Raw genomic sequence first — 111680 nt, forward strand, 5'->3', positions numbered from 1 at the left:
GCCTTCTTCGATCAGAGCCTTGATGGTGTCGTTCAGCGCTTCGGCCTGTTGCGCGCTGATGTCCTGGCGCGACATGACCGTGTGCTCGTAAAGAGCCATTGGCAGTCTCCCTTGTGGGGCTTCGGCGCGGAGGGACCGGGTTAAAGTCCGTTCCACGATGGATCCCGAGGCGGCGGCCGGGATGACTTCCCGAACCCTTTGGTTCTCCGCTCCGGGACCGAGGCCCTGGAAAGCGGGCGCGTATAGGGGAAAAGGCCCAGGCCGGCAAGCGATTGGGCGCATGCCGCGCCTCAGACGATGGCTTCAAGCTCAGACAGCAGCGACAGGAGGCGGTCGTTGCGGTGCGTGCGGCCATCGTCGAGGCGGGCTTGGACAGCGCTCCAGTCGGGCAGGGCGGCGGCCAGGCGTTCTCGCCCGGCAAACGACAGGCGGATCGTCTGGCTGCGGATCGGCCCGGTGGCGGTCTCGACCAGACCGTCGCGTATGAGCGGTTGCAGGGTCCGCCAGAGGCCGCTCTTTTCATAGCCGCCCGCCTCGGCAAGTCGGGCGAGGGTGTGGTCGCCGGCGCCGAGGCTGCGCAGGATCGAGAACTGCGTCTCCGTCAGCCCGTGCGGCGACAGGGCCTGGTCATAGGCGCGGCTAAGGACGCGAGAGGCGCGGCGTAGACGCTCGCAGAAGCAGACGTCATCGGTCATGCGGCCACCTACGTGCACGGCCTTGCATATGCAATCCGCGAGTGTCGGTCGAGGCCCGCTTGCCCCACCGGAAGGTCGCGCCTATCGCTGCGCGCCTAAATCGCGGCCCGTTCTCGCAGTCCACGGAGTTTCTGATGACCCTCGCGCTTCTCTTCCCTGGTCAGGGCAGTCAGTCGGTCGGCATGGGCGCCGAACTCGCGGACGCCTACGCCAGTGCGCGCGACGTCTTCGCCGAGGTGGACGAGGCGCTGGGTCAGAAGCTGTCGGTGTTGATGCGCGAAGGGCCGGACGATCAGCTGACCCTGACCGAGAACGCCCAGCCGGCGCTGATGGCCGTCTCGTTGGCCGCCATGCGCGTGTTGAAGGTTGAGTTCGGCATCGACGTGACCGTCGCCGCCTTCGTCGCGGGCCACTCGCTGGGCGAATATTCGGCGCTTGCCGCAGCGGACGCTCTAACCGTGCCGGACACAGCGCGACTGCTGAAACTCCGTGGTCAGGCCATGCAGCGCGCCGTGGGCGTGGGGCAGGGCGCGATGGCCTCGCTGATCGGACCGAAGACGGACCTCGCCCTGGCCGAGGCCGCCGCTGCGGTGGGCTCGCAGGCCGGCGTGTGCGTCGTCGCCAACGACAACAATCGGGGCAATGTCGTCATCTCGGGCGACAAGGCGGCTATCGAAGCAGCCATCGCCAAGGCCAAGGAACTGGGCGCGCGCGCCATTCCCCTGAACGTCTCGGCGCCCTTCCACTGCCCGCTGATGCAGCCGGCGGCGGACGAGATGGACCGGGCTCTGACCTCCGCAGTCTTCATGCCCCCCGCCGTGCCCGTGGTCGTCAATGTGACCGCGCGGCCTGAAACGGCTCCCGAGGCATTCCGTCGCCTGCTGGTCGAACAGGTGACCGGCCGCGTCCGCTGGCGCGAATCGATGGAGTGGATGGCGACCGAGGGCGGCGTGACGCGCTTCGTCGAGGTCGGCTCTGGCAAGGTGCTGTCCGGCATGGCCAAACGGATCGCGCCGGAAGCCGAGAGTCTGTCACTGAACACGCCGGCCGATCTGGAAGCCTTCGCGGCGTCGCTGAGGTAGCGCCGCGATGCGCTGGCCGAGCGTCTACAACTGGAGTCTAGTGCTAGGTTGGCGACGTTTGGTCATTTGGCTCTCGCAGGCCTATCTTGCGACCTACTTGGCGAGGCTTGTGAGCCATTGGGTGCCGGTCGCATACGGCGCCGTATTTATCTTCTGCCTCCTCGGCGTCGGATTGTTGCTTCTGGCCGGATTGGTTACGAATTGCCCTCGGTGTTGGAGAAGCTCCTTCAGTCGCAGGGAGGAGAGAGCCGGTCAAACAGAGTGGCGCACACACTTTCTCCCGGTTCAAACCTGCATGGAATGTGGTGTCGATCTGACGGCATTCCCTCCCTGCAGTTCCCCTCCGAAAGCGCGCGTCTGATAGGCTATCGATAGGCCGGACTTTCGCTAAAGCGCCGCCACGTCGGCCAGGATGGCGGTTTTGATCGTCTCCATATCGACTGCGCCCCAGGGGAAGAACTGGACCATGGCTACGGCGGCGAACCGGCGTTCGGGGTCCAGCCAGGCCTTGGTGCCGGCGGCGCCGTCCCAGCCATAGGCGCCGGGCTCCCGCCCGCCCGGCCGACCGACGAAACCGCCGAAGCCGTAGCCGTTGCCGTAGAAATCGAGCGGGGGCGGCAGGATGTCGGAGCGGACCAGGCGCGCCGTCTCAGGCTTCATGACCGTTACGGTCCCGGCGCGGCCGTCGTTCAGCAGGGTGGTCAGGAAGGCGAGATAGTCTTTCGCCGAGGAGATCAGACCCGCGCCACCCGCAAAGAGCGTCACAGGCTGCGAATAGATTTCCGCAGAGGCGCCGACCGCCGGCGTGCGGCCGCCGTTGGAATAGTCGTAGACCTGGGCCATCGCGCGGCCGGCAGGCAGCTGCCAGACCGTGCTCGTCATGCCGATCGGATCGAACAGGCGCCGCTGGACGAACTCGGGGAAGGACATGCCCGACACGCGCTGAATCACCAGCCCCAGCACGTCCAAGCCGACACTGTAGTTGTAGGCGGTCCCTGGCTCATGCAGCAGCGGGATCCGGCCCAGGGCCGCGACCATGGCGTCCAGATCGCGGACACGGGCCCCGTCGCCGGCCTCCAGCGCTCCGGTGAAGGGCAGGACGCCGAGGCGGCGATATTCGTTCTGGACGAAGTTGTGACCGGCGATGGTGTAGGTCAGGCCGCTGGTGTGGGTCAGCAGGTGGCGAATCGTCATGACCTGCTGCGCAGGGCGGGCTTCCAGACTCGTCTCTGGATCGATCGCCACGGTCAGATGGGCGAACTCGGGAATGATATCGGCGACCGGCGTATCGAGCGTCAGCCGACCATCTTCGATCAAAAGGGCAGCCGCCGTGCCGGTGACCGGCTTGGTCATCGAATAGATGCGGAAGAGGCTGTCGCGATCCACTCCCGGCGCATCGCCGAAGTCCAGGCGGCCTGCCTGCAGGAAGACATCCTGCCCGGACGGCGTGCGCACGCCCACGGCCGCGCCCGGCAGCTTCTGTTCCGCGATCAGGCGGTCGAGGACGGCCTGGGTCTGTGGGAAGGCCGCCGAGCGGGCCCAGGCGGACCCGCTGAGGCTGGCAAGCGATAGGGCGCCGGCGCCCAGAAACAGCGAACGGCGGCTGGTGATCAGACGTGCGGCGGACATGGGGCGTTCCTCTGGCGGTGCGGCGCGGCCTCGGTTAGGACCGCCCTCTGGTTTCAAGAGGAACGTGACATGTTCGACCTGACTGGCAAGACGGCACTGGTCACCGGCGCGACCGGCGGCATCGGCGGCGCAGTGGCGCGGGCGCTGCATGCGCAAGGCGCGACCGTGGTCCTGTCGGGCACGCGCGAAGCGGTTCTGGCCGATCTGGCGGCGTCGCTGGGCGAGCGCGCGCATTTCGCCACCGCCAATCTGTCCGATCCGGCCTCGGTCGACGGCCTGGTCGGGGCGGCCGAAGCGGTCGCGAACGCGCCGCTGGACATCCTGGTCGCCAACGCCGGCATCACCAAGGATCAGCTGCTGATGCGCATGAAGGACGAGGATTTCCAGTCGGTGCTGACCGTCAATCTGGAGAGCTATTTCCGCCTGACCCGCGCGGTCGTGAAAGGAATGATGAAGCGTCGGACGGGGCGAATCATCGGCGTCACTTCGGTCGTGGGCGTCACCGGCAACCCCGGCCAGACCAATTATTCGGCGTCGAAGGCCGGCATGATCGGCTTCTCCAAGTCGCTGGCGCAGGAGGTGGGTTCGCGCGGCATCACGGTGAACTGCATCGCCCCGGGCTTCATCGCATCTCCCATGACCGACGTGCTGAACGAGGGTCAGCGGGACACGATCCTGGGGCGTATCCCGGCCGGCAGGCTCGGGACGGGCGAGGAGATCGCGGCGGCGGCCGTCTACCTAGCGTCCGACGAGGCGGCCTATGTCACGGGGCAGACGATGCACGTGAACGGCGGGATGGCGATGATCTGATCTTTGGCGATCACGCCCGGTTACGGGCTATTTCACTTCGCCAAGCCCGTGCTAAAGGGCCCCAACGCAACCCCCGTCGCCACGCTCGCGTTGGGGACTTGCACCGCCGGCGCTCTCGTGAGACGGCAAAGCTTACCAACCTCGCCGACCAACGGCGGCAGACAAGGCAGAGAGACGCATGTCCGATACGCTCGAACGGGTCCGCAAGATCGTGATCGACCACCTGGACGCTGATCCGGACAAGGTCACGGAAAAGGCCAGCTTCATTGACGACCTGGGCGCTGACTCGCTCGACAACGTCGAACTGGTCATGGCTTTTGAAGAAGAATTCGACATCGAAATCCCCGACGACGCGGCGGAGCACATCCAGACCGTCGGCGACGCGGTGAAGTTCATCGACGAGAAGACCGCGGCGTAATCGCCCGGCCTTCAGCGCCATCGATATCGCGGCCGTCGGGGCGACCCGGCGGCCGTTTTCGTTCAGGCCTAGCCTCACGGGCCAGGCCTCTCTAGATAACGGCTGACGAGAATCCGTAGCTGTTGGAGCCTGTATGCGTCGCGTCGTCGTAACCGGCATCGGCCTTCTGACCCCCTTGGGCTGGGGCGTGGAGAAGAGCTGGAGGGGCATTGTCGAAGGCCAGTCGGGCATCGGCCCGATCACGGCGTTCGATACCGAGGGCTACGGCTGCACCATCGCCGGCGAGGTTCCGTCGGTGGACGGGCGCGGCGGGGGCGGCGAGGGCGACTTCGATCCCGACAAGATCATGTCGGCCAAGGACCGCAAGCGCGTCGACGACTTCATCCTATACGCCATCGCGGCGGCCGATGAAGCGCTGCACGACGCCGGGTGGAAGCCCGAGAGCGAAGAGGACCGCGAGCGTACGGGCGTGATGGTCGGCGCGGGCATCGGCGGCCTAGGGCCTATCGCGGACACGGCCATCATTCTGAAGGAGCAGGGGCCGCGCCGCGTCAGTCCCTTCTTCATCCCCATGTCCCTGATCAACCTGGCCTCGGGGCAGATCTCGATCCGCCACGGGCTGAAGGGGCCGAACCATTCGGTCGTGACGGCCTGCGCCACCGGCGCACATGCCATCGGCGACGCGGCGCGGATGATCGCGCTGGACGACGCCGACGTGATGATCGCGGGCGGAGCCGAAAGCTCCATCGTGCCGATCGGCATCGCCGGCTTCCTGGCCTGCAAGGCGCTGTGCACCGCCTATAACGACACGCCCGAGACGTCGTCGCGTCCGTGGGACCGGGGCCACGCCGGCTTCGTCATGGGCGAGGGCGCCGGCATCCTGGTGCTGGAGGAGTACGAGCACGCCAAGTCGCGCGGCGCGACCATCTACGCCGAGGTCGTCGGATACGGCATGAGCGGCGACGCCTATCACATCACCGCCCCAGCCGAGGACGGCGACGGCGGTCTGCGGGCCATGAAGATGGCGCTGAAGCGTGCCGGGCTGGAGCCGTCGGACCTGGACTACGTCAACGCCCACGGCACCTCGACCATGGCCGACTGGATCGAGCTGAGGGCCGTCGAGCGGCTGGTCGGCGATCACGCCAAGAACCTGGCTGTGTCGTCCACCAAGTCGATGACGGGCCACCTGCTGGGCGCCGCCGGGGCCATCGAGGCAGCCTTCTGCGTGCTGGCCATCCGCGACCAGATCGCGCCGCCGACCATCAACCTGGACGACCCCGAGCATGAAACGGCCATCGACCTGGTCCCGCACAAGGGCAAGCCGATGAAGATCGATGTGGCGATGTCCAACAGCTTCGGTTTCGGAGGCACCAACGCCTCGGTGATCTTCAAGAAGGTCGATTGAGATGGTCTTCGGCCGCCGGGGGACGGTTGAGAAACGGCCAGGCTGGGTCGTTGCGCTGCTGACCGCTTCGGCGACCTTCAGCCTGTTCCTGATCGCAGGGCTCGCCGTGGCGTGGAGCGTATTCTACGGGCCCGGACCCTCGGCGCGGCAGGGCGACAGCACCGTGGTGACCCTGTCCTCGGGATCGGGCGTCTCGGCCATCGCGGCTCAACTGCGCGCCGCCGGAGTGATCCGCTCGACCGACATGTTCAAGGCGGCGGCGACCCTGACCGGTGCGGATCGGCGTCTCAGGGCGGGCGAGTACGAGGTGCCGACCAAGGCCTCGTTGAGCAATGTCATCGGCCTTCTGACCAGCGGGCAGGTGGTGCGCCACTTCGTGACATTGCCGGAAGGCTGGTCGTCGGCCCAGGCCATCGACATCCTGATGAAGGAAGCCATCCTGACCGGGGCGGCGCCAGAGGTTCCCGAGGAAGGCAGCCTGTGGCCCGACACCTATGAGATCACACGCGGCGAGACACGCAGCGAGGTCATCGCGCGGATGCAGCACGCCATGGACGAAAACCTCGCCACGTTTTGGGCCGGACGCAGCCAGGCGACGGTCGTGCGCTCGCCCGAAGAGGCGGTGATCCTGGCCTCCATCGTCGAGAAGGAGACGGGGCTAGCGGCGGAACGGCCGCGCGTGGCCGCCATCTTCTCCAACCGGCTGCGTAGTGGCATGCGGCTCGAGAGCGATCCGACCATCGTCTACGGCATCACCCAGGGCCGGCCGCTGGGTCGTGGCATCCGTCGCTCTGAATTGGACCGCCAGACGCCCTGGAACACCTATCAGATCGACGGCCTGCCCCCGACGCCCATCGCCAACCCGGGCAAGGAGGCGATCAAGGCGGTGCTGAGCCCGCCCAGCACCGGCGAGCTGTTCTTCGTCGCGGACGGGACGGGCGGCCACGCCTTCGCCCGGACCTATGACGAGCATCTGGCCAATGTGGCGCGCTGGCGAGCCATCGAGCGGCAGCGCGCGGGCTTGCCGCCTGATGCGCCGGCGCCGACGACACCCGAGACCGCGCCGACCGTGCCCATGACCGCGCCGGGGGAGGCGCCTGCCGCTGGCGGCCAAGCCGTCATCACCATGAACCCGCCGGGCGCCGCGCGTCCGACCCAGCCTTAAGTTCCCATGTCGAATGACCGCACGCCCCGCCGGGGCGTCCTCCTGATCGTCGCCAGCCCGTCCGGGGCCGGCAAGACCTCGCTGTGCCGCCGTCTGATGGCCGACCACCGCGGGCTTGAGCTGTCGATCAGCATGACGACGCGCGCACCCCGGCCAGGCGAAGTGCCGGACCGCGACTATCATTTCGTCGATCATGCCGAGTTCCAGCGCCTGATCGACGCTGACGCCTTTCTGGAATGGGCCGACGTCCACGGCCAGCGCTATGGTTCGCCGCGTGGGCCGATCGACCGGGCGCTGTCGGAGGGCCGCGATGTGCTGTTCGACATCGACTGGCAGGGCGCCGCGCAGGTGGCCGCGAAATGCCCTGAGGACGCCGTGCGGGTCTTCATCCTGCCGCCCAGCCTGGAGGAGCTGCGCCGCCGCCTGGTGACCCGATCACAGGACGCGGAAGAGGTGATCGAGCGGCGGATCAGGAACGCCAAGGGCGAGATCGAGCACTGCGATGCGTTCGACTACGTCTTCGTCAACGACGATTTCGACAGGTCGTACGCCGAGCTGGCCCACATCTATCACGCCGAACGCAGCAGCCGACGGCGCAACCTGTGGGTGGCGGGCTACAAGGCGTCGTTGTTGAGCGAAAGCGTCTGATCGTCCGCAGGCTTGCGCGTGAAACGCAAGGTCGCGTGCAGACCCCTTCGCCGATAGTCGATCTGGGCAGAGCCGTTCAGCATTCCCTCCAGGCTCTTGCGGATCAGGCGACTGCCGAAGCCGGTTTGAACCGGCTCGCGCGCTTCGGGCCCGCCGGTCTCCTCCCACTCGATCGTCAGCAGGTCATTGTCGCCCTGGCGCCAGCGAACGTCGACGCAGCCTGACGCGGTGGAGAGCGCGCCGTATTTTGCGGCGTTGGTGGCAAGCTCGTGCACCACGAGGCCCAGAGCCAGCGTTTCTGACGACTGCAGCAGAATTTCGGGGCCGTTCAACCGCACCTGCTCGGGCGCGAAGGGACGAAACTCCTGCTCCAACATCGACCGCAGGTCGGCGCGCTCCCAGCCATTGGCGGTCAGCAGGTTATGGGTGTTGGACAAGGCGATCAGCCGGGCCTCGAAAACACGCTGGAAACTGGGGACGTCGGGTGTTCGGCGGGCGGTCAGGGTGGCGATCGACTGGATGGTGGCGAGGGTGTTCTTCACCCGATGGTTCAGCTCGTTGATCAGAAGCCGTTGACGACGCTCGGCGGTTTCAAGGTCGATGAAGGCCTGACGACGGTCAGTGATGTCGGTGACCACGCCTGCCAGCTTGTAAGGACGGCCGGCGCTCGATCGCAACAGGCGCCCCCGCAGCTGGATCCAGCGTCCCGTGTCCAGAAGCTGCACCTCGACGTCATACGGCTCGTCGCCCGCAAGCGCGCGCTCCAGCGCCGCCTCGCGCAGGGCCTGGTCGTGCGGCAGCAGGCGACGTGCGAAGTCGGCCTGCGTGAAAGGGCCTGCATCGATGTCGATGATGCGGCGCGCGCGCTCTGACACCCACAGGTCACGAGAAGGCAGGGCCAGCTCCCAGTAGCCCACGCCGCCTGCGTCGATGGTCGCCATCAGGCTGTTGCGCTGATCGATCAGGGCGGCGCCCAGGGCCACAAAGAGGATGAACAGGCTGAAGGCCGCGACGGTGATCGCGAGAACGACCGGCGGTGCGCCGGGTGTGACAGGGTCGCCGGCGACCATCGTCATCTCGAGCGCGGCCATGCCGGTATAGTGCATCCCGACGACGGCCAGCCCCAGGACGGTCGCCGCGCCTGCGCGCCAAAGGGCTGAACGCTCCAATCGGGCAGCGAACAGGGCGATCGTGGAGGCGACGATGGCGATGATGGCCGAGAACAGAACCAGCGAGGGGTTGTAGCCGAGCGACCCGGTCGTCCTGAGAGCCGCCATCCCGACATAGTGCATGGCGCACACCGACAGTCCCATCATCACGCCGGCCAGCATGACGCCGGTCCGGCCGACGCCCGGACGCGAGGCGAAGAAGAAGGCGGCGCCTGTCCCTGCGACGGCCAGCAGGAACGAGAGAAGCGTGAGCCCGATCTCGTAGCTTATGGGGGATCCTGGATCGAAGCCCAGCATGGCGATGAAATGCATCGACCAGACGCCGCCGCCCATCGTCAGCGCCGCGGCGGCGAGCCAGACGCGACCCGTCGTCCGGCTGTGCGCGCGCACCCGGTCGAACAGATTCAGCGCCGTCCAACCACAGAAGACGGCGACGACGACAGACAGCGCTGTAAAAATGGAAAGATGATCGTGATGCAAATGTACGGTCCCGAACGCGGCGACCTTAACGCCTTGAGTTGGCGTGTCTATCCTGGAACCAAGGGATCAGGCGGCTGAGCGCCTCCTGGATCTCCGACGTCGAGACCGCGAAGCTGAATCGGATGAAGCGATGGCCTTCGACAGGGTCGAAATCGACCCCTGGCGCGGTCGCGACGCCGGTCTCGCGCAGCAGCTGTTCGCAGAAGGCGGGACTGTCGTTGGTCAGGTGGCCGATGTCGGCCCAGATGTAGAAGGCGCCGTCCGGCGGGGCGATGCGCTGCAGGCCCAGGGCGGGCAGGGCCTGCAGCATTAGGGCGCGATTGGCGCGGTAGGTGTCGATATGCCCCTCCAGCTCGCCATGCGCGTCCATGGCGGCGAGGCCGGCGTGCTGGCTGAGCGACGGCGGGGTCAGGAACAGATTGCCGATGTAGGCGCGGGCTGCGTCCAGCTGGGACGGCGGCACGACCAGCCAGCCCAGCCGCCAACCCGCCATGCTCCAGTATTTGGAGAAACTGTTGATGACCTGGGCTTCGGGATCGAAGGCCAGCAGGCTCTGCGTGGGACCGACGTAACTGAGACCGTGGTAGATTTCGTCCGAAATGATCGCGATGCCGCGCCGGCGACAGACGTCGGCGATCGCTTTCAGCTCGGGGTCGCTGATGACCGAACCGGTGGGATTTGCGGGGCTGGCGATGATGACGCCGTGTGGGGCGAGGTGCAGCGCCTCCAGATGGGCGGCGGCCAGCTGGAAGCCGGTGCCGGGACCGCAGGCGATCTCCACCGGCGTCATGTGAAGGGCGCGGATCGTGTTGCGGTAAGCGACGTAGCCGGGGCGGGCCAGGGCGATGCGGTCGCCGGCCTGGAAGCGGCTGCTGAGCGCCAGCACCAGGGCGGGCGATGCGCCGCACGTCAGCAGGATGCGGTCGGAGTCGACATCCAGCCCGTGCCGGTCGGCGTAGAGCCTGGCGATGCGCCCGCGCAGTTCGGGGCTTTCCCAATAGCCCATGGCGTCGCTGTCCAGCACCGTGTGGGCGCGGGCGATGGCGGCGGCGGGGGCGCCGGTCGAGGGCTGGCCGAACTCCATGTGGATGACCGATCGGCCTTCGCTTTTCAGCCTGTGGGCCAGACGGCTGACGCCGATGGCGCGGAAGGGTTCGACGGCGCCGGTCATTTTAGAGCGTCCGCGAGGCGCAGGAAGCCGGCGATGTCGATGGTTTCGGCGCGAGCATCCGCTTCGATGCCGGCGGCCTCGCACAGGGCGCCGCCGCCCAGCGATTTCAGGCTTGAACGCAGCATCTTGCGGCGCTGACCAAAGGCGGCGGCGGTCACGCGCTCAAGCCGAGCGATGCGGTCCGGCGCCGGGCGGCCCGCCAGCGGCGTCAGATGAACTACGGCGGACGCGACCTTGGGCGGCGGGGTGAAGGCGGCGGCGGGCAGGTGCATGACGATGCGCGCCTCGCACAGGGCCTGGCTGATGACTGCCAGACGGCCGTAGGCGTCGTCGCCGGGGCCGGCCGTGATCCGCTCGGCGACCTCCTTCTGGAACATCAGCGTCATGGCGACGGGCGTCCAGGGGCCGGTCAGCCACTTCAGCAGCAGGGCCGTGCCGACATTGTAGGGCAGGTTGGAGACGACGTGGGCGGGGCCGTCGATCAGGTCCGCCTCCCTTACCCTCAGCGCATCGCCCTCGACGATCGCAAGCCGGCCGGAGGCGTCGTCCAGCTCGGACAGCAGAGGGATGAAGCGCGCATCCTTCTCGACCAGCACCACGCGGCCTGCGTCGCTTTCCAGCAGGGCACGGGTCAGGCCGCCGGGACCGGGTCCGACCTCGATGACGGCGCGGCCCTCGAAAGGACCGGCCAGACGGACGATCTTTCGCGTGACGTTCAGGTCTAGCAGGAAGTGCTGGCCGAAGCTTTTCTTTGCCGCCAGTCCGTGGGCGTCCAGCGTTTCTCGCAGGCTGGGCAGGTTCATGCGGCGCGGCGCCGGGCGGCGGCCATTTCGGCGGCCAGGCGGATGGCGGCGATCAGGCTGTCCGGGCGTGCCACGCCCTTGCCGGCGATATCGAAGCCGACACCGTGGTCGGGCGAAGTGCGCACGACGGGTAGGCCCAGGGTGGCGTTGACGCCGCCCCAGAAGTCGAGCGTCTTCACCGGAATCAGGGCCTGGTCGTGGTACAGGCAGATGGCCGCGTCATAGGTGCGCCGCGCCTCGTCGTGGAACAGGGTGTCGGCCGGGCGCGGGTCGGTGATGTCGATGCCCTCGGCGCGCAGGGCCTGGGCCGCCGGCGCCAGAGTCTCGATCTCCTGCATGCCCAGCGCGCCGCCTTCGCCCGCATGGGGGTTCAGAGCGGCCAGGGCCAGGCGCGGATTTGCCAGGCCGAAGTCGCGGCGAAGGGCGTCGTGGGTGACGCGGGCGGTGCGGGTGATCCGCTCGGCCGTCAGCAGCTCCGGCACCTGATCCAGGGCGACGTGGATGGTGACGAGGCAAGCGCGCAGGTCGCGGGCCGTCAGCATCATGACCGGGCCGCGCACGCCGCTGAACGGCGCATCGGCGGTCAGTTCGGCGATGAACTCGGTGTGGCCGGGGAAACGGAAGCCGGAGGCGTACATCGGCGCCTTGGCGATGGGCGCCGTGACGACACCCGAGGCCTCGCCGCCCAGAGCCAGGCTGACGGCGGTCTCGATCCAGTCGGCGACGGCCGGCGCATTGCGAGGGTCCGGCCGGCCCGGCGTGACGATGGCGGCGATGGGATGCTGGATAACCGGCAAGGCACGCTGAAAGACGCCGCGGGCGTCGATGGGCGAGCCGACCTCGACCACCGGGGCGCCGCCGGCTCTCAGCAGGCCGGCGTCACCGACCACAGCGAAGGGGATGTCCCCATCCTTCAGCGCCCGCCACGCGTCGATGACGATCTCGGGCCCGACGCCCGCCGGCTCTCCCAGGGAGAGGACGAGGGGCGCGGGCGCGGGGGTCACTTGTACTCGATCAGGGCATCGGCGCGCAGGTCGCGCATGTAGCGACGACCCAGCATGGCCAGGGTCTGGCTGCGCAGGCGGCCTTCGATGTCCTGATAGGTCGGGGCTTCCGGGCCACCCAGGCGGCGGCCGCAGACGGCCAGCAGATGGACGCCCAGCGGCGTGCGAACGGGCGTGGAAACCGTGCCAACCTCGGCCGAGCGGGCGACCTGCTGGAACTGCGGCGCCAGGTTGGCGACGTCGGCCTCGCCGAGGTCAGACCCCAGCACGCCGCGTTCCGACGTGGCGCGTTGCAGAATGTTGTCGCAGGTCAGGCCGGCGCGCATCGCCTCAAGCTTCTGCGTCGCGGCGGCGACATCGGCGGGCGACGCCGATTCCGGGGCCTGGACCATGATCTGCTTCATCGAGACCAGGCTGGTGGCCGTGCCGTCACGCTTGTCGCGCATGTAGATGATGTAGACCCCGCCCTCGACCGGAATGGGGTTCGACAGCTGGCCCGGCTGAAGCTGATCGAAGGCGGTCTGCAGCGCGGGCTGGACGGTGCCTTGAACGACCCAGCCGGCGTCGCCGCCGCGCGCGGCGGTCGGGGCGGCCGAGAACTGGCGAGCGACGGCCTGGAAGGGCGCGCCCTCGACCATCTGGCGCACGAGTTGCTGAGCGCCGCTGAGGGCCGCCTGCTGGCCGCCCACTCGGGTGGCCTCCAGGTAGATTTCACCGACCAGATATTGGGGCTTGGTGGCGGCGGCGGTCAGCTGGCGCATCGACTGCTCGACCTGGGCGCGGCTGACGCGGGCGCGGCTGTTGAAGCGGCCGCCGACCAGCTGGCGCCAGCCGATCTCGGTGCGCAGCTGCTCGCGCAGGGTGTCGGCGCGGATGCCGCCGCGCTCCATGAATGCGACGTAGTTCGCCGGCGTCGTCTCGGCCTGGGTCGCCATATCGGCGATCTCCTGATCGATTTCCGCGTCGGTGACCTTCAGGCTTTCGAACTTGGCCAATTCCTCGTCCTGCAGGCGCTGTTCGATCAAAGCGTTCAGAGCCTGCTGCTGAATGGCGGGCAGGTTCTCCTCGGTCGGCCGGACCTGGGTGGTGGCGATCAGCAGCAGCATGCGCTGGCGCAGGTCGAAGCCCGTGATGATCTTGTCGTTGACCGTGGCGATGATGCCGTCGGCCAAGTCGAACTCAGGCGCTGCGGCAGCGCCGGCGGCCGCCGGCGCCTGCTCGGCCGCAGGGTTCAGCGATCCAGCGGCCGGGCCGGTAGGCGCCGACTGGCCGTAAGCCGAGCCTGCCAGGAGCGCCGCCAGCGCGACCCCCGTCGTGAAACGCTTAAGACCCATGTTCGTCTCGGTTCCTCATTGCGCCTCGACCCTCCGAAAAAGGGGAGGTCGCGCCCCGTGTCAGCGTGTCTGAGCGGGCTGCTCAGCGTTGTTCGCTGCGTCCATATCCTGAACCGCCGAAAGTGGCGAGGTTTAGGCGCACATAGACGCCTTCCGACGGGCCAGTGGGCCGCACGCGCGTGTTGTCGCGGCGGTAGCCCAGTTCGAAACGCACACAATCGTCATCGAACAGTAGTCCGACCTCGGAGCGCGTGATCTGATCTCGGTCCAGATCGGCGATGCCGGCGGTCGCGACGCCCCAGTTGCCGTAGACGAACTGTTGCGCCGTCAGTTGCACGAACTCGTAATTGCGGTTCAGCGGGCCTTCGACGGGATTGGAGCGATCGACGATGTAGTTGACGGTCGCTAGGTTGCGGCGGCCCCAGCGACCGTCGAGCGCGGCTTCGGCGCGGCGGATGTCGCCGGACGAATCGATCAGGGCGTGTGCGCGCCCGCGAATGCGGTCCGACGGCTCAAAGTCCGCCTGAACCACCCAATCAGAGGTGCGATCGGCCAGACCGGTGGGGTCATACAGGTCAGTGAGATTGTCCGGGATCGGGACGCGGAACCCGTCTTCGCGGTCCGCGCGCAGGCTGCGGCCGACGAACAGACTGGCGGTGCGACCCCCCGCCCAGCGCAGCGTGGCGCGGGCCCCGGCCGTGACGCGGGCTCCGCCCTCAAGCAGGTCGTAGCCGGGGAAGCGGTCGACGGCGAACAGGCTGGTCTCGTCCAGCGCAGAGGTCTGACTGTCTTCATTGGGAATGCGCGGATCGAGGTCCGGATCGTTGGCGATCAGCAGTTGCCCGACCGGCTCGAGGATCAACGAGGCCCCGCCCCTCAGCGGCTTGAACAGCGGGTAGCTGAGATCGACACCGGCCGCAGCGCGGGTGCGAGTGATGGTGGCGTCGTCGAGGCCCAGCGCCGGCGGAAGGTCGCCGATCGAATAGGCGTCAACGCGAAGATCGACGAAGGGCTCGAAGCGCAAGCCCTGGCGCGTCGTGACGATGCGGCGCCATTCCGCCTGACCCGAGAGGCGGCGGCTGTCGACGCCGCCGGCGCCCAGGGTCGTCGCCGGGATCATCTCCGGGCGCAGCACGGGCGAGCCGACGTAGGCGTCACGGAACAGGGCGACGGCCGACCCGCGAAGCCGCAGGCGGCCGCCGAACATCGGCGCCTCAGGCTCCCACCGCGCGTCCACCAACGGCGCCACGACCGGCAGGCTGTCATCGTCCTCGAAGACATTGAGGCCCAGGGCGTCCTCGTTGGTCTGGGCGACGCGCAGGCTCTGGATCGAGAAGGCGGCGACGGACACATAGGACCGCTCGCTCTGACGCTCCGCGTAAAGCTGCGAGATCAGCCGACGCTGGTCGCCGAAATACAGACCGTTGTCCTGATAGGGGCTGGAGATGTCGTAGCGGTCAAACAACGTCTTGTCCGAGGTCCGCTCGGCGGTGAAGCCCCACCGCCACGGGCCGTCAGGGTCGAACCGGCCCCAGCCGAGGACGTAGCTACGGCTTTCGGTCTCCAGCGGAATGTCCGCCTCGCCGTCCCCGTCCGCGTCATAGTCGCCAAATGGTCGTTCGTAGGTGTAGCCCCCACGCAGCACGATCGTGCCGTCATCGAAGCGGCGTCGCCATTGCAGGTTCAGGAACGGCGCGACCCGGCCGTTGAACTGGGGGCTGATCAGCCAGTCCTCGGACGGCGAGACGACGTGCAGATACGGCGTCTCTACCGACAGGCCCCGACCGTCGTCGTAGTTGATGATGGGCACCAGCAGGCCGGAAGCCCGCTCCACCGTCGGATCGGGGTGCGAGAAGAAGGGCAGGTACAGGACCGGCACCCCGCCGACCTTGAACACGGCGTTGCGGTAGAGGATGGCGCGCAGTTCTTCGTCCTGCACCACCTTCTCGGCCTGGATCGATATGCTGGGTGTCTTGGGATTTCCCTTCTCGTCGCAGATCGGGCAGGGCGTGAAGATCGCGTAGTTCAACTCGTTCGCGCTCTCGCCGCGCCGCACGGCCGTCGCGGCCATCAGGCTGGAGCCGTTGCTCAGCCGGGTGGCGAAATCGACGGCGACGCCGACCTGCAACTCAGCATCGGTCCGCAGTTGGCTGGCGTAAGCGACATCGCCATTCGGAGAGACGATCTCGGCCTGCCCGGCCGCCGAGGCGACCCCGGTTCCCAGATCGTAGGCGACCTGATTGGCGCGAAGCGTGTAGCCCCGGGACCGCACCAAGGCGCGTTCGCCGCGCTCGGCCCCCTGAGCGGTGATCAGATCGCCCTGTCGCGTGGCGGACTGGGCGTCGACATAGACGCCGCCATCGCCCAGACCGTCGCCGGCGGCGGCGTCCGTCGCCGCCGTAGTCTGCGCGAAGGCTGCCCCGGAGACGAACATCGCCGCGAGCGTGCTCAGCGCCGCGCCCGTGCGCAGCTGCGACCGCATCGATCGACGCTGACGTTCCTGACGCATACTCTGTCCGTCGCTGCTCAAGCCTTCGGCCAGCGCTTAGCCGTCTTCGGTATAGAACAGCAAGGTGAAGGCGGCGAGCGCGGTCAGAACGGGCGGGAGCCAGGCCGAAAGGAATGGCGGCACGACCTCGGCCGAGCCCATCGCCGCCGAAAACTGGTTCACGAAGAAGAAGGCGAAGCCGAGCACGACCGCCGCCACGCTCATCTTCACCAGGTCGCCCAGCCGCATCAAGCGCAGCGAGAAGGCCGCCGCCAGGATCGACATGGCCGCGAACATCAGCGGCGTGGCCAGCAGCTGCTGCAATCGCAACCTGTAGGCCGTGGACGAGAAGCCGGCGTTCTCCACCCGCGTGATCTGGCCGGGCAGGGACCAGAAGGACGTCGATTGCGGCCGGGCGAAACGCTGGAACGCCTCGCGATCGGCCAGGCTGGAGGGCAGGTCGAGGGTCGAGTAGCGCACCGCGCGCTGACCGGTCTGGGCGCCGACCGCGTCCACCAGCCGCCAGCGTCCGGCTGAAAGCGTGGCGCTCTTGGCGTCGATGCGTTCGCTGAAGTCGCGCTCTCCGCCCGGCGACGTCGTGTAGATGAAGAAGGTGGCGTCCAGCAGTCGGCCCGAGGCGCGGTCCTGACGTACGGCGCGAATGATCATCTGGCGCTGGTCGTCACCTTCACGAAGCCAGACCGCCTCCTGGCGGCCGGTGCCCGGAACGGCGCCGGAGATGCGGGCACGCTCGCGCTGGAACAGGCCGTCACCCCACGCCGCCGCAGGCCCCAGGGCGGTTATGACCAGCACGCCGCCGGCCAACGCCGCGCCGGCGGCCGGCAGGACGAAGCGCCAGGCCGAAACGCCGGCCGCGCGCATGGCGACCAACTCGCTGCGCCGGTTCAGCCCCACGAACGCGGCCAGGGTGCCGAACAGGAAGACGAACGGCAGCAGCTGAAGGATCACCGTCGGCGACTTCAGGAACATAAGTCCAAGGATGCGGACACCCGACAGGTCCGTGTCGGAACCCAGACCGCGCGAGATCTCCACGAAGTCGATCAGCATGACCAGCGAAGCGATGACCGCCAGAGCGACAGCCAGGCTGCGGCCCTGCTGGATCAGAACATAGCGCTCGATGCGGCCCAGCCGCAGACGCGGAGCGGGGAGGGTCAAGCGCCTCATGCGAACTTGCTCCGAACGGTTCGGATGAGTGGCCTGAGCCGGCTGTGTCGCGGCTTCAGCTGACGGAACAGCGCCCAGAGCGCCAGGGCGGTGGCGGCCAGCGGCAGCAGATACTGAAGGATGTTCATCCACCCGTTCCAGGCGCTGGCGGCGGTTACGCCGTAGCCGACGACCCGCAACACCAGGAAGACACCCGCCGCCTTGGCGATCCGCGCCGAATAGCCCGTCCGGCTGTAGCCGCCGCCGAGGATGGCGGTCAGGGCCAGCGCCATGGCGGCGAGCGCGTAGAGAGGGGATGTGATGCGGGAGTGGCCTTCCGCGCGCAATTCATTCTGCGGCGCCACGTCCTTGATCAGACCGGGCGAGGGATTGAACAGCTCACTGGGGAAAAGGTCGGACGGCTTGTAGCGGATGCGCTGGTCCGACTGGGTGAAAGGCGCGAGCGAGAAGGTGTTGCTGTCGAACGAGAAATACTCGAGCACGCCGTTCTTGGAATAGCGCTGCATCGAACCGTGGCCCATCCGCAGGACGGGCACGCCGTCGGCATGACCGAAGCGCGCTTCGTCCGCGTCCCAGGTCGTGACGGTCTTGCCGTTGTCCAGATAGACGAAGAGGTTCTTCAGCAGCCCGTTCTGCTCGACCTTCTGGACGTAGACGGTCAGCCCTTCCGGCCCTTGGACGAAGCTGCCTTCCTCGACGAGCAGGGCCGCAAGGTCGGTTCGGATTTCGAACGCCTGCTGGCGCGCCTCGTGCTGCGCCCAAGGCTGAAGGACCAGGGTGGTCAGCAGTCCCAGCGCCGTCGCGGCCCCGGCCAGCACCCCGGCGGGCAGGATGGCGGACCAGCGCCCGACGCCGCTGGCGAAAATGGCGGTCAGCTCCTGCTCGCGCTGCAGACGCGTCAGCGAGATCAACGCCCCCACGAAGAGACCGATGGGCAGGATGACGCTGAGCAGCTGGGGCAGGGCCAGCAGGGTCAACTTGGCCATGACGCCCAGGCTCTGGCCGCGTTCGACGATCAGCTGCAACTGGTCCAGGCTCTGGCTCAGCAGCCCGATTCCGGCCAGGGCGGCGCAGGCCGCCACGACCGGCAGCGCAATCTGGCGCAAAAGATATCGCTGGATCAGGGTCATGAAACGGACGGTTCGCGCGCGGTTGCAGGCGGCGGCTTTGGGGGGCATCTAGTAGCGAACCGGGCGACCTGTCCGCAACCGCGCAGACGCTGCGCGCCAATCCATAGAGATATCCGGTGCGCCCAGCCCGCCGGTGGAGTGATTCATGAAAGTCGAGTTCGTCGCCGCCGTCCAGGATTCCGAGGTCCTCGCGGTGCTGGTCCATGACGGCCGCTCTCTCAGCCGCGCCGCGGTCGCTGTCGATCAGGCGTCGGGCGGCGCCGTCGCCCGCGCCCTGACGACCAGTCGCTTCAACGGCAAGACCAACTCCACCCTCGTTATCGCCGCGCCCTCGGGCGTGAAGGCCGGCGTACTGGTGTTGACCGGCGCCGGCGCCGAGGACGCCTTCGACGATCTGGCGCTGGAGGCGGCCGCAGGCGCGGCCTATCACGCGGTGAAGACGACGGGCGCAAGAAGCCTGACGATCGACGTCGGGCATCTGGGCGCCGAACAAGCCGCGCGGGTGGCTTTCGCCGTTCGTCTGGCGGCTTATCGCTTCGACAAATACCGCACGACGCAGAAGCCAGATGCGATCCCGTCGATCGAAGCGGTTCAGATCGTGACCGAGGATCTGCGCGGCGCAGAGGCGGCGTTCGAGGCGCTGTCTGCGGTGGCTGACGGCGTGATCTTCGCGCGCGATCTGGTTTCGGAACCCGCCAACATTCTCTACCCGGCGGAGTTCGCGCGCCGCGTGAAGGCGATGGAGAGCCTGGGCCTGGAGGTCGAGATCCTCGGCGAGGCCGAGATGGAAAAGCTGGGCATGCGGACCCTGCTGGCCGTCGGCCAGGGCAGCCGCCGCGAGAGCCAGTTGGCCGTGATCCAGTGGAAGGGCGGCGAGGCAGGCGGCCAGCCGCTGGCCTTCGTCGGCAAGGGCGTCTGTTTCGATACCGGCGGCATCTCCATCAAGCCGGCCGACGGCATGGAGGACATGAAGTGGGACATGGGCGGCGCGGCCGCCGTCTCGGGCCTGATGATGGCCCTGGCCGGCCGCAAGGCCAAGGTGAACGCCGTGGGCGTGCTGGGCCTGGTCGAGAACATGCCCGACGGCGACGCCCAGCGCCCGGGCGACGTGGTCATTTCCATGTCGGGTCAGTCGGTCGAGGTGATCAACACCGACGCCGAGGGTCGCCTCGTTCTGGCAGACGCCCTCTGGTACACGCAGGAGCGTTTCAAGCCGAAGTTCATGATCGACCTGGCCACCCTGACGGGCGCCGCCATCGTTGCCGTCGGCCTGGACATCGCGCCGCTGTACGCCAACTCCGAAGCGGTCGCCGAGCCGATCCTGGCCGCGTCCAAGAAGGTTGGCGAGAACTTCTGGCGCATGCCGTTGCCGCCCCAGTACGAGCAGCACATCGATTCGAAGATCGCGGACGTGAAGAACGTTGGCAACGGCCGGGCCGGCGGCTCGATCACCGCCGCCCTGTTCCTGCAGCGCTTCGTCAACGGCACGCCCTGGGCGCACCTGGACATCGCCCCGACCGCTTGGGCCAACAAGAGCCCCAGCCCCACCGTCCCCGAAGGCGGCGTCGGCTTCGCGGTCCGGACGCTGGATCGCATGGTGGCGGACAGCTACGAGGCCTGATGGCCGAGGTCTGGTTCTATCATCTGGAGCGGTCGAGCCTGGAGGCGGTGCTTCCGGGACTGCTTGAGAAGACGCGGGAGAAGGGGTGGCGGGCGTTGATCCGCACCCCCGATCCGGCGCGAACGGCGGCTCTGGACGAGCATCTGTGGAGCTATCGTGAGGACAGCTTTCTGCCGCACGGCCGGAGCGGTGATCCGTTCCCCGAGCGCCAACCCATCCTGATCGGTGAGGACGGCGAGAACCGGAACGGCGCTCAGGCGCTGTTCATCGTCGAGGGCGCAGACCTGTCCGCAGCGGAGACTTTTGAACGATGTTTCATCCTGTTCGACGGACGAGACGACCAGCGAGTTCAGGCCGAACGCGAGCGCTGGCGCACGCTGAAGGGACAGGGGCTATCGCTGGCCTACTGGAAGCAGGACGAGGACGGACGCTGGTCGCGCGCGGCCTGATGGCGGGACTGCTGCTCAGCGCCGCCGCGTGCGGTTCGACACAGCCCCGCGTCGCCGAACAACCGGCCCCTCGCGCGGTCGAACAGGCCGAACAGTCGCGGCCGGTGGGCGACCGCATGCCGTCGTCGGACGCGGATTTGTGCAAGGCGAACGACCTGCAATGGCTTGTCGGGCGCCCGAAGACCGAGATTCCGGTGCCGGTTGAAGTGGTGAACCGCCGCGTTACCTGCACCACCTGCGCGATCACCGAAGACTATTCGGCCTATCGCCTGAACATCTTCTTCAACGACCAGACCGGAAAAGTGGAACAGATCCGATGCGGATGATCCTGCCCCTTCTCGCCGTCGCGGCCTTCGCCGCCGGCTGTGCGCCGACACCCTCGCCGGCGACGCCCGGTACACCCGGAGCCCAGCGGTGCAACGCGGAAGCCAGCCAGTCGCTGGTCGGTAGCCACGTGGGCGCGGTCGACTTCGCGGCGGGCGCCAATGTCCGCATCGCCTGCACCACCTGCGCGGTGACGATGGACTACAATCCCGACCGCCTGAACGTCTTCTTCGTCGAGGAGACCGGCATCATCGAGCGCGTCACCTGCGGCTAACGGACCGGCCGCTCCAACTCCAGAACCGTCTCGCTCAGAGCCTCCAGGCGGGCCGTGAGCAGTGCCTGTGCATCGTAGAGGGCGCGGTTGTAAAAGGCCGCGCCCAGACGCTCGCCGATCAGGTCCAGCAGCATCTCCGCCTGCAGATGCGTCATCGGCTCGTCCAGCGCGTCGCGTGACCAGTCCCGCAATGGCCGACCATATCGGCACGCTCTTCCCGGCTGAGAGAGATCGCCCTCACGCGACCGCCGCCAGAGCTTCCTCGGCCGCCATCCAGGCCTGTTCGGCGGCGTCGAGATCGGCCTGCGTCTTGGCGCGAGCGCGGGTCAGGCCCTCCAGCGCCTTGGGATTGCTGACCGAGGCGTTGGCCATGTCGTCGTCGATGCGGGCGATCTCCGCTGTCAGCTGCGCCATCCGCTCCTCGGCCTTCTTGACGGCGTGGCGGAGGGTCGAAGGGGAGGGGCCGGACTTCTTGTCGTTCTTCTTGCCCTTGTTGTTCTGGGGCGGCGCGGCGTCGGCGGCATCCGCCTTGATCTGGCTCGGCTTGGCCGAGGCGGCCTTGGCGCGGTCCAGCACAAACTTGGCATAGTCGTCCATGTCGCCGTCATACGGCTTCACCGTGCCGTCGGCGGCGAGCCACAGGCGGTCGGCGACCATTTCCATCAGCGAGCGATCGTGGGTGATCAGGATGACGGCGCCGGTATAGTCGTTCAGCGCGTCCAGCAGGGCGCGGCGGCTGTCGATGTCCAGGTGGTTGGTCGGTTCGTCCAGGATCAGGACGTGGGGCGCATCCATCGCCACCATGTTCAACAGCAGCCGCGCCCGTTCGCCGCCCGACAGGCTGTCGACCGTGGTCTCCTGCTTCTCATACCCCAGGCCGAACTGCGCCAACTTGGACCGCCGTGCGCTTTCGGCGGCTTCAGGCATGGCGCGGCGAATGATTTCCAGCGGCGTGTCGGTGGGGTCCATCGCCTCGATCTGATGCTGGTGGAACCAGCCCACGCGCATCTTCTTGTCACGGTGCAGTTCGCCCTCGGAGACATTGAGGGCGCCGGCGATCATCTTGGCGAAGGTCGATTTGCCGGCGCCGTTAACGCCGAGCAGGCCGATGCGGTCGTCCAGGTCCATGCGCAAATTCAGATTACGCAGGATCGGCTTGCCGGTGTCGTAGCCCACATTGGCGCGCTCCAGCCGGATCAGCGGCGGCGCCAGCGGACGGGGTGGCGAGGGCAGGGTGAAGGGGGCGACGCGTTCTTCGATGGTCGTGGCGACGGGCTGCATCTTGGACAGCCGCTTCATCCGCGACTGGGCCTGCGCGGCCTTGGACGCCTTGGCCTTGAAGCGATCGACGAAGGCCTGGAGGTGGGCGCGCTCGGCGTCCTGCTTGGCCTTGGCCGACAGCTGCAGACGGGCCTTTTCGGCGCGCGCCTGTTCGAACTGGTCGTAGTTGCCGGTGTAGAGCGTCAGGGTGTGGTTCGCGAGGTGCAGGATGTGGGTGCAGACCTCGTTCAGCATCTCGCGGTCGTGGGAGATGATCAGGGCGGTGTGTGGATACTTCTTCAGCCGCGCCTCTAGCCACAGGGCGCCTTCGAGGTCGAGGTAGTTGGTCGGTTCGTCGAGCAGAAGCATATCAGGCTCGGCGAACAGGGCCGCCGCCAGCGCCACGCGCATCCGCCAGCCGCCCGAGAAATGCGACATCGGCCGCTGCTGGTTCTCCTGGTCGAAGCCGAGACCGACCAGGATTTCAGACGCCCGCGCCGGGGCGGCGTCGGCGTCGATCTCGATCAGGCGCGACCAGATCTCGCCCATCTCCTCGGGCTCGGCAGTCTCCAGACGGCCCAGGAGGGTGTGACGCTCCACGTCGGCTTCAAGGATGGTGTCCAGCACGCTGACGGGCGTGGCCGGGTGCTCCTGATCGACCGAGCCGATGCGGGCGGTCTTGGGCAGACTGATCTCGTCGCCGCCGGCCTGCAGTTCGCCCAGGATCAGCTTGAACAGCGTCGACTTGCCGATGCCGTTGCGGCCCACCAGCCCGACCTTGGCGCCGGGCGGCAGGCTGACAGACGCATCCACGAGGAATTTGCGGCCCCAGGCGTTGAACGTCAGGTCTGTGATCTGGAGCATCGTCGCATCTTACAACGTGTCCTCAAGCAGCGCGGCGCCGCGCGCCGAGCGGTAGGACACTAGAAAAGGAGTTGGTTGGAAACCGGGGAGGTCGCCGCTATAAGCCCGCGACCTTCAAACTCCCAATACAAGAAGTCCAATGACCGAACGCACCTTCTCGATCATCAAGCCCGACGCGACCCGCCGCAACCTGACCGGCAAGGTCAACGCCGTGATCGAGGACGCCGGCCTGCGCATCGTCGCCCAACGCCGCGTCAAGCTGACCGAGGCCCAGGCCAAGAAGTTCTACGAAGTCCACGCCGAGCGTCCGTTCTACGGCGAGCTTGTCGGCCAGATGACCGCCGAGCCGGTCGTCGTGCAGGTGCTGGAAGGCGACAACGCCGTGGCCAAGTACCGCGAAGTCATGGGCGCCACGAACCCCAAGGACGCCGCCGACGGCACCATCCGCAAGCTGTTCGCCCTGTCGATCGGCGAGAACTCGGTCCACGGTTCGGACTCGCTTGAGAACGCCGGCATCGAAATCGCGCAGTTCTTCACCGACGCCGACATCGTCGGTTGATTGTGCTGGGCCGCGGTCAGAAGGCTCCGCCTTCTGGCTGCTACGCGCCGACCTTCGGTTCGATCCGACGCGGCCCTGAGCTTCGCCCGGCGAACGGCTCAAGTCGCGAGCCTCCGCGAGGCAAGCCTAGCCTAAGCGAACGGCCTGCGTCCGGAACCGGACGCGGGCCGTTTCGTTTTGTCTCCCGAGTTCAGTCCTCCCTGGGAGATTTCGATATGAAGACGATTCTGAAGCTGACCCCCGTCGTCGGCGCTCTGACCCTCCTGGCCGCCTGTGGCTCGACCATGGAGCAACGTGCTGCGACGGGTGCTCTCGGCGGCGCCGTGGCCGGTCAGGTAATCGGCGGCAACACCGGTTCGACCGTCGCGGGCGCGGCTGTCGGCGCGGTGGCCGGTGCGGCGACGACGCCGAAGTAAGCTGTCGAAAGACGGACGCCTGCAGCGGCCCCGGAGCGATCCGGGGCCGTTTCGCTGTCAGGCTGCGGCCTTTTCGCTGTCGATCAGGATCTGGACCGCGACGTAATCGGTCTTGCCCGTTCCCAGCGTGGGGACTTCGCCCACGCGCAGAATCTTCTTGGGCACCGCCAGTTCCGGGGCGCCGTGCGCGCGGGCCCATTCGGCCAGCCGCGCGACATCGGCGTCCATCCGGTCCGTGACCAGCACAAGCTTCTCGCCCTTTCGGGTGTCCGGGATGGAGACGACGGCGTGGCGGCTGTCGGGCCAGACGGCGCTGGCCAGACCCTCGACGGCGGTCAAAGAGACCATCTCGCCGCCGATCTTGGCGAAGCGCTTCACGCGGCCGAGGATGCTGACATAGCCCTCGTCATCGACCTCGACGATGTCGCCCGTATCGTGCCAGCCCTCGGCCAGCGGCTCGATCGTGCTGGGGTCTTCGGGCGACAGATAGCCCGACATGACGTTGGGACCGCGGACGTAGAAGCGACCGCCCTCGGGAATGCCCGGAACCTCTTCGACACGCCAGTCCATGCCCGGCAGGATCTGCCCTACGGTACCGGGCATGTTGCGGTCGGGGTGGTTCACCGCAATCACCGGAGAGGCCTCGGTCGCGCCGTAGCCCTCCAGCAGCTTCACACCATGAAACTCTGTGTTGAAGAGATGACGGGTTTCGTCGCGGACCCGCTCAGCGCCGGCGACGACGAATTGGAGGGTTCGGAAATCATCCGGCTCGGCCACCCGGGCCCACTGGTTCAGGAAGGTGTCGGTTGTGAACAGCAGCGACGCTTTCACCTGCGGCAACAGGTCGGTGATCTGCTTGGCATGTAGAGGGGAGGGGTACTGGAAAGACTTCAACCCTTGCAGGAGCGGAAGGATCACGCCGCCAGTCAGGCCGAAACAGTGGAAGGTGGGCAGGGGATTGAAAGCGACCCAATCGGAGTCCAGCGCGATATGCTGGGCGACCTGGCGCGAGTTGGCGACCAGATTGGCCTGGCTCAGCACCACCCCCTTGGGCGCACCGAAGCTGCCGGAGGTGAACAGGATGACGCCCGGGGACTGCGGGTCGGTCTTCACGCGGAAGCGCTTGGGCGCGAAGCCGGCCATGAGGCCGTAGACCTTGTCGGCCAGGCCGATGGTCTTGCGCACGTCGTCCAGCCAGACGACTTCGGCGACTGTCTCGATCTGTTCGATTAACTCGTGGATCTTGGCCTGATCGACGAACCGCTTGGCCGACAGCACCTTCTTGACGCCGGCGGCCTGGATGGCGGCCTTCACGTTCCGTTCGCCCGAGGTGAAATTGATCATCACCGGCACGCGGCCGTGGGCCAGCAGACCGTAGTAGGTCACCACCACGCCCATGCTGGACGGCAGCAGGATGCCGACCCGCTCGCCCACAGCCGTCATGGCGGCGATCTTGCGGCCCAGAACCAGGGCAGCGCGGATCAGGCCGGTGTAGGTGAGGGGCTTGCGGTCCTGGTCCTCCAGGATCTCTTTGTCGCCGTAGCGCTCACGGGCGGCGATCAGCGCGTCGAATAGGGCTTCTTCGCCGACCGGGGCTTCCAAGGCTACGCGCAACGGGGGAACTCCATGGGTCGCGGCGGGACCGCGCGAAGCGCCGCAAGGTAAAGATCGGCCCGTGCCTTGAAAAGGCTTGTTACCCCGCGTGAGGTTCCCTCACCTTGCCTTAAGGGGCCGGAACGCCGAAATAGGCCTTCGCGGAGCACCCCTTGGTCACCCTGATTGACACCCTGACGAAGAAGCCCTCGGAGCTTCGCCACCCGGAAAAGCAGAACCGGCCGGAATCGGCGGTGCTGAAGAAGCCGGACTGGCTGCGCGTCAAGGCGCCCGGATCGGGCCAGTACAACGCCACGCGCGCCATCGTGAGGGACAAGGGCCTGGTCACCGTCTGTGAAGAGGCGGCCTGCCCGAACATCGGCGAGTGCTGGAGCCAGAAGCACGCCACCCTGATGATCATGGGCGACACCTGCACGCGGGCCTGCGCCTTCTGCAACGTGAAGACCGGTCTCCCGCAGCCGCTGGACCCGGAAGAGCCCGCCAAGGTCGGGCTGGCCGTCATGCAGATGGGCCTGAACCACGTGGTGATCACCAGCGTGGACCGGGACGACGTCGCGGACGGCGGCGCGGCCCACTTCGCCGAGGTGGTGCGCCAGATCCGTCTTCAGGCGCCCGGCACGACCATCGAGATCCTGACGCCCGATTTCCTGCGCAAGGACGGCGCAGCCGAGGTGATGATCGACGCCACCCCGGACGTCTTCAACCACAACCTGGAAACGGTGCCGCGGCTCTATCTGAAGATCCGGCCCGGCGCCCGCTACTTCCACTCGCTGCGCCTGCTGCAGATGGTCAAGGAGCGCGACCCCAACCAATTCACCAAGTCCGGCATCATGGTCGGTCTGGGCGAGACCAAGGAGGAGGTCATGCAGGTGATGGACGACATGCGTTCCGCCGGCGTCGACTTCATCACCATCGGCCAGTACCTTCAGCCGACCCGCAAGCACGCGGCCATCGACCGGTTCGTGACGCCGGAAGAGTTCATGGCCTATGAGGCGATCGCCCGGGCCAAGGGCTTCCTGATGGTGTCGTCCAGCCCGCTGACCCGCTCGTCGCACCATGCCGGGGACGACTTCGCGCGGCTGCGCGCCGCGCGCCTGGCGCAGACCGGGCGCTGACGCCCGCTTGGCCGTCCACCGCGTTACCCGCATCCTGCCATATCAGCCCGCCCAGCTCGCCGAGTTGGTGGCGGATGTGCGCGCCTATCCGGAGTTCGTGCCGTGGGTGACCTCGATGCGGGTCTGGAACGAGCGCGACGAGGCCGAGGGCGTGACGCTGAAGGATGCCGAAGCCGCCGTCGGCTTTTCCTTCCTGAAGGAGCGCTTCTCGACCTGGGTCCGGCATGACCGCAATTCGCCGAAGGTCGAGGTGGGGCTGATCCGGGGCCCGTTCCGGCACCTGAAGAACCGCTGGGAGTTCTTCCCGCATACCGAGGGGACGCGGCTGGAGTTCATGATCGACTTCGCGTTCAAGAGCCGGCTGCTGGACGCCATGCTGCACGCCAACTTCGACCGGGCGGTCGAGAAGCTGATCGGCTGTTTCGAGGCCGAGGCGCAGCGGCGGTACGGGCGATGAGCTTCGATTTCGACGCGGTCGTGGTGGGCGCCGGCGCCGTGGGCCTGGCCTGCGGGCGGGCGCTGGCGGCGCGGGGTCAAGTCGTGCTGGTGCTCGAGAAGGAGCCGCACATCGGCCAGGGCGTCTCCTCGCGCAACAGCGAGGTGATCCACGGCGGCCTCTACTATCCCACCGGTTCGCTAAAGGCGCGGTTCTGCGTCGAGGGACGGCGACGGCTCTACGCCTTTCTCGAGAGCCACAAGGTCGAGCACTGGAAGTGCGGCAAGCTGGTCGTCGCGACCGAAGAGGTCGAGGTCGAGCGGATCGAGGCCATCTTCCAGCAGGGCGTGACCAATGAGGTCGAGGGGCTGGATCATCTGACGGGCGAACAGGCGCGGGCGCTGGAGCCTGAGCTGAACGCCCATTCCGCCATCCTGTCGCCCGAGAGCGGCGTGTTCGACAGCCACGGCTACATGCTGGCGCTGCAGGGCGAAATCGAGGATGCGGGCGGCTCGGTCGTCATTTCCGCGCCGTTCGAGGGCGCGGCGCCGTTGCCTGGCGGCGGGTTCGAGGTACGCGTGGGCGGGGAGGGGGCGATGACGGTCACCAGCCGCCTGCTGATCACCGCGCCGGGCCTGTCGTCGCAGGCCGTGGCGGCGACGATCGAGGGTTATCCGGCGACCGAGATCCCGACGCGGCATCTGGGCAAGGGCGTCTATTTCCGACTGACCGGCAAGGCGCCGTTCAACCGCCTGATCTACCCGCCGCCGATCCCCGGCGCGCTGGGCACCCACTACCGCAAGGATCTGGGCGGCCAGGCCGTGTTCGGGCCCGACCTCGTCTATGTCGAGACCGAAAACTATTCGGTCGATCCGGCCAAGGCGGCCGAGTTCGAGCGCTACATACGCCGCTTCTGGCCCGGCCTGCCGGACGGCGCTTTGACGCCCGACTATGCCGGCATCCGGCCCAAGCTGCACGGGCCGGGCGAGACCCAGCCGGATTTCCAGCTACATGGCGTCGAGCACCACCGCATTGAGGGGCTGATGGCCCTGTTCGGCATCGAGAGCCCGGGTCTGACAAGCTCCATGGCCATCGGCGAGGCGGTGGCCGAGGCGCTGTCATGACCGAACGCGAGAAGATGCTGGCGGGCCTGGCCTATGATCCGGGCGATCCCGAGCTGCGCGACGGCCGGGCGCGCGCCGTCGGCCTGACCGTGGCCCTCAACACCGAACCGGATCGCAGCCGGCGCGCCGCCATCGTCAATGAACTGGTGCAGGCCAGGGACGGCGCGGCGGTCATCATGCCGGGGTTCTTCTGCGACTACGGCGTCAACATTCACCTGGGCGAGCGAGCGTTCGTCAACGCCAACTGCGTCTTTCTGGACTGCGCCGAAATCCGCATCGGCGACAACTTCCAGTGCGGGCCGGGCGTGCAGTTGTTGACGCCCGAGCATCCGCTGGACGCCATTCAGCGGCGCAGCCTGGAGACGGCGCGGCCTATCGTCGTCGGCGATGATGTCTGGATCGGCGGCGGCGCCATCGTCTTGGCGGGCGTCACAGTCGGGGACCGCAGCGTCATCGGGGCCGGGGCGGTGGTGACGCGAGATGTGCCGTCCGACGTGGTCGTGGTCGGCAATCCGGCGCGGGTGGTCAAACGACTGGCCTAGGCGTTCGCCATCACCACGATGGCGGCGACGAAGGGGATCAGCGGCAGGAAGAGAGCGGCCACCGCCAGCGTGTAGCGGCGGAGAAACCACGCCGCCCACGCCAGGATCGGCCCCACCACGAAGGCGAGTGGGATGCAGAAGCTGAGGGTGATGAAGGTCTCGATCGCCGGGGTCATGCCCGCGTCCGACGCCATCACTGAAAAGGCCGCCCACATCAGGGCCAATGGCAGCAGAAGCAGGGAGATGACGGTCCCGGCGACCAGGCCCAACATGACCTGGCGGCTGCGTGGTGCGGCGCTCATCGGTCCCGCCTTGAAATCGCCTGTCGGTTCATGCATAAGCCCGCGCTCGCAGGCGGCTCTCTTGGGCCGCCGCTACTGTTTTTGCGCCTTCCGGGGCGCTCGCCAAGAAGATTGAGACGGACATGGCTGTTCCGAAGCGCAAAGTATCGCCCTCGCGTCGCAACATGCGCCGCGCCCACGACGCCCTGGGCACGAACCCCTACACCGAAGACAAGGATACGGGCGAGCTGCGTCGTTCGCACCATATCGACCTGAAGACCGGCACCTACCGTGGCCGCCAGGTCCTGACGCCCAAGGAAGACTAGTCTTTTCAAGGGTCGTCCGCTTCGGCGGGGTCTGAACGATGTTGCGGCGCACGATAGCCTCGTGCGCCGTTTTCGTGCGTTGTGTCGGCATCCCAACTGGAGATGCCCTCATGATCCGCTCCATAGCCCCCATCGCGGCCGTCGCCCTCCTGGCCGCCTGCCAGCAGCCCCAGACCGAGGCGCCCGCCCCGACCGAACCGGCCCCCGCGCCCGCTCCGGCGCCCGCGCCGCCGGTCATCCAGCCCTCGGCCACGGTCATCACGTCGGAAGGCTGGGGGCCGCTGCGAATCGGCATGAGCCGCGCCGATGTGGTCACCGCCCTGGGCGAAGACGCCAATCCGAACGCCGTCGGCGGCCCCGATCCGCAAAGCTGTGACGAGTTCCGGCCGGCCCGCGCACCCGAATCGGTGCTGGTCATGATCGAGAACGGCGTCCTGACCCGGATCAGTCTGATCCGCCCGTCCGACATCAAGACCGACCGCGGCTTCGGCGTGGGCGATACGGCCGCCTCCGTGAAGACGGCCTATGGCGCGGCGGCGACCGCCGAACCGCACAAGTACGAGGCCGCTCCGGCCGAGTACATCACCGCCTGGAGCCGTGGCGGTTCGACCAGCTATGTCCAGGATCCGAATGCTCGGGGGCTGGTCTATGAGGTCGGTGGCGACGGCAACGTGAAGGCCATTCGCGCCGGCGGTCCGTCGATCCAGCTTGTCGAGGGTTGCGCCTGACCTGTTCGTCTGTCCCCCTGCGCTGACAGGTGCAGGGGGATGGCGCGTGTTCTCGGTTCGCAAGGATGATCTGACGCACCCGGCGGTGCAGGCGCTGCTGGCGCATCACCACGCGGTCATGCACGCGGACTCCCCGCCTGGGCATGCCTTCGCCCTGAACCTGGATGGACTGAAGTCCCCAGATATCACGGTATGGTCGGCATGGGACCGGGACGACCTATGCGCCATCGGCGCGCTGCGGCGGCTGGACGACGGGTCGGGCGAGATCAAGTCGATGCGGACCCATGCGGATCAGTTGCGGCGCGGCGCGGCGGCGGCGATCCTGACGACCATTCTCGATCACGCCCGCGACAATGAGCTGAGCCGCGTCAGCCTGGAGACCGGCAGCGGCCCGTCTTTCGAGCCGGCCCTGGCGCTGTACCGCCGCGCGGGCTTCACCTCGGGCGGACCTTTCGGGGGATACGAGAAGAGCGACTTCAATCAGTTTCTGCACCTCGATCTCTGACCGGCGGTTGCAAGCCGTGATTGGCCTTTGGCCCGCTTGCGGCTAAAGCCCGCATCCGACGTCTTTCCCGCCAAGCGAGCCCCTTCATGACCGACATCGCCGACATCGTCGCCCGCCAGATCCTCGACAGCCGGGGCAACCCGACCGTGGAAGTCGACGTGACCTTGGATGACGGCTCCTTCGGACGCGCCGCCGTGCCCTCGGGCGCCTCGACCGGCGCCCACGAGGCGGTCGAGCTGCGCGACGGCGACAAGTCTGTCTGGGGCGGCAAGGGCGTCCAGAAAGCGGTTGACGCCGTCAACGGCGAAATCTTCGATGCCCTGTCGGGCATGGACGCCGAGGACCAGCGCCGGCTGGACGAGGCGCTGATCGCGCTGGACGGCACCGAGAACAAGAGTCGCCTGGGCGCCAACGCCATTCTGGGCGTCTCCCTGGCCGCGGCCAAGGCCAGCGCCATCTCCTCGAACCTGCCGTTCCACCGCTACATCGGCGGTGTTTCGGCCCGCGTGCTGCCCACCCCGATGATGAACATCATCAACGGCGGCGCCCACGCCGACAATCCGATCGACATCCAGGAGTTCATGATCCTGCCGACCGGCGCCGAGAGCTTCTCGGAAGCCCTACGCATGGGCTCGGAAATCTTCCACGCCCTGAAGAAGCAGTTGAAGGACGCGGGCCACAACACCAACGTCGGCGACGAGGGCGGTTTCGCACCGAATCTGGCGTCGGCCGAGGAGGCCCTGGCCTTCATCACCAAGGCGGGTCAGGCGGCCGGATATCTGGCGGGTGAAGACTTCCACCTGGGTCTGGACGTCGCCTCGACCGAGTTCTTCAAGGACGGAAAGTACGCGATGACGGGGGAGGGCAAGACGCTCGATTCCGAAGCCATGGCGAACTACCTGGCCGATCTGGTCGAGCGCTTCCCGATCGTGTCGATCGAGGACGGGATGGGCGAAGATGACTTCGACGGCTGGCGCATCCTGACCGAGCGTCTGGGCGACCGGGTCCAGCTGGTCGGCGACGATCTGTTCGTGACCAACCCCGCGCGTCTGGCCGCCGGCATCGGCGAAGGCCTGGCCAACTCCATCCTGATCAAGGTCAACCAGATCGGCACCCTGTCGGAGACCCTGGACGCCGTCGATATGGCGCACCGTGCCGGCTACACCTCGGTCATGAGCCACCGCTCGGGCGAGACGGAGGATTCGACCATCGCTGACCTGGCCGTCGCCACCAACTGCGGACAGATCAAGACCGGCTCGCTGGCCCGCTCGGATCGTACGGCCAAATACAATCAGCTGCTGCGCATTGAGGAGATGCTGGGCGACCAAGGCGTCTATTTCGGCGACGGCATGCTGCTGAAGTAGGGCGTCCACGGGGGCCGCGCCCCCGGGTCCAATGCTACGACGCCTTTACGCCGCCCGGTCCTGCACCGGGCGGCGTATTCGTTTCTTTCGAGCCGGGCCAAAAATCGTTGCTCGACTGAAATAGTCGTTACGAAGATATGGCCAAGCTACGGTTTGTTAGGGGTCTTCGGCGACGTTCCATCAACTGTGTTCACGCTCAGAAGGAGCGTTCTTGATGCCTGAACGGATGAAGCCGTACCGTATCGCCATGGCCCTGATGTTGCTGATCGCCTACCTCGGCGTTCAGGCGCTGACCGGCGACAGGGGGCTGCTGACCGGCGCGGCGCGCGATGCGCGCCTGGTCGCGCGCGAAAGCCAGCTGGCAGATCTGGAAGCCCAGCGGGCCGATCTGGAAACACGTGTCGAATATTTGCAGGCCGACAATCTCTCGCGCGATCTGCTGGAGGAGCGCGCGCGCGCCGTGCTGGGGTTCGCCAACCCGCACGACTACGTCATTCGCGTCGTGACGCCCGTCGAACACGACATGAAAACGGGCCGGTCGTGAACTTTCGTTTCATCCCATAATGCTGACTTTGCGTTTGGGAACGGAAGGCTGCTAAAGCCCACTTCCCTAACGACAAGAGGCCCCCATCAGCCATGTGGCGCGGGGCTCAGCCGGGAGATTCCGGATGGCGAAAGCCGCCGCGCGCAAGACTGACACCAAGCTTCCCAACGCCCCGCAGGCGTCCAAAGACGAGTTGCTGGAGTTCTACCGGCAGATGGTCCTGATCCGCCGGTTCGAAGAGCGGGCCGGCCAACTGTACGGCATGGGACTGATCGGCGGCTTCTGCCACCTGTACATCGGCCAGGAAGCCGTTGCGGTCGGCGTCCAGGCCAGCGTCAAGCCGGGCCACGACAAGATCATCACAGGCTATCGTGACCACGGCCACATGCTGGCCGCCGGCATGGACCCGAAAGAAGTGATGGCCGAGCTGACCGGCCGCATCGGCGGATCGTCCAAGGGCAAGGGCGGTTCGATGCACATGTTCGACGTGCCGACCGGCTTCTACGGCGGTCACGGCATCGTCGGCGCCCAGGTGGCGCTGGGCACCGGCCTGGCGTTCGCCGGCAAGTACCGCGGGGACGATTCGGTCAGCTTCGTCTATTTCGGCGACGGGGCGTCGAACCAGGGTCAGGTCTACGAGAGCTTCAACATGGCGCAGCTGTGGAAGCTGCCGGCCATCTACATCATCGAGAACAACCAGTACGCCATGGGCACGAGCATCGAACGCTCGTCCTCGACGACCGAACTCTACATGCGGGGCGCCTCGTTCGGCATTCCGGGCGAGCAGGTCGACGGCATGGACGTGCTGGCGGTCAAGGATGCGGTCGCCCGTGCGGTGGAACGGGCGCGTGAAGGCGGCGGCCCCTTCATCCTGGAGGTGAAGACCTATCGCTATCGCGGCCACTCGATGTCCGACCCGGCCAAGTATCGGTCCAAGGACGAGGTCGACGAGGTCAAGAAGACCCGCGACCCCATCGACCACATCAAGCTGCTGCTGGAGCAGGCCAAGGCCACCGAAGACGAGCTGAAGGCCATCGACGCGGAGATCAAGGCGATCGTCGCCGAGGCCGTGCAGTTCGCCCAGGAAAGCCCGGAGCCGGATCCGTCCGAGCTCTATACCGACGTCTACGTGGAGGCCTGATCCGTGACCGACATTCTGATGCCGGCGCTGTCCCCCACGATGGAAGAGGGCACGCTGACCAAGTGGCACATCAAGGCCGGCGACACGGTGAAGGCCGGTGACGTCATCGCCGAGATCGAGACCGACAAGGCCACGATGGAAGTCGAGGCCGTCGACGAGGGTGAAGTGCTGGAAATCCTGGTGCCGGAAGGTACGGAGGGCGTGAAGGTCAACGCACTGATCGCCCGCCTGTCCGGCGACGACGCGGCCCCGGCGGCGTCCAAGCCGGCCGAGCAGGCCGCCGACGTCGCCGCGCCCGTCGCCAAGGAAGACGCGGCCGAGGCCAAGACCGGCGACCCCGAAAAGGCGCCGGCACAGACGCCCAGCCCGAAGGTCGAACTGCGCGATCCGGAACTTCCGGAGGGCGCCAAGCTGGTCAAGACGACCGTGCGCGACGCCTTGCGCGACGCCATGGCCGAAGAGATGCGCCGCGACGAAAACGTCTTCCTGATCGGCGAGGAAGTCGCCCAGTACCAAGGCGCCTACAAGGTCAGCCGGGAACTGCTGCAGGAATTCGGCGACCGCCGCGTGGTCGATACCCCGATCACCGAGCATGGCTTCGCCGGCCTCGGCGTCGGCGCCGCCATGAGCGGCCTGAAGCCGATCGTCGAGTTCATGACCTTCAACTTCGCCATGCAGGCGATCGATCACATCATCAACTCGGCGGCCAAGACACTGTACATGTCGGGCGGCCAGATCCGCGCGCCCATCGTGTTCCGGGGGCCGAACGGCGCCGCCAGCCGCGTCGGGGCCCAGCACAGCCAGGACTACTCCGCTTGGTACGCCCAGGTGCCCGGGTTGAAGGTCATCGCGCCGTACGACGCCGCCGATGCGAAAGGCCTGCTGAAGGCCGCCATCCGCGACCCCAACCCTATCGTCTTCCTCGAGCACGAGATGATGTACGGGATCGAGTTCGACGTGCCCGAGGTCGAGGACTACGTCGTGCCGATCGGCAAGGCCAAGGTCCGCCGCGAGGGCACGGACGTGACCATCACCGCCCACGCGCGCATGGTCGGCTTCGCCCTGCAGGCCGCCGAGAAGCTGGCGGAAGAGGGCATCTCGGCCGAGGTCATCGACCTGCGCACCCTGCGTCCGCTGGACACCGACACCATCATCGCCAGCGTCAAGAAAACCAATCGACTGGTCTCGGCCGAAGAAGGCTGGGGTCCGATGGGCGTCGGCGCCGAGGTCGTGGCGCGAGTGATCGAGCACGCCTTCGACTATCTGGATGCGCCGCCGCTGCGCGTGCACCAGGAAGACGTGCCGCTGCCGTATGCCGCCAATCTGGAGGCCCTGTCGCTGCCGGGCGTCGACAAGGTGGTCGCGGCGGTGAAGAAGGTGATGGCATGAACGACGCTGTCCAGCGCGCTCTGCCGATCCCGCCCGCCATCGCCGACGCAGCTGAACTGCCCCCCGAGGCGCATGAGCTGATCCGGGCCTGGTGGGACGGGCAGCAGACGCGGATGATGATCCGCACCACCTTCGACGACCCCGCCCACGTCGGCATTCTGCTGTCCGAGCTGGCTTGGCATTTCGCCAACGGCTACGCGAACCGGCTGGGGCTCGACCGCGAGGCGGTCCGCAAGGACATCCGCGACCGGCTGCTCCAGCAGGAAGCCGTGTTCGACGAAAAGGTCTTGGTCCCCACAGCTGACGTCCAAGGAGCGCCCCGCTCATGACCGACATCCTGATGCCCGCCCTGTCGCCCACGATGGAAGAGGGCGTGCTGGCCAAGTGGCACGTCAAGGCCGGCGACGTGGTCAAGGCCGGCGACGTCATCGCCGAGATCGAGACGGACAAGGCCACGATGGAAGTCGAGGCCGTCGACGAGGGCGAGATCACCGACATTCTGGTGGCGGAAGGCACCGAGGGCGTGAAGGTCAATACGCCGATCGCTCGCCTGAAGGACGAGGGCGGCGCGTCCGCTCCCGCGCCGAAAGCCGCCGAGACGCCCAAGGCTGATGCGTCCAAGGAGGCCCCGAAGGCTGAAGCCGCCCCGGAGCCGAAGGCCGAAGCGCCCAAGGCGGCGGCTCCGGCCCCGGCCAAGGCCGACGGCCAACGCCTGTTCGCCTCGCCGTTGGCGCGTCGCCTGGCCGCTGAAGCCGGTCTGGACCTGGCCTCGATCAAGGGCACCGGTCCGCACGGCCGTATCGTCAAGTCCGACGTCGAGGGCGCCGGCAAGGGCGGCGCCAAGATGGCCGCGTCCAGCGGCTCTGCGTCCGCGCCGGCCGCAGAGCCGCGCAAGGTCCAGTCTCTGGCCCAGATGGGCATTCCGGACGGCAGCTACGACCTCGTTCCGCTGGACGGCATGCGCAAGGCGATCGCCCGCCGCCTGACCGATGCCGCGCGCGACATTCCTCACTTCCCGCTGACCATCGACGTCGAACTGGACGCCCTGATGGCGGCGCGCGCCAAGGTCAACGCCCTGCTGGAGAAGTCGGGCGTGAAGGTCTCGGTCAACGACTTCGTCATCAAGGCCGCGGCCATGGCCCTGAAGGCCGTGCCGGAAGCCAACGCCAGCTACACGCCCGAGGGCATCGCCCTGCACCACAACGCGGACATCGCCATGGCCGTGGCCATCGACGGCGGCCTGATCACCCCGATCATCCGCAAGGCCGAACTGAAGACCCTGTCGCAGATCGCTGTGGAGTCGAAGGATCTCGCCAAGCGGGCGCGCGACCGGAAGCTGAAGCCCGAGGAATTCCAGGGCGGCACCTTCTCGGTGTCCAACCTGGGCATGTTCGGCATCAAGACCTTCTCGTCGATCATCAACGAGCCGCAGGGCGCAATCATGAGCGTCGGTGCGGGCGAGCAGCGTCCCGTCGTCAGGAACGGCCAGCTGGCCGTCGCCACCGTCATGACGGTCACGGTGACCTGCGATCACCGGGTGGTTGACGGCGCCGTCGGGGCGCGGTTCCTTCAGGCCTTCAAGCCGCTGATCGAAGATCCGGTGACAATGCTGGCGTAGGGCCAGCTTCTATCGAGGACGCCATGAGACGCATCGCATTGTCCGTCGCTTTGTTGCTCGCTCCCGTCGCCGCGCTGGCCGGGGATGGCGTCTGGACCAGCGGATATGGTCAGGGGATCACGGAGGCGAACGTCGCCAACGCGCGCGGCGTCACCCTGCGTGTGGCCTGTACCGACGCGGCGCTGAACCGCGCCCCCAGCGTGTCCATCGATGTGCCGAATCTTCAAGGCGGCGACAGCAAGACCGTGACGGCTCAGGTCACCATCGGCGGCCGTGCGGCGGCGATCGATTTCCAGCGCCGCGTGCGGGACCAGAATCAGGTCGTCTACAGCTGGGACGCGACGGGCCGTCAGCGGCACGTGTTCGACGAGCTTCTGTTCAACATGACCCACGGGGGCCGCACCGCCAGCATCGTGCTGGCCTCCGAGCGCGTGCGCGAGACCTTCCCTTTGCAAGGCGCGCGAACGGCCCTCCAAGCCTGCATGCCGGATTGATCGGGCAGGGGAGTGACGACGGCCTATGACTTCACCGCCCGGGCTATCGATGGCCGAGACGTTTCACTGGACGTCTGGCGCGGGCAGGCGCTGCTGATCGTCAACACCGCCTCGAAGTGCGGTTTCACGCCGCAGTACAAGGGTTTGGAAAGCCTGCATCGACGCTTTGCCGACCAGCCGTTCCAGGTGCTGGGCTTTCCCTGCAATCAGTTCGGCGGACAGGAGCCCGGCATGGCGGCCGAGATCGCGGCATTCTGCGCGACCGCGTTCAACGTCAGCTTTCCGATGTTCGACAAGATCGAGGTCAACGGCCCGCACCGCCACCCTCTGTACGACTGGCTGACGCGCAAGAAGCGGGGCCTGTTGGGCACGCGGTCGATCCGCTGGAACTTCACCAAATTCCTCGTCGATCGCGAGGGCCGCGTCGTCGCGCGCTATGCGCCCCAGGTTCAGCCGGATGAGCTGGAACCGGCCGTCGCCGCGCTGCTCTGACCGACAGACGTCGACGTCGCATTGCGTTGTTCGATCATGTGTCGCACCCTCCCATGGGGTAGGGCGATCATGGCGACTGAGAGAGCGGCCCGCACCAGACGCGCTGCGGCTACCCCATGCCCGACATGTGAGACGCCGCTGCGCGGGCGATTCTGCTTCGCCTGCGGGCAGGACACGCACATTCGGCCTCGACCTCTTCGCGAGGTGGCCGGCGAGGCTCTGATCGAGGTCACCAAGCTGGACGCCAGGGCGATCCGCACCATGGCCGTGCTGGCCGCGCGACCAGGCCGGCTGTTGGAGGCCTATCGCGCCGGGGCCAGCGGGCGGTATGCGACGCCGCTGAAGATGTTCGTGATGATGACCGCCATCTTTCTGGCAGTGCTCAATTTCACCGACGTGCAGATCTACCAGACTGTCTGGACCACGACGCCGGGCGTCACGCCTGTGGCGACGGCGGATCCCGACGGCGTCAATGTACACATCACCGGCGCCGTTGAGCAGGAACTGTGGATGCGCCAGCGGGTCGAGCCTGCCGCCGATCCCCGGATCATTCCCGCTCTTCTGGATGCCGCGGCCAAGGCGACCAACGAGCGCGACCGTCAGAACCTGGCCTATGAGGCCGAGGTCGTGCGCGACCAGCCCGTGATTACGGATCGGCTGGTGGCGTGGCTGTCCAACGCGACCTGGCTGATGATGCCCGTTTACGCAGCTCTGCTGATGCCGTTGTTCGGGCGACGGCGCCTGTTCATGGAGCATCTGGCCTTCGCCATGTGGGCCCATGCAATGGCATTCGCCCTGCTGTTGTTGCTCGCGCTGGCGAATCGTCTTGGCGCGCGGCTCGATATCTGGCCGCTGCTGGCGCCCTATGGCGTGTATTTCGCGCTGGCGGCGTCGCAGTATTACGGGGTCAGCCGATGGGGCGCGGCGTGGCGATGCGCGGTGCACATGGCGCTGTATTTTCTGCTGGCCATCGTGCCCGCGGGCCTGGTCGCCACTTTCTTCGCCATGGATGTCGGCGCCTACTGGGCCTTCCTGACCGCCTGATGCGCCTTTCGCTTGGACCCAGGTGGTGAGTTTTCTATCGTGCGTCCCGTGACTCGAGGGCGACTATGACCGACGAACCGGCGAGCTGCGCCGCCTGCGGCGCCATGCTGATGGGTCGGTACTGCTACCGATGTGGGCAAGACACCCTGGCAAGGCCGCGCCCGCTGCGCGAACTGGCGATGGAGGCTTTCTCCGAAACAAATCTGGTCGATACCCGCACGGCCCGGACGATGGCGGCGTTGGCGCTCAGACCCGGTGAATTGCTGGAAGCCTACCGGTCCGGAGCCGGCAGCCGCTATGCGACGCCGATCAAGATCTTCGTCGTCATGACGGCGCTGTTCCTGTTGGTGCTGAACTTCAGCGACGTCGTCATCTACCAGTATGTGCGCCAGGTGGAGCCGGGGGCGACCGTTACGGCCCGCGCCGACCCGGATGGCTATACGGTGCACCTGATCGGAGCGACCGAGAGCGACCGCTGGATGCAGCGGCGCATCGAACCCTCCATCGATCCCCGCATCCCCGCCGCCATCCAGGCCGCGGCTGATCGGGCGACCAGCAGTCGCGACAAGGGCAATCTGCTGTACGAACTGCAGACTGACCGCGAGCAGGACGTCATCACGCAACGGCTGGCCGACTGGTTGCCCAACGCCCTGTGGCTGCTGATGCCGCTCTACGCGCTGCTGCTGACGCCGCTGTTCGGACGAAACCGCCTGTTCCTGGAACACGCCGTCTTCGCCATGTGGGCGCACGCCCTGGCGTTCGGCCTGCTGATCATGCTGGCCCTGATCAACAAGTTCAACGTCGGCATGCCGGCTTGGCCACTGGTCATTCCCTACCTCGGCTATTTCGCCATCGCCGCGCGCCGGTACTACGGCGAGCGCTGGGTTCAGGTGGGCTGGAAGGCGGTGGTGCACACCGGTCTCTATGTCCTCATGGTGCTGATCCCCGCGGCCGTGCTGGTCTCGCTATCGGCGTTGGATATCGACGCCTTCATGGCCTATGTGCGCTCCTGATCGCGTGACTTTTGGTTACGGATCGGGCGGGAGGCGTGGCGTGCGCGACCCGCGGTGCGTTAGACAGCGCCAGCCTGCGCAGAGGAGAAAAGCCCATGGCCGAGTTTGATCTGGTCGTCATCGGTTCGGGCCCTGGCGGCTATGTGGCCGCCATTCGCGCAAGCCAGCTGGGTCTGAAGACGGCTATCGTCGAGCGCGAGAACCTGGGCGGCATCTGCCTGAATTGGGGGTGCATCCCCACCAAGGCGCTGCTGAAGTCCGGTGAGAAGTTCGAGAGCCTGTCGCATCTGAGCGAGTACGGCCTGTCGGCCTCGGGCGCGACCTTTGACTTCGACGCCATCATCAAGCGCTCGCGCGGCGTCGCGGCGACGATGAACAAGGGCATCGCTTACCTGATGAAGAAGCACAAGATCGAGGTGATCGAGGGCACGGCCAAGCTGGAGAAGGGTTCACCGGCCAAGGTCGTCGTCGCGCTGAACGCCGGCGGTTCGCGCACCGTCGAGGCCAAGTCGATCATCCTGGCCCTGGGCGCCCGCGCCCGCGCCCTCCCGCAGATCGGCCTGGAGGCCGACGGCGACAAGATCTGGGCTTACCGCGAGGCCTTGGCGCCGAAGACACTGCCGAAATCGTTCGTCGTCATCGGCTCGGGCGCCATCGGTCTGGAGTTCGCCAGCTTCTACCGCGCCCTGGGCTCGGACGTGACCGTCGTCGAGGCCGTCGAGCGCATCATGCCGGTCGAGGACGAGGAGGTCGCCAAGGCGGCCCAGAAGGCCTTCGAGAAGCGCGGCATCAAGTTCCGCGTCGGCGCCAAGGTGACCAAGGTCGCCAAGGCGGGGCAGGGGGTTCAGGTCTCCGTCGAGGTGGGCGGCAAGGGCGAGACGCTGGAGGCCGAGGTCTGCATCTCGGCCGTCGGCATCACCGCCAACACCGACGGCGTCGGCCTGGAGACGCTGGGCGTCGAGCTGGACCGCGGCCACATCAAGACCGACAGCCACTGCCAGACCAATGTGAAGGGCGTCTACGCCATCGGCGACTGCGCCGGCGCGCCCTGGCTCGCCCACAAGGCTTCGCATGAAGGCATCCACGCGGCCGAGCACATCGCCGCCTACAAGACGCCGAACGTCCATTCGCCGATCGCCGGCTGCACCTACACCCAGCCGCAGGTCGCCTCGGTCGGCGTGACGGAGCAGGGGGCCAAGGCCGCCAATCGCGAGGTCAAGATCGGCCGCTTCCCGTTCCGGGTAAACGGCAAGGCCGTGGCGGCCGGCGAGGTCGAGGGCTTCGTCAAGGTGATCTTCGACGCCAAGACCGGCGCCCTGATCGGCGCCCACATGATCGGCCACGAAGTGACCGAGATGATCCAAGGCTACGTCACCGCCATCACCATGGAAGCGACCGAGGAAGACATCCACGGCATCGTCTATCCGCACCCGACCATGAGCGAGGCCATGCACGAGGCAGCGCTGGACGCCTACGGCCGCGTTCTGCACATTTGATCCTGTCCGCGACGCCTGACAGCGTGGCGTGAGGAACGCTGCAGGAGGATCTCATGGTGGCAGGCGCAAAGCCGCTGCTTGGCGCGGACCGCAAGACGCCGACGTTCGGCAAGTCGGCGCGAGAGTTTCTCGAACAGGTGCGGTCGGCCCCTTACGACCGCGAGGATCTGGGTCAGTTTTTCGCCTTCGCGGCGGGGTTGGCCAAACAATCCAAGGGACAGCTCTTCCAGGATCTCTGGGCGCTGTGGGAGACGGGCATGAATGCGCCCGGCTACTTCGTCGAGTTTGGCGCCGCCGACGGCGTCTATCTTAGCAACAGCTACCTTCTTGAGACGACGTACGGTTGGAAAGGCGTTTTGGCCGAGCCAAACCCTGCGTCGGCGCCGCTGGTGCGCGCGGCCCGCAACTGCTTTATCTCGGACAAATGCGTCTTCAATCGCTCGGGCGAGCACATCGCCTTCCTGCCCGCCGTTATGGGCGAGTTGTCGCGTATCCGCGACATCGTGCCGGACGATACGCACGAACGCAGCGGACGGCGACTGGGTGAGGCCTCGAAGGAAATTCAGGTCGAAACCATCTCGCTGAACGACCTGCTGATCGAGGCCCAAGCGCCGCAGCGGATCGACTACATGTCCGTCGATACGGAAGGCTCGGAATTCGCGATCCTCTCCACGTTCGATTTCGAGCGATGGGACGTACGGGCGATCAGCGTCGAGCACAATTTCACGCTGCTGCGCGAGCAGTTGTTCGAGCTGCTGACGGCCGCGGGCTATCGCCGGAAGTTCCGTCAGTTCAGCCGCTTTGACGACTGGTATGTGAGGGACTGACAGACATGCGCCACCGGTTTGCTGCCGTCATTTCCATGTGCATGGCGGGTTTGACGACCCCAGCTATGGCGCATGAGGTTCCGAACGCCGCTGCGGTCGAGGCGATGGCCCGTCAGGCCATGGCCTCGACCGGCGCGCGGGGCCTGGCCATCGCGGTGATCGACGACGGACAGGTCGCGTCGGTCGGGGCGTGGGGCGAGCGGAATGAGGCGGGTGATCCGCTGACGACCGACACCGTCATGTACGGCGCGTCGCTGACCAAGGCCGTGTTCGGCTACCTGGTGGCGCAGCTGGAGGAGGAGGGGGCTCTGGGGCTGGATCAGTCCATCGCCGACATGCTGCCCCGGCCGCTGACCGACTACCACACGCCCGATATCGTCAACCGCTATGCCGACTGGAGCGCGCTGGATGAGCGGTGGCGGCAGATCACGCCACGCATCGCCCTTACGCACAGCACCGGCTTCGCCAACTTCGGCTTTACCGAGCCGGACGAGAAGCTGCATTTCCACTTCGATCCCGGCGCTCGCTTCGCCTATTCGGGCGACGGCCTGATCACCCTCCAGTTCGCGCTGGAGGAGGGGCTGGGACTGGATGTCGGGGCGGAGGCGCAGCGGCGAATCTTCGACCGGTTCGGAATGACGAACACCAGTCTGATCTGGCGGCCCGACTTCGGCGTTAACCTTGCCGACGGCTGGGACGCCGAGGGCGCTGTCGAGCCACACGACGAGCGCAGCAGGGTGCGCGCCGCCGGATCGATGGACACGACCATCAGCGACTTCGCCAGCTTCGCGGCGGCCTATGTGCGCGGCGACGGGCTGAGCGCCGCGAGCCGCGCCGGACTGACCCGGCCGCTGCTGCCGATCACCACGCACAGCCAGTTCCTGACGTTCCAGTCGGAGTTGCCGGTCGAGCAGCGCCGCGCGGATCTGGCGGCCGGTCTGGGCGTCGTGGTGTTCGGCGGGCCGCAGGGCCACGGCTTCTTCAAGGGCGGTCACAACAACACCACGGCCAACACCTGGCTGTGCGTCGAGGCGACGCGCGACTGCGTGGTGATCCTGTCCAACGACGTTCGAGCCGAGCCGGCGTTCGCGGGGCTGGTCCAGGCGATCTTGGGGGACACGGGCGCGCCGTACGACTGGGAGTACGGCTTCACGCCGAACGCGCCACAATAGGCGGCTCCCGCACGCCGATCTAGTTCGCGCCTAAGATATATTATGCGAAATCAGAGACGGGTGGTCAGGCGCATTCCGTCGAAGGCCGCTTCGACATTTGACGGAAGATCGGCACGTATCGCATTGTAATCGATGTCGATATGCAAATTTGTCAGCACGGCGCGCTTCACGCCGGACCGCGCGATCCATTCCAGGCTGCGTGCCACATGGGCGTGCGTCGGGTGCGGCGTCCAGCGCAGCGCGTCAACGATCCAGACATCGGCGGTCGAAATGATCTCGAAGGCTTCGTCCGGCACGTCGGACACATCGCTCGAATACGCCACGCCGCCAACCTTGTAGCCCACCGACCGGATCGGCCCGTGGGCGTGGTCGAAGGTCACGACCGGGATGTCGCCGCCCGGGCCGCTGATCGTCCAGGGCGCGCCGTGGCCCGGCAGACCTTGCGTCTCCAGCAGCGCCGGATAGCCGTGCTTGCTCTCGAAGATGTAGTCGAACCGCCGCGTCAGCGCCCCGTGCGTAGCCTCGTCCATGAAGGCCGGGATGCGCCGCCGCTCGTGCATGGCGAAGACGCGCAGGTCATCGATGCCGTGGGTCTGGTCGGCGTGGTCGTGGGTGTAGAGCACCGCGTCGACGCGGCTGACGCCCTCCGCCAGCGCCTGTTCACGCAGGTCCGGCGAGGTGTCGATCAGCACCTCCGTCACGCCGTCGGGGCCACGGCGCCGCGCCAGCGCCGCACAGCGCGTGCGCCGGTTCTTCGGTTCGGCAGGATCGCAGTCGCCCCAGTTGCCGTCGCCGCGCGGCACGCCGCCCGATGATCCGCAGCCCAGGATGACGAACTCCAGTTCGCTCATGCCGGCCTCGGAATTCGGTCGAACAGATTGAAGAAGGCGTCGGTCGTGCGGCGGTCCGCCTCCTCGGGCGACCATCCACGGATCTCGCCCAGCTTGGCCAGGACGTGGCCGACGTAGGCCGGCTCGTTGCGGCGGCCGCGATGCGGGATGGGCGCCAGATAGGGGCAGTCGGTCTCGACGATGATGCGGTCTTCGGGCATCCGCCGGATCACCTCTCGCACATCCTCCGCCGCCTTGAAGGTGGCGATGCCGGAGACCGAGAACCATGCGCCCAGATCGCTCGCAATTTCCGCCAGTTCCATACCGCTAGTGTAGCAATGCATGAGCATCCGGAACGGCCCGTCGGTGTGCATTTCCTTCAGGATGCCGGCCATGATGTCATCGGCCTCGCGCGTGTGGATGACCAGCGGCAGACCCGTGCGCCGGGCCGCCTCGACGTGAGCGCGGAATACGTCAGCCTGGGTCTCACGCGGGCTGAGGTCGTAGTGGAAGTCCAGGCCGCATTCGCCGATGCCGACCACACGTGGCCGCGCGGCCAGCGTCTCCAACGTCTCGGGCGTCAGGTCTGGCGAATGCCGCGCCTCATGCGGATGCACGCCCACTGTGCACCAGATGTCGTCGTGCGCCATGGCCAAGCCGTATGTGGCCTCGAACGTCTCCAGCCGGTCAGAGATCTCGACCATCAGCCCGACGCCAGCCGCGCGCGCCCGCGAGATGACCGCGTCGCGATCCTCATCGAACTGGGGTGCGTGGAGATTGACGTGGCTGTCGATCAGCATGCGCGCCGCCGTGTCCGTTCCAGATCGACGAGCGCCCCGGCCAGGGCGTCGCCCTTGTCCATGTTCAGGCCCGCCGCGCGCTCGCGCAGGTCGATCAGCCGCCGCCACAACTCGGCCCACTCGGCGCCCCCCTGCCCCTCGCGCGCCCGGCGGCCGACGGCGGCGCCCAGCCGCTCCATGACGCGATCGAACTTCTCGGCCCCCTCCCCGCCCCGGAAGCTGTCGGCGACGGCGAGAGCCTCGGCTCGGCCCACGCCCTCGCGCGTCCAGGCGTCGACCATCTGGTCCTCTTCCAGCGACGCGCCGGTGGCCAGGTGGATGGCCGCGCCGGGGCTGCCGCCGGCGGCATGCGCAATGGCCGGCGCCTCGTCATGGGGCACGCCGCGCCGCGTCAAAAGAGCCTCGATGTCCGCCTCGCTCCAGGTCGGAAAGGTCAGGCGGCGGCACCGCGAACGGATCGTCGCCAGAAGTCGTCCCGGCGAATGGGCGATTAGGAACAGCACGCCGCCCTGCGGCGGCTCCTCAAGAACCTTCAGCAAGGCGTTGGCGGCGTTGACATTCAGATCGTCGGTCGCGTCGACGATGGCGATGCGCCGTCCGCCCAGGCTGGAGCTATGAGCGAAGAAGTCCGGCAGTTGCCGCGCCTGATCGACCGAGATCGACTTCTTGACCTTTCCGCCTTCGACCAGCTTTTCCAGCACCAGCAGATCGGGGTGCGACTGGGCCGAGATCATCCGGCTGACCGGATCGTCCGGCCGTGCGCCCAGCGGGCCCCGGCTCGGATCCGGCGCGGCCCCCAGCAGCCGCCGCGCGGCGCGGTAGGCGAAGGTCGCCTTGCCCAGCCCTTCGACCCCGCACAGCAGCCAGGCGTGGTGCATCCGGCCCCGTTCCAGCGCATCCAGCAGGCTGGCCTCCAGCGGCGCCGCCGGAACAAGGTCGAAACGGTCGCGGGGGTGAACGTCGCTCACGTCAGCCGCGCCCTGACTGTTGCCCAGATGCGATCAGAGACCTTATCTACCGACCCGGTGGCGTCGATGACCGCGCAGCGCTCCGGGTGCATGGCGGCGATGGCCAGGAAGCCGTCGCGCAGGCGCTGGTGAAAGGCCATGCCCTTGGATTCGAACCGCGTCTCGGCCGCGCCGCGTCCCATGGCCCGCGCCAGCCCCGTCTCGACCGGCAGGTCGAACACCAAAGTCAGGTCCGGCTGGTCATCGCCCACAATCGCGGCGTCCAGCATCTCGATAAAGGCCGGCGCGACGCCGCCGCCCACGCCCTGATAGGCGCGGCTGGAATCGGCGAAGCGGTCGCAGATGACCCAGTCGCCGCGTTCCAGCGCAGGCCGGATCACCCGTTCCAGGTGGTCGCTGCGCGCCGCATACATCAGCAGCAACTCGGTCCGGGCCGACCAGGCGTCGCGGTCGCCGGAGACGACCAGCCCCCGGATGGCCTCGGCACCGGGGGAACCGCCGGGCTCGCGCGTTCGCACGACGCCGCGCCCCTCGGCCGTCAGCCGCTCGGCCAGGCGCGCCGCCTGGGACGACTTGCCCGTCCCCTCGCCGCCTTCCAGAGTGATGAACTTTCCGCGCTGCACCGGCCCATGATGAAGCCCGCGCCGCGCCGGGCCAAGGGCGTCCGTGGCCTCAGCGCCCGGAAATCAACAGGGCGTCGCGAAAGCCGCGCGCCACCACGCCCTGGCGCGCCTGTTCGGCGGTGTTGGCGTCGCTCCACGGACCCATGACAACGCGGAACATCGGGCGCCCGCCGACGTCCGCGCTCTGGACCGAGGCCTGGCCCAGGTCGGAGGCGGTGATGGCGGCCGCCTCGCGCGAGGCGAAGGCAGCCGCCTGGACCCAGAAGCGCTGATCCTGGCGGGGACGCGGCGTCGGCGGCTCGGCCGAGGCTTGCTCCAGCCGCACCCCGCCGCCGATCCGCGGCGCCGGCCCGACGTAGCGGACCCGCACCCGCCCCACGCCCCGGCTGATCAGCCCCAGCTCGGTCGCCGCGCCGCGCGACAGGTCGATGATCCGGTCGTCGACGAACGGTCCCCGGTCGTTGACGCGCAGCACGACTCGCCGCCCGTTCTCGACATTGGTCACCTCGACCAGCGCGGGCAGCGGCAGCGTCTTGTGCGCGGCGGTCAGGGCGTTCATGTCGAACCGCTCGCCCGTCGCCGTCGGCCGCCCGTTGAAGGCGTCGCCGTACCAGCTGGCCAGGCCCGTCTCGTCATAGTTCGGCTGTTCCGCCGGCCGGTACCAGCGACCGCGCACCTGATAGGGCCGCATCGTGCCGGAAACGATGGGCGCCGGGTCGGTGACGCGCGGCGCGCCCCCTGCCCGATCCTTGCCGCCGCCCACGCTGGCGCACGCGCTTAACGCCGCCATCAGCAGGGCGACGCACAGCGCACGGATCAGGCGGGGGGCCACGGCGGTCTGCACCATGCGCTGTTTATCGACCCAGAGGTTTCCGCTTTGGTTAACCGCACGCCCTGCGCTAAGACGCCGTCTCCGCGCAGGGACAGGTGGCCGAGCGGTTTAAGGCAGCGGTCTTGAAAACCGCCGTAGGTGTGAGCCTACCGTGGGTTCGAATCCCACCCTGTCCGCGGAGGCTGTACCTTCCCCTGTTCAACTGCAACCATCAACGCGATTGCTTGCTTCGGAACGGCCGCGCATGCAAGTGTCTACTGGTCGCGAACTAGGATGACGCATGTCACGCACAATCAGCTATTCAATGTTCGCTGAGGACATAATCGCCTCGAAATACCTTCGTGATGGTGAACAGCAGTTTTATGTTGATGTTGGGTGTTGTTTTCCAGTCGTCGCGTCGAACACGTACGGATTTTACGAAGCCGGTTGGCGGGGCATCTGCCTGGATGCCAACCCGGATGTCATTGAACCCTTTCGTCAGGCACGGCCTCGGGATACCGTAATCTGCACGGGCGTTGGCGGAGCGGCTGGAACGTTAACGTTCCACCGATTTGGCAATCCCGTTTACAACACATTCGATCCTGATCGCGCTGCTCGCCTGAAGCGTCGTAAGCCGCATGTTCCGGTGCTCGACCCAGTGGATGTGATCATTCGCCCGCTGACGGAAATCCTAATCGACGCATCCTGTCCGGAGCGGTTCGACTTTCTGAACATTGATGTGGAGGGCCTGGAATCAGAGGTCATTTCCTCTCTCGATTTCGAGAGGTTTCGTCCACGACTCATCGCTTGCGAAACGATCGTGAAGAACGTGCGCGAGGCGTTGGCGCTTCCTGTTGTTGGCCAGATCGAAGCATTGGGGTACAAGCTCGTCGGGATGACGGGGCACGACAGCTTCTTCATCGACGCCCAAAGATAGAGTCCTAAGTAGTAAGCCCCCTAAGGGAGAGCGGATAGGGCAGCCGGCTTATGGCTTCCCATAGTAATGAAGCGCGCGAGTTGCTCGCTGCTCAGGTCCCAGCCTAGCTCCTCGGCGACCCCCAAATACATTGGCGAGGTGATGATCATGTCTACGACGTCGGCTAGCAGCTCATTGTCGACCGGGAGAGTGTTGAAGCCACTCACTCGTCCGAAGTCCTCGAAATAAGCCTCCGGCGTGGCTTGGAATTTCACCAACTCGATGGGCTTTTTGCCGACTAAGCTCGCAATCATGCTGAAGCCGCTGTTGGTACTTAGGATCGTCTTGGTTGAAGCCATGCATAGCATCTCAACCATCGCCACCTGAATGGGGGTAAGGCCCTTCAGATACGACGCGAGCGTGATGATGCGATCCGCGCTCAGGTATCTTTTAAAATCACTGATCGCGTCGCTGTCGTCGCTGAATAGGAGCACGCGGCTGTCTGGGCCATGCGCGCGATTGAGCTGATCGACGTATGTGACGGCAGGGGCGCATTTGCGGATGTAGAAGGTGACCCAAGACAGCAGATGCGGGGAAATTTCATTCCGCTCAATCGACGCGCGGCCGAACTCTCCCAGGCGACCCACGATGTCACCACGGCGGTAATGCATACCAACGATATTCTGGAGATCCAGCTGCGCTTTGGCTGCCTCGACGCGCTCCGTGACAGTCTTGGAGAGCGGCAGCTGCTTGAACAGTTCGTGAAGTTCGGATTCGCACACATCCATCTTCTCACCGGCGAATATGAGCGGCTTGTAGCTGGTGTAGAGAATCGCGTCGCGGCCACCAAAGACATCGTCTCGCAGCCAACCTTTTAGCGCCTTCTTCTTCCATTTCGGCCGCTGATCTAGGCGGTCCAAATCATGCTCTGTCGGCGGTTTCCCATCGACAATCCTGATTTGCAGTTCCGGGAAAGCGCGCTCAAGAAGATAGAGGTCAAAGATTTGGCATGCCCTGAAATCGTGACCGAAGTAATCTGTCATGTTACCGGGAGTACCGGGCCAGAAGATCACCGTTTTGGCGCCGAACAACCTGGCGAACCGCCAAGACCAGAGCAGATTGAAGAACCTACCGCCCAAGCCGTCCCCTCGGCCAGCGAAGAAGTATTCAGGGGCGGCGGTCATTTCGGCGACGTCGGTCATGTCTGCACCAAGGAGGCGATCAACTGTCAGCCCTCAACGAGCCGAATTTGGGGGACTTACGGTGTGGCGTTACCGGGTGCCGACACACCGGCTTCGACACATATACGCGAGAGCCGGCCGTCGAGCGCTGTTCGAACGCGAGGTTGGTAGGTAGCGCCGAGGTAGGCGAGGTGGTTCTCATTCAACTGGTCGATCACTGCACCCATGTCCGGTGCCGCGACACCGCAGAATCGAGCGATGCTATCGATCCCTCGCTCCATGTCTCTGACGAGTTCGTCGTAAGACACAAAGAGGGTCGGAAGGTCCGTCGCAGCGGCGAACGCCGCCATCATCCGTTGAGCGCGCGCACCGCGCTCAATCCATTTGGCGAACTGTCGAGCATTGGCTGGATCACACCGGCGTCGGGCGACACTTACTGAGTCCTTTAGGACGAAGATGAAGCGAGGATCGGCGACCATTTCCGCGACACGCGGCAGCGAGCGGTGGAGAACCGGAAGCTTCCATCCCCAAATCGGCTGCTCTTCCTCAATGGATTTGATGAGCAGAGCGACAACATCCCAACGTTCGGCCAGGACAGCCCATTGAAGATAGGGGTTTTCGAAACGAGGCCCGCCCTTGCCCATGGGCACGCCAATGCTATCGCACACACCAGCGATCAATGATGTGCCGCCACGTGCAACGCCGGTAATAATGATCCCAGTCAACAGCTCAACCCTGCTGACCTGCGATCCGCCTCAGCGTTTCGGTGGAGATCTCGATGTCGCTGTTGCATCGGTTGCCCTTGCGATCGGGAACGGATTCGCGAGCCATCATCTGCGAATAGGCGAGGTCGAACATGTCGGAGAGACTGCGATAGGAGGTCACGCCTTGGTCATATCCTTCGGGCACGATCTCGATCACTCGAGTACCCGGTCGGCTGTAAACTAGATTGGTCAGGGCGGCGCCGTGGACCGCCACAATGAGATCGGCGTCCCGGAACGCCCTCACCTGCTCGATCATCGAGTGGGCGCCTGGATCGAAAACTTCTAGGCCCATAGCCGCCGCAATCGACAGCACGGCGTCTTCGTTGACCACGCGACGCATCTTGACGTCACCCCGTTCGACGTACAATGCACGAGGCGCGCGCGGCCACACTCCTTGGACAGAGGGATGGTTACCTAGCGCTTCGACGAGGCGCGGCGACAGATCGTAGCGACCTAGCGCCATGGGTGCCAAAAGCCGCATTCTCGCGATCCTTGTAGGCCCCACCAATGGCGCGATCTGACTTGGCGACACGCCAAAGAATTCGAGGCTTCGCCATTGGAAGTTGGCCAGCGGCGGCGGTGCAAAGATGGTGCTTTCGCCCAACTCCTGTATCGAAGCGATATTGGAGACATAGCGCAGGGTCCAGTTGAAGTAGTTGGCGGCCAGCCCCCAACCCAGCAGGATGCCGTCGTGCCGTTGGTATTCTGCCTCCGGAAGGGGCTGATCCAGCGGGTACGCCATTCCCTTGATGATCTTGCGCGCGGTCGGGCCATCAAGGAACGGGAAGGTCGATGCCAGCATGCCAGACGTGCGGACAGTCTCAGCAACTACATCGTTACCGACTGTCACGATCTGATATGGTGGATGGACGACAGCGTCTTCGAGCTCCGCGATCCATCGCGCCGAGTAGCGTGGCACCGCCCTGTAAGCCTGATCGAACCCTTTCCAAGTTTCCTGAAGCCCCGGGCCGCCCAAACCGGCATAATCATAGACCCCTTGGGTTCGGGTGTCCTTGAAAGGATCAGCAGCGGTTAACCGGAGATGCTCAAAGCGCGTCGCTAAATCGGAAATCGGACGAACTCGGAGCACGTCGCTCATGCGCAGGATCCTTTGTCTCGAAGCCGCCTCCCCAGGACACGGTCAAGGCAAGAATGACTTAGCGAAACAATGCCCGCGGGTGCAAAGGCAAATCGCCCTGAGCGGCTATCGACACGAACCATCGGAGCCGTGTCGCTGATTGCGCAAGCTAAAACGCCAACGCCCGCACCAAATCCGTCAGATAGTCCCGCCCCACATAGACGCTCGCCACCTCGACCCGTTCGTTGAGGCCGTGCTGGCCGTTGCCGTCGGGGTCGAACCATAGGCCGGTGACGCCGTAGACGGGGATGCCGGCGGGGGCGAAGTGGACGGCGTCGGTGGCGCCGGTGGACATGGCGGGGATGACGGGCACGCCGGGGAAGTAGCGGGCGGTTACGGCCTCGATCGGGCCGATCAGCGCGGGATCCAGCGGCGGCGGCGCGGCGGTCAGGGCGACGGGGTCGATCAGGGTGATCTGGACGCCCGGATCGGCGACGACCTGGGCGAGTGCGTCGCGGATCTCCTGCACGTCATGGCCGGGGAATATGCGGCAGTTGACGACGGCGGCGGCGCGCTGCGGCAGGGCGTTGTTGGCGTGGCCGCCCTCGATCATGGTGCCGACGCAGGTGGTGCGCAGCAGGCTGTTCAGGCCGCGATCCTGGGTCACGCGCGCCTCGGCGGCGGCGTCGGCCGGGTTCGCCGACAAGGCCTGCATCGCGGCGCCCAGCTCGCCGCCCATCACGGCGCCGGATCGCGCCAGATAGGTGCGGGTGGTGTCGGTCATCTCGATCGGGAAGTCGTGGTCGCGCACCTTCAGCAGGGCCTCGGCCAGCTGATAGATGGCGTTGTCGCGGATGGGGATGGAGCTGTGCCCCCCTGCGTTCGCGGTCGTCAGGCCATAGTCCTGATAGGTCTTCTCGCCCACCTGCAGGCTCTGGACGATCAGGCGGCCCTGCCCGTCCGTCTCGCCGCCGCCGCCTTCATTCAGCACGAAGTCGGCCTGGATCAGGTCGGGGCGGTTGGCGACCAGCCACTGGGCGCCGTTGAACGCGCCGCTCTCCTCGCCGCAGGTCAGGGCCAGCTTCAGCGTGCGGCGGGGCGTGCGGCCTTCGGAACGCAGGCGGGCCAGTATGTCGACCCAGACGGCGCCCAGCGCCTTGGTGTCCGCCACCCCGCGCGCGTAGAAATAGCCGCCCTCCTCCACTAGGGTGAACGGGTCGCGGGTCCAGTCGGCGCGCCGCGCCTCGACCACGTCCAGATGGGCCAGCAGCAGGATGGGCCCGCCGGCGGATCCGTCGCCGGGCAGCACGGCGACCAGGCCGCCGTTCTTCGGAAACTCGGGCGTCGAGAACAGTGTCAGCTGGTCATCGGTGAAGCCCGCTGCGCGCAGCCGCGCCGCCATCCGCTCGGCTGCCAGGGTGCAACTGCCGTTCGACAGGGTGGTGTCGGTCTCGACCAGTTCGCGGAAGGTCTCGCGGAAAGCCGTCTGGTCGGGCCGGAGGCGGGCGGCGTCGAAGGGCGGCACGCCCTGGGTCGTAATCGTCGGCGCGCTGACGACCTGCGCCGAGGCGGGCAGCGCAAGGCCGAGCAGGAGGCCGGCGGCGGTCAGGGCGGTGCGCAACGAACGGCTCATGATCCATCTCCTGCGGGGGTCGTGGGCGCCAGCCAGCGACCATACCAGTCCAGCTGGCGCTGCATGCGGTCCTGGATGTGGCTGGGGGTGACCAGGCCGTGGTTCTCGCCTGGATAGACCACCAGGCGGGTGGGCGTGCCGACCGAGCGCAGGGCCTGATACATCTGCTGGGCGCCGGTGCAGGGGACGTTGCTGTCCGCCTCGGCGCACAGGAACAGGGTCGGGGCCGTGACCTTACGCACCTCGTAGAAGGGCCGGCTGAGGCGGCGCCACAGGTCGGGCTGGTCCCACGGTGTTCCCAGCTCCAGCTCATAGTCGCGCGCGTACTGGTCGACACCGTAGCCGCCGAGAAAATGGCCCATGCCGGCGCCGCTGACGGCGGCGCGGATGCGGGGGTCGCTGACGATCATGTAGTCGGTCAGGATGCCGCCATAGCTCCACCCGCCGATGCCGATGCGGTTGGGATCGACCAGGCCGGCGTCGATGACGTGGGTGATCGAGGCGCTGACGTCCGCCACATCCGGCCCGCCCCAGTTGGCCATCTGGGCCTGGGCGAAGGCTTGCCCCCGCCCGGACGAGCCGCGCGGATTGACGCCGAGCACCGCATAGCCCTGGGCGGCGTAGACCTGCCAGTCGGGCATGAACTCGTGGCTGTACTGATAGACCGGGCCTCCGTGCAGCCGGACAATCAGAGGCGGTCTGGCGCCGGGTTGGGCGTCGTGCGGCAGGGTCAACAGGGACTGGATCACCACGCCGTCATGTTCGACGGCTAAGTCCTGCATCTCGGCCAGACGGCGCTGGGCCAGCCAGGGGTTGGCGTCGGCCAGGACTCGACGATAGGGCGTCAGGGCGTCCAAGCGCGCGGGCGTGCGCGGATCGCTGTCCAGCACGGCGATGCGTTCGCCGTGGGCCGCGAAGGCCGAAGCGAAGCGCGGTCCTTGGGTCAGATACTCGATCGCGCCCGTCGCTGGATCGATGCGGGCCAGCCAGGTGTCGCGATCCTGCTCGACCATCGCCAGGATCGACCGGCCGTCCGACGTCCAGTGTGGATTATAGAACCAGCGGTCGATCCAGCCGGGATGGTCGATCCGGCCGGTCTCCAGATCGGCGACCGCCAGTTGGAACGGCGCGTACCAGGTCAGGCGCTCGTCCCCGCCCTGCACCCAGACCAGACGACGGCTGTCGGGCGACCACTCCGGCCCGCCGGCGTCGTATTCCGGATCGGCGTCGCCGCCCTCGTGGACGCTTATCCGCGTGGGCTCGCCGCCCTCGGCCGGCATAACATAGACGTCCGAACAGATGTGACGGTCGGCCTCGGCGCAGCGCTTCGAGATGAAGGCGATGCGCGTCCCATCGGGCGACCAGCGCGGCGCCCAGTGGTCATAGTCGCCGTGTGTGATCTGCACCATCGCGCCGGTGGCCAAGGTGACGCGGAATAGATGCTGTCGTCGGTCGTCCAGCCAGTCGCGGCCGTCCTCGCGCGTCTGGAAGCGCTCGATGACGATGGGGCTCTGCGCATCTTCCGCCTGACCGACGCGCGCGCCGACCTCGGCCACGACCAAGGCGCTCAGACCGTCCGGCGACAGGGTGTAGTCGCTGATCCCGCCCGGCAGGTTGGTGACGCGCCGCCCCGCGCCGCCGCCCGTGGGCATGAGCCACAGCTGGCTCTCGTCGCTGGCGTCGGTGAGATAGGCGATGAAGCGGCCGTCGTCCGAGGGCTGCGGCGACCACTCACTGGCGACGCCGGTGTGGGTCAGAGCGCGCGGTTCGCCCCCGTCCCACGGAACGCGCCACAGGTCGCTTTGCTGGGCGTCGCCGTCCCCCTTGCCGGTGACGACATAGAACAGGGCCTGCCCGTCGGCCGTGAAGACCGGCTCGCTCAGGTCCCGCAACCGCCCCATGTCCTCGACGGAGAAGGGCTCCAGAGAAGCCCCCGTCGACGTCTGTCCGGCGGCGGGCCCAGATGCCAGCAGGGCGGTGACCAGGGTCAACAGGGCCGCCCCGCCCTGGCGCATCAGCGGTTCACCAACTCGCCGGACTTGATGACGGCCTTCACGTCCATCAGCAGGGCGATGTTCTGAAGCGGATCGCCCTCGACCGCGATCATGTCGGCGAACCGGCCGGGTGCGACGGCGCCGACACGGTCGCTCCACCCCATGGCCTCGGCCGCGACGGAGGTGGCGGACTGGATCGCCTGCATCGGCGTCATGCCGTAGCGGACCATATAGGGAAACTGCCGCGCGTTCTGGCCCTGCGGATAGACGCCGCTGTCGGTGCCGTAGGCGATCTTCACCCCGGCGGCGACGGCGCGGCGGAAGCCTTCGCGCTGGGCGTCCGTGGTCTCGCGGTTCTTGCGCAGGGTTTCGGCGGGCCAGCCGTCACGCGTGCCGACCTCGTCGATGTAGTCGCCGTTGTAGATGTCCGCGACCAGCCAGACCGGCCGGTTCCGCATCATGGCGATGGCTTCGTCGTCGATCAGCGAGCCGTGCTCGATGGTGCGGACGCCGGCGCGGACGGCGGCCTTGATGCCCTCGGCCCCGTGGGCGTGGGCGGCGACGAAGGCGTGACGGACGGCGGCCTCCTGGACGGCGGCATGCACCTCTTCTTCGGTCAGCTCCATCTGGCCGGGCTCGGTGCCGACGGTCAGGACCGCGCCGGTGACGATCAGCTTCAGGAAGTCGACGTGGTGCTGGAACAGCCAGGCGGCGCGCAGGCGGACGTCGGCCGGGCTGGTGACCACACCGCGCCGCATCTCCTCGGGGATGACGACGTCGGGGGCCAGGCCGGTGATCTCGCCGCCGCCGCCGGGCGTGGTGATGTAGGCGCCGGCCACCGCCATGCGCGGTCCCTCGACCCGGCCGTCGTTGATGGCGTCGCGCAGGGCCACATCGCCCAGTGCCCGCCAGGTGCCGACATCTCGCACCGTGGTGAAGCCCGCATTCAGTGTCAGACGGGCGTTGCGCACGCCATACAGGACGTCCTCGGCCGCGCTGGTCAGCAGGGGATCGGCGACGTGCGCGCCCTGATCGCCGCCGACCAGATGGGTGTGCATGTCGATCAGGCCGGGCAAGACCGTAAAGGCGGACCAGTCGGTGACCGGGCCGGTCGCGGCGGCCGGATTATAGGGCGCGACCGAGGTGATGCGGCCATCCACATAGCCGATCAGCTGGTCTGTCAGGACGCGCCCCGCCACCACATCGACCAGCCGCCCGGCGCGCACGAAGCCGGTCTGGGCGAAGGCGGGCGCCGCGACGAAGGCGAAGGTCAGGGCCAGGATGAGGACGCGGATCATACGGAAGGCTCCGACACACGGCGCGCGGCCAGGGCGCGGTTGACGGCGTACCAGACGCCTCCGACGGCCAGCAGCGCCAGGCCCCACAGCCCCGCCTCCGGCCCGGCCCCGACCAGGGCGCCGATGGAATAGAGACCACCCAGCAGGCCTATGATCCCCAGCAATACCGAGCCCGTCATCTTCCGCTTCGCCATCAGCCACAGCAGGGCGGCCGAGCTGGCCAGATAGGCGACCAGATTGGCGTTGGTGGCCAACAGGATGAAGAAGGTGAACAGCTCGCCGGTCGAGCGGCTGAGGTTGGTCAGGATCAGGGCGGTCAGCAGGCTGCTGGACAGGATGTGCGCCCGCACCGGCACGCCGCGCGACGACAGCTTGGCCAGGAAGCCGGGGAACTGCCCCTCGCGGGCCATGGCGTACGGCATCTCGCCCTGCATCATCACCCAGCCGTTCATGGCGCCCAGGGCGCTGATCACCGCGAAGGCGGCCACGACCTTGCGCGCCATGTCGGCCCCGGCGCCGGGCCAGTAGCGGGCCACGAAGTCGGCTAGGGGCGCGGGCGATCCGGCTGTTTCGGCGGCCGGCATCAGCAGGATCACCGCGCCGCAGACGGCCAGATAGATGACGCTGGCGATGGCGGTGCCCAGCAGGGTCGCGCGCGGAATGGTCCTGGACGGGTCCTTGACCCGTGCGGCGGGGATGGTCGCCGATTCCAGACCCAGCAGGGCCCACAACGTCAGGGCCGCTGAGGCGCCGATGGCCGGCAGGGTCAGGTCCGACAGATTCAGCGGCGGCGGCGGCGGCGCGTTCCCACCGCCCAGGACCAGCGCCGCCAGCACGATCACCGCCGCCAGCGGCAGCACCTTCAGGATGGCGGTGACCAGTTGCACCCCGCCCGCCGAGCGCACGCCCATGCAGTTGACGAAGGTCAGCAGCCAGACCAGGCCGCATGCCGTCAGCGCCCCGGCCACGGGATGCTGCAGCCCCGGCGCCAGAACGCCCAGATAGCTGACCGTCGCCACCGCCAGACCTGCGTTGCCGACCCAGGTGGCGATCCAGTAGCTCCACGCCACCATGAAGGCGGTGGCCGGGCCGAAGGCGGCGCGGGCGTAGGCATAAGCCCCGCCCTCCAGCGGCAACCGGCGCGACAGGGCGGCGAACACCCCGGCCAGACACAGGCCGCCGGCGATCGTCACCAACCACCCGATGATGGCGTTCCATCCGTAGGGCGCCAGCGACGCGGGCAGCAGGAACACGCCGGAGCCGATCATGTTGCCGACGACCAGCGCCGTGCACATGGCCAGACCCAGCTGGGCAGTCTTCTCACGCGACATGACCGCCCTCCCCTAGGCTCGAAATCCGGCGGTCCGATTTACGCGACGCTTCCGTCATCAACACAAGCCGAAACCGGCGGGCTAGCGACCGAGGCCACCCGCCCGCGCGGGATCGTCAGAACCGCCGGCCGAACTTCAGGCCGATGGTGCGTGGTTGCGTCGGGATGAAGTAGGTCTCGGCGCCGCAGACGGCCTCGGCGCATTGGGCGAAGCGGCTCAGTTGCGCCTCCTCGTCAAAGACGTTCTTCACATAGGCTTCCAGCGTCCAGCCCGACATCGCCTCGATGCCTGCCGAGGCGTCGACCAGGGTGTAGGCCGGCAGGTCGCCGGTGATGGCGGCCGCCGCCAGGCGCAGGTCGGACGGCGCGCTGGTCTGATGCACCAGCGAGCCCTGGACGTGGGCGTCGAAGCCCGCGAACTGGAACTCGTACCGCGCGATCAAATTCCCCTTGAAGCGGGGCGTGATCGGCAGGCGCGTGCCTGACGGGGCCTCCGGAGAGGGACAATCGGTTTCCGGATTGCCGTTCGCATCGACGAAGCCGCAGAAGTTCTCGGTCAGCTCGCTGTCGATGTAGGCGGCGGAGGCCGTCAGTGTCAGGCCATTGCTGACCGCCCAGGTGATGTCGGATTCGACGCCCTTCACCTCGGCCTGGCCCGCGTTCTTGATCTCCGTCAGGCCGCTTTGGCCCAGGATGGAGAACTGGAAGTTCGTCCATTCCTGGATGTAGGCCGCGCCGTTCCAGCGGACGGCGTTGTCCATTAGCGTCAGCTTCCAGCCGACCTCGTAGTTCTTCAGATAGTCCGACTGGTAGGGCGGCAGCGAACCGCGCCGATTGATGCCGCCCGGGCGATACCCCTCGGAATAGGTGGCGTAGACCAGCTTGTCGTCGTCGATGTTGTAGGTGACGTTGAACTTGGGAACGACGTCCTCTTCCTCGACCGACTTGTCGAGATTCATGCACGGCGCGTCGCGGGTGGTGGCGTCGGCGAAACAGGCCGCCACGCCGGTGCCGCTGCTGAAGCCGTCGCCGTAGCCGAAGAAGCCGCGCAGGCTGTTCTCGGACTTGAAGGCGCGCAGACCGCCGGTGATCGTCAGTCGTTCCGTGACGTCGAAGCTGGCTTCACCGAAGACGGCGTAGTCGGTGTCCTCGCGCACCTGGGACGTCAGCCAGATCGTGCCCGGCCGGCCGTTGACCGAGATGCCGGCGCCGATGCCGTCGATCTTGTAGTCCTGGAAGATGTCGTGCTGCTGGTTCTGGTAGAACAGGCCGCCGACGACGCGGAAGCGTGCATCCTGCGGGCTGGACAGGCGCAGTTCGTGGCTATCCTTGGTGAAATCGTCCCGGCCCAGGATGTACTGGGACGGATTGACCATCTCGCCGGCGTCATCGGTGAAGTAGGCGCCGTAGCCGAACAGGGTGTCGTAGAAGAAGGCGTAGTCGGAGTAGTCCAGCGACGACTCGAACGTCCGCTCCATGTGCGCGCCGGCGTAGGTGACGTCGAAGCTGCCGATACGTCCCTCGACCAGCAGGGCCGCCTGATACCACTGATCCTTGGCGAACTCGGGATTGTAGTGGGTGACCGACAGCGGTCCGACCAGGGCGTCCGAGCCAAAGAAGCCGTTGCTCTCCTCGACCTGGCCCATGATCGACGGCGTGACGGTCCAGCTGTCGTTCAGGTCGATCTTCAGCGCGGCGCGGGCGCCGTAGGTGTCGATGTCGTTGTAGTCGTCTTCGGCCAAGGCGGCGTTGTCGTCGATGATGCCCGACGACGGATAGAGGCGCGTGCCCTGGACGTTGTCGATGTAGCCGGCGGTGTGGCTGGTCCAGCCGACGGCGCGCAGTGCGACATTGTCGCTGATCGGCTGGTTGATGAAGCCCTCAAGCACATAGCCTTCGCCGCCGTGGGCGACCGTGTTCACCTCGACGTCGAAGCCGGCCTCGAAGCCAGCCGCGCTGGGCTTGTTGGTGATGATCCGCACCGTACCGGCCTGGGAGCTGGCGCCGTACAGCGTGCCCTGCGGGCCGGCGAGGGATTCGACCCGGGCGACATCGTAGAGGTGGATGTCCAGCGCACCCTGGATGGTCGTGATGGGCTGTTCGTCCAGATACATGCCGACGCTAGGCAGGGAACCGGAGTGGTTGCCGTCGCCCCCCGATGCCACGCCGCGCATATAGACGCTGCCGACGCCGGGGCCGTAGGTCTGGAACGACACCGCCGGCAGGTACTTCGCATAGTCGTCGAAGTCAGAAAGGTGCAGCTGCTCCAGCGTCTCCTCACCCAGGACCGCGATGCTGATCGGCACGTCCTGCAGGTTCTCGGAGCGCTTCTGGGCGGTGACGATGACGTCGTCCAGCGACGCCTCCTGCGCCATCGCGGCGCCCGCAGGATAGAGCATGGTCGTGGCCAGAAGCGCGGCCGGACAGAGCATCCGCTTCAGTGTCTTGGGCGTGGTCTTCATTCTCGTGATCCCCTCAGTGTTTTTCAGTTGTCGTGTCATCCCCGCGCCGGTTTCGGCTGCTCGGGCATTCTGTGGCCGCCTACGGCGGCGCGTTTGGATAGGTGTCGAGAACCGGGCCCAGCGCCGCCTTCAGCGGCCCCAGCCACGGCTCGTAATGTCGCCACTGATCCAGCCCGTCGCGGAAGATGGGCTTGCGGACCTGTTCGGAACTGGCGGTGCGCACGGCCCGCTCGGTCTCGTGGAAACGCAGGCAGGCCTCTTCGAACGGCAGGCCGCAGTAGTCGAGCAGGCGTCGCGTTTCGGCCTCCGGCGCCTCGACCATCTGTTCATAGTGGACGCGGTGGATGCGCCCCGGCGCGACGGCGTCGAAATGGGCCATCAGGTTCACATAGTCGCGATAGTAGAACCCCAGGTCGGTCAGGTCATAGCTGAACCCCTGACCTCGCGCGAAATGCTGTTTGAAGGCCGAGAAGCAGCAGGCCATCGGATGGCGCCGCGCATCGATGATCTTCGCATTCGGCAGGGCCATCAGGATCAGGCCGACGTGCGCGAAGTTGTTCGGCATCTTGTCGACGAAAAAGGGCCGGTCCGACTTGCGGTGCACCCGCGTCGTTTCGAGATAGCCCTCGCCTAGCGCCCGGATGGCGTCGCCGTCCAGGCCGCTCATGATCTCCGGATAGGCCGAGGCCTCACTGCGCTTCTTCCGACCGCCCAGATCCCGCGCGATGGCGGTGATGTCGGGCAGCTCCATCGTGCCCTCGACCTGCGAATGGCTGGACAGTATCTGCTCAAGCAAGGTCGAGCCTGAGCGCGGCAGCCCAACGATGAAAATGGGGTCCGGCGCGGCGCAACCCTGATCGCGCGCGCCCTCCAGCAGGTCGCGGCTGAACACCGCCCGGCTGCGCGTCACATGGTCGGTCGTCTCGGCGGCGTCATAGCTCAAGCCTCGCCGCCGCGCCGCCGCGCCCGAGGCGTAGTGGCGGAACGAGGCCTCATGGTCGCCCGCGTCCTCGAACGCCTTGCCGAGCGCGAAGTCGAGGTGGAAGCGGTCCTCGTCGCCGATGTCCGCCCGCTGCGCCTGGCCCTGCATGGCCGCGATATCGTCGGCTGTCAGGCTGACGGTCTTCAGATTGGCCAGGCTCCAGTAAGCCTCGCCCAGACCGGGCTCCAGCGCGATGGCCTTGCGGTAGGCGGCAATGCAGTCGTCCTGCCGCCCTACCGTCTTCAGCGCGTGCCCATAGCTGAGCCAGGCGCGCGAATGGCCGGGATGGCCCGCCAGCACGCGGTCGTAGATGTCGATGGCTGCGGCGTATTCGCCGATCCGCACCAGGGCGGCGGCCTTGAGGTTCAGATAGGTGGCGTTGTCCGGCCGCCGTTCAAGCAGGGCGTTCAGCCCGGCCAGAGCTTCGACCGACTTGCTCTGCCGGTACTGCGCCAGCGCCAGCTGATGCGCCGCCGCCTCGAAGCTCGGCGCCAGTTCGACGGCGCGCTGCAGCAGGCTCTCGGCGTCGCCATACCTACCCAAGCGCGCCGCCACCTCGGCCAGCATGCGGATGGCGGCGATGTCGCACGGATGCCGGCGCAGATGCTCGCGTAGCATGGGCTCGGCGACGGCGATGCGGTTCTCAACCAGCGCCTTGCCGGCCTCGATCAGGGCAGGATCTTTCTGGGGCGCTGCGATGTAGCGAGCGAAGGCAGCGTCGGCGCCGGCGGCGTCTCCCGCCATCGTCAACTGGGTCGCCAACGCCCGCCACACGACGGCACGCTCGGGCGTGCGCTGGACGGCGGCTCTGAGGTCTGAAATCCGATCAGCCGGATACGTGTCTTCGAGCGGCGCCGCGCGCCTGTTCACCACAGCAGGGCTCAATCCCCGACCGGCCATCACGCTCCCCACGAACCCGCAAAGGTTCGACCCCGAACGCCCTGTTTGGCCCTGAAAACGCGCCTCCCCAGGCGGTACGCTTTTTATTGTACTGTCATACAGTAAGCACGATTGCCGAAGCCTTGCAATCGCGCCCCGCTTGCCGACGTCGAACAGTTATTATACGATCGTAAAATACGGAATCTCGTCGTCGAGGGCCATCCATGCCGCTGTCCCAACCGACTGTACAGGACGCTTCGGACCCCGACGCCGACTGGACCCTGCCCGCCTGGCTCTATCACGACCCGGAGTATTTCGAGGTCGAGATGGCGCGCGTCCTGCGCCCGTCGTGGCAGGTGGTCTGCCACCTGAACGACCTGCCTGAAGCCGGCCACTACCGCACCCTCGACTTCCTGGGCGAGAGCGTCGTCGTGGTGCGCGGCGAGGATGATCGGGTCCGCGCCTTCGCCAACGTCTGCCGCCATCGCGGCGCGCGGGTGGTGGATGGCCCCGGCGGCTGCGTCCGCGCCCTCACCTGCCCCTATCACGCCTGGTCCTATGGCCTGGACGGCGCGCTGAAGGGTGTGCCGCTGGGCGCGACCTATCCGACGCTCGACAAGGCGACGATGGGCCTGATGCCCGTCGAGTTGGAAGTCTGGCGCGGCTTCGTCTTCGTGCGTCTGGAAGGCGGCGGCCCGTCGGTGGCCGAGATGATGTCGCCCCATGACGACGAGGTCGCGCCCTATCGGTTCAAGGAACTTCAGGCCATCGGCCGCGTCACCCTAAGACCCCGCACGGTCAACTGGAAGAATGTCGCCGACAACTATTCCGACGGCCTGCACATCCGCGTCGCCCACCCGGGCCTGACCCGCCTGCTGGGCGCCAGCTACGGCGTCGAGGCCCAGCCCTGGGTGGACAAGATGTGGGGTCAGGTCGGCACGCGCGCCTCCGACAATCCGTCCGAGCGCCTGTATCAGCACTTCCTGCCGCGCGTGGATCACCTGCCGGAGGAGAACCAGCGCCTGTGGCTCTATTTCAAGCTCTGGCCGAACGTCGCCTTCGACATCTATCCCGACCAGATCGACTTCATGCAGTTCATCCCGATCTCGCCGACGCTGACGATGATCCGCGAAATCTCGTACGCCCTGCCCGACGAGCGGCGCGAGATGAAGGCGGCGCGGTATCTGAACTGGCGCGTCAACCGCCAAGTCAATCTGGAAGATACCGACCTGATCCAGCGGGTCCAGGACGGCATGGCCTCGCCCAGCTTCACCGTCGGCCCCTTGAGCGAGCACGAAGTCTGCCTGCGCAACTTCGCTGGCAAGGTCCGCGACCTGATCCCCGAAGCGCGCCTGCACCAGCCGCCCGCCCCCGGCTGGAGCCGCCGGCCCCGACCCGTTTCCTGATCCTTCTGAACGCGAGCCCGACATGAGCAACGCTCTTGACGCCGTCATCATCGGCGCCGGCCACAACGGCCTGGTCTGCGCCTTCTATCTGGCGCGCGCCGGCCTGAAGGTGCGGATCGTCGAACGACGCGGCGTGGTCGGCGGCGCGGCCGTGACCGAGGAGTTCCACCCCGGCTTTCGCAACTCGGTGGCCAGTTACACAGTCAGCCTGCTGAACCCCAAGGTCATCGCCGATATGGGCTTGGCCGAACGCGGCCTGCGCATCGTCGAACGCCCCATCTCCAACTTCCTGCCCCAGGAGGACGGCGGCTATCTGAAGCTGGGCGGCGGGCTGGAGCGGACGCAGGCCGAATTCCGCAAGTTCTCCGCGCGAGACGCCGAGGTCCTGCCCGCCTATTACGACGCGCTCGAAGGCGTCGCCGACGTGCTGCGCTCTCTGGCCATGAAGACGCCGCCGAACGCTGGCGGAGGCCTCAAGGCCCTGCTGGCCGCCGCCGTCCAGGGCGGCCCCTTGGCCCGTCTGTCGCTCGACAAGCAGCGCGACGTTATGGACCTGTTCGTCAAGAGCGCCCGCAGCTTCCTGGACGGCTGGTTCGAGAGCGAGCCGGTCAAGGCGGCCTTCGGTTTCGACGCCGTGGTCGGCAACTACGCTAGCCCCGACACCCCCGGCTCGGCCTACGTCCTGCTGCACCACGTCTTCGGCGAGGTGAACGGCAAGAAGGGCGCCTGGGGCCACGCCATCGGCGGCATGGGCGCGATCACCACCGCCATGCGCGGCGCGTGTGAAGACCTCGGCGTCCAGATCGACGTCGACGCGCCCGTCGCCCGCGTCATCGTCGAGAACGGCCGCGCCGTCGGCGTGCGTCTGGAGAGCGGCGAGGAGATCCGTGCCCCGCGCGTCGTCGCCAACGTCGGGCCCAAGCTGCTCTACGACCGACTGATCGATCCCGCCGACCTGTCGCCCGAGTTCAACCGCAGAGCCAAGGCCTTCAAGGTCGGCTCCGGCACCTTCCGCATGAATGTGGCGCTGTCCGAACTGCCGGACTTCACCTGCCTGCCGGGCAAGGACGTTGCCGAGCACCACCAGAGCGGCGTCATCATCGCCCCCACGCTCGACTATATGGACCGCGCCTATATCGACGCCAAACGCGACGGCATGTCCGAGCGGCCGATCGTCGAGATGCTGATCCCCTCGACCGTCGACGACAGCCTGGCGCCGAAGGGCCAGCACGTCGCCAGCCTGTTCTGCCAGCAGTTCGCTCCGGTCCTGCCGGACGGCCGCAACTGGGACGACGAGCGTGAGGCGGCGGCCGACAAGATCATCGACACCGTCACCGCCTATGCGCCGAACTTCCGCGCCTCCGTGCTGGGTCGCCAGATCCTGTCGCCGATGGATCTGGAGCGCACCTTCGGCCTGATGGGCGGCGACATCATGCACGGGAATATGTCGCTGGATCAGCTCTGGGCCGCGCGTCCCTTCCTGGGGCAGGCCGACTATCGCGGCGAGCTGAAGGGCCTCTACCTGTGCGGCGCCGGCACCCACCCCGGCGGCGGCGTCACCGGCGCACCGGGCCACAATGCGGCGAAGGAGATCCTGGCCGATGGCTCGTGGCTGGGGCGGCTGGTAGGCTGAGGCCCTGGCGCGCGGCCGGATCCAAGATGTGCTGAGGATGAAATGTCGTTTATCTACCCCCTGTTCGTCCTGGCGATGACGGCAGCGCCGGCGGCCAGCGTCGCAGATGAGGTCAGCGAAGCGGCCCCGATCTGCGCCAATGCGACCGGCACGGACGATCAGGGCTTCTATACCTTCTGGCACGACACCGGCACGGGCTGCATGACGCTGGGGTCCGGCGGCGCCTATTCGGTGACGTGGGATCTGGGCGCGCAGGGCAACCTGGTCGCCGGCCGCGGCTGGGAAACGGGCGCCGAAGACCGGACGATCCATTACGCGGCGCGGACGTTCGAACCGGGGGCCAACGGCTATCTTGGCCTGTACGGCTGGTCCACCGATCCGCTGGTCGAATACTACGTGGTCGACAGCTGGGGGGATTTCGAACCGCCCGGCAATGCCGGCGAGTTCCTCGGCGCGTTTGAGAGCGATGGCGGCTCGTATCGCGTCTATCGCACCCAGCGGATCAACCAGCCGTCGATCCAGGGAACGGCGACCTTCTATCAGTACTGGAGCGTTCGCACGTCCAAGCTGACGACGGGCGCGCGCGCCACCATAACCTTCCAGAACCACGTCGACGCGTGGCGCCGCGTTGGCCTTGAACTGGGCGCCCTGAACTATCAGGTGCTTGCCACAGAGGGTTTCGGCAGCGTGGGCCGTTCCGACGTGGCCGTAACGGTACGCTAGGCCAGCCGACACAGGGGCCGCGCCAACAGATCATCCAGCCAGCGCTCCGCGACATCGCTGGCCTCCATTGCGCTGAAGGCGGCGCCGTCAAGGCACAGTTCCAGCCACAGACCGTCGACCAGCGCCGTCAGGCCAACCGCCATCAGGCGGATGTCCGCCGTTCCCCCCACGGGGCATGCCCGGATCAGCCGCTCGAGATCGTCGCGATAGAGCGCGTAGGTCTCACGGTGTGCGATCTGCAGCCGGTCGTCGGTCTTCACCAGGCTCCAGAACGCCACCCAGGTCGCCAGCAGCGCCGCATCCATCACCGGGGGCCGGAAACTGGCGATCACATAGGCCCGCAGGCGCGCCCGGGGATCGTCCCCCGCCGCCTCCACCGCCTCGTCCAGCGTCGCCGCGACCTGCGCGCCGACATCCCGATAGGTTTCGGCGATCAGGTGCGACACGCCGTCGAAATAGTGGGTCAGCAGCCCCGGCGACACGCCCGCTTCGGTGCAGATGCCTCGCACCGACACCCCCGCCGCGCCCTGGTCGGCCAGACACCGGGCACACGCCGCCATCAGCTCGCGCCTGCGGACATCCGGCGGAATGCGACGATGGGCGGCCCGTGTCATAGCGCGAACCATAGGACGCGCGCCGCACAGACGCGAGCCGCCGGCTTTTCGAAGATCAGCAGGGATAGGCTGGCCGGCGCTCGCGCTTTTTCCGAAACGCGATAGGGTCGAGGGATGGGCAGGCAGGATCTTCAGCGTCTGGGCGTCGTGGCGGCTGGCGTGCTGACGACCTTGATCATCCCGCTGGCGATCCAATTTTCGGGACCGGGCCAGGCGTCTCGTGCGGTGTCGGCGGTTGCCGACTGGCCGCGGTATGGCGGACCGACCGGGGATCGCTATTCCCCGCTGGAGCAGATCACCCCCGCCAACGTCGCCCGCCTTCAGGAGGTCTGGCGGGTCGAGACCGGCGACGGCGGATTGCAGACCAACCCCCTGATCGTCGGACGAACGCTGTACGCCTACACCGCAGATCAGAAGGTGATCGCGCTGGATGCCTCGACAGGCCGGCGGCTTTGGACGTTCGACTCGGGCGTCGCAGGGGCGCAGCCCGCGCGGGGAATGAGCCTGTGGCGATCCGGGGTGGAGACGAGGCTGTTCGCCGGCGTGGGCGACCGTATGTGGGCGCTGGACCTGAAGACGGGGCGGCCGATCAAGGAGTTCGGCGAAGATGGAGCAGTTGATCTGCGCCAAGGGCTGGGCAACGATCCGGAGCTGAACGCAACTTTCCTGACCACGCCCGGGGTCGTCTATCGCAACCTTGTCATCGTCGGCTTTCGTACATCGGAAAGCCGCCCGGCGGCGCCCGGCGCGCTGCGCGCCTACAACGTCCGCACCGGCAAGATCGCCTGGACGTTCCACTTCATCCCGCGCCCCGGCCAGTACGGCCACGACACCTGGCCGGCCGACGCGTGGAAGACGGCGGGCGGAGCCAACAACTGGGCCGGAATGGCGCTGGACGCCGAGCGCGGCATCGTCTTCGCCCCTACCGGATCGGCGGTCGACGACTTCTACGGAGCCGACCGACCGGGCGACAACCTGTTCGCCAACTCATTGGTGGCCATCGATGCCGCCTCGGGTCGCCGCCTCTGGCATTTCCAGGGCGTGCACCATGACATCTGGGACCGCGACTTCCCCTCGCCGCCCCAACTGCTGACCGTCACGCACCAAGGGCGCCGTATCGATGCGGTGGCGCAGACGTCCAAGCAGGGCTTCGTCTATCTGTTCGAGCGCGAGACCGGCCGGCCGCTATTCCCGATCGAGGAACGCGTCGTCGCCGCGTCCACCGTGCCCGGCGAGGTCGCCGCGCGGACCCAGCCCTTCCCCACAGCACCCGAGCCATTCGCGCGGCAACGGTTGACAGCGGAAGGGCTGAGTGACCGCTCGCCGGCGATCAACGCCTGGGCGCGCCGGGCCTTCGCCGCCCTGATGAACGGGCCGCAGTTCACGCCCTTCAGCGTGGATCGACAGACCGTTCTATTCCCCGGCTTTGACGGCGGCGCCGAATGGGGCGGCGCGGCCAGCGACCGTCGCGGCGTCATCTACGTCAACAGCAACGACATCGCCTGGCTGGGCGGATTGTCGTCGAACTCGGGCGAGATTTCGTGGGGTGAGTCGATCTATCGAAGCCAATGCGCCGTCTGCCATGGCTCCGACCGGCGCGGCGCGCCGCCGGAGTTTCCCAGTCTGCTCGGTGTGGGTGATCGTCTCAGCGCCTCCCGGATCGGCGCGATTTTGGATCATGGCGGCGGACGGATGCCCGCCTTTCCCGCTATCAAGGGCGACGAACGACGCGAGCTGATCGCCTGGCTGACGGGCGCCACAGGCCAGAACCGGGAGGTCGCTTCCGCAGGCCTGCGCCAGGCGTCGACCTACGGCTTCACGGGCTATCGCAAGTTCACGGACCCTGACGGCTACCCCGCCGTCGCACCGCCTTGGGGGACGTTGAACGCCATCGACATGAACAGCGGGCGCTACCTTTGGCGCGTGCCGCTCGGCGAGTATCCCGCGCTGGCGGCCCAAGGCGTGCCGACGACGGGGACGGAGAATTACGGCGGGCCGGTGGTGACGGCGGGCGGGGTGCTGTTTATTGGGGCCACCATCCACGATCGCCTCTTCCGAGCCTTCGACCGCAGGAACGGTCGGCTGCTGTGGCAGGCGCCCCTGCCCTACGCCGGGGTGGCGACGCCGGCCACCTACATGGTCGACGGACGACAGTATGTGGTGATCGCCGCGAGCGGGGCGCGCGATCAGGCGGGTCCGCAGGGCTCGGCCTATGTCGCTTTCGCCCTGCCGGGCCGGTGACAACTGGATCGAACCGGGTGATAGCGAAGGGATGAATGACGTCTCGGAACCGTCGACAAAGATCGTACTGGCCGACCGCAGCGACGGCCTGGGCCAGCGCATCCTGTCGATTCTGAAGGCCATGAACCTGGCCCAGATCATGGGCGTGAACTACGCCTTCACCTGGGATCACAAAGACCTTGAGCATCACGCCCTGCCGGCTGCGGCAGACGTCTTCACAGCCGACTATCTGGCCGCCCATATCGTCGAGAATCCGACCGACTTCTTTGAATTGAGCCAGCCCATCGCCGACCGCGCCCACATGGACAAGGCGGCGGAGGGCCTGAAGGGCTGGTCGCTGAAATCCAGCACGGCCTACCGCCGCCTGCCGACCGAACTCAGACGCAGCCCGCCCGGAACCTATGCAGCCCTGTTCGACGGCATCGGGTTTCGTCGGTACATCCGCAAAGCCATCTTGGCCGCCCGGCAAGTCAAGCTGGCAGAGCGCCCAGTCGCGATTCACTTGCGCGCAGGCGACATCATCTATGGCTCATATCGGTTTCGCGATCAGTTCACGCGCAAGGTGGTCGCATTGCCCGTCGCCCGCTGGCTGATCGAACATTGGAGGGCGGCGGGTCGAACGGTTGTGCTTTTTGCACAGGACCCCGAGGTGGCGGCCCAGTACAGAGATCAGGCCGACGTGATCGTGGCGGCCGACCTCAGCGAGCGCTTCGCAACGCCGATACAGCGGGCCCTTTTCGAGATCACCCTGATGTCACGTTGCGCTGAAATCCATGCGGGGTTCAGCGCCTTCGCCCACGTCGCGGCCCGGATCGGTGATTTCAAAGCCAAGGCGCCGCGTGACAGCCTGCCCTTGGAGCAGCAGGTGGATGTCATCAGGACAGCTTTGGCCGACCCAACGGTACGCCAGCGCGACCCCAGGCTTCAGACGGCTTTCGCCGCCTGGGCCGCTGCCGATGTCTTGCTCGAGCAACAACGCTGGTCCGATGCCTTGCCGCTGCTGGAGCGAGCCGTAGCGGACGATCCTGTTAACGGCTTCTACCGCGTGAAGCTCGCTAGCTCGCTTTACCGCCTTGAACGGGACGCTGAGGCCGACGCCGTCATGGCCGCCGCGCTTGAAAGCCAGAACAGGTCGATCAGGAAAGCCCGGCAGATCGCTCTCGCCGCTCTTAAGGAAACGTCTGGCAAAGGCTTCACCCTGCAGTCGGACCGCGAGATCTTCGCGGAGGCGAGCTCGAGGGGGTCTGAGCAGGCGCGTCGTCTGGCGGACCTCACGGCACGCTGACGGAAACCGCCGGATCCGCGTCGGGCCCTAGGCGCCGACGAGCGACTTAACGGTAAGACCCAGTGCGCTGACCATGCACGCCAGCGATCCCACGGCGAACGCGCGAAAGTGGCGGTGAATGAAGTAAAGCAGATCTCCGGCCATCGGCGTCCTCCCAGACGCTAAGTATTGTTTTCGGATAGCAGTTCAACGCCGCCGTTCAGCAAAGGATGCCCGATTCGGCTTAATCCAGCGTTCCCAAATGCGTTATCGGTCGCGACAGGAATGCTGCATGCGCGAAACGGCACTGCAGCGTAAGTAATCGTCGGCTGGGCCGCGCGCGACGTTCATCGCGCAGGAAGCCGCGATGACGGTCCGGCGCTGTCGCATCGTGACGAACAGGCGCCTTGGCGACGCGCCTTAAACCAGTCGGCTCTGCACGAGCGCGGCGCCGATGAAGCTGGCGAACAGAGGGTGCGGCGCGAAAGGGCGGCTCTTCAGTTCGGGGTGATACTGCACGCCGATGAACCACGGATGGTCATCACGCTCGACCGTTTCAGGCAGGACGCCGTCCGGCGACAGGCCCGCAAACCTCAGCCCCGAAGTTTCGATGGCATCGCGGTAGTTGATGTTCACTTCGTAGCGATGGCGGTGCCGCTCGCTGATCGTCGTCGAGCCGTAAATGTCAGCGATCTTCGAGCCGGGCGTGAGTGTTGATTCATACGCGCCCAGCCGCATGGTGCCGCCCAGATCGCCGCCTTGCTGACGTAGCACCCGCTGGTTGCCTTGGGTCCACTCGGTCATCAGCCCGACGACCGGCTCGGAGGTCGGGCCGAACTCGGTCGAGGACGCCTTGGGGAACCCGGCCTGGTTCCGCGCCGCCTCGATCACCGCCATCTGCATGCCGAAGCAGATGCCGAAGTAGGGAATGTTGCGCTCACGGGCGAAGCGGGCCGCCTCGATCTTGCCCTCGGCCCCACGCTCGCCGAAGCCGCCGGGGACCAGCACCGCGTGCGCGCCCTGCAGACGGTCCTCGCAGGCCTGGCGGTCGCCCTCGAAGGTGTCGGCCTCGACCCAGTCGATATTGACCTTCACCTGATTGGCGACGCCGCCGTGATGAAGGGCCTCGATCAGGGATTTGTAGGCGTCCTTCAGCACCGTGTACTTGCCGACGACCGCGATGGTGACCTCGCCGTCCGGCTGCAGACGGCGGCGGACGATCTCGTTCCAACCGGTCAGGTCAGGCGCCGGCGCGTCCGTGATGCCGAAGTGGGCCAGGACTTCGGAGTCCAGGCCCTCGCGGTGATAGTCCAATGGCACGGCGTAGATGTCGGCCGAGTCCATCGCCTGAATCACGCCCGAAGCGCGGACGTTGCAGAACAGGCCGATCTTGCGCTTCTCATCCTCGGGAATCGGGAATTCGCAGCGGCACAGCAGGATGTCCGGCTGGATGCCGATGGACCGCAGCTCCTTCACCGAATGCTGCGTCGGCTTGGTCTTCATCTCGCCGGCGGTCTTGATGAAGGGCAGCAGCGTCAGGTGCACGAAGCACGACTGACCGCGCGGCAGGTCCTGGCCCAGCTGGCGGATCGCCTCGAAGAAGGGCAGGCCCTCGATATCGCCGACGGTGCCGCCGATCTCGACCAGCACGAAGTCGACGTCGTCGCCGTCGTCGGTCAGGGCGGGCGTGAGGCAGAACGCCTTGATCTGGTCGGTGACGTGCGGGATCACCTGCACGGTGGCGCCCAGGTAATCCCCGCGGCGTTCCTTCTCCAGGATGGTCGAATAGATTCGACCGGTCGTGATGTTGTCCGACTTGGCGGCCGAGACGCCGGTGAAACGCTCGTAGTGGCCCAGGTCCAGATCAGTCTCGGCGCCGTCGTCGGTGACGAAGACCTCGCCGTGCTGATACGGGCTCATCGTGCCCGGATCGACGTTGAGATACGGGTCCAGCTTACGCAGCCGGACCTTGTAGCCGCGCGCCTGCAGAAGCGCGCCGAGAGCGGCGGAGGCGAGGCCTTTTCCCAATGAGGAAACCACGCCGCCGGTGATGAACACGTAACGGGCCATGGGAGATCACTCTACCGCCGATTCGGCCGGCGACTTCCGGAGACTTTGAGGGCGGGAGAAGAAGGCGGGGATAAGCGCCCCGCCCGCATCTTACTGGGCGGGTGCGGGGGCCGGAGCAGGAGCCTGGGTCGACGCCGCCGGCAGGCTGGCCTCCAGGTCATCCAGCGAAGGGCCGGACGGCGTAGCCGGAGCCGGGGCGGTCTCGGCCGGCGCTTGCTGCTGACCGGCCGACGGCGCGGCCAGCGCGCCGACGGCGTCTGCGTCGATTACCGACTGCGAGGCTCGGTCCATGTTGCCGACAACGGTCAGAGCAATGGCGCAGATGAAGAAGGCGGCCGCCAGCCACCAGGTCGTGACCGTCAACAGGTTGCCCGCGCCGCGCGCGGTCATGAATCCCGACGGCCCTCCGCCCATGCCCAGCGCGCCGCCTTCGGAGCGCTGCAGCAGGATCACGCCGGCAAGCGCGATCGAAATCAGGATCTGGGCGACGAGGAGGATGGTCTGGAGCATGACGGTCGCAAGGTGGGGCGCGCGGCCGCGCCGATCAAGCGGCGGCGTCTAACATCCGCCGGGGCGATAGGGAATAGCGGTAAGCTAAGCCGCGCGGATGATGGCCAGGAAGTCGTCAGCTTTCAAAGAGGCTCCGCCGACCAAAGCGCCGCCGACACCCTCGACATGCAGGATATCCGCCGCATTCTTCGGATTGACCGAGCCGCCGTACAGGATGGGCGCCGTCTCGCCGGCTGATCCGAAGCGCTCGGCCAGTACGCGGCGCACCACAGCATGGATTTCGGCGATCTGGTCCAGCGTCGGCGTACGGCCGGTGCCGATGGCCCAGACAGGCTCGTACGAAACGGCGAAGGCCGCAGTGCGTGCCTGGTCCGGCACGGAGGCGCGGACCTGGCGTTCGACGATATCAGCCGCCTGGCCAGCGTCGCGCTGCTCCAGCGTCTCCCCGACGCAGATGATCGGGGTCAGTCCGGCGGCCAGTGCGGCGCGCGCCTTTGCCGCAACCAATTCGTCGGACTCGCTGAAGCCGGCGCGCCGCTCCGAATGGCCTAGAATGACAAACGCCGCGCCCGCTTCACTCGCCAGCTCGGCGGAAACGCAGCCTGTAAAGGCGCCGGACGGTTCGGCCCGGCAATCCTGGGCGCCGATCTGGATGGGCGATCCGGCTACGGCCGACCCGATCCGCTCCAGCAGGGTCGCGGGAGGGCACAGGACGACCTGATTGGCGGTCGGCTGGTCTTTCAGGGCCTCGGCCAGCAGGCGAGCCTGCTCCAGGCCGCCGGCGGCGCCGTTCATCTTCCAGTTTCCGACGATCAGCTTCACGGATTGTTTCATGGCGGCGGTGTCTAGGCGGTATCGCGCCGCTCGCCAAGGCCATCCGCTTGCGGGAGGGGCCGCCGTGCCACTATACGGCTGCAGCCCTTCCAGGCGTCACCGGCCATCGGCCCGTCGAGTTTCCTTGATGATTTCCCACTTCCGCAACTTCGCCAAATCGCCCGTCGCGATCGTGCTGTTCGTCCTTCTGATGATCAGCTTCGCCGTCGTCGGCTCGCAGATGGACGTCTTCGGCGCCTTCGGAACCAAGCATGTCATCACAGCCGGCGACCGCAGCGTGGATGGCGCGGAATACCGCGCGGACTTCGAGCGGGTGCGGACCAATCTGCAGGAACAGGCCGGTCGTCCGGTGTCGATCCAGGACATGGTCGACGAGAACATCGACGCCCGCTTCCTTGAGAGCCAGACCCAGCAGAAGGGCTTTCTGGCCTGGGCCTGGAAGGCCGGCATCCGTCCCGGTCAGGCCCTGATCATCAAGCAGATCCGCAAGATCCCGGCCTTCTTCAATCAGGTCACCGGTCAGTTCGATCAGGCGCAGTACGAGCAGGCCCTGGCCCAGCAGAACGCCACCCCCGCGCAGCTCGAACAGGAGTTCCGCGACCAGTACGCCACCGAGCATTTCGCCGCCGGCGTCTTCGCCGGCGCGCGCGCGCCGCGTATCTACGCCGCCCTGCTGGCCGGTCAGGCGCTGGAGACGCGCGATGGACGCTGGTTCCTGGTCACGCCCGCCATGGCCGGGGCCGTCGCCAACCCGACCGACGCCCAACTGAACAGCTTCATCCAGGAAAACGCCGAGCGCCTGCGTCGCCCCGAGTTCCGCGTCGCCTCGGTCGCCCTGTTCACCCCGACGGCCGCCGATAGCGCCGCGACGATCCCTGACGCGAAGATCACGGAACGCTTCAACTTCCGCCGGGACGCCCTGTCCGACCCGGAGAAGCGCACCTTCGTGACGCTGACCGCGCCCAGCCGCGCGGTGGCCGACCGCATCGCCGCCGCCTTGCGGGCCGGCCAGTCGCCGGCCGACGTGGGCCGCGCCAACAGCATCGAGCCGGCCGAGTACACCGACTCGCCGCGCACCGTTCTGGGCGACCAAGCGGTCGGCGCCGGCGTTTTCGCGCTGCAGTCGGGCCAGGTTTCCGATCCGATCCAGGCCGGCGTCGGCTTCACCGTCGCCAAGGTCACCGCCATCACCCCGGCCAAGCCCGCCACGCTGGAAGGCTCGCGCGCCGCCATCGTCGAGGAGCTGCGGCAGGAGGAGGCGCGCCAGAAGACCTACGCCCGCGTCGAGGCCTATGAGCGTGCGCGCCAGGCCGGCAAGTCGATGGCGGATGCGGCCCAGGAGGTCGGCGCCCGTGTCATCACCCTGCCGCCCTTCACCCAGGACGGAAAGCTGCCCAACGGCCAGCCGTTGCAGGCGCCTGAGCAGATCTTCTCGACGGCTTGGGGTCTTTCCAAGGGTGGCGAGAGCGACATCGTCGACGCCGGCCAGGGCCAGTATTTCGCCGTCCGTGTGGACGACATCCGCCCGTCCGCCCTACCGGCCATCGCGGAGGTCCGCGCCCCGCTGACGGAGCAGTGGAAACTGCGTGAGGAAGCCCGCCTGCTGGCTGCGAAGGCCGAGGAACTGGCAGCCCGCGTCCGCTCGGGCCAGGACATCGCCGCCGTCGCCGCCTCGGCCAATGCGACGCTGGTCACCCGCGCCGGCATTCAGCAGTCGCGCGACAGCCAGACGGCCCTCGGCCAAGGCGTGCTGCAAGGACTGTTCGGCCAAGGTGCGGGCCAGGTCTTCAGCTTGCCGAACGCCCAGTCCAGCTATGTCGTCGGCCGCGTCGATCGGATACACGCCGCCGTGCCGGCGCTGGCCGCGCCGCTGGTCGAACAGGCCCGTCCGCGGATCACCCAGGACATCGTCCAGGCCATGATCCAGAGCTCGATCGCGGCCGGTGCGCGCGATGTCAAAGCCAAGAACGATCCGGTCCTGGCTCGTCAGGCGCTGGGTCTATCCGACACCCCGGCCGCCCCCGGCGCCCCGGCGCCTGCCGCGCCCGCGCGCTGACGGTCGTGGGGACGGAGGAGGCCGCCGCCCCGGACTTCGCCGCGTTCGCGGCCGGCTATCGCGCCGGACGCCCGCAGACGCTGGTCCGGCGGCTGATCGACGATCTGGAGACGCCCGTCTCGGCCTTCCTGAAGGTGGGCCGGGATCAGCTGTACGCCTGCCTGCTGGAGTCGGTCGAAGGCGGCGCGGTCAACGCGCGCTACTCCATCCTGACATTGGAGCCGGACGTGGTCTGGCGCTGCCGGGGCCTGTCGGCCGAGGTCGCGCGCGGCGACGCGATAGGCCAAGGCCGCTTCACGCCTGAGAGCGACCCCACGCTAGACTCCCTGCGCGCTCTGATCGCCGCGTCGAGGCTAGAGCTGGCGGCCGATCTGCCGCCCATGGCTGCGGGCCTCTTCGGCGTGTTTGGATATGACATGGTCCGGCTGCTGGAGCCGCTGGGCGAAGCCAATCCGGACCCCTTGGACCTGCCCGACGCCGTCCTGACGCGGCCTGGCCTGGTCGCCATCTTCGATTCGGTGAAGCGAGAGATCGTGCTGGTCTCGGCCGCCTATCCGGACGGCGGCATGGACGCCGAGGCCGCCTTCCAGGCCTGCGTCGGCCGGCTTGACCGCTTCGAGACCGCCCTGCGACGCCCCCTGCCCGCCTTGGCCGAGGCTGTCCCTCAGGATGCGCCCGACTTCGTCACTGCCGTCTCCCAGGCCGGCTTCGCAGACATGGTCGCGGCGGCCAAGGACTACATCGGTGCCGGCGACATTTTCCAGGTCGTGCTGAGCCATCGCTTCGCCGCGCCCTACGACGGCGATCCCTTCGCTGTTTATCGCGCCCTGCGTCGTCAGAACCCCTCCCCCTACCTCTTCTTCCTTAACTTTGACGGCTTCCAGCTGGCGGGCTCGAGCCCGGAAATCCTGGTCCGGCTGAAAGACGGCCGCGTCACCATCCGCCCGCTGGCCGGCACTCGGCCTCGCGGCGAGACGCCCGAGCATGATCTGGCGCTGGAGGCCGAACTGCTGGCCGATCCGAAAGAGCTGGCCGAGCACCTCATGCTGCTGGATCTGGGTCGCAACGACGTCGGCCGCGTCTCCGCACCCGGCACGGTCGAGGTCACCGAGAGCTTCAAGGTCGAACGCTACAGCCAGGTCATGCACATCGTCTCGGACGTGCAGGGCCAGGCTGACCCTCGACTGGACGCCGTCGACACCCTTTTGGCCGCCCTGCCTGCCGGCACCCTGTCAGGGGCGCCCAAGGTGCGGGCCATGGAAGTCATCGACGAGCTGGAAACCGAGAAGCGCGGCGTCGGCTATGGCGGGGGCGTCGGTTACATCTCCGCGTCGGGCGAGGCGGATATCTGCATCGTCCTGCGCACCCTGATGTTCGCGGACGGACAGGTCTTCGTCCAGGCCGGCGCCGGCGTCGTGGCCGACAGCGACCCGAAGGCCGAGTATGCGGAGACCCAGGCCAAGGCCCGCGCCCCGATGAAGGCCGCCGCCGACGCATGGCGGTATCCGACCGGCAACCGCTGAGACGTACGTTCTTATATTGTTCTTGCTGAATCGACGCGATTGATCCCCATATGGGGTCGTTCGCCCCCGGACCCCCGTCCGGCTCTTCGCGTTTCCGGCCCCCGATTCCTGGCAGCATGATCGAAAAGCACAACTTCATCCGCGTGCGCGGCGCGCGGGAACACAATCTCAAGGGCGTCGATCTCGACATCCCGCGCGAGCAGCTGGTCGTCATGACCGGCCTGTCGGGCTCCGGGAAATCGTCCCTGGCGTTCGACACCATCTACGCCGAGGGCCAGCGTCGCTATGTCGAGAGCCTCAGCGCCTACGCCCGGCAGTTCCTGGAGCTGATGGGCAAGCCGGACGTGGACCTGATCGAGGGCCTGTCGCCGGCCATCTCCATCGAACAGAAGACGACGTCCAAGAATCCGCGCTCGACCGTGGGCACCGTCACCGAGATTCACGACTACATGCGCCTGCTGTGGGCGCGCGTGGGCGTGCCTTACTCGCCGGCGACCGGCCTGCCGATCGAGAGCCAGACCATTTCCATGATGGTCGACAAGCTGACGGCCTTGGCCGACGGCGAACGCATCCTGCTGCTGGCCCCCGTCGTGCGTGGCCGCAAGGGCGAGTACAAGAAGGAGATGGCGGAGTGGCAGCGCTCCGGCTTCCAGCGGGTCAAGATTGACGGCGAGTTCTACGCCATCGAGGACGCCCCGGCGCTCGACAAGAAGTTCAAGCACGACATCGACATCGTCGTGGACCGCATCGTCACCAAGGCGGGGCTGGAGCCGCGCTATGCCGACAGCCTGCAGACCGCCCTGGGTCTCGCGGACGGCATCGCGGTGGCGGAATGGGCGAACACCAACGAAGGCGAGACCGCGCCGCGCCGCATCACCTTCTCCGAGAAGTTCGCCTGCCCGGTCTCCGGTTTCACCATCAGCGAGATCGAGCCGCGGCTGTTCTCGTTCAACAACCCGTTCGGCGCTTGCCCGACTTGCGACGGCCTGGGCGTCAAGCTGGCGTTCGACGCCGACATGGTCGTGCCGGACCGCGACAAAAGCCTTCACAAGGGCGCCGTCGCGCCGTGGTCGCGCGGGCCCTCGCCGCTCTACACCCAGACCCTGCAGGCGCTGGCGCAGCACTATGGCTTCTCGATGGACAAGCCCTGGCGCGAGCTGCCGCCCAAGGCTCAGAGCGTGATCCTGCATGGATCGGGGTCGGACAAGATCAAGTTCCGCTACGACGACAACGCCCGCACCTATGAGACGTCCAAGACCTTCGAGGGCGTGCTGCCGAATCTGGAGCGTCGCTGGCGCGAAACAGACAGCGCCTGGGTGCGCGAGGAGCTGGGCCGCTTCCAGTCCGAAACCCCGTGCGAGGCCTGCGGCGGCAAGCGCCTGAAGCCCGAGGCCCTGGCCGTGAAGGTCGGCGGCGAGGACATCGCCGATATCTCCATGCTGTCGATCAAGAAGGCCCACGCCTGGTTCGAGGCGCTGGACGGGCAGCTGACCGAGAAGCAACTAGAGATCGCCCGGCGGATCCTGAAGGAGATCAACGATCGCCTCCGGTTCCTGAACAACGTCGGCCTGGACTATCTGAACCTGTCGCGCAGTTCCGGCACCTTGTCCGGCGGCGAGAGCCAGCGGATCAGGCTGGCCAGCCAGATCGGCTCGGGCCTCACCGGCGTGCTCTACGTCCTGGACGAACCGTCCATCGGGCTGCACCAGCGCGACAACACCCGGCTGCTGGAAAGCCTCAAGGGCCTGCGTGACCTCGGCAATTCGGTCCTGGTGGTCGAACACGACGAGGAGGCGATCATGACCGCCGACTACGTCATCGACATGGGCCCGGCGGCCGGCGTCCACGGCGGCGAGGTCTGCGCCCAGGGCACGCCCCAGCAGGTGATGGACAATCCGAAGTCGCTGACCGGCCAGTATCTGACCGGCGCGCGCGAGATCGAGATCCCCTCGGACGGCCGCCGACCGATCAACCGCAAGAAGCTGCTGCGCATCTCCGGCGCCTCGGGCAACAATCTGAAGAGCGTCACAGGCGAGATTCCGGTAGGCGTCTTCACCTGCGTCAGCGGCGTGTCGGGCGGCGGCAAATCCACCTTCACGATCGAGACCCTCTACAAGGCCGCCGCGCGCCGCCTGAACAATGCGTCGGACGCGCCCGCCCCCTTCGACCGGATCGAAGGTCTGGAGCATTTCGACAAGGTCATCGACATCGACCAGTCGCCGATCGGCCGCACCCCTCGCTCGAATCCGGCCACCTACACCGGCGCCTTCGGCCCGATCCGCGACTGGTACGCCGGCCTGCCGGAGGCCAAGGCGCGCGGCTACGGCCCCGGCCGCTTCAGCTTCAACGTCAAGGGCGGCCGCTGCGAGGCCTGCCAGGGCGACGGCGTCATCAAGATCGAGATGCACTTCTTGCCCGACGTCTACGTCACCTGCGACGTCTGCAAGGGCAAGCGCTACAACCGCGAGACGCTGGAAATCGTCTTCAAGGGCAAGAGCATATCCGATGTTTTGGACATGACGGTTGAAGAGGCGGCGAACTTCTTCAAGGTCGTGCCGCCCATCCGCGACAAGATGCTGACGTTGGAGCGGGTGGGTCTGGGCTACGTCAAGGTCGGCCAGCCGGCCACCACCCTGTCCGGCGGCGAGGCCCAGCGGGTCAAGCTGTCGAAGGAGCTGGCCAAGCGCGCCACCGGCAAGACCCTCTACATCCTCGACGAGCCGACCACAGGCCTGCACTTCGAAGATACGCGCAAGCTGCTGGAAGTGCTGCAGGAACTGGTCGAAACGGGCAACACCATCGTGGTCATCGAGCACAACCTCGACGTCATCAAGGTGGCCGACTGGATCCTGGACTTCGGGCCGGAGGGCGGCGACGGCGGCGGCGAGATCGTCGCGGTCGGCACGCCCGAACAGGTCGCGGCCAATCCCGCCAGCTGGACCGGCAAATACCTCAAGGAGGTGCTGGACCGCCACGAGACCCGCCGCAAGGCGCGCGTGGCGAGCCTTGCGGACGCCAAGCCCGCGAAGGTCCGCAAAAGAGCCTAGGCGCGCATCAGCTGGCCCCGATCACTCGGTCGGGGCCGCACCCCGCAGCTGCAGATAGGCGGCCGAGAACGGGGCGTAGAGCACAGCGATCTGCAAAGCGGAGAGCACCGAGTTGATGACGCCCCAGGCCAGCAGCGCCGGCCAGCCGACCTGGATCAACTCGACAAGGGTAGCGCCTTCCTGACTGCTCAGGGTGTTCAGCCCGCCCGTCAGCAGCGTCAGCGGCGCCGCGACGATGCCGCCGAGCAGCGACACAATGATGCTCATGATCGCGGCGATCACAGCGATTCCGAACAGCGGCCAGAAATGGCCTTTGGTCAGCCCCCAGGACGAAAGGACGGCCATCCGCCGCTCGGCCAAAGTGATGGGAATGGCGAGGCTGAGACGAACCATCAGCCAGACGATCGCGGCGATCCCTGCCAAAGACGCCAGCACGATAATAAGCCACATCCAGGACTGACCCGAGGCGCTCGCGAATCCGGCCAACACCCCGATAACCCCAAAGATCACCATGGCCGCCACTGCGACCAGGACGCCCAGCGCCAGGCTGACGACGAACACGCGCACCTCGTCCATGCCAAGGCGGAGGTAGCCGAACGCGCTCTCGGCGGGGCGGATGACGGCACGGGCGACCGCGGCGTTCAGCATGGCTCCTATGATGATGGCCGGCGGGACGATCCAGCCCATGAAGGCCGCGTAGCTTTCGCCCAGCGCACGGATGTCGTCCATCGACGGGTCGCCGCCGCTCTCCAGCGCCTGGGCCTGCGCCATCACCTGCACCAGCGCCGGTCCACCGATCAGGAAGACGGCGGCGAACATCAGTAGATAGGCGCCCGACCACCAAACGATGGCCAATGGGCTCCGGCGCGCTACGCGAAAGCCCTCAAAGGCGGCTTCGGTCGCGGATAGTGACATGGCGCATCCCCTCAGAGTTCGTGCGAGCCTAACGCATCGCGAGCGGCCGCGTCAGCCGCTTTCACGGCGGCGCTTGCCCTCATCTGTTTCCAGACCGAGGCGAAGGGCGCGGCCCACATGGCCTGCGACAGGCCTGTAAACCAGCAGAGCGCCATGCTGAACAGAACACCGGCGACCGCGACAACAGCGATGGACGTAGGATTGAGCACGGGCAATGGTGAACCGTGCCCGAACATCTCGAAGCGAAGACCGCTGAGGAAGAATGCTCCGAGGCCAAGCGGCGCCATCAGAGCAAGGAATATCAACCCGACAGCAATGCTCGCCAGCCAGAGCAGCAGGCACAGTAGCAGAAGTCGTCCGACATGACCTTTGGTGGCCTGCCAGGCTGCGGGCAGATCCAGTGTTCGGCGGTCGGCCGAGACGACGCACAGCAGGCTCAGCCGCAGCGCGAGCCAAATGACGCTCAAGAACGCAGCCAGACCGTAGAGCGCGATCAGCAGACCGTTCCACGGCGCCCCGAGACCCCAGACGGCGACGCCGAAGGCCACACCCAGCATGGCCACCAAGATCAGCACGCCATAGACCATCAGCAGCAGAGCGATGAACGCCACGGCGACCATAAGCTCGGCCATGCCGAAGCCGAGGGAAAAGGGAGCCTTCTCCGCCTTCGTGCGGTCAGCCAGCACGGCGCGGATCGCCGCTGTCATCACCACAACCGACGCGACCCAGTGCAGCAGCTGACCTAGCTGCGCGAAGACATTGGCCGCCATGATCCGGCTGAACGTCGCCTCGTCCGGGGCATGGCCGGATTGCGCCGCGGCGGCCCATATGGGGATGACCATTAAGAAGATCGGCAACACGGGCAGCAGGCTCAGCAAGCCCCAGACGAACACCGTCAACGGTCGTTGATTCGCCAGTGAGAACGGTGCGCTCAGCGCCGTCTCGATCTCGAATCTCCTCGCCACGTCCCCGCCCCCGTTAGTCCGGTCTATGCCGGCGCCCAGTATTCCAGCTGTCTGTAGGCTGCGCCTAGAACGCCGGCCGCCACGGGCGCCTGCACCCAGGCCAGCACTGCGGCCACGACCGCTGGATGACCGGCGTATGGGACGCCGCTCACCACGGCCGCCATAAGCAGCGCCATCGGAAGTATGGCCACGGTGATCACCGCCAGCAGAGGCCAGAACGAGCCCGTCGCGATCCCCATGGTGTTCAGCGACACCGTATACCCCCGCCCTGCTGTGGCTTGAGAAAATAACGCCAAGCGTACGGCCAGCAGGATCGGCACCGTGACGGCGATGGCGGCGACCGCGGCGATCATCGCGAGCTGCCACGCGGGTCCCGCCGCAGCCCAGTTCCGCGCCCGCAGCGCCTCCAGATCAAGCGCCGTCGCCATGCCGAAGATCGCCAGCACGACCAGCGCCAGCACGACAAGGATCATCGATAGAAACAACAGGTTCAGGAAGGCGGCGAAGACGATCCTCGCCTCCAGCTTGCCCAGCTGAAAGCCGCCGGCGCGCAGCCCTGCCCGCTCGGCCGCGGCCCGGTCCGGCGTCGCCGCGAGGCGGCACAGCGCGCCCCAGGCGGCCAACATGGCGAGGCCTGACCCCAAGCCGTAGACGACACTGCCGAAGCCGTGTGGAACCCACGGCGCGATAAGAGCCAGCATCACGGCGAACAGCAGAACGCCCCACGCCCCCGCCCACAGGCGCGGCACGGCCCCCAGGCCGTCGCTCAGCGCCGCCCCGACTTTCAGCCGCCGACGATGTTCCGTCCCACGGACCATCAGACCCCCAACTCCACCGGCACCATAGGCGGTCAGGTGTGACAGACGCCAGCATGCTCGCCTGTCACGGGCTGACGTAGGCGCATTGCGTGTCTAGAAAGCCGCGATGTCCACCTCCCCCAAGCCCATCCACATCATCGGCGGCGGTCTCGCCGGTTCCGAGGCCGCCTGGCAGATCGCCCAGGCCGGCGTGCCCGTCATCCTGCACGAGATGCGCGGCGTGCCCGGCGTCAGGACCGACGCTCACCACACAGACGGTCTGGCCGAACTGGTCTGCTCCAACTCCTTCCGGTCGGACGACTGGGAGTACAACGCCGTCGGCTTGCTGCACGCCGAGATGCGGGCGCTGGACAGCCTGATCATGGCGTCCGGCGACATGAATCAGGTGCCGGCCGGAGGGGCGCTGGCGGTGGACCGCGACGGCTTTAGTCAGGCGGTGACTGCGAAGCTTGAAGCGCATCCGTTGGTCACCATCGTGCGCGAGGAGATCGCCGGTCTGCCGCCCGCCGAGTGGGACAACGTCATCGTCGCCACCGGGCCCCTGACCTCCCCCGCCCTGGCCGACGCTATCCTGACGGCGACGGGCGAGGAGAGCCTGTCGTTCTTCGACGCCATCGCGCCGATCGTCCACGCCGACAGCATCGACTTCGACATCGCTTGGCGCCAGTCGCGCTACGACAAGGAAGGCCCCGGCGGCGACGCGGCCGCCTACGTCAACTGTCCCATGAACAAGGAACAGTACGACGCCTTCATCGACGCCCTGCTCGCCGGCCCCAAGGCCGAGTTCAAGGAGTGGGAGAACGTCCCCTACTTCGACGGCTGCCTGCCCATCGAAGTGATGGCCGAGCGCGGCCGCGAGACCCTGCGCCACGGCCCGATGAAGCCCGTCGGTCTGACCAATCCGCGCGACCCGACGGTGAAGGCCCACGCCATTGTCCAACTGCGTCAGGACAATGCGCTCGGCACCCTGTTCAACATCGTGGGCTTCCAGACCAAGCTGAAGCACGGCGCCCAAGCCGAGACCTTCCGCATGATCCCGGGCCTGCAGGACGCCCAGTTCGCGCGCCTGGGCGGGCTACATCGGAATACCTTCCTCAATTCGCCCAAGCTGTTGGACCGGCAACTTCGCCTGAAGTCCGAACCGCGCCTGCGCTTCGCCGGTCAGGTGACGGGGGTGGAGGGCTATGTCGAGAGCGCCGCCATGGGCCTGCTGGCCGGCCGCCTCGCCGCCGCGCAGGCGTTGGGGCGCGACCTGGCCCCACCGCCTCCCGAGACCGCGATGGGGGCGCTGGTCGAACACATCACCGGCGGCCATCTGGCGGGCTCAAAGTTCCAGCCGATGAACATCAATTATGGTTTGCTACCCCCGCTGGAGGCCCCACGTCAGGACGCCGAGGGCAAGCGCATCCATCCCAAAGATCGCGGCCGCGCGAAGAAGCGGCTGATGAGCGAGCGCGCCATCGAGGCGCTGAAGGCCTGGCGGGACGTGGCCTGATGTCGGAGGAACTGGAACGGCTGACGGCGCGGCGCGTCACCCTGATCTACCGCCTCGACCTGATCTCGAAGGGCGCGACCCTCAGCTACGATGACGGCACGCCTGTCGACATGAAGTCCGAGAAGGCGCGGCTTGAGGACGAGGTGAAGCGGCTGGACCGCAAGATCGCCCTCTGGGGCCCCGCCGCCGGTCAGGCCTGAGCCGTGGAGTTGGCCAAGCGCGCCATCCGCCAGCGGATCAACCAGCTGTTCAACGACTATGAGCGCGGCGAGCGGCCGGCCCTGCGCCGGGCCGATGCGATGTTTCCGACGGACAGCGTCGCCTGGCGGGTCAACGGCGACATCGTCACCATGATGATCGGCGGCGTCTCGGGCCTGCTGCTGCAGATGCTGCACCCGGCGGTGCTGGCGGGCGTCTGGGACCATTCGGACTTCCGCGCCGACATGCACGGCCGCCTGCGCCGCACGGCGAAGTTCATTGCCGTCACGACCTATGACCACGCCGAGCGGGGACAGGCCGCCATCGACCGTGTCCGCTCGATCCACGACAAGCTCGGCGGCCGTCTGCCCGACGGGACGCTCTACCGCGTCAGTGACCCGGCCCTGTTGGCCTGGGTCCACGTCACCGAGATCACCAGCTTCCTGGCTGCCTGGGTCCGCTACGCCGAGCCGACCATGAGCGCGGCGGATCAGGACGCTTACATCGCCGAGATGGCTCCCATCGCCCACGCCCTGGGCGCCGATCCCGTGCCGACCAATCGCGCTGAAGCCGAGGCTCTGATCCAGTCGATGCGTCCTCAGCTGAAGGCCGACGCGCGCACGTTCGAGGTCGCGCAACTGGTGCTGCGCCAGCGCGTCGGCGGCGCGGCGGAGGATTTCGCAGGCGGGCTGATCATGGCGGCGGGCGCCGATCTGCTCCCCGACTGGGCGCGCCGGATGCACCAACTGCCGACCGCCCCGACCACGAAGCGCACCGCCGTGCGCGGCGTCCAGCGCCTGCTCGACTGGGTCTACACCGGCTCGCCCAACCGCCGGGTCTGGCCGACCGAGGTGCTGGAGTGGCCGGACGGCGCGCCGCGCTAGATCCGCCCGGTCAGAGCCGCCCAGATCAGCCGCAGCCGCTTGAATGCCTCGGGCTCGTCCCGCTTGGTCAGGGCCGCATGGGCCACCGCTGGAAACGCGTCGGGCGGCAACAGCTTCAGCGCCGCATTGGCGGTCGGCCGCACGGCCCGGGCCTCATCCCGGCGCCCGACCTGACCGAGGCCCCAGACGTGAGCGGCCTCGCTGACCACTAGGTCCAGCCCGGCCCCGCCCAGCAGTTTGGCCGCCGCCTGCATGGGCCCGACGTAGAAGGCGTTCAGATCGTGCTTGGCGCCGTGGACGCGCTGGATATGCGCCTCGATCAAAGCGTCGAACGGCGCCCGCGTCAGGCCCCGCCGGGCCGCGACATCCGCCAGCGCCTCCAGGATCGGATGGCCGCGCCGGGGATCGCCGGAGAAGACGCCCTCCAGCTGCTCGCTCCACCAGGCGTAGCGCATCTCGGCCAGCAGCGGCTGGGTCACGCGCGTGGGGATGGTCAGCAGCTCGGCCTCCAGCGCGTACAGCACCATCAGATCGGCGCGCTTGGTCGGATCGTTCACGAAGCGGCTGGACAGCCAGCGGTCCGGATCGGCGGCGCGAACCTGGGCGTCGAAATCGGCGCTCATGCCGGTGCGGTGACCCGCCGCCCCTTGGCCAGCAGCCAGGCGGAGACCAGCAGGAAGACCGTCACCGCCACCTCCAGCACGCGCTGCAACAGCCCACCGAACTCCGGATCGGCCACGACGCCCGCAAAGCCCACGACCGTCAGCAGGCCGCAGATCACACCGAAGGCCACGAACCGTCGGCCCATCTTCGCGGCGGCCGTCGCCAGCCAGATACCGATCGGCACGGCCAGATAGCCGGTCCCGCCCACCAGATCATGCATCAGGGCGCTGAAGGTCGCCTCGCTGCGCGCGCATTCGAACTCGCACGGATAGACGCCCGCCCCGGTGAGACTGGCCCCGTACCAGGCCAGCAGCACCCAGCCGATCACGCCCGGCACGCTGCGTCGCATGATCCAGGCGGCGATCAGGCAGCCGGCGGTGATGAAGACGCCGCTGGGTACGAAGAACCACCAGCTGACCATCGATCCGGTGACGGCGCCGGTCGCGCCCAGCTCGCTGATGTACTGGCGTAAAGGATCGTAGCCGGGATAGGCCGCCCCGCCGATCACGATGCCGCCCCACTGAACGATCTCGCCCAGCAGAATCAGCACGAAGGCGAGACGACCCGGTGTCATCGGATCAGCCGAAAAGCGTCTGGTACATGGCCATGGCCGTCAGCATCGGCAGGCTGAGCAGCAGGTTGGTGCGGCTGCCCAGCATGGCGATCTTGGCCGCCTTGGCCTTTTTCTCGTCGTCCACGACGACGATGCCCAGGGCGCGCTTCTGGTTCGGCCAGATGATCCCCCAAACGTTCAGGAACATGATGATGGCCAGCCAGATGCCGGTGCCCAGCAGCATATAGGCCTGGTCGCCCGACACGAGCCCGCCGGCCATGCCGAAGCTCAGTACCTCGGACGCATAGGCGTGACCGCGCAGGCCCAGGATCGCCAGACCGGCCACCACGGTCGCCAGCGCCGCCCAGCGGAACCAGAACAGCGCCTCGGGCGCGATGTGTTTGCTGACCGCTGGCTTCAGCTCGGCCGGGATCGACGGCATGACCCGGATCTGGACGAAGTTGAAGTAGTACAGCAGGCCGATCCACAGGATGCCCGCGACCACGTGGGTCCAGCGCGCGACCGCTTGCCAGAAGATCAGGTCGAACCCGCCGGGCGCGGTCCGCCCCCAGGCCAGGATCATGCCGATGGCGAGCGCCAGGCTGAGCAAGATGGTGGTGCGGAAGTTGGTCAGTATCTTGGACATGGCGGCTCCCCCTTTGAGTCGAAGCGGCACCATATATCTCCCTCCCCTTCATGGGGAGGGTGGCTGACGTGATGCATCAGACGGGTGGGGTTCGAAAGGACATCCGTTTCCGAACTTCCCCACCCCGCCCGCTTCGCGGTCTTCCCTCCCCACAAGGGGGAGGGAGAAACTCACGGCCGGCTGGCGGCGCCCAGCTTGATGGCCTTGGCGTCTTCGGTCAGTTCGCCGCGCTTAACGCCCCACAACAGGATGATCGGCGCGCCGACATAGATCGACGAATAGGTCCCGATGATGATGCCGAACATGAGGGCGATGGAGAAGCCGAACAGGGCCTCGCCGCCGAACACTGCCAGCGCCGCCAGCACCATGACGGCGGTCACGCCGGTGATGATGGTGCGGCTCAGCGTCTCATTCAGCGACAGGTCGATCACGTCGCGCAGCGGCATGGTCTTGTACTTGCGCAGGTTCTCGCGAAGGCGGTCAAACACCACGACCGTGTCATTCATCGAATAGCCGATCACCGTCAGCACGGCGGCGACCATGTTCAGGCTGAACTCCATGCGGAACAACACGATCAGGCCGAACGTCAGGATCACGTCGTGCAGCAGGCCCACCACGGCACCGAAGCCGAACTGCGGCTCGAACCGGAACCAGATGTAGAGGAACATCAGGCCGATCGCGACGCCCAACGCCAGCAGGCCCGAGGTAAACAGTTCGCCTGACACCTTGGAGCCGACGACGCTGACACCCGAGTAGGTGACCGGCGACCCGACCGCCTCGTTGACCGCGCCCTGCACGCGCTGGACGATGACGGTCTGTTCCTGGTTCTCCGGCACCTGAAAACGGATCAGGGCGCTGGCGGGCGAATCAACACCCTGCACGCCCACGTCTCCGATGCCCAGCTCGCTGACCGCGCCACGCACCGCGCCAAGGTCCAGCGCCTGGCCGTCCGAGCGGGTGACGTCCATGACGGCGCCGCCACGGAAGTCGATGCCCATGTTCAGGCCGGGATAGAAGCACGACACGATCGCCGCGATGCACAGCACGACCGAGAAGACGCCGGCCAGCCGGGCGTGCTTCACGAAGTGCAGGTTCGTCTTCTGCGGCAGCAGTTTGATGAGAGGCCAACCACGCATCTTCGTTACTCCGCGATCGGCAGTTTTTTGGGCTTGGCCACTTTCAGCCAATAGGCCAGCAGCACCTGGGCGACGAGCACCGACGAGAACATCGAAGTGAATACGCCGATGGTCAGGGTCCAGGCGAAGCCGCGCACCGGGCCCTGGCCGAACACGAACATGATGCCGGCCGCGACCAGGGTGGTCAGGTTGGCGTCGATGATGGTGCCCATGGCCTTGTTGAAGCCGGCGTCCATGCTGGCGATCACGCTGCGACCCGCCCGAGCCTCGTCACGCATCCGCTCGTAAATCAGCACGTTGGCATCGACGGCCACGGCGAAGGTCAGGATCAGACCGGCGATGCCCGGCAGCGTCAGCGTCGCCTGGGTCAACGACATGGCGGCCACGATCAGGATGCCGTTGAGCACCAGGCCGATCACCGACACGCCGCCGAACAGCAGTCCGTAGGCCAGGATCATGAAGGTGACGATGATGATGAAGCCGATGGCGGTCGACAACGCGCCCGCAGACACGGCGTCGGCGCCCAGTTCGGCCGTGACCGTCCGGCGTTCCTCGACTTTCAGCGGCGCCGGAAGCGCGCCCCCGTTAAGCAGGTTCACCATCTCCGAAGCCTCGGCGATCGTGAAGCTGCCGGTGATCTGGCCCGAGCCGCCGGTGATGGCGCCCTGGATGGTCGGGGCCGAAACGACCTTGCCGTCCAGGATGATGGCGAAGGGCTTGCCGATGTTGGCGGCGGTGGCGGCGCCGAAGCGACGCGCGCCCGCGCCGTCGAAGCGGAAGTCGATCGCAGGACGACCGCTTTGGTCGGCGCCGACCGTGGCGCGGGTCAGGTTCTCGCCCGACACCAGGACGCGGCGCTTGACCAGATAGGGTTGGCCGTTGGCGTCAGCCAGCAGCTCGGCGTCTGGCGGCACGGCGCCGGCGGCGGCTTCCTGGACCGAGTTCTCCGTATCGACCATCTGGAACGTCAGCTGGGCCGTCTGGCCGATCAGGCGTTCCAGTTCGGCCGGATCGCTCTGGCCCGGAGCCTGGATGACGATGCGGTCGGCTCCCTGGCGGACCGGGTTGATTTCCTTGGTGCCCGACGAGTCCAGACGGCGACGGATCACCTCGATGGACTGGTCGACGGCGCTGGCGCCCATGCTGTTGAGCGCCTGGTCGGTAAAGGCCAGGCGAATGCGGTTGTTGGACAGGCGGGTCGCAGCACGCTCGACCTGGCCATTCGGGCCCGGCGCGCCGATCAGGCCGCGGACAGCTTCGTACGCAGCATCATACCGGGCGGCGTCCGCGATCGACACGACAACGCCGCCGGTCTCGCGCTGCAGGCCGTTCGTCGAGATTCCGGCTTCCTGAAGCGTCGTGCGGACGTCCTCGACCAGATTGGAGACGCGCTTTTCGCGCATCGCCGGCACATCGACTTCCAGCAGCAGATACGATCCGCCCTGAAGGTCGAGACCCAGGTTCAGCCCGTTCTTGGGCAGGAAGCCCGGCAGGGCCGCGCGCTGGGCAGGCGACAGCAGGTTGGGCATCGCCAACAGGATGCCCAGGATCGTCGCGATGACGAGGACGATGACTTTCCAGCGCGACAGCTGAACCATGGCGGGTTACCGGCGAGGCCGGCTTCAGGCCTTGGTGTCGTTGGCGGCGGCGATCGCCGTGCGGTTGCGCACTTCGGAGATCATGCCTTTCACGACACGGACGTTCACGCCCTGGGCGATCTCGACCATGGCTTCGTCGTTCTCGACGCGGGTGATCTTGCCGATCATGCCGTTCGACAGGGTGACCGTGTCGCCGCGCTTGATCGCCGAGATCTGCACCTGATGCTCCTTGGCGCGCTTCTGCTGCGGCCGGATCATCAGGAAGTAGAACAGGACGAAGATGGCGATGATCGGCAGGAACTGCACAACCATGCCCATCATGCCGCCGTCAGCCGGAGCGCCCATACGATAATCTCCCCGCGTGGGCGGCCCTTGCCGGCGCCCCTGAAAATGAGGCGCGGAACCTAGTGGCGGTCGCCCCCGATTGCAACGCGGCGGATCGGCCTATCGCGGGAGGACGCTCTGGGGGTCGACCGCGACCGGTTCGTCGCCCTGCATCCGGCGCGCTTCGAAGTGCATTGAGGGGCGGCCGTCTCCGGCCGTCGCGCCGACCGTGCCGATGACCTGGCCCGCCCGCACGTCGGCGCCGTCGTCCACGCTGGACGAGCCCAGGTGGCCATAGACCGTGCGCCAACCGTCGCGGTGAACGATCAGAACCGTGAGCCCCTGCCCGACCAGTTGATCGCCGACGTAGGCCACGCGACCGGCGGCGGCGGCCCGCACCTCTGCGCCTTCGGCGGCGGCGATGTTGATCCCGTTGTTGCGCTCGCCCATGCCCGCGGGTCCAAAGCGCCGCACGATTTCGCCACGCACCGGCCACTGGAACTGGGTCGAACCGGTCGACACCGGCGATGGCATGGCTGCGTTCGAGACGGGCGGCGCAACGACCGACTGGGTCGGCAGCGAGCGCGGCGCGGGCGGATTGCCGGACGGCGGCGGCGGCGGCGGCGGGGGCGTCGCGCCGCTTTCCAGCACCATCACGCCAACGGGTGAGGGGCCGGTCGCGTACGGATCAGAGCCGACGTCCACGGCCGTGTCAGGCAGGCGGAGCGCCTGCCCCGACGAAATGGCGGCGCGCGGACCCAGGTTGTTCAAATCGATCAGCGTCTGGACCGGCGTCTGGAAGCGCCGCCCGACGCCCGAGATCGTGTCCCCGGGCTGAATCACATAGGCGACGGGCGCGCCAGGCATCGACGGGATGGCCGAAACCGGCGGGCGCGAGGGCGCCGGCGTGCTGGCGGGCGGCTGATATGTCGGTTGCGGTGCGGTCGACGGACGCGCGGCCGGCGGCGGCAGGGAGCCGCCCTCGATCGGCGCGATCGGCGCACGATCAGGCGCCGGCGGTTCATAGGGTTCGGGTTGCACCGGCTGCGGGGCCGGCAGGCTGATCGGATGCGTCGGATAGCGCGGCTCGCTGGGGTACGTCCCACACGCCGCCAGCATCATCATGCCGCAGATCAGGATCGCCGCCCGCGCGACTTGCCGTGTATCGATCATGCCCGTCCTCCATTCGCCCGCCGTAGCCAAGCTCGCCAATGGCGCGAAAGTTTGGCCGCCTGAAAGGGGCCGTCAGAAAATCACTTCGATCAGCGCGCGCCTGTTCAGCGGCTCCCGCACATGATCCGCTGTCGGCCGCGCCCGCTGCGTCGCGCCGCGCGAGTGCAATTCAATCAAGGCCGGATCGACCCCCAACGAGACCAGCTCGGTCGCCATGGACTGAGCACGACGCAGGCCCAACTCGTCGCTGAACTCGTCGGCCTCGGCCGCATCCATATGGGCGGTGATCAGAACGCGGACCGGCTTCTCGCCCGCCATGCGGACATAGGCGGCCGCGCTGCGGGCGGCGCTGTAGCCGGCCGGCGACATATCGGCCGAGCCGTATTCGAAATAGCCGATCCATTGCGTCGCGAACGCCGGCGACGCCGCGAACATCGTGCACCCCGCTGCCAAGCCGGCCATCCAGCGCATCACCCGCCCTCCTTCGCAGTGCCCTCGACCAGGGGAACGAACCGCACTTCGGTCAGGCTCTCGCGGCGGAACGACCCGTCCGGCTGGCCGACGTAGCGATGCAGCATCTGCACCGAGGTCCGCCCCACGGGCGCCACAAGGACCCCGCCGGGCTTCAGCTGTTTCAGCAGCTCGGTCGGTTCGCCCGGCGAGGCGGCTGTGACCATGATCCGGTCGAACGGCGCCTGTTGCGGCCAGCCAAGGCCGCCGTCGCCGTGCTGGGTGATCACATTGTCGATCTCCAGCGTCCGCAGCTTGGCCTCCGCGTCGACCAGCAGGCTTCGGTATCGCTCCACCGAATAGACGTAGCGCGCCAGCCGGCTCAGCACCGCGCACTGATAGCCGCTGCCGGTTCCGATCTCGAGCACCCGATGGCGCGGCTGGACGTCCAGCGCCTGGGTCATCAGGCCGACGATATAGGGCTGGCTGATCGTCTGGGCGCAGTCGATCGGCAGGGCCTGATCCTCCCACGCCTGGTCCAGGAAACGCTCGTGAACGAAGACGGCGCGATCGATCGACTCCATCGCCGCCAGCACGCGCGGGTCCGTCACCCCCTGGCGTCGCAGCCCCAGGATCAGGCGCCCGGCGCGATCGTCGTGCAGGTTCATCCGGCGGCGACCGCCTTGGGCGGCGCTCCGCCCAGCACCTTCTTCAGGTCGTTGACGCTGGTCATGTGCGTCAGGTCGATGTGCAGGGGCGTGACCGAGATCTTGCCGTCCGCCACGGCGCGCAGGTCGGTGCCCGGCGCGAACTCCTGCCGCTTTCCGCGGAAGCTCATCCAGTAGTAGTCGCGCCCCCGCAGGTCGGTGCGCTTCACCGCATGCATCTCGCCCACGTCGCGGAAGCCCTGCCGCGTCACCTCGACCTCGGTGACGTCCTCGGGCGCCCGCGTCGGGAAGTTCAGGTTCATCACCACGCCGGGCGCCCAGCGTTGCTCCAGGAGGCGGCTTATGATCGCGGGCGCCAACGCCTCGGCCGTCTCCCAGTGCGCGATCACCTCGTCGTGGAATCGCTCCAGGCTCTGGCTCAATGCGATGGAGCGGATGCCGAACGCCATCCCCTGCAGGGCCCCCGCGACCGTCCCGGAATAGCTGACGTCCTCGCCGATGTTGTGCCCCCGGTTGACCCCCGACAGCACCAGGTCCGGCCGCTCGGGCATCAGATCGTTGACCGCCAGCACGACACAGTCCGTCGGCGTCCCCGTCACCGCGAACCGCTGGTCACCCAGCCGGTTGACCCGCAGCGGCTCGGTCAGGGTGATCCCCCGCCCCTTGCCCGACTGCTCCACCGCCGGCGCGCACACCCAGACGTCGTCGGACAAGACGCGGGCGATGCGTTCGAGGCAAGCCAGGCCCTCGGCCTCGATCCCATCATCGTTGGTCAGGAGGATTCTCATCGCGCGCCAACCCTACCCTCTTCCTGAGGGAGAGGGCTTGAGCGCACGGCGGCAAAGCCGTCGTCCTTGCGCGAAAGGGTGAGGGGTGGGCGGCCAACCGGTGAGGGCAGTCCCCTCACCCTTTCGGCCAAGACGCATCGCCGCGCTCTGCGGGCCTCAAGCCCTCTCCCTCTGGGAGAGGGACTCACGCCGCGCCCCCCACATGTGTGACCCCGCCCATGTAAGGCTTCAGAACCTCCGGCACGGCGATCCGCCCGCCCTCGTCCTGATAATTCTCCATCACCGCCACTAGCGTCCGCCCGACCGCCAGGCCCGAGCCGTTCAGCGTGTGCACGAACTCCGTCTTCTTCTCGCCCGCCCGCTTGAACCGAGCGTCCATGCGCCGCGCCTGGAAATCCCCGCAGTTCGAGCAGGAACTGATCTCGCGATAGGTGTCCTGGCTGGGCAGCCAGACCTCCAGATCGAAGGTCTTGCGCGCCGAGAACCCCATGTCGCCCTTGCACAGCAGCATCCGGCGATAGGGCAGCTCCAGCGCCTTCAGCACCGCCTCCGCGCACCCTGTCATCCGCTCATGCTCGGCGTCTGAATCCTCCGGCCGGGTGATCGACACCATCTCGACCTTCGAGAACTGGTGCTGCCGGATCAGCCCCCGCGTATCCCGCCCCGCCGACCCCGCCTCGGCGCGGAAGCACGGCGTCAGGGCGGTCAGGCGCATGGGGGTGGCGATGTCGTCCTCGGGCAGGATTTGCTCTCGCACGAGGTTAGTCAGGGAGACTTCGGCGGTGGGAATGAGCCACCGGCGCTCAGACGCGAAGCGCCCAGTAGCCATCTCGAATTCGAGATCGCTGGGCGCATCGGGAAAAGCCGTCGCCTGAAGTGCATGTGGATGCCTCGACAACAGCTCAGCAACCTCATCCCAGTCTGTGCCAATGCAGAATAGATCGTCTTTAAATTTCGGAAGTTGCCCCGTGCCGAACATCGCCTCGTCGCGCACCAGATACGGCGGCGCCACCTCCTGATAGCCGTGCTCGCCCGTCTGCAAATCCAGCATGAACTGGCCGATGGCGCGTTCCAGCCGCGCCAGCCCGCCCTTCAGCACCGCGAACCGCGCGCCCGACATCTTCGCCGCCGCCCCGAAGTCCAGCAGGCCCAGCGCCTCGCCCAGATCGGCGTGGTCCTTGGCCGGCCCGGTCCGACGCGGTTCGCCCCAGACGCCGGTCTCGACATTGCCCGTCTCGTCCTCGCCGTCCGGCACAGAGGCGTCAGCCAGGTTCTTCTGCGCCGCCAGCAGGTCACGCAGCGCCTTGCCCGCCTGCGCCTCCACGCCCTCCTGCGCGCCGATCTCGCCCTTCAGCCCCTCGACCTCGGCCTTCAGCCGGTCCGCCTCGGCCATGTCCTTTCGGCCCATGGCCGCGCCGATGGCCTTGGACGCCGCGTTGCGTTTGGCCAGCGCCTCCTGCCCCGCCGTCTGGGCGGCGCGCAGCTTCGCATCCAGCGCCAGGATCTCGGCCACCAGGCCCTCCGCCCCGTCGACGCCACGCGAGGTCCAGCCGTCGATAAAACGCTGGGGCTCGTCACGGATGGCGCGGATGTCGTGCATGGCGGTCTTTTGTATTCTGGGGGCTTCAAGTCTCGGGAAGGCCGAACGCCTTACCGCCCCGGGCGGAGTCGGGCAACGAACGAGATCACCCTGTCCGGGCGGGACAACGAAACCGGCCCGATCCACACCCCCGGCCCAACTGTCCCCATGGAACCCGACGACCGCATCTGTCGCCGGGCGGGCGCATGGGCCAATGCGTTAACGAATGAACGCCTTCGCCCCCCTGCCTTTCGGTCCGCCCAATGACGACGCGATCAGCGTCGCCGCCCCGCCTCACAATCTGGAGGCGGAGCAGGCGCTGCTGGGCGCCCTGCTGTTCGACAACTCGGCCTTCGAGCGGTTGAGCGACCGTCTGCGCGGCAGTCACTTCTACGAGCCGTTCCACCAGCGGCTGTTCGACGCCATCGAGGATCACATCCGTCAGGGCCTGTTGGCGGACCCGACCGTACTTATGGAGCGGTTCAAGCAGGATCAGGCGTTCCAGACCTTTGGCGGCCTGCGCTATCTGGCCGATCTCGTGGACCGCGCGCCGCCCGCCGCCAACGCCGCCGACTACGCCCGCCTGGTCTACGACCTGGCCCTACGCCGCGATCTGATCCGCATCGGCGGCGACATCATGCGCGAGGCGCCCGACCCTGCGACCGCGGCCATGGACCAGATCGAACAGGCCGAAGCGTCGCTATACACCTTGGCCGAAACCGGCAAGCCGTCCAGCGGTTTCGTCAGTTTTTCCCACGCTTTGTCCGGCGCGGTTCAGATGGCGGGCGAAGCCTACCAGCGCGACGGAAAGCTGGCCGGCCTGGCCACCCAGCTGACGGATCTGGACCAGAAGCTGGGCGGAATGCACCCCTCCGACCTGCTGATCCTCGCCGGCCGCCCGTCGATGGGCAAGACCGCGCTGGCGACCAACATCGCCTTCAACGTGGCCCGTAGCTATCAGTGGGAGCCGACGCCCGAGGGTCGCAAGACGGTCAATGGGGGCGTGGTCGCCTTCTTCTCGCTGGAAATGAGCGCCGAACAGCTGGCTATGCGGATCCTGGCCGACGCCTCGGGCGTCTCGTCCGACAAGCTGCGCAAGGGCGAGATCGACGCCGCCGACTACGGCCGTGTCCGCGACGCCGCCATCGAGATTGGTGAGGCGCCGCTCTACATCGACGCCACCGGCGGCCTGGCCATGTCCAAACTGGCGGCCCGGGCGCGGCGCCTGAAGCGCAACGAACAGGGTCTGGATCTGATCATCGTCGACTACCTCCAGCTGATCACCACGGGCGACAACGGCGGCCAGAAAAACCGCGTGCAGGAGGTCTCCGAGATCACCGGCGGCCTGAAAGCCCTGGCCAAGGAGCTGAACGTCCCGATCATCGCCCTGTCGCAGCTGTCGCGTCAGGTCGAGCAGCGCGAGGACAAGCGGCCGCAGCTGTCGGACCTGCGCGAATCCGGCTCGATCGAGCAGGACGCGGACTGCGTCATGTTCGTCTACCGCGAGAGCTACTACCTGGGCCGCACCGAGCCGCGCGAAGGCTCGCCCGAGCACCTGCAATGGCAGGAAGACATGGACCGCCTGCGTCACCAGGCCGAGGTCGTCATCGGAAAACAGCGCCACGGCCCCATCGGCATCGTCAAACTCAGCTTCGATGAAGACACCACCCGCTTCGGCAACCTGGCCCACGGCGATCGGTACGCCAGCTACGAGTAAGGCTTTTCCTCCCCATGAAATGGGGAGGGGGACCACGAAGTGGTGGAGGGGCTGGTCAAGCGCGACGTGTGTGGCGCCCCTCCGTCGCTTCGCGCCACCTCCCCATTTCATGGGGAGGAGAGAGGCGCTAAAGCACCGCGATGCCCTCCCCCGCCACGCTGTCTGTCGACCTGAGCGCCCTCGTGCGCAATTATCGGACGCTGGAACGCGTCTCCGGCCGGCCGGTGCATCCGGTCGTTAAGGCGAACAGCTACGGCCTGGGAGCCGAAGCCTGCGCCGGGCGGTTGCTGGCCGAGGGGGCGCGCACCTTCTTCGTCGCCCGCGCGGCCGAGGGTCTGGCCCTGCGGCCGGTGCTCGGCGCGGAGCCGGACATCTATGTGCTGGACGGCTTGCACGGCGCCACCCCCGATGCGTTTCGTGCCGCCGACCTGCGCCCCGTCATCAATCAGCCGGCCCAGCTGCAGGCCTGGCTGGGCTCCGGCGGCGGCGCCTGCGGGCTGCAGATCGACACCGGCATGAACCGGCTGGGCTTCCGCGTCGAGGATGCGCCAGAGCCGTTCGCGGGCCTGGCCCTGGTGATGAGCCACCTGGCCTGCGGCGACGATCACGCCGAGCCGATGAACCGGCGCCAGCGCGACGCCTTCGCCGCCGTCTCAGCCCGCTATCCGAATGCCCTGAAATCGTTCGCCAACTCGGGCGGCAGTTTCCTAGGTCCGGACTACGCCTTCGACGCCGTGCGGCCAGGCATCTGCCTCTACGGCGGCGGCCCCGAGGGGCGGCCCGACGACCGCATCGCGCCTGTCGCGACCCTCTTGGCCCAAATCGTCCAGGTCCGCGACGTTCCGGCCGGCGAGACCATCGGCTACTCGCGTGGCTACACGGCGGAAGCCCCCCTCCGCATCGCCACCTGCGCCACGGGCTATGCCGACGGGGTGCTGCGTTCCTACGGCGCCCGGCACGGCAAGCCCGCCGGTCAAGTCTTCGTCGCCGGCGAACTCCGCCCCATCCTCGGCCGCGTCTCGATGGACGTCTGCGCCGTCGATGTCACCGGCCTCGACGTCACGGTCGGCGACAGCATCGAACTGTTCGGCCCCAACCGCCTGATCGACGACGCGGCCGCCGATGCGGGCACGATCAGCTATGAGCTGATCACCTCCATCACCCCTCGCGTGCCCCGCCGCTACGTCGGCTGACCCACGCCAAAGTCGGTCGCAGCCGCTTCGGCGCCCCCTGCCACCGACGCACCTCTTCCGCTAAGCCATCCCAATGGCGAAAGACGGCGCGATCTATGTCTGTCAGTCCTGCGGGACGGTCCACGGCAAGTGGGCCGGCCAGTGCAGCGGCTGCAATCAGTGGAATGTCCTGGTTGAGGAGAGCCGCGCCGCCCCGCCTGGCGCCATCAAGCCCACCGCCGCAGCGTCCCGGCGCGGCGGGCTAAACTTCGAAACGCTCCAGTCCGACACTCCTGAACCGCCCCGCATCCTGACCGGCGTGGCCGAGTTCGACCGCGTCTGCGGCGGCGGCGTCGTGCCCGGCTCGGCGATTCTGCTGTCGGGCGACCCCGGCGTCGGCAAGTCCACCCTGTTGCTGGAAGTCTGCGCCAAGGCAGGTTTGAGGGGCGCTCGGGTCGCCTACATCTCGGGCGAGGAGGCCGTCGAACAGATCCGCGCCCGCGCCAAGCGGATGGGCTTGGCCGACGCCCCCGTCGAACTGGCCGCCGCCACGGCGCTGCGCGACATCCTCTCGACGCTGAAGCGCGAGCGGTTCGACATTGTCATCGTCGATTCGATCCAGACCCTGTGGTCCGACGTCCACGAAAGCGGCCCCGGCTCGATCACCCAGGTCCGCGCATGCGCCGGAGAAATGGTCAGGCTGGCAAAGGCTCAGGGCGTCGCCGTCATCCTGGTGGGGCACGTCACAAAGGACGGCCAGGTCGCCGGTCCTCGCGTCGTTGAGCACATGGTCGATGCGGTAATGAGCTTCGAGGGCGAGCGCGGCTATCCGTTCCGCATCCTGCGCGCCGGCAAGAACCGCTTCGGCGCCACCGACGAGATCGGCGTGTTCGAGATGGGCGATTCGGGCCTGCGCGAAGTCGCCAACCCGTCGGCCCTGTTCCTCGGCGAAGGCAAGGACCGCGCGCCCGGCGCCGCCGTCTTCGCCGGCATCGAGGGCTCGCGCCCGGTGCTGGTCGAGATCCAAGCCTTGGTGGCGCCCTCGGCCTATGGCACGCCGCGCCGCGCCGTCGTCGGATGGGACGGCGGACGCCTCGCCATGCTGCTGGCGGTACTGGAGGCCCGCTGCGGTCTCGGGTTCGGGGACAAGGACGTCTATCTGAATGTCGCGGGCGGCCTGCGCATCAACGAGCCGGCCGCCGATCTGGCCGCCGCCGCCGCCCTGATCAGTTCGGCGCTCGACAAGCCGTTGCCGCAAGGCTGCGTCGTGTTCGGCGAGATCGGCCTGTCGGGCGAGGTGCGCGCCGTGGGCCGGGCCGAGGCTCGCCTGCGGGAGGCGCAGAAGCTGGGCTTCGACCAGGCTCTGTCGCCGCCGGTCACCGCCAAGGCGAACGGGGTCGCAATCACGACCGTCTCGCGCCTCACGGAAGCGGTCGATAGAATCTCCCAGAACCGCTATTAGGCGGATCGCAGCCATTTTCAGGCCAAGGGACGCTGGTGACCGCCTACGACGTCTTCGCCATTCTGGTGATCCTCGCCTCGGCCGCCGCCGGTTGGGTGCGCGGCGGGGTGCGCGAGCTGATCACGCTGTTCAGCTTCGTTCTCGCGGCCTTCCTGGCCCTGATCGCCTTGCCGCTGACGGCGCCGCTGGGTCGACTGTTGGTCGAACCCGACTGGGCCGGATCGATCGCGGCTGCGGTGGTCGGATTCTGTCTCGTCTATTTCGGCATCCGTATCTTCGGCTCGATCCTGTCCAAGCGGGCGCAGGCCCATCCGCATCTGGGCGGTGTGGATCACGCCCTCGGCGTCATCGTCGGCGCCGTGCGATCGCTGGTTCTGATCGGGGCCATTCATCTGGTCGTCGTGGCCGCCATGCCCGGCGAGAAAACCCCGCGGTGGCTGACCGATGCGGCGCTCTACAAGATCAGCGCTGTCTCGGCCCGGGTGATCCAGTTCATCCTGCCGGGCATCGGCAAGGGCGTCGATGCGGTCACGCCCGTCGTGCAATCGTCCGTTCGCGACGGTTTTTCCGACGACCAAGCCTTGCCCACGCCCCAATCGCGCAATACTTCGCCCGCGTCCCGTAGCCAGTGATGACCGCATGGTCATCGGAGCCGTCTCGATGACCCATCAGATCGCTGATCCTGTCGTGCACAGGGACCATTTTCGCGATCCGGACGACGATCAGCTTCGTCTGGAGTGCGGCGTCTGCGGCGTCTGGGGCGCCGACGAGGACGAAGGCTCGACCATCGTCGCCCTGGGCCTTCACGCCCTGCAGCATCGCGGCCAGGAAGCCTGCGGCATCGCCAGCGTCAAGGATACCCGGTTCCACACCGAGCGCCATATGGGCCTGGTGGGCGAGGCGTTCGGCGGCTCCAACCTGTCGGAGCGGATGCCGGGCCGCGCGGCCGTTGGCCACACCCGCTACTCCACCGCCGGCGGCAGCTTCCTGCGCAACATCCAGCCGATGTTCGCCGACCTGGACACCGGCGGCATCGCCATCGCCCACAACGGCAACCTGACCAACTTCCTGTTCCTGCGGAACCAGCTGGTCGGCGAAGGCGCCATCTTTCAGTCGACTTCGGATTCGGAGGTCATCCTCCACCTGATCGCCCGCAGCCGGAAGGCCAAGATCGTCGACCGCTTCATCGACGCCCTGGCGCGCATAGAGGGCGGCTATGCCCTGGTCGCTCAGACCCGCAGCCGCATGATCGGCGCCCGCGATCCGCTGGGCATCCGCCCGCTGGTGCTGGGCCGCGTCGGCGAGGCCTGGGTGCTGGCGTCCGAGACGGCGGCGCTGGACATGATCGGCGCCACCTTCATCCGCGATGTCGAGCATGGCGAAGTGGTCGTCATCGATAAGGACGGCCTGCAGTCGATCAAGCCCTTCCCGGCCCGCGCCGCCCGGCCGTGCCTGTTCGAATACGTCTATTTCTCGCGCCCGGACTCGGTCGTGAACGGTCGCTCCGTCTACGAGGTTCGCAAGGCCATGGGCCGGGGTCTGGCGACCGAGCATGAGGTCGAGGCCGACATCGTCGTGCCGGTTCCCGATTCCGGCGTGCCGGCGGCGCTGGGTTACGCCCAGCAGAGCGGCATCCCGTTCGAGATGGGCATCATCCGCAGCCACTATCTGGGCCGCACCTTCATCCAGCCCAGCCAAGGCGCCCGTCAGAAGGGCGTGCGCATGAAGCACAGCCCCAACAAGGCTGCGCTGGAGGGCAAGCGCGTCGTCCTGATCGACGATTCGATCGTGCGCGGAACGACCTCGGTGAAGCTGGTCCGCGCCGTGCGCGCCGCCGGGGCCAAGGAGGTCCACCTGCGCTCGGCCAGCCCGCCCATTGTCTATCCCGACTTCTACGGCATCGACATGCCCGAGCGGGACCAGCTGATGGCCGCCAATCTGACGCTGGAGGAGATGCGCGAGAAGCTGGAAGTCGACACCCTCGGCTTCCTGTCGGTCGATGGCCTCTACCGCGCCATGGGCGAGCCGGGTCGCGACAATGCCCACCCGCAGTTCACCGATCACTACTTCACCGGCGACTATCCGACCCGCCTGCTGGATCGCGAGATCGAGGATGGCGGGCGTGATCTGGCCGGGCGGCAACTTTCCCTGCTGGTGAGCGCTTAACGGCCTATGGTTCAGCTCGGCTACTTCACCCTCGAGACCGCCGACATCGGAAAGGCCAAGGCCTTCTACGCCGGCCTGTTCGGCTGGACATTCGACGACAGCGCATCCCACGCGACCTACGCCCATGTGAGGGACAGCGAGCCGCCCTTTGGCTTCACCAAGGTCGAGCGCGTTGGGGGTTTTCCCAACCTCTATTTCCGCGTCCATGACATCACGGCCGCCTGCGCCAGGGTGACCGAGCTCGGTGGCAAGGCCGCCCTGCCCGCACAGGGCTCGACCGGCCTGTCATGCAGGGTCTGTGACGACCAGGGTCTGACGTTCAGCCTGTGGCAGCCGACTGACGGCGACTGAAATACGCTTCAGTCTTGAAATTCCCCGCGTCCGGGTGTTCGCTCGGACCTGAGCTGCGGCCGATCGAATGAGCCGGAGCCGGGGAGAGACATCCGTGAACCACAAATCCAAGTTCCTGGCGGCCGCACTCATGGCGTTCGCGACGTTAGCCGTGAGCGCGGCGCCGTCGTCGGCTCGGCAAGACGACATCATGAGCCACATCATGGGCCAGCCTTCGCTGGCGTGGAATGTGATCGGCCTCCGCCGGCCGGCCCGTGCGCGTCCGGCGGCTGAGGTGCCCGGCGGTCAGGCCGTTCGCATCGAAGCCAAGCAGAGCGCCAACCAATGGGACATCTCGGCCGGCATGCCGGTGACCGGCGACATTCACGCCGGCGACGTCCTCATGCTGGCCGTCTGGGCCCGCGTCGAGACCCCGCCGGAGGGTCAGACGACCGCCCGCCTTCCCGCAGTCATGATCCAGCAGAACGCCGCGCCGTACAGCCCCGTCATCTCCGGCGGCGTCAACCTGACTTCGGAGTGGAAGCTGCACTTCGTGACCGGCACGTCGCCGGTGGATCGGCCGAACGGCAACGCCGGCGTCACCATCCACCTGGCCAACGCCAACCAGACCATCGACCTGGGACCGGCGTTCGTCTTCAATCTGGGCCAGGGCTACGACGTTTCCAAGCTGCCGGCGAACGAATAAGCGGCTTCCCGCCGTGGCGGCGCCGCGATATCAGGCGCCGATGTCGGATTTGTCCCTGTCCAATCGTATCGCCCTGGTCGTCGGCGCCTCGCGCGGTATCGGGTATGAGACCGCCCTGGCGCTGGCCAAGGCGGGCGCGCAGGTGGTGGCCACCGCGCGTACGCAGGGCGGTCTGGAAGCGTTGGATGACGCCATCTTCGCCGCCACCGGCCGTCACGCCACACTGGTGCCGTTCGATCTGGTCGATGGCGGCGGCATCGACCGTCTGGGCGGCGCCCTGTACGAGCGATTCGGCCGACTGGACATCTGGGTGCAGTCAGCCGCGACCTTGGGCGCCTCCGGTCTGACGCCCGTCAGCCACGCCGACCCGCGCGAGTTCGCCAAGGTCGAGAAGACCAACTTCACCGCCGTATACCGCCTGATCCGCTCTCTCGAGCCCCTTTTGCGGGCATCGGACGCGGGGCGCGCACTCTATCTCACCAGCAGCCTGGCCGCCTCCCCGCGCGCCTTCTGGGGCATGTATGCCGCGACGAAGGCGGGCGCCGAGGCGCTGTTCAAGGCCTGGGCCGACGAGATCGAATCGACGCCGATCCGCTGCAGCATCATCGATCCCGGCCGGATGCGCACGGCCATCCGCGCTCAGGCTTATCCCGGCGAAGATCCCGAGACCCTGCCCCATCCATCGGAGATCGGACCGCTGATGGTCGACCTGGCGCGCGGGGACCGCACCCCGCCGCTCGCCGTCGCCTTTCGCGAATGGACCGCTGCATCTTGACCCCCCGCTGGTTGGGCGGCCGTTCCGAGATCAAACGACTGCTGCGGCGCCGGCCCGACTTCGGCCAGCTATCGGTGTGGAGCGCGCGCTTCGGCTACGGCGCGCGCGGGTTCGTCTATCTCAGCGTCGGCCTGATCATGTTGTTCAGCGCCTTGGACCTAGCCAGACCGATCAGCACGACTGGCGTCATGCCGACCTTGTTCCAGCAACCGCTAGGAAGGATCTGGGTCGTGACGCTGGGGCTGGGTCTCTGGAGCTTCGTGATCTGGCGGGCGCTGCAGGCGATTTTTGACGCCGATCGCGTCGGCCGCGATTGGGACGCCATACGACTGCGCATCGGCCAAGGGTTCAGCGGCCTTGCCTACGCCGTCATCGCCTCAGGCGCGTTCGAGTTGCTGGATGAAGTTCACGCCCGCATGCCGGTGGATGACGTAGCAGAGAACCGGGAAAAGGCGGCGATGCTGCTGACGCTGCCTCTGGGCGGTGTGGTCATGATCGGCCTGGGCGTGGCGGTCATGATCGTTGGCGGGCTGAATGTATTCAAGGCCGTGACCGAGGACTTCGGGGACGCCCTGTCGTGTTCGCCTGACCTTTGCCGCCGCGTCACGCCGTTGGCGCGGATCGGCCACGTCGCGCGCGGCCTGTCTTACGCGCCACTGGCCCTGCTGCTCATTCTGACCGGCGTGACGGGACACGCCAGCCAAACACCGAGCTTTGGCTCGGCGATCGACCGCGTCCGAGATCTGCCGGCCGGTCCTGCCCTGCTGGGCCTGACCGCGCTTGGCCTGATGGCTTTCGGGGCCTTCGCCGTGATCGAGGCGCGCTTTCGTCGGATCCGCCCACCCAAAGACCTGAAGGTCTGAGCGCGCAGGCGGTTCTGGTTCGGCGGCTAGGACTTCTTCGGCGCGTGCTTTTGGCCTGTCCGGATGCGGCCAGAGCGTGAGACCTGACGGGCCCCGCCGCGCGCACCCTTCTGGATGGCCACGCTGGAGCCGGCCTTCTTGCTCGACGACGCCTTCACGCCGCTGATGACCCGAGGTTTGGCGACGCGCGCCTTCTTCTGTTCCAGCGCCTTGCCGGGCAGGTGTGACAGGGTCTCGGCCGCCTCAGCCTTGCGGACCTTGCGCGGGGCCGTCTTGGCGGCGCCCTTGAAACGCTCGGGTCCCGACTTGGCGCCGCCCTCGACATAGGGGTTGGCGCTGCCCGACTTCACCGTAAGGCGGATCGGCGTGCCGGGCAGGTCGAAGCTCTCGCGGATCGAGTTGATCAGATAGCGCTTGTAATGCTCGGGCATGGCCTCGGCCCGGCTGGCCATCAGCACGAAGGTCGGCGGCCGCGCCTTGGTCTGGGCGATGTATTTCGGCTTGATCCGCTTGCCGTCGACGGCGGGCGGCGGGTGCCGCTGGGTCGCCATGGACAGCCAGGTGTTCAAGTCCTTCGTCTTCACCTTCACGGACCAGGTGTCGTAGGCCTTGAGGACGGCCGGCATCAGGCGATCGACGCCCTGCCCTGAATGGGACGACAGCACCACGAAGGGCGAGCCCTTCAGTTGCGGCAGCTTGTCCTCGGCCATCCGCTTCAGCGCCGCCATGCGCGACTGCGGCTCGTCTTCGAGGTCCCACTTGGACGCGACATAGACGAGGCAGCGGCCTTCCCTCTCGACCAGATCGCCCAGTTGCAGGTCCTGGGTGTCGAAGGCGTCGTCCTTGTCCATGACCAGCAGCACCACCTCGGCGAAGGTGATGGCGCGGATGGTGTCGGCGACCGACAGCTTCTCCAGCTTCTCCTGCACCCGCGCCTTGCGCCGCATTCCGGCTGTGTCGACCAGGCGGATGTTGCGGCCCTCGTACTCCCAATCCACGGAGATGCTGTCTCGCGTGATGCCGGCTTCCGGTCCGGTCAGCAGGCGGTCGTCACCGATCAGACGGTTGATCAGGGTCGACTTGCCGGCGTTGGGACGGCCGATGACGGCGATGCGGATCGGCTTGTCGGGCTCATCGATCTCTTCGATGAAGATGTCTTCGGACGCGGCCCGCAAGGCGGCGTACAGATCCGCCATGCCCTCGCCATGCTCTGCCGAAATGGCGACCGGCTCGCCGAAGCCCAGCGAATGCGCCTCGCCCACGCCGCCGCCCGAAGCATGGCTCTCGGCCTTGTTGGCTAGAAGGATGATCGGCTTGTGCTGGCGACGCAGTTGCTCGGCGAAGATACGATCCAGCGAGGTGACGCCCTCGCGCGCGTCCATCATGAACATGATGACGTCGGCGTCTTCCATCGCCAGCTCGGTCTGCTCGCGCATCCGCGCCTCGAGGCTTTCGTCGGTGACGTCCTCGTACCCGGCGGTGTCGATCAGCGTCAGATCCATGTCGCCGATGTTGCCGTCCGCATAGCGACGGTCGCGGGTCACGCCCGGGCGATCGTCGACCAGCGCCAGGCGCTTGCCGACGAGACGATTGAACAGGGTCGACTTGCCGACGTTCGGGCGGCCGACGATGGCGACTTTCAGGGCCATAAGGCAGCCTTAGATGGAAACGGGCCCGGATGCGACTGCACCCGGACCCGAAAGCGTTTCAGAATGTCGAGAGGATCTTACCGGATGCAGACCAGCTCGCCGCGGTCAGTGACGACATAAAGGGCGCCGTCGTAGGCCGAGGGCGCGATATAGGCCGCGCCACCCAGGTCGATGGTGGACTGGATCGCGCCGGTTTTGGGGTCGTAGGCCACGGCCTGGCCATCCGAGTTGACCAGCACAAGGCGGTTCGACGCCAGTATGGGACCAGACCACACCGGACGCACCGTGCGGTCGAACAGGCCGAAATAGCCGCCCTCCTGACGAACGCGGCCCTCGTTCAGGTCGCGGGTCCAGTAGACCTGGCCAGTGTCGCGATTGACCAGGACCAACTGGGCCGACTTAGTCACCACATAGATCACGTCGCCCACCGGAAGCGGCGCGTTCACCCCGCCCACCGGCAGCTGCCATTTGGCTTGTCCCGAACGCACGTCGATGGCCGACATGACGCCCGAGTGGCTGATCGCATAAGCAAAGCCGCGGCTGATCACCGGGCGGCCGGCGATGTCGCGGATCTCCGACAGGGCGCTGGTGCGGCTGGCGCGCGACAGGGTGGCCGACCACAGCGGCTGACCGTTGGTGGCTCGCAGCGCGATGAGCTCGCCCGAAGCGAACGGCGTGATCACGGCGTCGCCGGTCACCGCGACGCTGGCGGCGCGCATGACACGCGCCGGCTCGATGATGCCGCGATAGGACCAGTCGGACTGGCCGGTGTTGGCGTCGAAGGCGATGATCTGGTCGTCAACGTCCACGGCGAAGACCCGCCCGGCGGCGAACGTCGGCGCGGTGTGAACCGGCGCGTCGGTCTGGGTACGCCACAGAACGGCGCCCGTGGCGGGGTCCAGCGCCGTCATCGAGCGATAGCCCGACGATACGAACAGCTTGCCGCCGCCGAGGGCGAGACCGCCGCCAAAGCCGCCGCGATCACGACCTTCGCCGCGCACATTGGCCTTCCAGATCACGTCCCCGGTCGAGGACGACACAGCGGTAACGCCCGCTTCGCCGTCCATCACGTAGACGCGGCCGTCGGCAGCGACGACGGGCGACATCACCTGTTGGGTCCGCGAGGAGCCTTCGCCGATGCTGCGCTTCCAGGCGACAGAGAAGTTCGGCGCCGCGATGACGTGCTCGATGGCGTTCTCGGCGTTGCCGCCCGGCTGAGCCCAGCTGGTGACAGCCGTTGGGCCGGGCAGGAAGAAGTCACGGCCCGACAAGGCCGCCGACGGCGCCAGGGCCTGTTCGAACTCCAGCACCGAAACACGCTGGCCATCGGTGGCGACGGCCTCGGGGGCCGGGGCGCCGCCCATGCCGAAGGGCAGTCGCTGCCGCACGGACTGGCACGACGCGGCAGTGACGGCCAAGCCGCACACCAGGGCCAGTTTCAGCACTCGGTTCATCGGAACGTCCTTGAAGGCGATCACTGGGCGGGTTGGGCGGCCGGCGCGGGCGCTGCGGCCGAACCGGGGGTCTGGGCCGGCGCGGCGGCCGGCGGCGGCAGGGCGGCTGCGGCGGCGACGATCGGCGGCAAGGCGCCCGTCGTCTTGTTGTCGATCATTTCGATCGCGGCCTGGGCCTGCTGACGAATGTTGTCGGGCACGTCCTGACCCAGTTGCAGCTGGACGAAGATCTCGCGCGCTTCGGTGGTTTTGCCGTGCTGCAGACGGGCCATGGCCAGCGCGTGCTGGGCAAAGGCCCGGATCGGGCGGCCTTCCTTGACCAGGGGCTCCAGGCGCTTCTCGACATCGGCCAGCGGCGCGGTGTCCATCGCCAGCCAGGCGGCCTTCAGGCTGGCCACATCGCCGATGATCGGGCTGGGCGCGGCCTTGGCGGCTTCGTCGAACAGACGGATGGCCTCGGGAATGTTGTTCGCGGTCACGGCCAGTCCGGCCTGTTGCTGCAGAGCCAGCGAGCGATAGGCGCCGTTGCCCACTTTGGCGGACTCCTCAAACGCCGCCTTGGCGCCGGCGACATTGTTGGACTGCAAGGCCTCCATGCCGCGATCATAGGCTTCGGACGCCTTGTCGGCCTTGCCGTTCTGCATCGAGTCCCAGCCCCACCAGGCCAGGGCGGCGATCAGAGCGATCAGCAGAATGCCGCCGACAACAGGCAGCGCGGTGCGGGCAAGGCGCTTGTAGCGCTCGGAGCGAAGCTCCTCCTCGACCTGCTCGAAGACATCAACCACGGAAACGTCGCCCCAAATTGCCCGGTATCGGACCAGCCCAGTATCGAGCCGGCGGACCCTAGAGGGTCGCCGTCCGCCCCGCAACGCGCGGCACGGGCGTCACGCCGGCTTTTTGGAGAAGTAGGTTTCGACTTCGGCAGGAAAACGGCGGCTCTTTACGTCGGCGGCATAGTCCGCGACGGCGCGCGTCGTCTCGCCCCGCAGATCGGCATACCGGCGCACGAACTTGGGCGTCCAGTCGAACAGGCCCAGCATGTCGGGCGTCACCAGGATCTGTCCGTCGCAGGACGAAGAGGCCCCTATACCGATGGTCGGCTTGTCGATGACCTCGGTGATCTCGCGCGCCAGCGATTCGGCCACGCCCTCGACGACCACGGCGAAGGCGCCGGCGTCTGAGGTCGCCTCGGCCTCGGCCAGAACGCGCAGTCGCTCCTCGTCCGTCCGCCCCTTGGCCTTGAACGCCCCGTCCGTCAGCACGGCCTGCGGACGCAGGCCGACATGGCCCATGACCGGAATGCCGCGCTGGACCAGATAGGCGATGGTCTCGGCGACCGTCGGACCGCTCTCCAGCTTCACGCCCTGGGCGCCCGTCTCCTTCATGACGCGGGCGCAGTTCTGATAGGCCTGCTCCTTACCGCCCTCGTAGCTTCCGAAGGGCATGTCCACGACGACCATGGCGCGCCTGGAGCCACGCATCACGGCCTGTCCGTGCAGGATCATCATCTCAAGCGTCACACCCACGGTGTTGGGCAAGCCGTGGACGACCATGCCGACGCTGTCTCCGACCAGCAGCAGGTCGCAGTGATCGTCCAGGATCGCCGCCGTCGGCGCGTCGTAGGCCGTCAGGCAAACGATGGGATCGCCGCCCTTGCGGGCCCGGATGCCCGGCGCGGCGATGCGGCGGACGGTTTCCTGCTTCTGGCTGGACATCAGCCCTCCTGCGACAGCCTCACGACGCCTGCGGCCAGGATGGCCACCACGGCGGCGGCGGTGACCCAGAATAGCTGAACGCCGCCCATCGATCCAAGCGAGATGGACGACAGGCCCCACTGATCCAGACCGGACTGCACCGTGCCTTGAATGGCGGCCGACGCCGATTCGACGCCCTGGCTGACGCGATGCGCCTCGGCGTCCTGGGCAAAGTGAAAGTTCATTCCCAAACTCTCGCGCACGGCGATGACGCCGCCGACAACGCCGGCCAGGCTGAGAGCGATCGTCCGCACGCGCGAGCTGGCGGCCAGCTTGGTCTGCACCTGAGCTGCGAACAGCTCCGCGTCCGGCAGGCTCGGCGCGTGGCTGTACAGTCGTTCGACGAAGGGATCGAATTCATCAGCCGACATAGGTCGCCCTCCCCTGCTCGACCGAGCCAGGCTGAAGCCGGGCACGGAGTTTATCCAGACCACGTTTGACATGAGACTTGACCGTTCCGAGCGGCAGGTTTGTGGCCGCCGCGATTTCCGGGTGTGACAGGCCCGCGCCGTGACAGAGCGATACGCACAGGCGCTCGATCTCGCTGAGCGCCTTCAGCGCCTCGTCCAGATCCATGCGGGTCTGGCTGTCGACGGGCGCAGCGACTTCTTCGCTTTCGAGCTCGGCAACATAGCGAGCCTCCTTGGCGCGACGTTTCAGATAGAGGCGCGCCGCGATCCGCTTCAGCCAGCCCGCGAAAGGACCGTCTCCGCGAAACTCCGAGCACTTTTCAAAGGCCTGAAGGAAGGCGTCCTGCGCGACGTCGTCGGCCAGGGCCGGCTCGGCGCCCATCCGGCGAAGCAGCCCCCGCACGGCGGAGCCGTGACGCCGGACCAGTTCGCCGAACTCGCGTCGTCCACCCGCCGCCGCGAGGGCGGCGAGCTCGACGTCATGCATGGCGTGTAGTGGTTGAGCCATCGGCTGTTCCCCCGGTCAGCCCGGGCTCAGTCCTTGTTCTTGTTGAAGAAGCTCAGGACGATGAAGGCCAGGCCGACGGTAGCCGGAATGCAGGCCAGGCCCAGCAGGCCGCTGCCGGCGGCCATGTGCCAGTCGTCGCCTTGGAAGCCTTCGCCGGTCACCAGGCTGAACGCCGCCATGCCGATCGCGACGGCCAGCCAGATAATGCCCTGGCGGATGTCACGGGTGCGGGACGGCAGGTTCTTCTTCACGTCGCGGGTTAGGGCGTCGATGACTTCGGGCGGCAGGGGTTGGCCCTTGTCGATGGCCGCGCGAACCGTGGCCTGAGTCTCGCGGCGCTCGCGCGACTTCAGGTAGCCGGGGCCGAGGATGATGGCGACGATCGATCCAAAGATGATGCCGACGACCAGGATAGGCGTGATGTCCATTGGGAAAGCTCCCCTTCGTTTTCCGTGTGCCGGAGCGTGATGTCCCGGCCTCATGCAGACAAGAGGCGCGCGAACACGCTGGCGGATGCGCCAGGCAGCATGAAACTTTCGTAAGGCTGCGGATCAGCCGCGCGTGGCCTGCCGGATGACCGTGACCAGTCCGAGAGCCGAAAGCCCGGCGGCCGCCAGAACGCTGGCCACCACACTCAGATTGCCGTCGATGGCATCCAGCATCGGAAGAACGGGTCGCAGCCCCCACAGGCCGACCGCAGCGGCCGCGCACCACGGCGCCAGCGCTGCCACCGATGCGACGGCCCGCCGCCGCGCGATCCGCTCGGCCACCGTCGCCTCGAAGACGAGATCGCGAGCCGGCGCCGTGTCGGCCTTCAGATAGGTGCTGAGAATGTCGTCAGGCGTCATCGGACCCTCCGAGCGCCTTCAGCAACCGCGCCCGTCCACGCGCAACATGCGACTTCACCGTGCCCAGAGGCAAGCCCAGCGCCTGCGCCGCCTCGGCGTTCGACCAGTCCTGCGCCAGACACAGCGCCACACAGGCCCGCACATCGGGTGGAAGGTCGGCCATGGCGGCGTCCAGCGAAATCCGGTCCTCGGCCGACACGCCCCTGGCGCTTTCCTGCCCTTCCATCCACGCCATATCCCGCGCCGCGCCCCTCAGCGCCGAGCGCGTGCGGTCCTGCGATCGCTTCCACGCGACGCCCATCAGCCACGTGCGGAATCCTGCCGGATCCCTGAGCGACCGCAACGCGCGCCAGGCGACGAGAAACGTCTCCTGCGCCAGATCGTCCGCCTCGGCCCAGCCTGATCCCGTTGCACGCCGCAGGAAGGTTCGAACGGTGCCTTGATGCCGCTGGACCAGCGCGGCGAAGGCCGCGTCCGAGCCACGGCACGCGCGGCGCACCAGCTCGGCGTCTGTCGAAAGATCGCGCAGCGGACCGCCCCCCGGCCGACTTCAGACTCACTGACGCTCGCGGCGTTGCATCAGGGCGCAGATCGCAGCCCACACAGTCACGGCCCCCATGACCATCGCGACCACGCCGAAGGCGAAGTCGCCGCCCGCGACCACCGTGGAATAGGCCATGTAGGCGAAGCCCGCCGTCAACACCCCGAACAGACCTACCAGCGACCAGTAGTTCGTGGGCTTTCCGCTGCCGTACTCAGCGGCATCGCTGCGACCCAGGCTCTCCAGCAAGGCCGTAGGCGGCTGCTCCCCGCGCATGGCGTATGCCTTGATGATATCCAGCTTCTTCTGCTGGTTTCGGAACTGGGCGAAGCTGTGCCAGCCGCCCATCGCCAG

Annotated in this window: 110 protein-coding genes and 1 tRNA gene (2 of these 111 only partly in view); 54 read left to right on the forward strand and 57 right to left on the reverse strand. The window is 67.3% G+C overall.

Annotation, left to right across the window (positions count from 1 at the left end; translation table 11 throughout):
* Nucleotides 1-99, reverse strand: partial view of a 30S ribosomal protein S6 gene (gene rpsF, locus ASG17_RS10260; protein ID WP_056102645.1) — the 5' portion only. The gene continues 291 nt to the left of window position 1, outside the view; 99 of the gene's 390 nt are visible here — the first part of the coding sequence; it begins with the start codon at nucleotides 97-99; its stop codon lies off the left edge, out of view.
* A 191-nt stretch (nucleotides 100-290) separates the two neighbouring features.
* Complete coding sequence (locus ASG17_RS10265) at nucleotides 291-695, reverse strand: MarR family winged helix-turn-helix transcriptional regulator (protein ID WP_056102648.1); 405 nt, start codon at nucleotides 693-695, stop codon at nucleotides 291-293.
* A gap of 134 nt (nucleotides 696-829) precedes the next feature.
* Here ASG17_RS10265 and fabD point away from each other — a divergent pair, with 134 nt between their 5' ends.
* The gene (gene fabD / locus ASG17_RS10270) at nucleotides 830-1777 is read left to right on the forward strand and encodes an ACP S-malonyltransferase (protein ID WP_056103437.1); all 948 of its coding nucleotides are present in this window, start codon (nucleotides 830-832) and stop codon (nucleotides 1775-1777) included.
* A 387-nt stretch (nucleotides 1778-2164) separates the two neighbouring features.
* Here fabD and ASG17_RS10275 read toward each other — a convergent pair whose 3' ends face one another.
* On the reverse strand, nucleotides 2165-3406 hold the full coding sequence (locus ASG17_RS10275; RefSeq protein WP_056102652.1) for a serine hydrolase: 1242 nt from the start codon (nucleotides 3404-3406) through the stop codon (nucleotides 2165-2167).
* Between the two features lie 69 nt (nucleotides 3407-3475).
* Here ASG17_RS10275 and fabG point away from each other — a divergent pair, with 69 nt between their 5' ends.
* From fabG to gmk, 5 genes are all read left to right on the forward strand, one after another.
* The gene (gene fabG / locus ASG17_RS10280) at nucleotides 3476-4216 is read left to right on the forward strand and encodes a 3-oxoacyl-[acyl-carrier-protein] reductase (protein WP_056102656.1); all 741 of its coding nucleotides are present in this window, start codon (nucleotides 3476-3478) and stop codon (nucleotides 4214-4216) included.
* Nucleotides 4217-4394: 178 nt separating this feature from the next.
* Nucleotides 4395-4634 (forward strand): acyl carrier protein, encoded by a 240-nt coding sequence (locus ASG17_RS10285; protein ID WP_013270001.1) that lies wholly within the window; start codon nucleotides 4395-4397, stop codon nucleotides 4632-4634.
* Between the two features lie 133 nt (nucleotides 4635-4767).
* Nucleotides 4768-6039 carry a beta-ketoacyl-ACP synthase II gene (gene fabF, locus ASG17_RS10290; RefSeq protein WP_056102661.1) on the forward strand — a complete coding sequence of 424 codons (1272 nt, stop codon included), beginning with the start codon at nucleotides 4768-4770 and terminating at the stop codon, nucleotides 6037-6039.
* A 1-nt stretch (nucleotide 6040) separates the two neighbouring features.
* Nucleotides 6041-7204, forward strand: a complete 1164-nt coding sequence (gene mltG / locus ASG17_RS10295) for an endolytic transglycosylase MltG (protein ID WP_056102664.1) — start codon at nucleotides 6041-6043, stop codon at nucleotides 7202-7204.
* Between the two features lie 6 nt (nucleotides 7205-7210).
* Nucleotides 7211-7852, forward strand: coding sequence for a guanylate kinase (gene gmk / locus ASG17_RS10300; protein WP_056102668.1), 642 nt, complete (start codon nucleotides 7211-7213; stop codon nucleotides 7850-7852).
* Here gmk and ASG17_RS10305 read toward each other — a convergent pair.
* The 8 genes from ASG17_RS10305 to ASG17_RS10340 all read right to left on the reverse strand — a co-directional run bounded on the left by ASG17_RS10305 (nucleotide 7819) and on the right by ASG17_RS10340 (nucleotide 18664).
* Nucleotides 7819-9501, reverse strand: a complete 1683-nt coding sequence (locus ASG17_RS10305) for an MHYT domain-containing protein (RefSeq protein ID WP_056102671.1) — start codon at nucleotides 9499-9501, stop codon at nucleotides 7819-7821. The genes gmk and ASG17_RS10305 overlap by 34 nt on opposite strands.
* 25 nt (nucleotides 9502-9526) lie before the next feature.
* Nucleotides 9527-10672, reverse strand: a complete 1146-nt coding sequence (locus ASG17_RS10310; RefSeq protein WP_056102674.1) for a pyridoxal phosphate-dependent aminotransferase — start codon at nucleotides 10670-10672, stop codon at nucleotides 9527-9529.
* Nucleotides 10669-11475, reverse strand: a complete 807-nt coding sequence (gene rsmA / locus ASG17_RS10315) for a 16S rRNA (adenine(1518)-N(6)/adenine(1519)-N(6))-dimethyltransferase RsmA (protein ID WP_056102677.1) — start codon at nucleotides 11473-11475, stop codon at nucleotides 10669-10671. Before rsmA ends, ASG17_RS10310 begins: the two co-directional genes overlap by 4 nt.
* Nucleotides 11472-12479 (reverse strand): 4-hydroxythreonine-4-phosphate dehydrogenase PdxA, encoded by a 1008-nt coding sequence (gene pdxA, locus ASG17_RS10320; protein ID WP_056102679.1) that lies wholly within the window; start codon nucleotides 12477-12479, stop codon nucleotides 11472-11474. Before pdxA ends, rsmA begins: the two co-directional genes overlap by 4 nt.
* Nucleotides 12476-13813, reverse strand: a complete 1338-nt coding sequence (locus tag ASG17_RS10325; RefSeq protein WP_200935053.1) for a peptidylprolyl isomerase — start codon at nucleotides 13811-13813, stop codon at nucleotides 12476-12478. The genes pdxA and ASG17_RS10325 overlap by 4 nt, the downstream gene beginning before the upstream one ends.
* Before the next feature lie 82 nt (nucleotides 13814-13895).
* Nucleotides 13896-16295 carry an LPS-assembly protein LptD gene (locus ASG17_RS10330; protein ID WP_235560402.1) on the reverse strand — a complete coding sequence of 800 codons (2400 nt, stop codon included), beginning with the start codon at nucleotides 16293-16295 and terminating at the stop codon, nucleotides 13896-13898.
* Nucleotides 16296-16358: 63 nt separating this feature from the next.
* Nucleotides 16359-17486 carry an LptF/LptG family permease gene (locus ASG17_RS10335; RefSeq protein WP_056102684.1) on the reverse strand — a complete coding sequence of 376 codons (1128 nt, stop codon included), beginning with the start codon at nucleotides 17484-17486 and terminating at the stop codon, nucleotides 16359-16361.
* Nucleotides 17483-18664: an LptF/LptG family permease gene (locus tag ASG17_RS10340; RefSeq protein WP_235560403.1), complete on the reverse strand. Its 1182-nt coding sequence runs from the start codon at nucleotides 18662-18664 to the stop codon at nucleotides 17483-17485. Before ASG17_RS10340 ends, ASG17_RS10335 begins: the two co-directional genes overlap by 4 nt.
* A gap of 97 nt (nucleotides 18665-18761) precedes the next feature.
* Here ASG17_RS10340 and ASG17_RS10345 point away from each other — a divergent pair, with 97 nt between their 5' ends.
* The 4 genes from ASG17_RS10345 to ASG17_RS10360 are packed head-to-tail and all read left to right on the forward strand — an operon-like array spanning nucleotide 18762 to nucleotide 21284.
* The gene (locus ASG17_RS10345) at nucleotides 18762-20237 is read left to right on the forward strand and encodes a leucyl aminopeptidase (protein ID WP_056102690.1); all 1476 of its coding nucleotides are present in this window, start codon (nucleotides 18762-18764) and stop codon (nucleotides 20235-20237) included.
* Nucleotides 20237-20686 carry a DNA polymerase III subunit chi gene (locus tag ASG17_RS10350; RefSeq protein ID WP_056102692.1) on the forward strand — a complete coding sequence of 150 codons (450 nt, stop codon included), beginning with the start codon at nucleotides 20237-20239 and terminating at the stop codon, nucleotides 20684-20686. Before ASG17_RS10345 ends, ASG17_RS10350 begins: the two co-directional genes overlap by 1 nt.
* Nucleotides 20686-21012, forward strand: a complete 327-nt coding sequence (locus ASG17_RS15800; RefSeq protein ID WP_235560404.1) for a DUF1996 domain-containing protein — start codon at nucleotides 20686-20688, stop codon at nucleotides 21010-21012. Before ASG17_RS10350 ends, ASG17_RS15800 begins: the two co-directional genes overlap by 1 nt.
* Nucleotides 21009-21284 (forward strand): I78 family peptidase inhibitor, encoded by a 276-nt coding sequence (locus tag ASG17_RS10360; RefSeq protein ID WP_235560405.1) that lies wholly within the window; start codon nucleotides 21009-21011, stop codon nucleotides 21282-21284. Before ASG17_RS15800 ends, ASG17_RS10360 begins: the two co-directional genes overlap by 4 nt.
* Here ASG17_RS10360 and ASG17_RS10365 read toward each other — a convergent pair.
* Nucleotides 21281-21475 carry a DUF2164 family protein gene (locus ASG17_RS10365; RefSeq protein ID WP_056102698.1) on the reverse strand — a complete coding sequence of 65 codons (195 nt, stop codon included), beginning with the start codon at nucleotides 21473-21475 and terminating at the stop codon, nucleotides 21281-21283. The genes ASG17_RS10360 and ASG17_RS10365 overlap by 4 nt on opposite strands.
* 46 nt (nucleotides 21476-21521) lie before the next feature.
* Complete coding sequence (locus ASG17_RS10370; protein WP_056102701.1) at nucleotides 21522-23408, reverse strand: ABC-F family ATP-binding cassette domain-containing protein; 1887 nt, start codon at nucleotides 23406-23408, stop codon at nucleotides 21522-21524.
* Nucleotides 23409-23547: 139 nt separating this feature from the next.
* Between ASG17_RS10370 and ndk the strand changes: the two genes are divergently transcribed.
* Both ndk and ASG17_RS10380 read left to right on the forward strand, forming a co-directional pair.
* Nucleotides 23548-23967, forward strand: a complete 420-nt coding sequence (ndk, locus tag ASG17_RS10375; protein WP_056102704.1) for a nucleoside-diphosphate kinase — start codon at nucleotides 23548-23550, stop codon at nucleotides 23965-23967.
* Nucleotides 23968-24182: 215 nt separating this feature from the next.
* On the forward strand, nucleotides 24183-24383 hold the full coding sequence (locus tag ASG17_RS10380) for a hypothetical protein (protein WP_056102707.1): 201 nt from the start codon (nucleotides 24183-24185) through the stop codon (nucleotides 24381-24383).
* Between the two features lie 57 nt (nucleotides 24384-24440).
* Here the strand turns inward: ASG17_RS10380 and ASG17_RS10385 are convergent, their stop codons facing one another.
* A complete protein-coding gene (locus ASG17_RS10385; RefSeq protein ID WP_082496182.1) occupies nucleotides 24441-25997 on the reverse strand; it encodes an AMP-binding protein in 1557 nt (518 codons plus the stop codon).
* A gap of 152 nt (nucleotides 25998-26149) precedes the next feature.
* Here ASG17_RS10385 and lipA point away from each other — a divergent pair, with 152 nt between their 5' ends.
* From lipA to ASG17_RS10405, 4 genes are read left to right on the forward strand one after another with little or no spacing between them, the layout of a single operon-like run.
* Complete coding sequence (gene lipA / locus ASG17_RS10390; protein WP_056102711.1) at nucleotides 26150-27112, forward strand: lipoyl synthase; 963 nt, start codon at nucleotides 26150-26152, stop codon at nucleotides 27110-27112.
* A gap of 7 nt (nucleotides 27113-27119) precedes the next feature.
* Entirely contained in the window at nucleotides 27120-27569 is a 450-nt protein-coding gene (locus ASG17_RS10395) for a type II toxin-antitoxin system RatA family toxin (RefSeq protein WP_056102714.1), read from the forward strand.
* A complete protein-coding gene (locus ASG17_RS10400; protein ID WP_056102716.1) occupies nucleotides 27566-28672 on the forward strand; it encodes an NAD(P)/FAD-dependent oxidoreductase in 1107 nt (368 codons plus the stop codon). Before ASG17_RS10395 ends, ASG17_RS10400 begins: the two co-directional genes overlap by 4 nt.
* Nucleotides 28669-29214 (forward strand): sugar O-acetyltransferase, encoded by a 546-nt coding sequence (locus ASG17_RS10405; protein ID WP_056102719.1) that lies wholly within the window; start codon nucleotides 28669-28671, stop codon nucleotides 29212-29214. Before ASG17_RS10400 ends, ASG17_RS10405 begins: the two co-directional genes overlap by 4 nt.
* Here ASG17_RS10405 and ASG17_RS10410 read toward each other — a convergent pair.
* Complete coding sequence (locus ASG17_RS10410; protein ID WP_156367800.1) at nucleotides 29211-29516, reverse strand: hypothetical protein; 306 nt, start codon at nucleotides 29514-29516, stop codon at nucleotides 29211-29213. The genes ASG17_RS10405 and ASG17_RS10410 overlap by 4 nt on opposite strands.
* Nucleotides 29517-29638: 122 nt before the next feature.
* Here ASG17_RS10410 and rpmF point away from each other — a divergent pair, with 122 nt between their 5' ends.
* From rpmF to ASG17_RS10490, 16 genes are all read left to right on the forward strand, one after another.
* A complete protein-coding gene (gene rpmF / locus ASG17_RS10415) occupies nucleotides 29639-29821 on the forward strand; it encodes a 50S ribosomal protein L32 (RefSeq protein WP_029416334.1) in 183 nt (60 codons plus the stop codon).
* Between the two features lie 110 nt (nucleotides 29822-29931).
* Complete coding sequence (locus ASG17_RS10420) at nucleotides 29932-30549, forward strand: hypothetical protein (protein WP_056102724.1); 618 nt, start codon at nucleotides 29932-29934, stop codon at nucleotides 30547-30549.
* Between the two features lie 46 nt (nucleotides 30550-30595).
* Nucleotides 30596-31054 carry a GNAT family N-acetyltransferase gene (locus ASG17_RS10425; protein ID WP_056102727.1) on the forward strand — a complete coding sequence of 153 codons (459 nt, stop codon included), beginning with the start codon at nucleotides 30596-30598 and terminating at the stop codon, nucleotides 31052-31054.
* Between the two features lie 86 nt (nucleotides 31055-31140).
* Entirely contained in the window at nucleotides 31141-32418 is a 1278-nt protein-coding gene (gene eno / locus ASG17_RS10430; RefSeq protein ID WP_056102732.1) for a phosphopyruvate hydratase, read from the forward strand.
* 214 nt (nucleotides 32419-32632) lie between these two features.
* A complete protein-coding gene (locus ASG17_RS10435) occupies nucleotides 32633-32962 on the forward strand; it encodes a septum formation initiator family protein (RefSeq protein WP_056102735.1) in 330 nt (109 codons plus the stop codon).
* A 124-nt stretch (nucleotides 32963-33086) separates the two neighbouring features.
* Nucleotides 33087-34103, forward strand: coding sequence for a pyruvate dehydrogenase (acetyl-transferring) E1 component subunit alpha (pdhA, locus tag ASG17_RS10440; RefSeq protein WP_056102737.1), 1017 nt, complete (start codon nucleotides 33087-33089; stop codon nucleotides 34101-34103).
* 3 nt (nucleotides 34104-34106) lie between these two features.
* On the forward strand, nucleotides 34107-35492 hold the full coding sequence (locus ASG17_RS10445) for a pyruvate dehydrogenase complex E1 component subunit beta (RefSeq protein WP_056102740.1): 1386 nt from the start codon (nucleotides 34107-34109) through the stop codon (nucleotides 35490-35492).
* Nucleotides 35489-35821, forward strand: coding sequence for a DUF5076 domain-containing protein (locus ASG17_RS10450; protein WP_056102744.1), 333 nt, complete (start codon nucleotides 35489-35491; stop codon nucleotides 35819-35821). Before ASG17_RS10445 ends, ASG17_RS10450 begins: the two co-directional genes overlap by 4 nt.
* Nucleotides 35818-37110 carry a pyruvate dehydrogenase complex dihydrolipoamide acetyltransferase gene (locus ASG17_RS10455; protein ID WP_056102747.1) on the forward strand — a complete coding sequence of 431 codons (1293 nt, stop codon included), beginning with the start codon at nucleotides 35818-35820 and terminating at the stop codon, nucleotides 37108-37110. The genes ASG17_RS10450 and ASG17_RS10455 overlap by 4 nt, the downstream gene beginning before the upstream one ends.
* 23 nt (nucleotides 37111-37133) lie before the next feature.
* Nucleotides 37134-37604 (forward strand): hypothetical protein, encoded by a 471-nt coding sequence (locus ASG17_RS10460; protein ID WP_156367801.1) that lies wholly within the window; start codon nucleotides 37134-37136, stop codon nucleotides 37602-37604.
* A gap of 12 nt (nucleotides 37605-37616) precedes the next feature.
* Nucleotides 37617-38096, forward strand: coding sequence for a glutathione peroxidase (locus ASG17_RS10465; RefSeq protein ID WP_056102752.1), 480 nt, complete (start codon nucleotides 37617-37619; stop codon nucleotides 38094-38096).
* A 69-nt stretch (nucleotides 38097-38165) separates the two neighbouring features.
* Nucleotides 38166-39140, forward strand: a complete 975-nt coding sequence (locus tag ASG17_RS10470) for a DUF3667 domain-containing protein (RefSeq protein WP_082496183.1) — start codon at nucleotides 38166-38168, stop codon at nucleotides 39138-39140.
* A gap of 65 nt (nucleotides 39141-39205) precedes the next feature.
* A complete protein-coding gene (locus ASG17_RS10475) occupies nucleotides 39206-40153 on the forward strand; it encodes a DUF3667 domain-containing protein (protein WP_056102758.1) in 948 nt (315 codons plus the stop codon).
* Nucleotides 40154-40248: 95 nt separating this feature from the next.
* Entirely contained in the window at nucleotides 40249-41649 is a 1401-nt protein-coding gene (gene lpdA, locus ASG17_RS10480; protein WP_056102761.1) for a dihydrolipoyl dehydrogenase, read from the forward strand.
* Between the two features lie 53 nt (nucleotides 41650-41702).
* Nucleotides 41703-42476 carry an FkbM family methyltransferase gene (locus tag ASG17_RS10485; protein WP_056102764.1) on the forward strand — a complete coding sequence of 258 codons (774 nt, stop codon included), beginning with the start codon at nucleotides 41703-41705 and terminating at the stop codon, nucleotides 42474-42476.
* A gap of 65 nt (nucleotides 42477-42541) precedes the next feature.
* A complete protein-coding gene (locus tag ASG17_RS10490) occupies nucleotides 42542-43648 on the forward strand; it encodes a serine hydrolase (protein ID WP_235560406.1) in 1107 nt (368 codons plus the stop codon).
* A gap of 50 nt (nucleotides 43649-43698) precedes the next feature.
* Here ASG17_RS10490 and ASG17_RS10495 read toward each other — a convergent pair whose 3' ends face one another.
* From ASG17_RS10495 to ASG17_RS10515, 5 genes are read right to left on the reverse strand one after another with little or no spacing between them, the layout of a single operon-like run.
* Entirely contained in the window at nucleotides 43699-44499 is an 801-nt protein-coding gene (locus ASG17_RS10495) for an MBL fold metallo-hydrolase (RefSeq protein WP_056102769.1), read from the reverse strand.
* A complete protein-coding gene (locus ASG17_RS10500) occupies nucleotides 44496-45278 on the reverse strand; it encodes a TatD family hydrolase (RefSeq protein ID WP_056102772.1) in 783 nt (260 codons plus the stop codon). Before ASG17_RS10500 ends, ASG17_RS10495 begins: the two co-directional genes overlap by 4 nt.
* Nucleotides 45272-46246, reverse strand: coding sequence for a DNA polymerase III subunit delta' (locus tag ASG17_RS10505; protein ID WP_056102773.1), 975 nt, complete (start codon nucleotides 46244-46246; stop codon nucleotides 45272-45274). The genes ASG17_RS10500 and ASG17_RS10505 overlap by 7 nt, the downstream gene beginning before the upstream one ends.
* A complete protein-coding gene (gene tmk / locus ASG17_RS10510; RefSeq protein WP_056102776.1) occupies nucleotides 46243-46869 on the reverse strand; it encodes a dTMP kinase in 627 nt (208 codons plus the stop codon). The genes ASG17_RS10505 and tmk overlap by 4 nt, the downstream gene beginning before the upstream one ends.
* Before the next feature lie 49 nt (nucleotides 46870-46918).
* On the reverse strand, nucleotides 46919-47716 hold the full coding sequence (locus tag ASG17_RS10515) for a septal ring lytic transglycosylase RlpA family protein (protein ID WP_056102780.1): 798 nt from the start codon (nucleotides 47714-47716) through the stop codon (nucleotides 46919-46921).
* Nucleotides 47717-47790: 74 nt separating this feature from the next.
* Between ASG17_RS10515 and ASG17_RS10520 the strand changes: the two genes are divergently transcribed.
* Together ASG17_RS10520 and ASG17_RS15210 are read left to right on the forward strand one after the other, a co-directional pair.
* Nucleotides 47791-47877 (forward strand) — tRNA-Ser (locus ASG17_RS10520).
* A gap of 104 nt (nucleotides 47878-47981) precedes the next feature.
* On the forward strand, nucleotides 47982-48617 hold the full coding sequence (locus ASG17_RS15210; protein WP_082496184.1) for an FkbM family methyltransferase: 636 nt from the start codon (nucleotides 47982-47984) through the stop codon (nucleotides 48615-48617).
* Between the two features lie 20 nt (nucleotides 48618-48637).
* Here the strand turns inward: ASG17_RS15210 and ASG17_RS10530 are convergent, their stop codons facing one another.
* From ASG17_RS10530 to ASG17_RS10570, 9 genes are all read right to left on the reverse strand, one after another.
* On the reverse strand, nucleotides 48638-49798 hold the full coding sequence (locus ASG17_RS10530) for a hypothetical protein (RefSeq protein WP_056102787.1): 1161 nt from the start codon (nucleotides 49796-49798) through the stop codon (nucleotides 48638-48640).
* Nucleotides 49799-49854: 56 nt separating this feature from the next.
* Entirely contained in the window at nucleotides 49855-50502 is a 648-nt protein-coding gene (locus ASG17_RS15215; protein ID WP_156367803.1) for a sulfotransferase, read from the reverse strand.
* A gap of 4 nt (nucleotides 50503-50506) precedes the next feature.
* Nucleotides 50507-51640: a DUF563 domain-containing protein gene (locus tag ASG17_RS10540; RefSeq protein WP_082496186.1), complete on the reverse strand. Its 1134-nt coding sequence runs from the start codon at nucleotides 51638-51640 to the stop codon at nucleotides 50507-50509.
* 148 nt (nucleotides 51641-51788) lie between these two features.
* Nucleotides 51789-53252, reverse strand: coding sequence for a M20/M25/M40 family metallo-hydrolase (locus ASG17_RS10545; RefSeq protein ID WP_056102795.1), 1464 nt, complete (start codon nucleotides 53250-53252; stop codon nucleotides 51789-51791).
* Nucleotides 53249-55267, reverse strand: coding sequence for a S9 family peptidase (locus tag ASG17_RS10550; protein WP_056102798.1), 2019 nt, complete (start codon nucleotides 55265-55267; stop codon nucleotides 53249-53251). The genes ASG17_RS10545 and ASG17_RS10550 overlap by 4 nt, the downstream gene beginning before the upstream one ends.
* On the reverse strand, nucleotides 55267-56544 hold the full coding sequence (locus ASG17_RS10555) for an amidohydrolase family protein (protein ID WP_056102801.1): 1278 nt from the start codon (nucleotides 56542-56544) through the stop codon (nucleotides 55267-55269). Before ASG17_RS10555 ends, ASG17_RS10550 begins: the two co-directional genes overlap by 1 nt.
* On the reverse strand, nucleotides 56541-57875 hold the full coding sequence (locus ASG17_RS10560) for an amino acid permease (RefSeq protein WP_056102804.1): 1335 nt from the start codon (nucleotides 57873-57875) through the stop codon (nucleotides 56541-56543). Before ASG17_RS10560 ends, ASG17_RS10555 begins: the two co-directional genes overlap by 4 nt.
* 115 nt (nucleotides 57876-57990) lie before the next feature.
* A complete protein-coding gene (locus tag ASG17_RS10565; protein ID WP_056102807.1) occupies nucleotides 57991-60336 on the reverse strand; it encodes a TonB-dependent receptor in 2346 nt (781 codons plus the stop codon).
* A 79-nt stretch (nucleotides 60337-60415) separates the two neighbouring features.
* Entirely contained in the window at nucleotides 60416-62062 is a 1647-nt protein-coding gene (locus tag ASG17_RS10570; protein ID WP_056102810.1) for a tetratricopeptide repeat-containing sulfotransferase family protein, read from the reverse strand.
* Nucleotides 62063-62421: 359 nt separating this feature from the next.
* Between ASG17_RS10570 and ASG17_RS10575 the strand changes: the two genes are divergently transcribed.
* Genes ASG17_RS10575 through ASG17_RS10585 form a run of 3 tightly spaced genes read left to right on the forward strand, consistent with a single transcriptional unit; the run spans nucleotide 62422 to nucleotide 65959 of the window.
* Nucleotides 62422-63603, forward strand: coding sequence for an aromatic ring-hydroxylating dioxygenase subunit alpha (locus tag ASG17_RS10575; RefSeq protein WP_056102813.1), 1182 nt, complete (start codon nucleotides 62422-62424; stop codon nucleotides 63601-63603).
* Between the two features lie 22 nt (nucleotides 63604-63625).
* Nucleotides 63626-65236 carry an NAD(P)/FAD-dependent oxidoreductase gene (locus ASG17_RS10580; protein ID WP_056102816.1) on the forward strand — a complete coding sequence of 537 codons (1611 nt, stop codon included), beginning with the start codon at nucleotides 63626-63628 and terminating at the stop codon, nucleotides 65234-65236.
* Nucleotides 65237-65278: 42 nt separating this feature from the next.
* On the forward strand, nucleotides 65279-65959 hold the full coding sequence (locus ASG17_RS10585) for a glycoside hydrolase family 11 protein (RefSeq protein WP_200935054.1): 681 nt from the start codon (nucleotides 65279-65281) through the stop codon (nucleotides 65957-65959).
* Here the strand turns inward: ASG17_RS10585 and ASG17_RS10590 are convergent.
* Nucleotides 65956-66519 (reverse strand): TetR family transcriptional regulator C-terminal domain-containing protein, encoded by a 564-nt coding sequence (locus ASG17_RS10590; RefSeq protein ID WP_235560407.1) that lies wholly within the window; start codon nucleotides 66517-66519, stop codon nucleotides 65956-65958. The two genes, ASG17_RS10585 and ASG17_RS10590, sit on opposite strands and share 4 nt — an antisense overlap.
* Before the next feature lie 168 nt (nucleotides 66520-66687).
* Between ASG17_RS10590 and ASG17_RS10595 the strand changes: the two genes are divergently transcribed.
* Nucleotides 66688-68814 carry a pyrroloquinoline quinone-dependent dehydrogenase gene (locus ASG17_RS10595; RefSeq protein ID WP_056102823.1) on the forward strand — a complete coding sequence of 709 codons (2127 nt, stop codon included), beginning with the start codon at nucleotides 66688-66690 and terminating at the stop codon, nucleotides 68812-68814.
* The gene (locus ASG17_RS10600; RefSeq protein WP_056102827.1) at nucleotides 68786-70099 is read left to right on the forward strand and encodes a hypothetical protein; all 1314 of its coding nucleotides are present in this window, start codon (nucleotides 68786-68788) and stop codon (nucleotides 70097-70099) included. Before ASG17_RS10595 ends, ASG17_RS10600 begins: the two co-directional genes overlap by 29 nt.
* Before the next feature lie 399 nt (nucleotides 70100-70498).
* Here the strand turns inward: ASG17_RS10600 and ASG17_RS10605 are convergent, their stop codons facing one another.
* The 3 genes from ASG17_RS10605 to tpiA form a co-directional block, all read right to left on the reverse strand.
* Nucleotides 70499-72148, reverse strand: coding sequence for a CTP synthase (locus ASG17_RS10605; RefSeq protein WP_056102831.1), 1650 nt, complete (start codon nucleotides 72146-72148; stop codon nucleotides 70499-70501).
* A 90-nt stretch (nucleotides 72149-72238) separates the two neighbouring features.
* Complete coding sequence (gene secG / locus ASG17_RS10610) at nucleotides 72239-72658, reverse strand: preprotein translocase subunit SecG (protein ID WP_056102834.1); 420 nt, start codon at nucleotides 72656-72658, stop codon at nucleotides 72239-72241.
* 84 nt (nucleotides 72659-72742) lie between these two features.
* Nucleotides 72743-73492, reverse strand: coding sequence for a triose-phosphate isomerase (gene tpiA / locus ASG17_RS10615; protein WP_056102838.1), 750 nt, complete (start codon nucleotides 73490-73492; stop codon nucleotides 72743-72745).
* 127 nt (nucleotides 73493-73619) lie between these two features.
* Between tpiA and ASG17_RS10620 the strand changes: the two genes are divergently transcribed.
* From ASG17_RS10620 to uvrA, 3 genes are all read left to right on the forward strand, one after another.
* Nucleotides 73620-75548 (forward strand): peptidylprolyl isomerase, encoded by a 1929-nt coding sequence (locus tag ASG17_RS10620; RefSeq protein ID WP_056102840.1) that lies wholly within the window; start codon nucleotides 73620-73622, stop codon nucleotides 75546-75548.
* Between the two features lie 5 nt (nucleotides 75549-75553).
* Entirely contained in the window at nucleotides 75554-77071 is a 1518-nt protein-coding gene (gene trpE / locus ASG17_RS10625) for an anthranilate synthase component I (RefSeq protein WP_056102842.1), read from the forward strand.
* A gap of 116 nt (nucleotides 77072-77187) precedes the next feature.
* Nucleotides 77188-80118, forward strand: a complete 2931-nt coding sequence (gene uvrA / locus ASG17_RS10630) for an excinuclease ABC subunit UvrA (RefSeq protein WP_056102843.1) — start codon at nucleotides 77188-77190, stop codon at nucleotides 80116-80118.
* Between the two features lie 21 nt (nucleotides 80119-80139).
* Here uvrA and ASG17_RS10635 read toward each other — a convergent pair whose 3' ends face one another.
* From ASG17_RS10635 to ASG17_RS10645, 3 genes are read right to left on the reverse strand one after another with little or no spacing between them, the layout of a single operon-like run.
* A complete protein-coding gene (locus tag ASG17_RS10635) occupies nucleotides 80140-81033 on the reverse strand; it encodes a hypothetical protein (RefSeq protein ID WP_056102846.1) in 894 nt (297 codons plus the stop codon).
* A gap of 11 nt (nucleotides 81034-81044) precedes the next feature.
* On the reverse strand, nucleotides 81045-81998 hold the full coding sequence (locus ASG17_RS10640) for a hypothetical protein (RefSeq protein ID WP_162238788.1): 954 nt from the start codon (nucleotides 81996-81998) through the stop codon (nucleotides 81045-81047).
* Between the two features lie 23 nt (nucleotides 81999-82021).
* Complete coding sequence (locus tag ASG17_RS10645) at nucleotides 82022-82816, reverse strand: hypothetical protein (RefSeq protein WP_056102852.1); 795 nt, start codon at nucleotides 82814-82816, stop codon at nucleotides 82022-82024.
* A 106-nt stretch (nucleotides 82817-82922) separates the two neighbouring features.
* Between ASG17_RS10645 and trmFO the strand changes: the two genes are divergently transcribed.
* From trmFO to ASG17_RS10660, 3 genes are read left to right on the forward strand one after another with little or no spacing between them, the layout of a single operon-like run.
* Entirely contained in the window at nucleotides 82923-84311 is a 1389-nt protein-coding gene (trmFO, locus tag ASG17_RS10650; RefSeq protein ID WP_056102855.1) for a methylenetetrahydrofolate--tRNA-(uracil(54)-C(5))-methyltransferase (FADH(2)-oxidizing) TrmFO, read from the forward strand.
* Nucleotides 84311-84511: a hypothetical protein gene (locus ASG17_RS10655; RefSeq protein WP_056102858.1), complete on the forward strand. Its 201-nt coding sequence runs from the start codon at nucleotides 84311-84313 to the stop codon at nucleotides 84509-84511. Before trmFO ends, ASG17_RS10655 begins: the two co-directional genes overlap by 1 nt.
* Nucleotides 84512-84514: 3 nt before the next feature.
* The gene (locus tag ASG17_RS10660) at nucleotides 84515-85393 is read left to right on the forward strand and encodes an oxygenase MpaB family protein (RefSeq protein WP_235560408.1); all 879 of its coding nucleotides are present in this window, start codon (nucleotides 84515-84517) and stop codon (nucleotides 85391-85393) included.
* Here ASG17_RS10660 and ASG17_RS10665 read toward each other — a convergent pair.
* The 11 genes from ASG17_RS10665 to serS form a co-directional block, all read right to left on the reverse strand.
* On the reverse strand, nucleotides 85390-86016 hold the full coding sequence (locus tag ASG17_RS10665; protein ID WP_056102864.1) for a squalene/phytoene synthase family protein: 627 nt from the start codon (nucleotides 86014-86016) through the stop codon (nucleotides 85390-85392). The two genes, ASG17_RS10660 and ASG17_RS10665, sit on opposite strands and share 4 nt — an antisense overlap.
* The gene (locus ASG17_RS10670) at nucleotides 86013-86630 is read right to left on the reverse strand and encodes a DUF998 domain-containing protein (protein ID WP_056102867.1); all 618 of its coding nucleotides are present in this window, start codon (nucleotides 86628-86630) and stop codon (nucleotides 86013-86015) included. Before ASG17_RS10670 ends, ASG17_RS10665 begins: the two co-directional genes overlap by 4 nt.
* Nucleotides 86631-86634: 4 nt before the next feature.
* Entirely contained in the window at nucleotides 86635-87255 is a 621-nt protein-coding gene (locus ASG17_RS10675; RefSeq protein WP_056102870.1) for a urate hydroxylase PuuD, read from the reverse strand.
* Nucleotides 87256-87425: 170 nt separating this feature from the next.
* Nucleotides 87426-88391, reverse strand: coding sequence for a protein translocase subunit SecF (gene secF / locus ASG17_RS10680; RefSeq protein ID WP_056102873.1), 966 nt, complete (start codon nucleotides 88389-88391; stop codon nucleotides 87426-87428).
* 5 nt (nucleotides 88392-88396) lie between these two features.
* Nucleotides 88397-89989 carry a protein translocase subunit SecD gene (gene secD, locus ASG17_RS10685; RefSeq protein ID WP_056102876.1) on the reverse strand — a complete coding sequence of 531 codons (1593 nt, stop codon included), beginning with the start codon at nucleotides 89987-89989 and terminating at the stop codon, nucleotides 88397-88399.
* A gap of 24 nt (nucleotides 89990-90013) precedes the next feature.
* On the reverse strand, nucleotides 90014-90334 hold the full coding sequence (yajC, locus tag ASG17_RS10690; RefSeq protein ID WP_056102879.1) for a preprotein translocase subunit YajC: 321 nt from the start codon (nucleotides 90332-90334) through the stop codon (nucleotides 90014-90016).
* Nucleotides 90335-90433: 99 nt separating this feature from the next.
* Complete coding sequence (locus tag ASG17_RS10695) at nucleotides 90434-91486, reverse strand: peptidoglycan DD-metalloendopeptidase family protein (RefSeq protein WP_056102882.1); 1053 nt, start codon at nucleotides 91484-91486, stop codon at nucleotides 90434-90436.
* Nucleotides 91487-91558: 72 nt separating this feature from the next.
* Nucleotides 91559-91957 carry an OmpA family protein gene (locus ASG17_RS10700; RefSeq protein ID WP_056102885.1) on the reverse strand — a complete coding sequence of 133 codons (399 nt, stop codon included), beginning with the start codon at nucleotides 91955-91957 and terminating at the stop codon, nucleotides 91559-91561.
* Complete coding sequence (locus tag ASG17_RS10705; protein ID WP_056102888.1) at nucleotides 91957-92604, reverse strand: protein-L-isoaspartate(D-aspartate) O-methyltransferase; 648 nt, start codon at nucleotides 92602-92604, stop codon at nucleotides 91957-91959. Before ASG17_RS10705 ends, ASG17_RS10700 begins: the two co-directional genes overlap by 1 nt.
* Complete coding sequence (gene surE / locus ASG17_RS10710) at nucleotides 92601-93392, reverse strand: 5'/3'-nucleotidase SurE (RefSeq protein ID WP_056102890.1); 792 nt, start codon at nucleotides 93390-93392, stop codon at nucleotides 92601-92603. The genes ASG17_RS10705 and surE overlap by 4 nt, the downstream gene beginning before the upstream one ends.
* 184 nt (nucleotides 93393-93576) lie before the next feature.
* Nucleotides 93577-94992 carry a serine--tRNA ligase gene (gene serS / locus ASG17_RS10715; RefSeq protein WP_056102892.1) on the reverse strand — a complete coding sequence of 472 codons (1416 nt, stop codon included), beginning with the start codon at nucleotides 94990-94992 and terminating at the stop codon, nucleotides 93577-93579.
* Between the two features lie 205 nt (nucleotides 94993-95197).
* Between serS and ASG17_RS10720 the strand changes: the two genes are divergently transcribed.
* From ASG17_RS10720 to ASG17_RS10760, 9 genes are all read left to right on the forward strand, one after another.
* The gene (locus ASG17_RS10720; RefSeq protein ID WP_056102895.1) at nucleotides 95198-96688 is read left to right on the forward strand and encodes a replicative DNA helicase; all 1491 of its coding nucleotides are present in this window, start codon (nucleotides 95198-95200) and stop codon (nucleotides 96686-96688) included.
* A gap of 140 nt (nucleotides 96689-96828) precedes the next feature.
* Nucleotides 96829-97881, forward strand: a complete 1053-nt coding sequence (gene alr / locus ASG17_RS10725) for an alanine racemase (RefSeq protein WP_056102898.1) — start codon at nucleotides 96829-96831, stop codon at nucleotides 97879-97881.
* A gap of 73 nt (nucleotides 97882-97954) precedes the next feature.
* Nucleotides 97955-99322: a DNA repair protein RadA gene (radA, locus tag ASG17_RS10730; protein ID WP_056102901.1), complete on the forward strand. Its 1368-nt coding sequence runs from the start codon at nucleotides 97955-97957 to the stop codon at nucleotides 99320-99322.
* Between the two features lie 35 nt (nucleotides 99323-99357).
* Nucleotides 99358-99954 (forward strand): CvpA family protein, encoded by a 597-nt coding sequence (locus ASG17_RS10735; protein WP_056102902.1) that lies wholly within the window; start codon nucleotides 99358-99360, stop codon nucleotides 99952-99954.
* A 28-nt stretch (nucleotides 99955-99982) separates the two neighbouring features.
* Nucleotides 99983-101488 carry an amidophosphoribosyltransferase gene (gene purF / locus ASG17_RS10740; protein ID WP_056103448.1) on the forward strand — a complete coding sequence of 502 codons (1506 nt, stop codon included), beginning with the start codon at nucleotides 99983-99985 and terminating at the stop codon, nucleotides 101486-101488.
* Nucleotides 101489-101494: 6 nt separating this feature from the next.
* A complete protein-coding gene (locus ASG17_RS10745) occupies nucleotides 101495-101839 on the forward strand; it encodes a VOC family protein (protein ID WP_056102904.1) in 345 nt (114 codons plus the stop codon).
* A 94-nt stretch (nucleotides 101840-101933) separates the two neighbouring features.
* Nucleotides 101934-102524 carry a hypothetical protein gene (locus ASG17_RS10750; RefSeq protein WP_056102905.1) on the forward strand — a complete coding sequence of 197 codons (591 nt, stop codon included), beginning with the start codon at nucleotides 101934-101936 and terminating at the stop codon, nucleotides 102522-102524.
* 40 nt (nucleotides 102525-102564) lie between these two features.
* The gene (locus ASG17_RS10755; protein ID WP_056103451.1) at nucleotides 102565-103299 is read left to right on the forward strand and encodes an SDR family NAD(P)-dependent oxidoreductase; all 735 of its coding nucleotides are present in this window, start codon (nucleotides 102565-102567) and stop codon (nucleotides 103297-103299) included.
* Complete coding sequence (locus ASG17_RS10760; protein ID WP_200935055.1) at nucleotides 103296-104162, forward strand: DUF1206 domain-containing protein; 867 nt, start codon at nucleotides 103296-103298, stop codon at nucleotides 104160-104162. The genes ASG17_RS10755 and ASG17_RS10760 overlap by 4 nt, the downstream gene beginning before the upstream one ends.
* Nucleotides 104163-104188: 26 nt before the next feature.
* Here the strand turns inward: ASG17_RS10760 and der are convergent, their stop codons facing one another.
* From der to ASG17_RS10810, 10 genes are all read right to left on the reverse strand, one after another.
* A complete protein-coding gene (gene der / locus ASG17_RS10765; RefSeq protein ID WP_056102910.1) occupies nucleotides 104189-105811 on the reverse strand; it encodes a ribosome biogenesis GTPase Der in 1623 nt (540 codons plus the stop codon).
* Nucleotides 105812-105888: 77 nt separating this feature from the next.
* A complete protein-coding gene (locus ASG17_RS10770; RefSeq protein WP_056103453.1) occupies nucleotides 105889-107265 on the reverse strand; it encodes a PQQ-like beta-propeller repeat protein in 1377 nt (458 codons plus the stop codon).
* A 20-nt stretch (nucleotides 107266-107285) separates the two neighbouring features.
* Entirely contained in the window at nucleotides 107286-108050 is a 765-nt protein-coding gene (locus tag ASG17_RS10775) for a tetratricopeptide repeat protein (protein WP_056102913.1), read from the reverse strand.
* A 99-nt stretch (nucleotides 108051-108149) separates the two neighbouring features.
* Complete coding sequence (gene panB / locus ASG17_RS10780) at nucleotides 108150-108980, reverse strand: 3-methyl-2-oxobutanoate hydroxymethyltransferase (protein ID WP_056102915.1); 831 nt, start codon at nucleotides 108978-108980, stop codon at nucleotides 108150-108152.
* Nucleotides 108980-109390, reverse strand: coding sequence for a hypothetical protein (locus ASG17_RS10785; protein ID WP_056102918.1), 411 nt, complete (start codon nucleotides 109388-109390; stop codon nucleotides 108980-108982). The genes panB and ASG17_RS10785 overlap by 1 nt, the downstream gene beginning before the upstream one ends.
* The gene (locus tag ASG17_RS10790) at nucleotides 109380-109937 is read right to left on the reverse strand and encodes an RNA polymerase sigma factor (protein WP_056102920.1); all 558 of its coding nucleotides are present in this window, start codon (nucleotides 109935-109937) and stop codon (nucleotides 109380-109382) included. The genes ASG17_RS10785 and ASG17_RS10790 overlap by 11 nt, the downstream gene beginning before the upstream one ends.
* A 26-nt stretch (nucleotides 109938-109963) precedes the next feature.
* Nucleotides 109964-110365: a DUF6249 domain-containing protein gene (locus tag ASG17_RS10795; RefSeq protein ID WP_056102923.1), complete on the reverse strand. Its 402-nt coding sequence runs from the start codon at nucleotides 110363-110365 to the stop codon at nucleotides 109964-109966.
* 123 nt (nucleotides 110366-110488) lie between these two features.
* Complete coding sequence (locus ASG17_RS10800; protein ID WP_056102927.1) at nucleotides 110489-110785, reverse strand: hypothetical protein; 297 nt, start codon at nucleotides 110783-110785, stop codon at nucleotides 110489-110491.
* On the reverse strand, nucleotides 110775-111284 hold the full coding sequence (locus tag ASG17_RS10805; protein ID WP_235560409.1) for an RNA polymerase sigma factor: 510 nt from the start codon (nucleotides 111282-111284) through the stop codon (nucleotides 110775-110777). Before ASG17_RS10805 ends, ASG17_RS10800 begins: the two co-directional genes overlap by 11 nt.
* 57 nt (nucleotides 111285-111341) lie before the next feature.
* Nucleotides 111342-111680, reverse strand: partial view of a hypothetical protein gene (locus ASG17_RS10810; protein WP_156367804.1) — the 3' portion only. The gene runs 81 nt beyond the window's last position; the window shows 339 of its 420 coding nt (coding positions 82-420); the start codon falls outside the window, past its right edge; its stop codon occupies nucleotides 111342-111344.

This window comes from Brevundimonas sp. Leaf363, assembly GCF_001424025.1.
In the GTDB taxonomy this organism is placed as follows: domain Bacteria; phylum Pseudomonadota; class Alphaproteobacteria; order Caulobacterales; family Caulobacteraceae; genus Brevundimonas.

What these genes read in the sequence shown, in the direction of transcription:
- ASG17_RS10605 (WP_056102831.1), bottom strand. Translation starts at nt 72,148, where the DNA reads ATGGCCCGTTACGTGTTCATCACCGGCGGCGTGGTTTCCTCATTGGGA.
- panB (WP_056102915.1), bottom strand. Translation starts at nt 108,980, where the DNA reads ATGTCCAGCCAGAAGCAGGAAACCGTCCGCCGCATCGCCGCGCCGGGC.
- ASG17_RS10670 (WP_056102867.1), bottom strand. Translation starts at nt 86,630, where the DNA reads ATGACACCGGGTCGTCTCGCCTTCGTGCTGATTCTGCTGGGCGAGATC.
- ASG17_RS10265 (WP_056102648.1), bottom strand. Translation starts at nt 695, where the DNA reads ATGACCGATGACGTCTGCTTCTGCGAGCGTCTACGCCGCGCCTCTCGC.
- ASG17_RS15210 (WP_082496184.1), top strand. Translation starts at nt 47,982, where the DNA reads ATGTCACGCACAATCAGCTATTCAATGTTCGCTGAGGACATAATCGCC.
- ASG17_RS10370 (WP_056102701.1), bottom strand. Translation starts at nt 23,408, where the DNA reads ATGCTCCAGATCACAGACCTGACGTTCAACGCCTGGGGCCGCAAATTC.
- ASG17_RS10620 (WP_056102840.1), top strand. Translation starts at nt 73,620, where the DNA reads ATGATTTCCCACTTCCGCAACTTCGCCAAATCGCCCGTCGCGATCGTG.
- ASG17_RS10720 (WP_056102895.1), top strand. Translation starts at nt 95,198, where the DNA reads ATGAACGCCTTCGCCCCCCTGCCTTTCGGTCCGCCCAATGACGACGCG.
- ASG17_RS10350 (WP_056102692.1), top strand. Translation starts at nt 20,237, where the DNA reads ATGGCCGAGGTCTGGTTCTATCATCTGGAGCGGTCGAGCCTGGAGGCG.
- ASG17_RS10770 (WP_056103453.1), bottom strand. Translation starts at nt 107,265, where the DNA reads ATGAACCGAGTGCTGAAACTGGCCCTGGTGTGCGGCTTGGCCGTCACT.
- ASG17_RS10400 (WP_056102716.1), top strand. Translation starts at nt 27,566, where the DNA reads ATGAGCTTCGATTTCGACGCGGTCGTGGTGGGCGCCGGCGCCGTGGGC.
- ASG17_RS10695 (WP_056102882.1), bottom strand. Translation starts at nt 91,486, where the DNA reads ATGATCGATACACGGCAAGTCGCGCGGGCGGCGATCCTGATCTGCGGC.
- ASG17_RS10565 (WP_056102807.1), bottom strand. Translation starts at nt 60,336, where the DNA reads ATGAAGACCACGCCCAAGACACTGAAGCGGATGCTCTGTCCGGCCGCG.
- ASG17_RS10790 (WP_056102920.1), bottom strand. Translation starts at nt 109,937, where the DNA reads ATGGCTCAACCACTACACGCCATGCATGACGTCGAGCTCGCCGCCCTC.
- ASG17_RS10585 (WP_200935054.1), top strand. Translation starts at nt 65,279, where the DNA reads ATGTCGTTTATCTACCCCCTGTTCGTCCTGGCGATGACGGCAGCGCCG.
- eno (WP_056102732.1), top strand. Translation starts at nt 31,141, where the DNA reads ATGACCGACATCGCCGACATCGTCGCCCGCCAGATCCTCGACAGCCGG.
- secG (WP_056102834.1), bottom strand. Translation starts at nt 72,658, where the DNA reads ATGCTCCAGACCATCCTCCTCGTCGCCCAGATCCTGATTTCGATCGCG.
- ASG17_RS10455 (WP_056102747.1), top strand. Translation starts at nt 35,818, where the DNA reads ATGACCGACATCCTGATGCCCGCCCTGTCGCCCACGATGGAAGAGGGC.
- rpmF (WP_029416334.1), top strand. Translation starts at nt 29,639, where the DNA reads ATGGCTGTTCCGAAGCGCAAAGTATCGCCCTCGCGTCGCAACATGCGC.
- ASG17_RS10655 (WP_056102858.1), top strand. Translation starts at nt 84,311, where the DNA reads ATGTCGGAGGAACTGGAACGGCTGACGGCGCGGCGCGTCACCCTGATC.
- ASG17_RS10675 (WP_056102870.1), bottom strand. Translation starts at nt 87,255, where the DNA reads ATGTCCAAGATACTGACCAACTTCCGCACCACCATCTTGCTCAGCCTG.
- ASG17_RS10500 (WP_056102772.1), bottom strand. Translation starts at nt 45,278, where the DNA reads ATGCTGATCGACAGCCACGTCAATCTCCACGCACCCCAGTTCGATGAG.
- mltG (WP_056102664.1), top strand. Translation starts at nt 6,041, where the DNA reads ATGGTCTTCGGCCGCCGGGGGACGGTTGAGAAACGGCCAGGCTGGGTC.
- trmFO (WP_056102855.1), top strand. Translation starts at nt 82,923, where the DNA reads ATGTCCACCTCCCCCAAGCCCATCCACATCATCGGCGGCGGTCTCGCC.
- ASG17_RS10575 (WP_056102813.1), top strand. Translation starts at nt 62,422, where the DNA reads ATGCCGCTGTCCCAACCGACTGTACAGGACGCTTCGGACCCCGACGCC.
- ASG17_RS15800 (WP_235560404.1), top strand. Translation starts at nt 20,686, where the DNA reads ATGGCGGGACTGCTGCTCAGCGCCGCCGCGTGCGGTTCGACACAGCCC.
- ASG17_RS10795 (WP_056102923.1), bottom strand. Translation starts at nt 110,365, where the DNA reads ATGGACATCACGCCTATCCTGGTCGTCGGCATCATCTTTGGATCGATC.
- ASG17_RS10410 (WP_156367800.1), bottom strand. Translation starts at nt 29,516, where the DNA reads ATGAGCGCCGCACCACGCAGCCGCCAGGTCATGTTGGGCCTGGTCGCC.
- ASG17_RS10310 (WP_056102674.1), bottom strand. Translation starts at nt 10,672, where the DNA reads ATGACCGGCGCCGTCGAACCCTTCCGCGCCATCGGCGTCAGCCGTCTG.
- alr (WP_056102898.1), top strand. Translation starts at nt 96,829, where the DNA reads ATGCCCTCCCCCGCCACGCTGTCTGTCGACCTGAGCGCCCTCGTGCGC.
- uvrA (WP_056102843.1), top strand. Translation starts at nt 77,188, where the DNA reads ATGATCGAAAAGCACAACTTCATCCGCGTGCGCGGCGCGCGGGAACAC.
- ASG17_RS10570 (WP_056102810.1), bottom strand. Translation starts at nt 62,062, where the DNA reads ATGGCGGGAGACGCCGCCGGCGCCGACGCTGCCTTCGCTCGCTACATC.
- ASG17_RS10345 (WP_056102690.1), top strand. Translation starts at nt 18,762, where the DNA reads ATGAAAGTCGAGTTCGTCGCCGCCGTCCAGGATTCCGAGGTCCTCGCG.
- ASG17_RS10555 (WP_056102801.1), bottom strand. Translation starts at nt 56,544, where the DNA reads ATGATCCGCGTCCTCATCCTGGCCCTGACCTTCGCCTTCGTCGCGGCG.
- tpiA (WP_056102838.1), bottom strand. Translation starts at nt 73,492, where the DNA reads ATGAAACAATCCGTGAAGCTGATCGTCGGAAACTGGAAGATGAACGGC.
- yajC (WP_056102879.1), bottom strand. Translation starts at nt 90,334, where the DNA reads ATGGGCGCTCCGGCTGACGGCGGCATGATGGGCATGGTTGTGCAGTTC.
- ASG17_RS10475 (WP_056102758.1), top strand. Translation starts at nt 39,206, where the DNA reads ATGACCGACGAACCGGCGAGCTGCGCCGCCTGCGGCGCCATGCTGATG.
- ASG17_RS10560 (WP_056102804.1), bottom strand. Translation starts at nt 57,875, where the DNA reads ATGTCGCGTGAGAAGACTGCCCAGCTGGGTCTGGCCATGTGCACGGCG.
- ASG17_RS10515 (WP_056102780.1), bottom strand. Translation starts at nt 47,716, where the DNA reads ATGGTGCAGACCGCCGTGGCCCCCCGCCTGATCCGTGCGCTGTGCGTC.
- ASG17_RS10705 (WP_056102888.1), bottom strand. Translation starts at nt 92,604, where the DNA reads ATGAACCTGCACGACGATCGCGCCGGGCGCCTGATCCTGGGGCTGCGA.
- ASG17_RS10800 (WP_056102927.1), bottom strand. Translation starts at nt 110,785, where the DNA reads ATGACGCCTGACGACATTCTCAGCACCTATCTGAAGGCCGACACGGCG.
- ASG17_RS10665 (WP_056102864.1), bottom strand. Translation starts at nt 86,016, where the DNA reads ATGAGCGCCGATTTCGACGCCCAGGTTCGCGCCGCCGATCCGGACCGC.
- ASG17_RS10700 (WP_056102885.1), bottom strand. Translation starts at nt 91,957, where the DNA reads ATGCGCTGGATGGCCGGCTTGGCAGCGGGGTGCACGATGTTCGCGGCG.
- ASG17_RS10545 (WP_056102795.1), bottom strand. Translation starts at nt 53,252, where the DNA reads ATGAGCCGTTCGTTGCGCACCGCCCTGACCGCCGCCGGCCTCCTGCTC.
- ASG17_RS10450 (WP_056102744.1), top strand. Translation starts at nt 35,489, where the DNA reads ATGAACGACGCTGTCCAGCGCGCTCTGCCGATCCCGCCCGCCATCGCC.
- fabF (WP_056102661.1), top strand. Translation starts at nt 4,768, where the DNA reads ATGCGTCGCGTCGTCGTAACCGGCATCGGCCTTCTGACCCCCTTGGGC.
- surE (WP_056102890.1), bottom strand. Translation starts at nt 93,392, where the DNA reads ATGAGAATCCTCCTGACCAACGATGATGGGATCGAGGCCGAGGGCCTG.
- lpdA (WP_056102761.1), top strand. Translation starts at nt 40,249, where the DNA reads ATGGCCGAGTTTGATCTGGTCGTCATCGGTTCGGGCCCTGGCGGCTAT.
- ASG17_RS10540 (WP_082496186.1), bottom strand. Translation starts at nt 51,640, where the DNA reads ATGAGCGACGTGCTCCGAGTTCGTCCGATTTCCGATTTAGCGACGCGC.
- ASG17_RS10785 (WP_056102918.1), bottom strand. Translation starts at nt 109,390, where the DNA reads ATGTCGGCTGATGAATTCGATCCCTTCGTCGAACGACTGTACAGCCAC.
- pdhA (WP_056102737.1), top strand. Translation starts at nt 33,087, where the DNA reads ATGGCGAAAGCCGCCGCGCGCAAGACTGACACCAAGCTTCCCAACGCC.
- ASG17_RS10590 (WP_235560407.1), bottom strand. Translation starts at nt 66,519, where the DNA reads ATGGCGGCGTGTGCCCGGTGTCTGGCCGACCAGGGCGCGGCGGGGGTG.
- serS (WP_056102892.1), bottom strand. Translation starts at nt 94,992, where the DNA reads ATGCACGACATCCGCGCCATCCGTGACGAGCCCCAGCGTTTTATCGAC.
- ASG17_RS10635 (WP_056102846.1), bottom strand. Translation starts at nt 81,033, where the DNA reads ATGTCACTATCCGCGACCGAAGCCGCCTTTGAGGGCTTTCGCGTAGCG.
- ASG17_RS10460 (WP_156367801.1), top strand. Translation starts at nt 37,134, where the DNA reads ATGAGACGCATCGCATTGTCCGTCGCTTTGTTGCTCGCTCCCGTCGCC.
- der (WP_056102910.1), bottom strand. Translation starts at nt 105,811, where the DNA reads ATGGCCCTGAAAGTCGCCATCGTCGGCCGCCCGAACGTCGGCAAGTCG.
- ASG17_RS10470 (WP_082496183.1), top strand. Translation starts at nt 38,166, where the DNA reads ATGGCGACTGAGAGAGCGGCCCGCACCAGACGCGCTGCGGCTACCCCA.
- ASG17_RS10275 (WP_056102652.1), bottom strand. Translation starts at nt 3,406, where the DNA reads ATGTCCGCCGCACGTCTGATCACCAGCCGCCGTTCGCTGTTTCTGGGC.
- gmk (WP_056102668.1), top strand. Translation starts at nt 7,211, where the DNA reads ATGTCGAATGACCGCACGCCCCGCCGGGGCGTCCTCCTGATCGTCGCC.
- ASG17_RS10335 (WP_056102684.1), bottom strand. Translation starts at nt 17,486, where the DNA reads ATGAGGCGCTTGACCCTCCCCGCTCCGCGTCTGCGGCTGGGCCGCATC.
- secD (WP_056102876.1), bottom strand. Translation starts at nt 89,989, where the DNA reads ATGGTTCAGCTGTCGCGCTGGAAAGTCATCGTCCTCGTCATCGCGACG.
- fabG (WP_056102656.1), top strand. Translation starts at nt 3,476, where the DNA reads ATGTTCGACCTGACTGGCAAGACGGCACTGGTCACCGGCGCGACCGGC.
- ASG17_RS10420 (WP_056102724.1), top strand. Translation starts at nt 29,932, where the DNA reads ATGATCCGCTCCATAGCCCCCATCGCGGCCGTCGCCCTCCTGGCCGCC.
- ASG17_RS10600 (WP_056102827.1), top strand. Translation starts at nt 68,786, where the DNA reads ATGTCGCTTTCGCCCTGCCGGGCCGGTGACAACTGGATCGAACCGGGT.
- ASG17_RS10595 (WP_056102823.1), top strand. Translation starts at nt 66,688, where the DNA reads ATGGGCAGGCAGGATCTTCAGCGTCTGGGCGTCGTGGCGGCTGGCGTG.
- ASG17_RS10340 (WP_235560403.1), bottom strand. Translation starts at nt 18,664, where the DNA reads ATGCCCCCCAAAGCCGCCGCCTGCAACCGCGCGCGAACCGTCCGTTTC.
- fabD (WP_056103437.1), top strand. Translation starts at nt 830, where the DNA reads ATGACCCTCGCGCTTCTCTTCCCTGGTCAGGGCAGTCAGTCGGTCGGC.
- ASG17_RS10405 (WP_056102719.1), top strand. Translation starts at nt 28,669, where the DNA reads ATGACCGAACGCGAGAAGATGCTGGCGGGCCTGGCCTATGATCCGGGC.
- purF (WP_056103448.1), top strand. Translation starts at nt 99,983, where the DNA reads ATGACCCATCAGATCGCTGATCCTGTCGTGCACAGGGACCATTTTCGC.
- ASG17_RS10330 (WP_235560402.1), bottom strand. Translation starts at nt 16,295, where the DNA reads ATGCGGTCGCAGCTGCGCACGGGCGCGGCGCTGAGCACGCTCGCGGCG.
- ASG17_RS10755 (WP_056103451.1), top strand. Translation starts at nt 102,565, where the DNA reads ATGTCGGATTTGTCCCTGTCCAATCGTATCGCCCTGGTCGTCGGCGCC.
- ASG17_RS10490 (WP_235560406.1), top strand. Translation starts at nt 42,542, where the DNA reads ATGGCGCATGAGGTTCCGAACGCCGCTGCGGTCGAGGCGATGGCCCGT.
- ASG17_RS10530 (WP_056102787.1), bottom strand. Translation starts at nt 49,798, where the DNA reads ATGACCGACGTCGCCGAAATGACCGCCGCCCCTGAATACTTCTTCGCT.
- ASG17_RS10325 (WP_200935053.1), bottom strand. Translation starts at nt 13,813, where the DNA reads ATGGGTCTTAAGCGTTTCACGACGGGGGTCGCGCTGGCGGCGCTCCTG.
- radA (WP_056102901.1), top strand. Translation starts at nt 97,955, where the DNA reads ATGGCGAAAGACGGCGCGATCTATGTCTGTCAGTCCTGCGGGACGGTC.
- ASG17_RS10360 (WP_235560405.1), top strand. Translation starts at nt 21,009, where the DNA reads ATGATCCTGCCCCTTCTCGCCGTCGCGGCCTTCGCCGCCGGCTGTGCG.
- ASG17_RS10495 (WP_056102769.1), bottom strand. Translation starts at nt 44,499, where the DNA reads ATGAGCGAACTGGAGTTCGTCATCCTGGGCTGCGGATCATCGGGCGGC.
- secF (WP_056102873.1), bottom strand. Translation starts at nt 88,391, where the DNA reads ATGCGTGGTTGGCCTCTCATCAAACTGCTGCCGCAGAAGACGAACCTG.
- ASG17_RS10285 (WP_013270001.1), top strand. Translation starts at nt 4,395, where the DNA reads ATGTCCGATACGCTCGAACGGGTCCGCAAGATCGTGATCGACCACCTG.
- ASG17_RS10435 (WP_056102735.1), top strand. Translation starts at nt 32,633, where the DNA reads ATGCCTGAACGGATGAAGCCGTACCGTATCGCCATGGCCCTGATGTTG.
- ASG17_RS10380 (WP_056102707.1), top strand. Translation starts at nt 24,183, where the DNA reads ATGAAGACGATTCTGAAGCTGACCCCCGTCGTCGGCGCTCTGACCCTC.
- ndk (WP_056102704.1), top strand. Translation starts at nt 23,548, where the DNA reads ATGACCGAACGCACCTTCTCGATCATCAAGCCCGACGCGACCCGCCGC.
- rsmA (WP_056102677.1), bottom strand. Translation starts at nt 11,475, where the DNA reads ATGAACCTGCCCAGCCTGCGAGAAACGCTGGACGCCCACGGACTGGCG.
- ASG17_RS10485 (WP_056102764.1), top strand. Translation starts at nt 41,703, where the DNA reads ATGGTGGCAGGCGCAAAGCCGCTGCTTGGCGCGGACCGCAAGACGCCG.
- ASG17_RS10580 (WP_056102816.1), top strand. Translation starts at nt 63,626, where the DNA reads ATGAGCAACGCTCTTGACGCCGTCATCATCGGCGCCGGCCACAACGGC.
- ASG17_RS10645 (WP_056102852.1), bottom strand. Translation starts at nt 82,816, where the DNA reads ATGGTCCGTGGGACGGAACATCGTCGGCGGCTGAAAGTCGGGGCGGCG.
- ASG17_RS10550 (WP_056102798.1), bottom strand. Translation starts at nt 55,267, where the DNA reads ATGCGCCAGGGCGGGGCGGCCCTGTTGACCCTGGTCACCGCCCTGCTG.
- ASG17_RS10745 (WP_056102904.1), top strand. Translation starts at nt 101,495, where the DNA reads ATGGTTCAGCTCGGCTACTTCACCCTCGAGACCGCCGACATCGGAAAG.